The organism is Streptomyces sp. NPDC051921 (assembly GCF_040680975.1).
Lineage (GTDB): Bacteria > Actinomycetota > Actinomycetes > Streptomycetales > Streptomycetaceae > Streptomyces.
Genome location: NZ_JBFAXU010000016.1, coordinates 57672 through 172022, shown reverse-complemented (window position 1 = coordinate 172022; position 114351 = coordinate 57672). Strand labels below are relative to the sequence as shown.

Sequence of the window (114351 nt, the reverse complement as noted above, 5' to 3'; positions counted from 1 at the left end):
GTACGCGGCGAGGAAGACGCGCACGGCGGCGTCGGCGTAGCCGTCGAGCTCGGCCCGGGTGAACTCCACGCCCGGGCCGCAGAACATCACCCTGCTCTGCGGCGGGGTGGAGATCATCGACGTGAAGTGATGGGCCGCGAGCAGCGGATCGTCGAGCCGGGTGAGGACGCCCCGCTCACGGAGCCGCAGCAGGCTCTCGGCCATGAGCGCGTGGATGCGCTCCGGCCCGCGCTCGTAATAGGCGCGGCCGAGTTCGGGGAAGCGGTCCGCCTCCGCGATGACGAGGCGGCGCAGTGCGAGCAGCCGCGGTTCGGTGAGGACGGCGGCGAACCGCCGGGCGATCGTCGTCAGGTCGCGGTCCACGTCCTCGGAGTCCGCCAGCGGGCCGGTGACCCGGTCGGCGAGGTCGTCGGTCCGGTCGAGGCCGGTGTGGATGATCTCGGTGAAGAGGGACGGCTTGTCGGCGAAGTGCTTGTAGACGGTCTGCTTGGACACGGCCGCCAGCTTCGCGATGTCGTCCATGCTCGTCCCCGCGTACCCCTTGGACAGGAACACCGAGGTCGCGGCCTCCAGGATCGACTCGTGCTTGCGCGCCGAACGGGCGTCCATCGTCACGTCTCCTCACTCCTCCGCGGTCCCCGTCCGAGAAGAGTACTGGACCGACCAGTACCCACTTCAGTACTGTACGGTCCAGTTCCCGAGATCGAGCAGATCTCGTCCAGGGGGAAGGGGCCCGCCATGTCCACGCACGACCCGCACCAGGTGACCTCCGCCGACGGCACCGCCCTCGCCTACGAACGGCGGGGCTCCGGCCCGGCCGTCGTGCTCGTCGGCGGAGCCTTCATGACCCGCGGCGACTCCGCCGGGCTCGCCGCGCTGCTCGCCGAGCGCTTCACCGTCCTCACGTACGACCGGCGCGGCCGCGGCGACAGCGCGGACTCCCTCGCGTACGACGTGCAGCGCGAGGTCGAGGACCTCGACGCGCTGATCGAGGGCCCGGCCGGCGGCTCGGCGATGGTCTTCGGCATGTCGTCCGGAGCCGTCCTCGCCCTGGAGGCCACCGCCCGGGGCAGCGCCGTCTCCCGCCTCGCCCTGTACGAGCCGCCGTTCGTCACCGACGCCTCCCGCCCGCCGCTGCCGGCCGACTACGTCGAGCACCTGACGGAGCTCGTGCGCCGCGAGGCGTACGGGGACGCCGTCGCGTACTTCATGACCGCGGCCGTCGGCCTGCCGGACGAGGTCGTCGCGGGCATGCGGCAGGCCCCGTTCTGGGCCGGCATGGAAGCCGTCGCGCGCACCCTCCCCTACGACGGCCGGATCATGGGCGACACCATGTCCGGTCGCCCGCTGCCCACCGAGCGCTGGGCGTCCGTGACGGTGCCCGTCCTCGTCGGCAGCGGCGACGCGGGCGCCCCCCACATGCTGACCGGCGCGCGGGAACTGGCCGCGACGGCCGGCAACTACACCCTGCTGGTCTTCCCCGGCCAGGAGCACGCCATCGCCCCGGAGCTCCTCGTCCCCGCCCTCGCCGACTTCTTCGCCGGCAAGGAGGGCTGAGGACGAGGGGACTCCTCGACGAGCTGGAGATCCACATCGCGCCGGTCGTCCTCGGCGCGGGCACCCGCCTGTTCGACGGGGTCTCCCCCGACCTGCGCCTGGAGCCCGTCCGCGTGGTCGACTCGCCGAAGGTCACGCACGTGAGGTATCGCGTGAAGTGACATGTCCGCACGAGATCGGCACCTGCGGTGACGCTGCGTGGCTTAGATTCACCGCGTGGACCCCCAGTTGCTCCGAAACACGTTCGCTGTCGTCGAGAGACGGGCCGAGCACGCCGTCACGTTCTTCTACTCCCATCTCTTCTGGCACAACCCGGGCGTACGCGAGCTGTTTCCCCAGGAGATGGGCCTCCAGCGGGACCGGCTCTTCGCCGCGCTCACCCATGTGGTGACGCACCTGGAGGACCCCGGGCTCGTCGGCTATCTCGGACAGCTGGGCCGCGACCACCGCAAGTTCCTGGCCACGCCCGCGCTCTACAGCGCGGTCGGGGCCAGCCTGCTCGCCGCCTTCGCGCACGCCGCGGGCACCGCCTGGACCGTGGAGGCGGAAAAGGCCTGGACCGAGGCGTACGGGCTGGTCGCCGACCTGATGCAGGCCGGGGCGGAGGAGTCCGCCCAGGCCGGCCACCCCGCGTGGTGGGACGCGGACGTCGTCCGGCACGAGCGCCACGGCGAGGACCTGACACTGCTGACCCTGCGCCCCCGGCAGCCCTACCCGTACCTCGCCGGCCAGTACGTGAGCGTCAGCTCGCTGCACGTGCCGCGGGTGTGGCGGACCTACTCCCTCGCCAACGCGCCCCGCCCCGACGGCACGCTCGACCTGCACGTCAGCCGCATCAAGGGCGGGCTGATGAGCACCGCGCTCACGGAGCGGCTCCGGGTGGGCGAGACGCTGCGGCTCAGCACCCCGGGCGGGGCGCTGACCGCCCGCACCCCGCCCGGCAAACCGCGCACCTACATCGCGGCCGGCACCGGCTGGGCCCCGGTCCGCGCCCTCCTCGAAGAGGCCGCGCAGGACGAACCGAAGCTGGAGGGCCGCCTGTTCGTGGTCGCCCGCGCCAAGGAGTACCTGTACGCGCGGGACGACGCCGAGCGGCTGCGCGAGCGGATACCCGGGCTCCACCTCACGTACATCACCGCCGCCCCGCGCCGCCCCCGCGACCAGGCCACCGAACGCCTGGTCCAGGCGCTGCGGGCCTCCGTCCACTGGCCCGCCCACGACGTCTACCTCGCCGGCCCGCCGGCCTTCCTCACCGAGGTCGCCGAGGAGCTGGAGGAACTGGGCGCCGACCCGGACCGCGTCTTCCGCGACCACCTGCCGACGGTCGGCCGCTTCACCACCCGCCCCGGCAGCCGCGCCGAGTGGCTCCTGGAACCGCCCCCGCTCCACTGGCACGACCCGGAGGCGCGCGCCCCGCGCGAGCCGCGGGCCTGACCGTCCGTCGTCCGTGCGGCGGACACCCGGCGTGTCCGGCATCCCCCTGGCGACGCCACGGCGCCGTCCCGCCCCCTGAGACCGGCTCGGCTGCGCACCGCCGTCGTCCGCGCCGTCCTGGCCGCGGTGACCGTCCTCACCGGCGCGGGCGCGAGCACGACGCGCGGCGCCGTCCTGACGGAATATGCCCCCGAGCGGCGGGGCCGGACCTACCCCTGCACGTCCGACCCCACGCCCTCCGCCGCGCGGATCGCGTCGCGGTAGAGCCGGCCCGCGGCCCTCAGGGCCGCTTCCGGGTCGACGCCGGCGGCCTCCGCGCGCACGGCCAGGGCGAGCAGTTCGTAGCCGATGCCCTCGCCCGTGGGCGGGGCCACGTCGAGCCCGGCGGTCCGTACCCGGCCGGCGAGCTTCGCCGCGAGGGCGAGGCCCGGCTGGCCCAGCGGCACCCCGTCGGTCACCGACTCCCGCTGCTTCTCCACGGCCTTCGTCCGCAGCCAGTGTTCCTTGACGTCTTCCGGGGTCGTCGCCGTCGCGTCCCCGAAGACGTGCGGGTGCCGGTGGATCAGCTTCTCGACGATCGTCCCGGCCACGTCGTCCACCGAGAACGGCTCCTCCGCGTCCTCCTGGGCGATCCGCGCGTGGAACACGACCTGGAGCAGGACATCGCCCAGCTCCTCGCGCAGCGCCTCCCGGTCGCCGTCCTCGATGGCCTCGACGAGCTCGTACGCCTCCTCGATGCCGTACTTCGCGAGGCCCTGGTGGGTCTGCTGCGAGGACCAGGGGCACTCGCGGCGGATCCGGTCCATGACCTGGACGAGGTCGAGCAGCCGGGCCCCCGGCAGGTCGTACGAGCCGGGCAGCAGCTCCAGGTCGGGCATGACGGCCCGGCCGGAGCCGGCCATCCGCGCGAGCCCGTCGGTCAGCGCCCGGTCGCCCTCGCCCGACGGCAGCACGACGACCGTCCGGCCGCCCGCGCAGGCCTCGACGAGCTCCGGCGCGGAGGGCAGGAGGATCTCGACGGCGACCCCGGCCTCCCGCAGGTACGGCAGCTGGGGGTGCTCGGCGTCGCCGCACAGCACCCGGTCCGCCCCGTGCAGCGCCTGCCAGGCGGGCCAGGACAGCAGGCCCGGCGCCACACGGTGGCTGGCGGTGAGCAGGACGATGCGGCCGGCGGCGTCAGGGGTGCCGGGGGTGGTGTCGGTGTTCACCCCTCGACCCTACGTCGTCCCGGAAGGGCCCCTCAGGCGCCCGCCGCCGGAGCCTTGCTGATCTGCCGCACCCACGGCGCGGTGTACGCGGCGAGGGTGATCTTGTCGTTGTCCCAGCTGCCGTAGCGCGGGTTCACGTCGATCCTCAGGTCCTTGGAGGCCTGGCTGAAGGCCTCCGTGAGCTTCTTCTGGCCCTCGGGGGTGTCGGTCACGCCCAGCTTCGCGGCGATCTTGTTCATCAGGACGGCCCGGCGGGCGACGGCGTCGATCTGGTCGGGCGCCACGCCCCGCTGCTGCAGCAGCACGGCCGCCATCTGCTCCTCGCCGCCGCTCTGGCGGGCGAACTCGCCGCGGGTCTGCTGGATCTCACCGCGGGTCGCGCTGACCCCGTTGTCCTTCGCGACCTTGTCGACGACCCGGTCGAAGATCATGTCGTGCAGCTTCTGCCGGCTGAGGTCGCCGGTCTCCCTGAGCAGCGTCGCGGACTGCGGCGAGGCCTGTTGCGCGGCCCGTACGTCCTCGACCTGGGCCTGCAGGCTGGACACGTCGATCCGCTGCCCGCCGACGACGGCCGCCGCCCCCGGGTGGGCGTCACTGCCGCAGGCGGTGAGCAGTGGGGCCGCGGCGAGGAGTGCGGCGGCGGAGACGGAGAGCGCGGTGCGGCGGTGCAAAGGAGCCTCCCGGCGTGGGTCGTGCGTCAGTGGGACGACCGTGCGGTGATCGATGTTAGGCAGTCGCCGTGGCCCGGGCCACTACCTGGAGGCGACTCTTTCGGTCAACGACTCACGTGTTCGGGTGGTGTCGGGTCCCAGCATGATCGTCCGTGAGACCAGGAAGGTGACGGGGATCGCGGCCGTCGCGGCGATCAGGGGCGCGTAGGTGCTGTCGACGCCGAGCAGGTCGACGAGGACGTAGACGCCGACCGTGGTGATCACGAAGTTCGCCGCGTTGGTGAGGGGGAAGAGCAGGAACTTCCGCCAGGTCGGGCGGGTGCGGTAGGTGAAGTACGAGGTGAGGAAGAAGGAGCCGGTCATCGACAGCGCGAAGGCGACGACGTGCGCGGCGATGTACGGCAGCCATCGGCCGAGGAGCAGGTAGAGCCCGTAGTACGTACCGGTGTTCACGGCGCCGACCAGGGCGAAGCGCACCACCTGCCAGGTCACGGCGGTTCGGGTCATCGCCGGAGGAGCTCCTCGTCACGTGCGGCGGCGGAGCGGCGGCGCTGTCCGGGGACGGTCGCGTTGGTGGCCCGCACCAGGTAGTGCGGACGCCGCTTCACCTCGTAGTAGATACGGCCGACGTACTCGCCGACCAGTCCCAGCATCACCATCTGGACACCGGCGAGCGCCGTGACGGTCACGAGCAGGGTGACGTAGCCGGGCGTCTCCACGCCGTTCGCCAGGGCGACACCGACGATCCAGGCGGCGTACGCGAAAGCCACCGCGACCAGGACCATTCCGAGATAGACGGCCGCACGGAGCGGCTTGTCGTTGAAGGAGAGAAGGCCGTCGAGACCGTAGTTGAGCAGTTTTCCGAACGTCCATTTCGAACGTCCCTGCTCACGCACCGCGTTCTCGTACTCGAAGGTCGTCGTCCGGAATCCGACCCAGGCGAACAGGCCTTTCGAGAAACGGTTGTATTCGGTCAGTTCGAGAATCGCGTCGACCGTGCGGCGGGAGAGGAGCCGGAAGTCGCCGACGCCGTCGACCAGCTCGACGTCCACCAGCCGGTTGATCGCCCAGTAGTACGCGCGGGCGGTCAGCGTGCGGGTGACCCGGTCGCCGGTGCGGGTGCGCCGGGCGATGACCTGGTCGTATCCCTCCGCGTGCAGCGCCACCATGCGGTGCACGAGCTCCGGCGGGTGCTGCAGGTCGGCGTCCATGATGACGACGGCGTCGCCGGCCGCGTGCTGGAGGCCGGCCAGCATGGCGGCCTCCTTGCCGAAGTTGCGGCTGAAGGAGACGTAACGCGCCCGGGGATCGGCGTCGGCGATCCCCTGCAGGAGGGTCAGCGTTCGGTCACGGCTTCCGTCGTCCACGTAGACGATCTCGAATTCTCCCTCGAATCGGGAGAGTTCCTTCGTCACATGGTCGTGGAAGCGACCGATGATCTCTTCTTCGTTGAAGCACGGGACCACGATCGAGAGCAGCACACACGACACCACAACGGGTGCGGATGTCGATGTCGGATTCCACCGGTGACAATCAGGCGACCATTGAATGAACTGCCCGGCCAGGGGGCGGATTTCGGCATCATCACTGCCATATTCGTTCCACGATGGAGATCCGGAAGAGCTGGAAGAGCTGGAAGAGCTGGAAGGCCCGGCGCAACGGGCCGGTGGCGGCCGGAGCGGGCCGCGCGCCCGCGCTGGCCGGGCTGCTCACCGTCCTCGCCGTGTGCGCGGGAGACGCCGTCGCCGACACGTTCCCGTTCGGCTCGCACCGGCGCAGCGTCAACGACCTGGGCAACGAGTACCTGCCGTTCCACGCCCACCTGTGGGACCTGCTGCACGGGCGGGCCGAGGGCGGCCTGCTGCTGAACTGGCAGTCGGGCTGGGGCACCAGCTTCCTTCCCGACCTCGGCACCTACCTGACCAGCCCTTTCGCCCCGCTCGTCGCCCTCGCGCCGCGCGCGGACCTCGCCTACGCCCTCTACGCGATCACCGTCCTGAAGATGGCGGCCGCGGCGGCCGCGATGGCGTTCACGCTGCTGCGGACGCGGCCGGGCGTGTGGTGGGGCGCGGGACTGCTCGGCGCCGCGTACGGGCTCTGCGGCTGGGCGGTCCTGGAAGCCGTCTACAACCCGATGTGGATGGACGGCCTCATCGCCTTCCCACTGCTCTGCCTGGTGGGCGTATGGGTGCGGGAGGAGCGCCGCCCGCTGCTCGGACCGCTGGTCGTCGCCGTCTGCTGGACCGCCAACTTCTACACCGCGTACATGGCGACGCTCGGCGCCGCGCTGGTGCTGCTCGTGACGGCCCCGCGGTGGCGGGTGCTGCTCCGGGGCGCCGTGACGGGCCTCCTCGGCGTGGGCCTCGCCGCCCCCGTCCTGCTCCCGGTCCTCCTCGGCACGCGGCAGGCCTTCCCCGGCGTCGTCAGGGACTTCGCGGCGGCCGACGGGACGGACCTGGCGGCCCGGCTGATGCCGGCCACGTACGGCTTCTCCACCCCGGCCCTCTTCGTCTTCACGGCGGTCCCGGTCCTCGCGGCCTCGCTGCTCTTCCGCCGCCAGTGGCTGTGGCCGGCCGTGGTGGCGGGCGTCGCGCTCTCCCTGCAGTGGGGCCCGACACACCTGGTGTGGCACTGCTTCGCGACGCCGAACGGCAGCCCGTACCGCCAGACCTTCGTCCTGACCGGCGTCATGGTCCTCGCCGCCTGGGCGGCGATCGCCGACGGACCGCCCGACCGGCGCGCGCTCCTCGGCGGCGTGGCGTCGGTGGGCGTGCCCGCCCTCGCGGCAGTGGGCAGCGACGAGGCGACGCCCTGGGGCTGGGCCCTCTTCGCGGCCGGCCTCGGGGTCGTGGCCGCGGTCCCGTTCGTGCGCCGCGGGCGACTCGTCGCCCTGCTCCTCGCCGGGGTGCTGGTGGCCCAGGCCTCCGCGACGACCGCGTGGGGCGACAGGGAACGCCTCGCCCGCCTGGACGACTACCCCGCGTGGAGCGCCGCGGACACCCGGCGGGCCGCCGCGCTCGCCGAGGCCGACGGCTGGCCCGCGTACCGCACGGACTCCGGCCGCACGCAGAGGACCGGCAACGAGCCGCTGATGCTCGGCACCCAGGGCGGGTCCTACTACAGCAGCCTCACCCCCGAGGTCCTGACCCGCACCATGGCCGCGCTCGGCGTCGGCTGGACCTCCCGCGGCCGCAACCTCCAGAGCCTGGACAACCCCGTCACCGACGCACTCTTCGCGGTCGGCGCACGCTGGCGGGACGGCCAGGTGGTCCGTACGGGCCCGGCCCTGCCCCTCGTGACCGTGCGCCCGCCCGGCCCGGCCCCCGTCTACGGCGGCTCCCCGTTCCGCAACCAGGAACTCCTCCTGGGCGCACGGGTGTACGAGCCCCCGGCGGCGGACGGAGCCTGCCGCGTCGGCACCGAGGTCTTCCTCTTTGCCCCCGACTTCACGGGCACGGCCCGGCTGGGCGACCGCACGGTCAGGCTCCGCGGGCAGCTGCTCAAGTGGCGCGCCACCGTCACCTCCCTCGGTGTCCAGAAGGTCCCGGGCCTGCGACCGGAGGTCCCGCCGAAGGCGGAGGTCGGCTGCCTGGACCACACGCGCCTGCGCGCCGCCGTCGCCGCCCTGCGGGCCATGGCACCGACGTCGACCGAGGTGACGGACACCGGCTTCCGTGCCACCCTGCGCCCCGGCACCACCGGAACGCTCGTGCTCTCCTCGCCGGGCATCGCGGGCTGGAGCTGCGACGGGCGCCCCGCGGCGGCGTACGGCGGCCTGGTGGCGGTACCGGTGACGGCAGGTCAGCGCGAAGTCGGCTGCGTCTTCCGACCGCCGGGCCTCCGGGCGGGCCTCGGTGCGGGCGCGGCGGCGCTGTTGCTGCTCGTGGCGTGGGTGGCGGTGCAGGGGGTGCGCCGCCGACGGCCGCTCATGCCGGAAGCGCGGCCGGGCGGCAGCGGCGGGACAAAGCCGCCCGTGCCGGCGCCCGCCGCGCGTCCGTAGCCTTCGACTCCCTTCGAGGGCGCCTACCGCCGGATCGACCTGGCCGAGACCGCGAGCCTCCGCCTCACCGCGATCGACGGCGACGTCGAGGTCGGCCGGCTGGGCGGCCCCGCGGAGATCAGCACGCAGCGGGGCGCGATCCGGATCGCCGAGGCCGTGCGCGGCACGGTCGTCCTCAGCACCGGTTCCGGCGACATCCAGGTCGGCGCCGCCCGCGGCGTCGCGGCCGCCCTCGACGCCGGCACCACCTACGGCCGCGTCAGCAACACCCTGCGCAACGAGGGCACCGTCGAGCTCGGCATCCGCGCGACCACCTCCCACGGCGACATCACCGCGCGCAGCCTGTGATCCGCGCGGCGACACCGGTCAGCACGACACGGGCGGGCGTGACGCAGGTCACGTCCGCCCGTGTCACAGCTCTGCGGGCCATCTCGTCTCAGTGGTGAAGCCGCTCCGGCAAGGCGACGGCGACAACGAAGGAAACGAAAGAGGAGCCCACCATGGAACCGCGTCTCAACATCTTCGGCAGCCCCGTCACCGCCAAGCTCATCAAGCACCTCGTCGCGGCGGGCAGGGTCGTCGAGGACGCCGGGGTGCCGCTGGCCACCCAGGAGCTGGTGAAGATCCGCGCCAGCCAGATCAACGGCTGCGCCGGCTGCCTGGACATGCACACCAAGGAGGCCGTCGCGGCCGGTGAGACCGCCGTCCGCCTCGCTCTCGTCGCCGCCTGGCGCGAGGCCAAGGTCTTCACCGAGCCCGAGCGCGCCGCCCTCGCCCTCGCCGAGTACGGCACCCGCCTCGCCGACGGCTACGGCGTCCCGGACGAGGTCTGGGAGAACGCGACCAAGCACTACGACGAGGACCAGCTGCTCGCCCTCACCTCGCTGATCGCCGTCATCAACGCCTTCAACCGCCTGAACGTCATGCTCCAGGTGCCGGCCGGCGACTACGTGGCCGGCCAGGCCGCCGCGATGCACGGCTGACCGCGCCTGCCACGCGGTCGGTCCGCTGCGAGCGCAAGGACCGTATCCGCGTTCTCGGATCAGAGCCGGGGAACTGCGTTCCTCTGAGGAGGAACGGAGAACGGGCGGCGGACCGCTCCGTCAGGAGCCCGTCGTGCCGTCGAGCAGTTCGCGCAGGATGTCCAGATGGCCGTTGTGGCGGGCCGTCTCCTCGGTGAGGTGGAGGAGGATCCAGCGCAGGTCGACGTGGCGGCCGTCGCGGACGGGGCGCTCGGCCCGCTCGTCCAGGCCGTTGGCGGCGACGAGTTCGCGGTAGCGGGCGCTCTGTTCGGCGTATTCGTCGAGCAGCTGCGCGAGCGGGAAGTCGACGCCGATGCGCATCTCGCGGTCGGGGTCCTCCTCGGTCCAGGGACCCTGGTCCTCCTCGCCGAGGAAGACCACCTGGAACCAGTAGTACTCCACCCAGCGGAGGTGGTTGATCAGTCCGCTGATGGTCATCAGCGGTGAGCCCGGCAGGATCGCCTTGCGGGCGTTCTCCGCGGAGACGCCCTCGCACTTGGCGCGGACGGTGTCCCGGGTGTAGTCGAGAAACGTGGTGAGCTGGGTGCGCTCGTCCCACGCGGGCGGCGTGTAGTCGATTCTGGTCATCGCGCGAAGCCTTTCCGAACAGCGCGCCCCTGTCGACGCATTTATCGACGGCACAGGACCTGGGCGGCGGCTTTCGCCTCGTGCGGGCGGCGGCTTTCGCCTCGTGCGGGCGGCGGTCCGGGCACCGGCCGAAGACCGGCGCCCGGAAAGCGCGGTCGCGGTCCTCGCAGGTCCGGAAGGGGTCCTGGGCCGGGGGCCGGTCCGGAAGCGGCCTCTAGGCTGCCCGGATGCGTATCACCAGACTCCTGGCGGGGGCCGTTCTGGCCGCGTCCGCCCTGTTACCCGTACCCACCGCCCACGCGGCCGGCGGCCTGGACCCCTTCGAGGCGACATTCGCGCTCACCCGCGTGGACGGCGTGAAGACCGACCTCATCGCCGCCGTCGAGGCCGCGGGGGTCTCGACGGCTCCGGTGAGCGAGGTGCTGGGCTCCCGGACGGGCAGGCCCGGCCTGTGCCACCCGACCGGCCTCAACGGCGCCCTGCGCCCCGACGGTTTCTGCTGGGACGACCAGGACGACCGGACCGGCTACACGGACGCGGGTGGCGGGTGGATGCCGCAGGGCTTCGCCGGGGCGCACGCGTCGGGGACGGCGGACGGCACCTACCGGGGGCGGCCCCTGGTCGCCGCGTCCTGGTACTTCGGAACCATGGGGCAGCCCGAGGAGTACACCCGCGTCTCGATCGCCGAGTCGGCCGGCGGCGGCGCCCCGGTCCCGTACGGGCACGTCGCGCTCGTCGAGCCGGTGGCGGGCGGCGACTTCACGAAGCCCGTCTTCCAGTCCCACGCGGACGGCCTGGCCTGGTACAAGGACCGGCTGTACGTCGCCAACGGCGCCGAGCTGCAGGTGTACGACCTCGACCACCTGTGGCGCATGACGGACACCGCCGGGGCGGGCACCGGCCTGTCGGGCGGCAGGAGTTCGGCCCGCCACCACCGCTGGGCGCTGCCGCTCGTCGCCCGCTACAGCACCATCAGCACGGCGAAGCCGGACGACCCGTCGACGGCGTTCCTGCGGGGCACCCCGCGCGCCTGCGGGCCGGCGGCGGACAACTTCGGCGAGCTGTGCCTGAGCAGCCTGAGCGTCGACCTCTCCGACACCGTGAACGGCCCCGCGCTGCTCTCGGTGGAGAACCGCTCGGCGGGCGGCGCCCGGGTCGTCCGCTGGCCGCTCGCCGACCTGGAGACCGGCACGCCCGAGCGGGTGGCCGCCCACGGGACGGCGTACACCAGCCCCGTGGCCGGCATCCAGGGCATCGCCAAGGGCGGCGACACGTTCTACGTGACCGGCCACTGCCCGGCCGGATCGCCGACGGGGTACGGCTGCCTGCATGCGGCCCGCGCCGGTGAGGCGCCGCGGGTGCTGACCCAGGCGCCCTACCTGTCGCAGGGACTCTCGTACGACCCGCGTACGGGCCGGCTCTGGGGGCTCAACGAGGCGCTGGAGAACGCGAGCGGCGGGCGCCGGGTCGTCTTCTCGATCGACCCCGCGGCCGGCCGGGAGGCGGACGGCTGGTCCTGGCTGACCAATCCGCACCGCGCGGGCGCCGTCTGCGCGACGCCGCAGGGCAACGCGACCGCGAACGGCACCGTCGTCACCGTCTGGGCGTGCACGGGCTCCCCGGTCCAGCGCTGGAGGTACGACCCGACGAACCGGCTCCTCGTCCACCAGGCGAGCGGCAGGTGCCTGACGCCGAAGGGCAACGGGGCGAACGTCGACGGGGCGGTGCTGACCCTGTGGACCTGCAACCCGTCGAGCGACGTCCAGCGGTTCACCCCCGACGTCTCCGGCACCCTGGCCAACGCCTACGGCAAGGCGATCACCCCGAAGGCCAACTCCCTGGCGGACGGGGCGGTCCTCACCCTGTGGACGCGGGCGACGGGTACGGCGTCGGACGTCCAGGACTGGTCGGTGGCGGGCTTCTAGGCCCACGCCGAGCACGAAGAAGGGGCCGGCCCCCGTGGCCGGCCCCTTCTCGCTGCGCAGTGCGCGGTGACTACTTGACCGGGTTCACGCAGAGCACGAACTTGTCGGAGTCCAGCTGCTGGGCGAGCGCCTGCTCGCTGACTTCCTGGCACTTGTTGACGTCGAAGGTGTTGTCGACGACCTTGACGACCTTGAACAGGTCGGGCTTGCCCGAGGAGCAGTCCGCGGTGTCCACCTTGGGGTCGTTCTCGGGGCCGCTCATCGTGATGCAGTCGCCGGCCTGTGCGCGCACGGGGGCTTCACCGGTGACGTACGGGAGGCCGACCTTCACGGCCACGGCCACGATCACCAGGACCACGAAGCCGCCGATCTTCTTCAGAACGCCGCCCTTCTTCTCGGGCGCGGGGGCCGGTGCGGGAGCATCCGGGGCAGCGGCGAACGGGTCGGACGGCTGAGGCGTGGTCATGAAGGGATCCTCGGGAACGGGAAGGCGTGGACACGATCAGACGCGCACGTTACACAGCGCAAAATGACCAAATCGGACGTCTTCTTGTCGTTCGCCAATCGGATACGGAGTCGTGATCCTGCCGACCCGTCAGAATCCCCGCCCCATCTGCTGCTGCCGCTCCAACGCGCGCCGCAAATCGGCCGCAAGCGGGTGATACGGACCGTAGGTGCGCTCCACGTCGAACAGCAGGCTCCGCAACTCGCCCTGGCCTCCCGCGTGGTCGCCCATCGCGAGCAGCAACAGACCGATCCGGTGCCGGATGTCGAAGGCACGGGACCGCCGCTCCGGATCCGTGCCGTCCTGCGCGTAGTACGGCAGGAGCGCCCGGTACTCGGTGAGCGCGGCGGCCGGGTCCCCGAGCTGCTCCAGGCACAGCGCCGCGTCGTAGCGGAACTGCAGGGTCTGCGGGTCGGCCGGGCCCGCCTCCGCCGCGCGGTCGTCGGCGAGGCGGCGCAGTTCGGGAAGGGCCCGGCGGAACTGGCCGTCGTCCAGCAGCGTCGTCGCGTACTGCTTGCGCAGGATGCGGACGACCGGCGAGTGTTCGCCGTGCTCGGCGGCGGCCGCAGGGAGGATGCCGCCGAGGATGTCCACGGCCCGGGTGATCGAGCCCTCGCCGAGCAGCCGCTTCACCTCCTCGACGGCCGCCGCCACGTCCGGCTTCGCCGGTGCGTGCGTCGGCGCGGGGGGCGTCGCGGGGGGCGTCGCGGCCTGCACCGCCCGGTCGGGCCAGGGCGCGTGCGGGCGCCGGAAGGGTCGGGTCGGGTCGAGCGGGCCCGAAGGGCCGGGCGTGCCGGGCGGCGGGAGGAGCGGCAGCAGCAGCTCGTAGACCTCCTGCGCGCCCGACGGGCGGGCCTGCGGGTCCTTCGCGAGCAGGCGCAGGACGAGGCCTTCGAGGGCCTCGGGCACCTCGGGGCGCAGTCGGCGCACCGGCACGGGGGGCTCGTAGAGATGGCGGTGCAGCACGCCGAGGGCGGTGGAACCGGCGAACGGGACACTGCCGCTGAGCAGTTCGTGGAGCAGCGCGCCGAGCGCGTACAGATCGGTGTACGGGCCGACGGCGCCACCCATGGCCTGCTCGGGCGCCATGTACGCGGGGGTGCCGATGGGCGAGCCGGTGTGGGTGAGGCGGGTGGTGTCGGTGTCGAGGACGGACGCGATGCCCAGGTCGAGGACGGTGACGGTGCCGTCGGGGCGGACCATCACGTTCCGCGGCTTGAGGTCCCGGTGCACGATCGGCACCGCGTGCACGGCCGCGAGCACCGCGCACAGCTGGGCGGCGACGGACACCGCCCACGGCCACGGGTACGGGTCGTGCTCGGCCAGGTGGTCGGCGAGGTCGGCGCCCTCCACGTACTGCATGACCAGGTACAGCTCGTCGCCGTCGCTGCCCGCGTCGTAGACGGTGACGAGGCCGGGGTGGTCGACCTGCGCGGTCACCCGGCACTCGCGCACGAACCGGAGCCTGAGCTCCTCGGCGGCCGTGGCCGGTCCGCTGATGGTGACGGGACTGAGCAGCTTGACGGCCACCCGCCGGTCGAGCCGGCCGTCGTAGGCGGTCCAGACCTGACCCATGCCGCCCTGCCCGATGAGTGTGGACAGTTCGTAACGACCGCCGATGACCCGGCCGTTCACTGCCCGCCTTCCCTGGGGTCCTTGCGGAGCAGGTCACTGAGCTCGTCGAGCTCTGCGCGGACCTGGTCGATGCGGGGATTGACCACCGGCGGCTGCTGCGGCGCGACCTGCGGGGGCTGCGGATGCGGCTGGGCCTGGGCCTGCGGCTGCGGCTGCGGCTGCGGCTGCGGCTGCGGCTGCGGCGGGTAGCCGTAGGCGGGCTGCTGCGGCACCGTCGTCGCGTACGGGTTGTACGGCGGCGGCACCTGGCCGCGGACCCGCGTGCGGTCGTGACGGATGTCCACCACCAGGAAGTACGCCGTGAACGCGACGGCGTTGACCAGGATGATCCCCACGGCCCAGTCGGCCCGGGGCGCGTCGGGGTCGTCCGGCATCAGGACGATGCCGGCGATCACGACCGCCACCGAGACGGCGAGCAGGATCCAGTCGGCCACCCGACGGGTCAGCAGGCCGATGCGCAGGGCCGTCACCCAGGTCAGGAGCCCGCAGCTGAGCAGCGGGAGCACGGCGAAGACCACCCTCAGCACGATGACGTTCGCCGGGACGCCGCTCGACGGTGGCGTGGGCTGGGGATGGCCGTGGCCGTACATTCCTGCTCCCGGATCGGTCCTGCGGTGGTCTGTCGGGGATGAGCGTATACACCGCCCGCGACAGGCACGTCAGGGTTGTTCGGACCGAGACCTTCAGGGCTCCACGGTGCCGTCCGCCAGACCGTCGTACATGCCCTGCACCAGCTGCTCGCCGAGCCGCCCCGCGAGCCGCAGGGCCTCCTCGAACTCCGCGAGGGCCCGGAACCGGTCGCCGTACCGCCGCTGTTCGACGAGCGGCAGCCGCGGCAGCTGGAGGCGGCGCACGTCGAGCCGGGTGGCGGTGGAGGCGTACGAGCTGGCCTGGCGGTTGTTGGCGGTGGCGCGCAGGAAACCGGCGAGGAACCAGGGGTCGAGGGCCGCCGGGTCGGGGCGCAGCAGGTGCACGTTCCGGCCGAGGGCGGCGCCGGCCGTCGCCGCGTCGACGACCCGGGCGACCGAGCCCCCGCCGAGGACCGGGACGACCACGTCGCCGGCGGCGAGCAGCACCGGCTCCTCGGCCGCGGCGTCGGCCGGGGTCTCGGGGAGCGCGCCGGACGGCGCCTGGCCGGCCAGGACGTCGGTGTCGGTGAGGACGGCGACCGGGCCGGCCCCGTGGTGCGCTCCGGCCGTGCCCGCGCCGCCGGCGCGCAGGGTGAGGGCGCCGGCGCGTGCGAGTTCGCCGACGGTCGTGACGGGCCAGCGGACGGTGCCCGGGGCGGCGCCGGTGTCGGCGGCGGGCGGCGGGGTCAGCTCGCGGGTGCGGTGCAGGGTCTCGGTGAGGCGGGTGCGCACCCCGGCGAGCTGAGCCGCGCCCTCGGCTGCGGCAGGCGGCGGCAGGTGGCGGGCGGGGGCCAGGTCGACGTCGTCGTCGAGGAGTTCGATGACCGGCACGGTCCGGCTCCGGCCGGGCGTCTCGTCGACGGTGCCGTCCCGGTCGAAGGGCCGCCAGGCGCCCAGGACGGTGCTCTCGACGGCCGGCCAGTCGAGCCGGTCTCGGCCGCCGGTCGCCGCCGCGGTCTCGGGGCCGGTGTCGACGAGCAGCAGTTCGGCCGGCGGGCGTTCACCGGCGACGGGCCGTCGCAGCACCCACAGGTGCAGCGGGATGCCGTACGGGGGCGCCGCGCCGGCCGGCAGGGCGACGACCGCCCGCAGGGCGCCGCGGCGCAGCAGGTCGGCGCGGATGCGGCGGCCGGAGCGGCGGGACGCGGCGGCGGGCGGCATGAGGAGGACGGCGGTGCCGCCGGGGCGCAGCCGGGCCAGGCAGTGCTGGACCCAGGCCAGCTCGGACTCCGTACGGGCCGGGAAGCCGTACTCCCAGCGCGGGTCGTAGGCGAGCTCGTCGTGGCCCCAGTTGCGCTCGTTGAACGGCGGATGGCACAGCACGGCGTCGGCGGTGAGGGCGGGGAACGCGTCGGCGCGCAGGGTGTCGCCGGACAGCACCCGGACGCCGGCGGCGGCGTCGGTGCCGAGGGCGAGGCGCAGGGCGGTGAGCGCGGCCAGGTCGGGGTCGGTGTCCTGGCCGTGGAGGGCGGCGGGCGGCTCCGGCGTCGCCGCCGCGGCCCGCAGCAGGGCGCCGGTGCCGCAGGCCGGGTCGAGGACGGTGGCTGCCGGGCCCGCGAGGGCGGCCATGAGCGCGGCGGGGCCGGGAGGGGTGAGCGTGTACTGGCGCGGGTTGGCGTCGAGGTGTCGGCCGAGGAGGAAGTCGAAGGCCTGGCGCGGACTCGTCTCGGTCCCGAGCTCCGCGACCCCGCGCACCAGCGGGACGGAGGCGGCGAGTTCACCCGCCGTGGGCGTGCGGACGGCCCTCTCGGCGCCGAACCGCTCGGTCAGCGTCTCCTCCAGCGGCACCGGCAGCAGGTGCGCGAGCCGCTCGTCGGGCGCGGCCGCGAGCGTGGGCCAGGCCGCCGCGCGGTCCCGTACGAGGAGCAGGGTGCTGCCCGCGTGGACGAGGGCGGTGACGGCACCGGCGGGGTGACCGGCGATCTCCTGCCAGACGCGCTCGCCGAGCGGGACCTCGGCGAGCTTGCCCTGGGCGCGCAGCCACGCCTCGATGTCGGCGAGGGCGAAGGACGGACTGGTCTCGGTGCCGCCGACCGGCTTGGGGAAGTCGGCGTGGCGGCGGCGCCAGTTGCTCACGGCCGCCCGGCCGACTCCCGCGAGGCGGGCGATGCCCGCGGCGGTCACCTCCGCTGCGCTGTCCGGCACGTGCCTCATCTCCCGTCGCCCGGCTCCAGTGTGCCGCCGATCTTACGCGCGAACCATGCGACACCACTTCACAGCGTGAGCCGACCCATCTCCGTGAACTCATGTTGACTCGGTTCACAGGCTCTGCTGTGATTGACCCCATCGAAGTCGGAGTCGCCGCAGCGACGCCCCGGCCTCGTCGACGTCCCCACCCCCGCGATTCCTCGACCCCGCACGACCCCGATCCCCCGGAGACCCGCCATGTCTGCCACCGTCCGCCTCCCCCGCAGCCCCCGCCGCGCCCGCCGTACGGCGTTCGCCGCCGCCCTGTGTGCCGCCGTCGCGCTCGGCGCCACCGCCTGCGGCCCCTTCTCCGGCGACGACGCGAAGGCGACGGGCCCCTTCGGGGAGCTGAGCGGGCCCCAGATCCTCGACAAGGCGCTCGACACGACGAAGGCCGCCAAGTCGATGAGCCTGGACATCTCCTTCAAGACCGCCGACGGGCCGATGAAGGCGTACGTGTCGACGGACCTGCAGGGGCAGTGCGCGGGGACGATGACGATCGGCACGACGGGCACGGCCGAGCTGGTCAGGCCGGCCGACAAGGCGGTGTACCTCCGCTTCGACGAGGCGTTCCTGAAGGATCAGGCGAAGGGCGAGTCGCCGGAGGTCCAGGAGGCGGTGCTCAAGCAGCTCAAGGGCCGTTGGGTGAAGACCGACGCCAAGGACGCGGACGCCAAGGAGATGCTCGAACTCTGCGACCTGAAGGCGCTGCTCGGCGACTTCGAGCAGACCACCACCGGCACGGTGAAGGGCGAGGAGACCACGCTCGGCGGCCGCAAGGCGCTGGTGCTGACGCAGACCGCCGGCGACGAGAAGGACACGTTCTACGTGGCCACGGAGGGCAAGCCGTACCTCCTGAAGGTCGTCACGACCGGCGGCGAGGAGCCCGGCACGATCGTCCTCTCCGATTTCGACAAGCCGGTCGTGGCGAAGACGCCGGCGAAGAAGGACGTCGTGGACGAGAAGAGCCTCGGCTGACGGACCGGCCCGTCCGTACGGGGGACGGACGGGCCGGCCGGCATCCGAGGACGCGAAAGGCGTGAAGGCCTCCGGAGGGGGGTGGCCTTCACGCCTTCGGCGCGTCAGGGATGTGGCGGTGCGGTGCCGGGTCCGGCTCAGACGGCGTGGCGGACCCAGACGTTCGGCTCGACGTACACCGCGTAGCCCCGGGAGGCCTCGCAGTGCACCGGCACCAGGGCGCCCTCGACCTCGACGGGGCCGTCGGTGTCGAAGGGCAGGCGCGTCCACGAGCGCCACTGCTCCACGGACGCGCTGACCGTCATCGACGCCGGGGCGACCTTCTCCACGGTGCCGCCCGCCCGGACGTGGACGCGCAGCCACGGGTCGTGCGGCAGACCGTCCGACTCTCGGGTGCGGAAGGCGTACTCGTGGATGGAGGCCGCGGCCTCCAGGTGCTTGCCGTTGGGACGCACCGGGGCGACCAGCTCGGAGAAGCCGAGGCGCTGGGTGTTGGCGCGCAGCGCCGCCAGCATGCGGTGCGAGATGCCGTTGCCGAGCGCGCTCGTCGCCACGGTGATCTCGATCGCGCTGACGGTGTCGGGCGTGCGGCCGTGCCGGAGGTCGGAGAACGCCCAGAGCAGGACCTGGTCCCAGCCGGTGGCGGGCAGCTCGCCGCGACCCGCGGCGTGGAGCTGGAAGGGCACGCTGAAGCCGCGGGCGACCACGTTCCCCCCGGTGGTCCCGTCGGTGGCGGCCTCGGTGGCGACGAGGACGTACTCGGGGAACTCGGCGACGATGCGGCCCATGTTGGCCCAGCCGACCGGGTCGTACATCATGTACTCCGGCCAGAGGTCCTTCATGCTCCACATCCGCCCCTCGAGTTCGGGGCGTTCGGCGAGCGTCGTGATGTGCAGGTCCATGCCGGCAGGCTAACGACGCGCCGACAGAGCGGCGAAACGATTTTTCGACCGCCGACCGCTGACCGGCGGGCGCCGGGCGCCGGGTGGCTGGAGGACGGCGGGGCCTCCAGCAGCGCCCTCCCGCACCGGCCGGGACGAAGGACCCCTCAGACCTTCCCGATGCCCAGCGTGTTCTCTCCCGGCAGCAGCCCCGAGCCGATGACCGTCAGCCACGGGCCGCCCAGCAGGTCGGCGAGGCGGGCCGTGGCCTCCGGGCCGAGGGCGGCCCAGGGGCCGGCGGCGAGTTCGTCGGTGCGGAGTTCGACCTCGGCGCGCAGGGCGCGGCCGGCATCCGTGGCGGTGCCGTCGGGGTGGACGAGGCCGCGGGCGCCGAGGCGGTCACGGGCGGCGGACCACTCGTCCGCGCTCCAGCCGCGGCCGGCGAAGGTCGCCTCGGCGGCGGCGCCGACCGCGGCGAAGGAGACGAGGGACTCGACGGGGTCGAGCCCGGCGGCGAGGAGGGCGGCGAGGTGCCCGTCGCCGCGGTGCTCGCGCAGGATCGTGGCCGCCTGCCAGAGGACCAGGTGCGGGACGTCGGACCAGGGCAGTTCGGCGTGGGCGGCGGCCAGCGGCCGTCCGGCGGTCACCGCGGCCCCGGCGGCGCGCCGGGCGAGGGCGGCGGCCTCGGCGAGCTCCGGGCTCGCGAGGGCGTCGTCGCCGAGGAGCGTCCGGTAGGTGCGGTCGGCCGCGCGGAGCCGGGCGGCGAGCACGTCCGCGGGGGCGGCGACGGCCCAGACGGCGGGGACGTGGCGGGCGACCATGGCGGGGCTGAAGCTGTAGAAGGCGGAGGCGACCCGCTCGGCGCCGACGGGACCGAGAGCCGCGGCACGCCAGGCGAAGTAGCTGGGCCAGCGCTCGTCGACGTCGTAGCCGAGGGCGGCGGCCTCGCCGAAGGCCTCGGGCGCGTAGTAGACGACGGAGCTCAGGGGTTCGAGCAGGTGCCACATCTGGCGGACGCGGCCGGGCTCCACGGTGAGGGTTTCGACGGTCATGACAGCCTCCTCGGTCCACCGGGGGACCACCGGGTCTCGACCCCGGTCCGCCCGGTCTCGCTCCGCACATCTTGTCACTGACTAGATTGCTCCCGCCGACCGAACTTGTCAATGCCTAGATTCCGCGTACGCTGCTCCCATGCCCAGTGACACCAGCCGGCGCGCCTACCACCACGGCGACCTGCGGCAGGCCGTCCTCGCCGCCGCCCTCGACGTCATCGCGACCGAGGGGCCGGGCGCGCTGAGCCTGCGCGACCTCGCACGCCGCGCGGGCGTCTCGCACGCGGCGCCCGCCCACCACTTCAAGGACCGCACCGGCCTGCTCACCGCGATCGCCGCCCAGGGCTACGACCTCCTCGCCGACGCCCTCGCCGACGCCCCCGACCTGCGTGAACGCGGAGTGCGCTACGTACGCTTCGCCGCCGCGCACCCGGCGCACTTCCAGGTGATGTTCCAGCCCGACCTGCACCGCGCCGACGACCCCGAACTGCTCGCCGCCAAGGAACGCGCCTCCACCGAGCTCCGCGCCGGCGTCACCGGCCTCGCGGCCACCAGCGCCGACCCGCGCACCGCGGGCATCGCCGCCTGGTCCCTGGCGCACGGCTTCGCGACCCTGCTGCTCACCCACAACCTGGACGACCCGCTGGCCGGACGTGACCCGGGAGAGGCCTTCCGCTCGCTCGCGGGGCTGACGTTCGGCAGGGACGGCGCGGGCGACACCGGCGGCTCGGACCACTCATGACGGACCGTCCCGGGCGACTCCCCTGACACGTCGCCAACTTTCTTGCACCACAAGGGAATAGTTGAAGGCGATACGACCTTGGTGCCTGTCGTACACACTGACGACAACGGGGAAGCGACCAGCGACATGACCACCGGCACCAGCACCCTCCGGCGAGCGGGTATCGCCCTGCTCACCACCCTGACCCTCGCCACCGTCCCGGCCACCACCGCCACCGCCACCCCGGCCTCCGCGGGCAGCGCTACCGCGACCACCGCCGCCGGCGCCTGGCACGGCGCGTGGGCCGCGTCCCCGCAGGCGCCGGCCGCGCCCTTCGGCCCCAACTGGTCGCAGCAGGGCTTCACCGACCAGACCGTCCGGCAGATCGTGCGGGTCACCGCGGGCGGCACCAGGGCGCGCATCGAACTGACCAACCGTTACGGCACCACCCCCCTGCGGGTGACCGGCGCGACCGTCGCCCGCACCGCCGAGGGCGGGGCGGTGGAGCCCGGCTCGGTCCGGGCGCTCACCTTCGGCGGCCGCGGCTCCGTCACCGTGCCGGCCGGCGGCACCCTGCTCAGCGACGGCGTGCCCTTCCGCACCAAGGCGCTCGAGTCGGTCACCGTGACCCTCTATCTGGCCGGCCCGACCGGCCCGGCGACCTTCCACCACATGGCGTCCGCCACCAGCTACCGGGCGTCCGGCGACCACCGGGCGGACACCTCGGGCACCGCGTTCACGGAGACCGGGACGTCCTGGTACTACCTGTCCGGCGTCGAGGTCTCCGGCGGCCCGCGCGGCGCCGCCCGCCGGGACGGGATCGTCGCCTTCGGCGACTCCATCACCGACGGCGTCGGCTCCACCACCGACGCCGACAACCGCTACCCCGACGAGCTCGCCGAGCGCCTCGCCGCCGCCGGCCGACCGCACGCCGTCCTCAACCACGGCATCGGCGGCAACCAGGTCACCAACGACACCACCTGGGCGGGCGAAGCGGCCGTCACGCGCTTCCGCAAGGACGTGCTGACGGAGAAGGGCGTCGGCACGGTGATCCTGCTGGAGGGCATCAACGACATCGGCGGCAGCGGCCCGGCCTTCCCCGGCGGCCCGACCCCCGAGGTCTCGGTGAACCGGCTCATCGAGGGCCACCGCGCCCTCATCCGCCAGGCCCACGCCCACGGCCTGAAGGTCGTCGGCGCGACCCTCACCCCGATCAAGGGCTCCTTCTACGACAGCCCGGAGAACGAGGCCAAGCGGGAGGCGTTCAACGAGTGGGTCCGCACCTCGGGCGCGTACGACACCGTGGTCGACCTCGACCGCGCCGTCGCCGACCCGGCCGACCCGGACCGCATCCTCCCGGCCTACGACTCCGGCGACCACCTCCACCCGGGCGACGCGGGCTACCGCGCGATGGCCGAGGCGCTCGACCTCGACGGGTTCTAGCTCAACCTCGACTGGCTCCAGCTCGGCTTCGAGGGGCCCAGGGGCGTCCCGTCGATCAGGCCGGATCGGGGAGGCCCTGGAGCCCGCCGTGATCGGCGAGCCCCCGGGGCCGGCCCGACCCCGATCCGCCGGACAGGACCCACCCCCGCACGGCACCCCGCACCCCGCGCCGGCAGCAGCCGCACGGCGCGGGGTTCGGGGTTCGGGGCGCGGGGCACGGGGCGCGGCGTGCGGGGTGCGGGGTACGGCGTGCGGGGTGCCGCCCCGGTCGGCGGCCGGGGCGGGAAACGGTCACGACCCGAGGATCTCCGCCAGGAACTCCCCGGTCCACGCCAGCAGTTCGCGGCCCACGACCGGCTTCCCGCCGATCTTCCCGGTCGTCGGCCGCGGCACCAGGATCTGGTGGACGGCCGGCTTGATGACCGTGCGCGGGTACAGGCGCTTCAGGCGCAGCTCCTGCGACTCGCGCAGCTCCACCGGGGCGAAGCGGATGTTGGGGCCCTGCAGGACGATCTCGCCGACGCCGCAGGCGCGGGCCAGCATGCGCAGACCGGCGACGAGGAGGAGGTTCTCGACCGGTTCGGGCAGCTTGCCGTAGCGGTCGGTGAGCTCCTCGCGCACGGCCTTGACGTCCTCCTCCGAGTTGGCCGAGGCGATGGCGCGGTACGCCTGGAGGCGCAGGCGCTCGCCCGGGGCGTAGTCGTGCGGGACGTGCGCGTCGACCGGGAGCTCGATCTTGACCTCCAGCGGCGGCTCCTCCTCCACGCCGCCCTCCAGGGAGGCCCGGTAGTCGGCGACGGCCTCGCCCACCATGCGGACGTACAGGTCGAAGCCGACGCCCGCGATGTGGCCGGACTGCTCGCCGCCGAGCAGATTGCCCGCGCCGCGGATCTCCAGGTCCTTCATCGCCACGTACATGCCCGCGCCCATCTCGGTGTGCTGGGCGATGGTGGCGAGGCGCTCGTGGGCCGTCTCCGTCAGCGGCTTCTCCGGCGGGTACAGGAAGTACGCGTAGCCCCGCTCGCGGCCCCGGCCCACACGGCCGCGCAGCTGGTGGAGCTGCGAGAGCCCGAAGTTGTCGCCGCGCTCGACGATCAGGGTGTTGGCGTTGGAGATGTCGATGCCCGACTCCACGATCGTCGTCGACACGAGGACGTCGAACTTCTTCTCCCAGAAGTCGACCACGACCTGCTCCAGGGCCGACTCCGACATCTGCCCGTGCGCCGTCGCGATCCGCGCCTCGGGCACGATGTCGCGCAGCCGCGCCGCCGCCCGGTCGATGGACTCGACGCGGTTGTGGATGTAGAAGACCTGCCCCTCGCGCAGCAGTTCGCGGCGGATGGCCGCGCCGATCTGCTTCTCCTCGTACGGCCCGACGAAGGTGAGGACCGGGTGCCGCTCCTCCGGCGGCGTGGTGATCGTCGACATCTCGCGGATGCCGGTGACCGCCATCTCCAGCGTGCGGGGGATCGGTGTCGCGGACATCGTCAGGACGTCGACGTTGGCGCGCAGCTTCTTCAGCTGCTCCTTGTGCTCGACGCCGAAACGCTGCTCCTCGTCGACGATCACCAGGCCCAGGTCCTTGAACTTCGTCTCGGAGGAGAAGAGACGGTGGGTGCCGATGACGACGTCCACGGCGCCGTCCTTCAGGCCCTCCAGCGTCGCCTTCGCCTCGGTGTCCGTCTGGAAGCGGGACAGGGCGCGGACGTTCACCGGGAACTGGCCGTAGCGCTCGGAGAAGGTGCCGAAGTGCTGCTGCACCAGCAGCGTCGTCGGCACGAGGACGGCGACCTGCTTGCCGTCCTGGACGGCCTTGAAGGCCGCCCGGACCGCGATCTCCGTCTTTCCGTAGCCCACGTCGCCGCAGATCAGACGGTCCATGGGGACCGTCTTCTCCATGTCCTCCTTCACCTCGGCGATCGTCGACAGCTGGTCGGGCGTCTCCGCGTACGGGAAGGCGTCCTCCAGCTCCCGCTGCCAGGGGGTGTCGGGGCCGAAGGCGTGGCCGGGGGCCGCCATCCGGGCGCTGTACAGCTTGATCAGGTCGGCGGCGATCTCCTTGACCGCCTTCTTCGCGCGTGCCTTCGTCTTCGTCCAGTCGGCGCCGCCGAGCCGGTGCAGGGTCGGGGCCTCGCCGCCCACGTACTTGGTGACCTGCTCCAGCTGGTCGGTCGGGATGTAGAGCCGGTCGCCGGGCTGGCCGCGCTTGGCGGGCGCGTACTCGACGAGCAGGTACTCGCGGGTGGCGCCCTGCACGGTGCGCTGCACCATCTCGATGTAGCGGCCGACGCCGTGCTGCTCGTGGACGATGTAGTCGCCGGCCTCCAGGGTCAGCGGGTCGATCGTCTTGCGGCGCTTGGCCGGCATGCGCTGGCCGTCCTTGCCGGCGGCCTTCTGCCCCGACAGGTCCGTCTCGGTGAGCACGGCGAGCTTCAGCGTCCGGTCGACGAAGCCGTGGTCGATCGCGCCGCAGGCCACGTGCACGACCGACGGGGAGATCTCCGTCAGGTGGGCGTCCAGACGGGCCGCGATGCCCTCGCCGCCGAGGACCTCGACGGTGCGGGAGGCCGGGCCGTGCGCCTCGGTCACGAACACCGTGCGCCAGCCGTCGGCCAGCCAGCCCTTGGTGTCGGCGAGCGCGCGGGCGGTGTCGCCGCGGTACGACTCGGGGGCGTGCATGCCCAGCTTGAGCGTGTCGCCCGCCGCGTCGGCGGCGAAGGTCTCCGTCACCGTCTCGTCGGCGGCGAACGGCGACACCGACCACCACATCATGCCGAGCTCGCGGGCCCGGTCCCGGACGTCCGCGATCCCCCACAGGGAGGCCGCGCCGACGTCGATCGGGGCCTCGCCGCCGCCGGCGGTGGCGGCCCAGGAGGCCTGCAGGAACTCCTGGCTCGTCGCCACCAGGTCGGCGGCCCGGGTGCGGACCCGCTCCGGGTCGCAGACCACGGCCATCGAGCCCTTCGGCAGCACGTCGAGGAGCAGCTCCATGTCGTCGACGAGCACCGGCGCGAGGGACTCCATGCCTTCGACGGCGATGCCCTCGGCGATCTTGTCGAGCAGCTCGCCGAGCTCCGGGTGCCGCTCGGCGAGGGCGGCGGCCCGCTGCCGCACGTCGTCGGTCAGGAGCAGCTCGCGGCAGGGCGGCGCCCACAGTCCGTGCTCGGCGACCTCCAGGGACCGCTGGTCGGCGACCTTGAAGTAGCGGATCTCCTCGACGTCGTCGCCCCAGAACTCGATCCGCAGGGGGTGTTCCTCGGTCGGCGGGAAGACGTCGAGGATGCCGCCGCGGACGGCGAACTCGCCGCGCTTCTCGACGAGCTCCACGCGGGAGTACGCGGCCGCGGCGAGGCCCGCCACGATCTCTTCCAGGTCGGCCGTCTGGCCGCTCCTGAGCGCCACCGGCTCCAGGTCGCCGAGCCCCTTGACCTGCGGCTGGAGTACGGAGCGGATGGGCGCGACGACGACGCTGACCGGGCCGGCGGCGGGGTCGTCGTCACGGGGGTGCGCGAGGCGGCGCAGCACCGCGAGGCGGCGGCCGACGGTGTCGGACCGGGGCGAGAGGCGCTCGTGCGGCAGCGTCTCCCAGGACGGGTAGTAGACGACCGTGTCCGGGTCGAGGAGGGAGCGCAGGGCGGCGGCCAGGTCCTCGGCCTCGCGCCCGGTGGCGGTCACCGCGAGCACCGGGCGCCCGGCCCCGCGGGCGAGGGCGGCGACGGCGAAGGGGCGGGCGGCCGGGGGGCCGACGAGGTCGACATGGTGGCGATTGCCGTCCGTGGCGGCCTTGACCGCCTCGGTGAGAGCGGCGTCCTTGGCGACGACGTCCAGCAGACCGTGCAGGCTCATGGAGGGTCCATCCCGGCGAAGGTGGGCAACGCGAACGGCCCGACACGTCTCACGGGCCGGGGCCTCCAGCCTACGACGAGGCGGTGACGCGCACTCGTCGGTGTGATCGACGCGCCATGAGCCCGACCGTACGGTTCTGGATCCACCCCGGCCGCGTCCCATGACCACGGGCCGGGCCCGGCGGACTGGTCCGCCGGGCCCGGCCCGTGGCGCACGCGGCGCGCTAGTCCGTCGCGATCGCGTTCAGGACGTTCATCCGGCCCGCCCGGAAGGCCGGGACCAGGGCCGCGAAGAGGCCCACGAAGGCCGAGCCGACGAAGACCGCGACGATCGTCGGCCAGGGGATCTCCAGGACGCCCAGGCCCTCCAGGGCGAGGAGCTTCTGGGCGGCGGTGCCCCAGCCCAGGCCGAGTCCCAGGCCGAGGAGGGCGCCGAAGAGGGCGATGACCACGGACTCCAGGCGGATCATGCGGCGCAGCTGGCGGCGCGAGAGGCCGATGGCGCGCATGAGGCCGATCTCGCGGGTGCGCTCGACGACCGACAGGGCGAGGGTGTTCACGACGCCCAGGACCGCGACGACGATCGCGAGGGCGAGCAGCCCGTACACGATGTTCAGGAGCTGGCCCACCTGGTCCTGCAGGTCCTTCTTGTAGTCGGCCTGGTCGGCGACCTTGTACTGCGGGTAGGGCTTCAGGGCGTCCTTGAGGGCCTGGTAGGCGGCGGTCTCCTGGCCGTCCTTCGCCGTGGCGAAGACGATCATGCTCTTGGGCATCTTCTCCGCCGGCACGTACCGCTCGGCCGTCGTGATGTTCGTGTACATCACGCCCTTGTCGATGTTGTTGGCGTCGGAGGTGATCGCGGCGACCCGCAGGGTGGCCGGCCGGCCGCCCTGGAAGGCGACGGCGAGGCGGTCGCCGACCTTGACGCCGTGCTCGGCGGCGTAGTCGCTGCCGACGGACATGGCCTCCGGCCCGTACGCGTCCGGCAGGGCGCCCGCCGTGGTGTCGCGGCGCACGTCCTTCGCGTACGTGGGGTCGGCGGCGACGAGCCCGGTCTTCTCGGCCTTGCCGTGCGGGTCGGTGACGGTGACCTCGACCCACTTGTACTCGGTGACGTGGTCCAGGCCCGGGGCCTTCTCGACCGCGGCCTGGGCCTGCGGCACGACCGGCTGGCCGTTGGCGGACCGCACGATGAAGTCGGCGCCGACGGACCGGTCGAGCTCCTCGGTCGCGGAGGCGACCATGGAGGAGCCGACCACCGACAGACAGGCGACCAGCGCGAGGCCGATCATCAGGGCGGCACCGGTGGCGCCCGTACGGCGCGGGTTGCGCAGCGCGTTGCGCTCGGCCATGCGGCCGACGGGTCCGAAGACCCGCAGGACCACCGCGCCGAGGACCCGTACGACCACACCGGCGAGCAGCGGTCCGACGACGACGAAGCCGAGGAGGCTGAGGACGACGCCGAGGCCGAGCCAGAGGGATCCCGCGCCGGCCTCGTCGGCCCGCGTCGCGGTCCACAGCGCGCCCGCGCCGGCCGCCGTCAGGAGCAGCCCGACCCCGCCGCGCACCACACCGGCCTTGCCGTCGGCGGGGGTGCCGGCGTCGCGCAGGGCGGCCATCGGGGAGACCTTGCCGGCCCGGCGGGCGGGCACGAAGGCGGCGAGGACGGTGACGACGACACCGAGGACGAGGCCGACGACCGGGGTGGTCCAGCGGACCGTGAGGTCCTCCGTGGACAGCTGCATGCCGGCCGCCGCCATGATCTTCATCAGGCCGACGGCGAGGCCGACGCCCGCCGCGACCCCGGCGAGCGAGCCGACGACGCCGAGCAGCAGCGCCTCGACGAGGACGGAGCGGTTGATCTGGCGGCGGCTGGACCCGATGGCCCGCATGAGGCCGATCTCGCGGGTGCGCTGGGCGACCAGCATGGAGAAGGTGTTGACGATGAGGAAGATGCCGACGAGGAAGGCGATCCCGGCGAAGCCGAGCATCGCGTACTTCATGACGTCGAGGAAGCCGGCGACGTCCTCGCGGCCGGCGTCGGCGGCCTCGGCGGCGGTCTCCAGCTTGTAGTCGGAGCCGATCGCGGCGGCGATGTGCGCCTTCAGGGCGTCGTCGTCGACGCCGGGCGCGGCGTCGGCGGTGACGTGGGTGAACAGGCCCTCCTTGCCGAGGAGTTCCCGCTGGGCGGTGGCGGTGTCGAAGTAGACGACGGTGGCGCCGGGGTTGGTGACCTTGAAGTCGACGATGCCGGAGATCTTCGTGGTGAAGTCGCCGGTGACGGCGATGGTGCGCAGCTCGTCGCCGATCTTCAGGTGGTGCTTCTCGGCGGTGCCGCCGTCGACCATGACCTCGGTGGGGCCGCGGGGCTCGTGGCCGGAGGCGATCTCCACGGAACGCAGCTCGGTGGAGGTCCAGCCTTGGGCGATGGTCGGCGCACCGGAGGTGGGGCCGACGTTCTCGTCGTGCGCGTCGACGACGGTGACGCTCATGGACATGACCTGCCCCTGGGCGGCCTTGACGCCGTCGACGCCCTTGACCTCCTCGACGAGGGCGGCGGGCAGCGCCTCGGGGCGCCCGCTCTGCGGGACCTCGTCGTTCTCGGCGGCGCCCTTGGGGCTGATGGTGACGTCGGAGGCGGTGGAGGCGAAGAGCTTGTCGAAGGTGGTGTTCATGGTGTCGCTGAACACGAGGGTGCCGCTGACGAAGGCGACGGAGAGCAGGACGGCGACGGCGGAGAGCGCCATGCGCCCCTTGTGCGCGAGGAAGTTGCGCAGGGAGGTCTTGAGCACGGTCATGACGTCCGCCCGCGGGCGTCGAAGTCCTTCATGCGGTCCAGGACCTGGTCGGCGGTCGGCCCGTACATCTCGTCGACGATCCGGCCGTCGGCGAGGTAGAGGACGCGGTCGGCGTAGGAGGCGGCGACGGGGTCGTGGGTGACCATGACGATGGTCTGTCCGAGCTCGTCGACGGACTGGCGCAGGAAGCCGAGCACTTCGGCGCCGGCGCGGGAGTCGAGGTTTCCGGTCGGTTCGTCACCGAAGATGATCTCGGGACGGGCGGCGAGCGCGCGGGCCACGGCGACGCGCTGCTGCTGGCCGCCGGACAGCTGGGTGGGCCGGTGCTTGAGGCGCTCGCCCAGGCCGACGGTCTCGACGACCCGTCGCAGCCACTCGGTGTCCGGCTTGCGGCCGGCGATGTCCATGGGCAGCGTGATGTTCTCCAGCGCGTTGAGCGTGGGCAGCAGGTTGAAGGCCTGGAAGATGAACCCGATGCGGTCGCGCCGCAGTTGGGTGAGCTTCTTGTCCTTCAGGGTGGTGATCTCGGTCTCGTCGAGGAAGATCTGGCCGCCGCTGACGGTGTCGAGCCCGGCGAGGCAGTGCATGAGCGTGGACTTGCCGGAGCCGGAGGGCCCCATGATCGCGGTGAACCGACCGCGGGCGATGTCCACGTCGACGTGGTCGAGCGCGACGACCCGGGTCTCCCCGGATCCGTACGCCTTGACGACCTGTCGCGCCCGCGCGGCGACGGCCGTACTCCCTCCAGTACCCCCGTGCGTGGGGATGGTCACAGCCGAAGTCACGGTATGTCTCCTCTTTGGGCCCGAGCGGGTGGCGGCGTCTTCGAGTCTGGTCGGGGGGCGGGGGCCTCGGCACTGGTGCCAGGCGCACTCTTCGCCCTGGGGTTTTCCGTAGGACCAAGCTAAGGACGGGAGGCTGCCCGCCTCGTCCTCCGCCGGGACGAACGGCCCCTGGGCCGTATGAGGGAGGACCCCCTAGGGGTTCCTCCACCCTGGGTCCTGGTGAGAGGCTGACCCGGACGAACTTAGATGTACGAAGCATCCGTCACGGCGCGGGGCGGGGGAGAGGGGCCGGCGGTGTCCGAGGCGATCACGAGACGGGCGGCTGCGCCGCCGAAGGCGGACGTCACCCGGCGGGGCCCGGTCGTCGCCGCGCTGATGCTCGGCATGGCGCTGGCCGCGCTCGACGGCACGATCGTCTCCACCGCCGTCCCGCAGATCGTCGGCGACCTCGGCGGCCTCTCGGTCTTCTCCTGGCTGTTCTCCGGCTATCTGCTCGCCGTGACGGTGACCCTGCCGGTGTACGGAAAGCTCAGCGACACCTTCGGCCGCAAGCCCGTCCTGATCGCGGGCATCGTGCTCTTCCTCGTCGGCTCCGTGCTCTGCGCCTCGGCCTGGAACATGGCCTCGCTCATCGCCTTCCGCGTCGTCCAGGGCCTGGGCGGCGGCGCCCTCCAGGGCACGGTCCAGACGATCGCCGCCGACCTCTACCCCCTGAAGGAACGCCCCCGCATCCAGGCCCGCCTGTCCTCCGTCTGGGCCACCTCCGCCGTCGCGGGCCCGGCGGCCGGCGGCCTGCTCGCCGGCTACGCGGACTGGCGCTGGATCTTCCTGGTCAACCTGCCCGTGGGAGCGGCGGCCCTGTGGCTCATCGGGCGGTACCTGGTGGAGCCCGGGACGGCAGCGGCGGCACGGGACGAGGCGGGGCCCGAACGGGACGGGGCGGCGCCCGTACGGGACGGGGCGGCGCCCGAACAGGGCGGGGCGAGGCCCGAACAGCGCGGGGCGGGGCCCGTAAGGGACGCGGCCGAGGCCCTACGGGACGGTGCCGGGTCCGTGCGGGACGAGGCCGGGTCCGTGCGGGACGAGGCCGGCGCCCGGCGGGGCGGGCCGGTTGCGGGCGGCCGGGCCGCCGGCGCCCGTGGGGGCGGGCGGCGCGTGTCGGTCGACTGGGCCGGCGCGCTCGGCGTCTTCGGCTCCGGCGCCCTCCTCCTGACCGCGCTCGTGCAGGGCGGCGTCGCCTGGCCCTGGCTGTCCGCGCCGTCGCTCGGCCTGTTCGGCGGGGCGGCGGTGCTCGCCGGCGTCACGGTCGTCATCGAGCGGCGGGCCGCCGAGCCGATCATCCCCGGCTGGGTGTGGCGTCGCCGCACCATCGCCGCGGTGAACCTCGCGCTCGGCGCGCTCGGGCTGCTCATGGTCGCGCCGACCGTCTTCCTGCCCACCTACGCCCAGGCGGTCCTCGGCCTCGGGCCGATCGCCGCGGGTTTCGTGCTCTCCGCGATGACGCTGAGCTGGCCGGTCACGGCCGCCCTCTCGAACCGGGTGTACACCCGCATCGGCTTCCGGCAGACCGCCCTGCTCGGCATGGGGCTCGCCCTCCTGGTCCTGCTCGCCTTCCCGCTGCTGCCGTTCCCGGGCGAGCCGTGGCAGCCGGCCCTGCTGATGCTGCTGCTCGGCGGGGCGCTGGGCTTCTTCCAGCTACCGCTGATCGTCGGGGTCCAGTCGACCGTCCCGTACCAGGAGCGGGGGACGACGACCGCGTCGGTGCTGTTCGTCCGGCAGGTCGGCCAGAGCGTCGGCGCCGCGCTGTTCGGTGCGATCGCCAACGGCGTCCTGGCCGCGCGGATCGGCGACGGCAAGGGCGACCTGGACGGCCTGGTACGCGCCCTGGAGACGCCGGGCGCGCTGACCGGCCAGGCCGCCGACCACCTGCGCCGCGCGGTCGACGCGGCCGTCGACTACGTCTACCTGGGCGCGGCCGGCGCCGCCGCCCTCGCCCTGGTCGTCCTGCTCACCCTCGCGCCGCGCCGCTTCCCGGTCCTGGAGGAGTCCGACGCGGAGACCCGCACGGACCTCGACCAGGAGGCCGGTCAGGAGCTCCGGTCAGGTGTGTAGAAGCTGAAGTTGATCCGTGCGCCGGGCTCCGCGACGGGCTCGGCGAGACAGGTGGCGAGCCGGCCGGGGCCGTGGACGGAGGAGGACTTCGAGGCGACAAGCACGAAGGCCTGCTTCGACCTGCGCAAGTACGGCGAGATCGGTTTCGCGAACGGCATCTTCTCGTACGTGAACAACCTGCCCGTGAAGGTCGACGTGTACCACCGGGACCGCTCCTGGACGGCGCTGGAGTACGACGGGACGATCCGACCCGGCGGCTACAGCTCCGACACCTCCAGCGTGACCTGGTGGGGCCAGTACGGCGCGGTGTGCACGGGAGGCGCCACCCCGTCCTTCTAGGCCGTCACGCCTACGACGGGTCGTCCGGCTCCGGGGCGGCCGGACGGCCCGTCAGGGCCGCCAGCGCGTTGCGGATGTGCTCCATGTGGGCGTGGATCTCGTCGCGGGCCTCGTCGTGCTCGCGCAGCACCCGGTCCGTCTCGCGCTCGATCCGCTCCTGCCGCATCCGGGCCTCCGCGAGGAGGCCGTCCGCCCGCGCCTGCGCGTCCTCCTGACCGTGCCGGGCCGTCTCCTCGCTCCTCGCCAGGGCCTTCTGCGCCTCAGCGAGCCGGGCATCCGCCGCCGCGATCCGCTCCTGGTGACGGGCGTCCAGCTCGGCGGCCGCGGTGTCGGCCGTGCGTTCGGTCTCGTCCCGTACCGTCCGCTGCTCCTCGCGTTGCTCGGCGAGGAGCGCCGCGGCGCGCCGCCCGGTCTCCTCGTGGTGCTCGCGCGCCGCGTCGGCGACCCCCTCCGCGTCGCGGCGGGCGATCGTGCCCAGTTCCCCGGCCCGCGCCCGGGCCTCCTCCAGGCCCGCGCGGGCGACCGCCTCCGCCGCCGACCGGACGCCCTCCGCGTACGCCCGGGCCGCCTCGCCGGCCTCGCGCCCGGCCTCCTCGGCCGCCGCCGCGAGGGCCTGCGCCTCCGCCTCGGCGGCGCGGACGAGCCGCTCGTCCTCCTGCTCGGCCAGTTCCAGGATCCGCTGCGCGGCCTCACCGAGGGACTCGTAACGCTGCGGGGCGAGCCCGGCGACCGCCTCGCGCAGCCGTGCCGCCTCCGTCTCCATGTCCTCGGCCAGGAGGGTCAGACGCGCCGCCCGCTCCCACGCGTCGTCGCGCTCCGCGGAGAGCGCGGCGAGGTGGCGGTCGACCTGCTCGGGGCGGTATCCGCGCCCGCGTCCGACGGAGAAACTCATCCCTGACGCCCCTTCGCATCCTTATGTCCTCAAACATCAAGGATGCGTCATGAGAACGGACAAAAGGCGCCCGACGTGAACACACGTCGAGCGCCCTTGGTCACATCGCGCCTATGCGGGCGCCCCTACGGCTACAGCAGACCGTCCCACATCTGCTCCAGCAGCACGGACCACCAGTTCTCCGGCGAGGACAGCGCGGCCGGGTCCAGCATCGCCAACTGCGCCTGGAAATCAGCCGTCCAGCGCCCCGCCTGCTCCGGATTCAGCCCGAACCGCAGCCGCCACATACGGCCGAGCAGCGCCAGGCAGCGCACGAGCTCCGGCAGCCCGGTGTTCACGAACTGCGGCGGCACCGGCTGCCCACCCGGACCGGCCTCCACCGGTACGGCCACGATGTTCGCCGTCCCGTACTGGACACAGATCGCCCGGCCGAAGTCCGAACCCAGCACCAGGTACGAACTCGCGTCCGACGCCGGCTGCACCTGCCGCTGCGCCGCCAGCTCCGCCAACGTCGGCACCACCGGCATCGCCGGCTGCGCCCAGAAGAACGGCCCGAAGTCGGCCGGCAGACCCGCCCACATCAGCGTGACCGCCACCAACTCCGGCACCCCCTGGCGGGAGACCGCGCGCTGGTCGAAGCGCAGGATGCCCGGACCGAACGCCCCGGCCAGCTCCTGTGCCACCCCGTCCGGCGGCAGCGGCGGCGCCGGCTGCACCTGCGGCAGCGGCGCCCGCACCGGCGCGGGCCGCGCCGGCCCGTCCGCGACCTGGTGCAACTCGCCCTGATGCGTCAGCAGCTGACGCATGCCCTGCTGACGACCCGCGTGATCCCGCCCGTACGGCGCGATGTTGGTGATCCGCGCCTGCGGCCAGGTCTCCCGGATCATCCGCGCGCAATACCCACCCGGCAGCTCACACGACTCCAACTCCGTGTGCAGCTCCAGCACTTGCTGCGGCGGCACGTTCATACCGCGCAGCTCGTGCAGGATCTGCCACTCGGGGTGCGGCGTGCCCGGCGCGGAGCGGCGGATGATCTGCTGCTCCGAACCGTCGGGCGCGCGATAGCGCAGCACCGCCTGGTAGCCGGGCCCCACCGTCGGCAGCCCCGTCGGCTGCGGCTGCGGATACCCGTACGCGGGCGCCTGCCCCTGCGCGGCGGGAGCGGGCGCGGGCCCGGGCGGCGGAGGCGGCCCCGCGGGACCGGGCTGCGCCAGCATCGTCGCCGCGTGCGCCACACCGGCCGGCGGCGTACCGCCACCCGGGACACCCGGCGGCGGAGGCGGAGGCGGCGGAGTACCCGGCCCACCCTGGCTCGGATGCGCCAGCATCGTCGCGGCGTGCTGCACCCCACCCGCGGGCGTGCCACCACCCGGGACACCCGGCGGCGGAGGCGGAGGCGGCGGAGCGCCCGGCCCGCCCTGGCTCGGATGCGCCAGCATCGTCGCCGCCTGGTGCACGGCCGGCGGAGGCGTCGCCGACGGCGGCGCCGGCGGACCGGGCGGAGTCGGCGGACCGGGCGGACCGGGCGGAGTCGGCGCGGGCGCCGCCGGAGCTCCGGGCGGAGCCGGCGGACCGTCGGGCAGCTGCGACACCAACTGCGTCCGCACGTACGTCCCGGCGGGCGGCGGCGTGGCCGCCTTGCTGGTCGCGGCATCGGCGATGTCCGCCGCGGAAGCGGGCGCGCCAGGCGGCGGAGGCGACACCCGCGGGCCGCCCTGCCCGAACGTCCCGTCCGACTTCAGCCGCGGCGCGATGGCGGTCGGCGGCAGCGCGCTCCCACCCTTCATCAACGCCGTCGGCGCATCCGGGCCCACCGACGGCGGCGGCGTGTCCTCGTCGTCCGCGCCCGACAACGGCGGCGCGAACACGGTCGCCGGCAACGGCACGGCCCCGTCGGCCCCACCGACACTGGCGTTCGCGTCCGCCCACGGACTCTGCGCCGGAACACCGTCGTTCGCGGTCGGCTCGTAAGCCGGGGGCGGGGTGGCGGGGCCGGCCGGGGACTCGGCAGGCACCACGGGGGCGGGAGCCGGCGGCGCGGACGCCTCGGCGACGGACCCGCCATCGGCGGACGCCGAGGGGCCGGCCGGACCGGCCGGCGCGGCAGACGGCGCCACGGCGCCGGACGCCGACGCAGCCGCCTCCGCGGGCGCCGCCCACGGCGAGGCCGACGCCTCGGCCGAGACCTCCGGCGCACCCACCGCATCAGCGCCGGAACCACCGGACACGGACGGAACCTCACCACCCGAAGCACCGGAAGCGCCCCCAGTGCTGGAAGTGCTGGAAACGCCGGAAGTGGTGGAAAGGTTGGAAACGCCGGACGTGCCCGCCCCGGAACCCTCCGGCCCGCCCTCGCCCTCGGAAGGACGCGCGCCAGCACCCGCCGCCCACGGCGAGGCCGACGCCTCGACCGGCGCGTCCGGGCCGGCACCACCGGCGGACGACACCGCCGCCGGCGACGCACCCGCACCCGCGTCCGCAGGGGCCGGCGCCGCCGACTCCCCCTCCGCCGACGCCGACGCCGTCGCCTGGGACGCGTTCGACTCCACCGGCGGAAGGCCGATCTTGTCCGCCGCCTCCTGCAGCCACTCCGGCGGGCTCAACAGGAACGACGTCTGGTTCAGGTCGACACGGGCGGCAGCCTGCGCCGGAACCGGAGCGGCCGCCTCGGCGGCAGCCCCGTACTCCTCCTCGTAACGACGGATCACCTCACCCACCGGCAGCCCCGGCCACAGCGTCGCCTCACCGCTGTCCCGGGCGATCACCAGACGCAACCGGTCCCCGTCCGGAGTCGGAGCCTCCTCCCGGTCCTCCGCCCAGACCACGAAGCCCAGACCGAACTCCCGCACCCGCACCTCACGGTGCAGATACGCCGGCACATCGCCGTTGATCCACTCCTCGGCGCGCTCCTGCGCCTGCGCGAACGTCACCACAGCCAGTTCACTCCCCCACCGGGACCACGGGCACGGCACGCGCGAAGCCGCCGTCCACCATCAGGTTCGCCACCGTCTCCAGCTCCGGCGGACTACCCGCCAACCGCTGCAAGAAGTCGTCGAAATCCGCACCGCACGGCAGCAGCAACCGCTCCACCCGCTCGTTCACCGTCCAGCCGGCCGCCACCTCGCCGCCGTCCCGCGCGTCGTCGAACGGGCAGAACCACACCGAACCGACCGCCGCGCCCTTCACCTTCACCGCCAGCAGACCACCCTGCACGAACGCCACACCCAGGTAGTCCTTCGTCAGATGGTCCCGCAGGCACTTGTTCACATAGACGAGGTCATTGACCCCCGCCTCCTCGCGCAGCGTGAAGAACGGCTGGTCCACCAGCAGCCCCAGCTCCGCGTCGAGGGCCGTACCCACCGGCGCCGAACCGCCCGCCGCCTTCAGGAAAGACCGGTACGCCCCCGGCAGGCGGTAGCCCAGATCCTCCTCCACACCCTGCACCTGCTGCTCCGACACCGACACCACACGCTTCGGCAGCCCGAAATGCGCCGGCCGGGTCTCCTGCAACGGCCGCGTACCCCGCTTCGCGTGATCCACCGACCGCGCCGTCGCCACCCCGCCGTGATGCCGCAACAGCGCCTTCACCTCGACCGGCACCAACTCAAGACGCCGCGAGTGCGCCACGTGATGCCACGTCCAGCCGTGCGGCGTCGCCACCGCCGGAATCGTGTCCCACAACTCGTGCCCCGTCGCGGCCAGCGCCGCGTTCGCCGACACGTAGTCCGTCAGACGCAGTTCGTCGACGCCGAAACCCTCCGGCGGATCCGCGATCTCCGCCGCCGCACGCGCGTACGGAGAGAAATCCGGGTAGCCGCGCTCGTCCACCCGCACCCCTCGGGGATGACGGGAGGCCCGGACCGGATCCGGGAAGTGCACGACCTGACCGGCGTACGCCGCGTTCGGCGGCACGGTGTCCTGGCCGAGCCGACCTGTCGTCATGGCGGTTGCCCCCTGAGTGGCTGCTGGCTGCTTCTGCCTGTGGCTTCTACTGGCTGGTGGTCCGCACAGCCTATGCGCTGCCACAAGCCCCCGACCCGGCCCGCCCCGGCCGACCCCCGCCACCCCACCCCCGGTGACCAACTGTCACGACGGCATGACAGCACCGCCATGGTTCCGACACACCGAAAGCACGTTTCCGCGCCCCAGCTTCCCCATCGGGCACCGCGTTTGGCAGGCTGTTCACGCAACTCGGGGGATTGCAGGAGGGGAAGAACAGCACCATGCACGCAAGCGCAACACCAGCACCAACGCCCACACAGGGTGACCCACGCCTCAGCTGGGGCAGCGCCGTCGACACCCACCGCGCCCCCTTACTGCGCCACCGCCGCGACGGCATCCTGCCCACCGTCGGCGCGGCCCTCTCCGTCCGCGGCGAAACCCTCACCTGCACCGCCGCCCGCGGCGACCTGCCACCCACCCTGCACCCGCTCGTCCAGGACTTCCTCGACACCCTCACCAGCGGCCAGCGCGAACGCTTCACCGGACGCTGCCCGGAAGCCATCCTGCTCTCCCGGCACCTCACCGCCACCGAGAGCACCCGCTCCAAACGCGCCCAACGCAAACCACTCACCCACAGCGAGGCCCGCCGCTCCCTGAAACAGGCCAAACTCACCGCACGCCGCATCCGCGAGGACGGCGACCCGCTGCACGGCAGCTACGCCGCACCCTGCCGCTCCTGTACCGCGATGCTCGCGCACTTCGGGGTCCGCACCGTCGACCCCACCCACGGCACCACCGCCCAGAACGGCTGACCCACCCCATGCCCGACCTCAACAGCACCCGATTCCCGGTCAACGTCGACGCCGCCCTCCGCGAAGCCGGCTGGCAACCCGGCCGCTGGGACATACAGCTCGCCGAACACTGGGCGGACCTCCTGCGCGGACACGTCTCACCCGCCGGACACCGGCACAGCGTCTTCCCCGCCGTCGTCGAAGCCTGGGCCGAATTCGGCGGCCTCCGCGTCACCGCCCCCGGCCACGGACGCCAGATAGCCCCCGCGACCCTACGCTTCGACCCCCTCGCCGGCCTCCACCTCGCCCGCACCCTCGGCGACCTCGGCCGCGCCCTCGACACCGAAGTCGCCCCCCTCGGAGAAGAAGGCGAGGACGGCGCACAACGCGCCGTACTGGCGATGGACACCGAAGGCCGCGTCTACAGCATCGACCACACCGGCGACTGGTTCCTGGGCCGCGACCTCGACACCGCCCTCGCCACCCTGATCACCGGCACCCAGCCCACCCGCCTCGTAGCGGCACCGTAGGACAGCAGAAAGAAGCCAGACCCCTACGACACGACCGCCACCGGCAACACCGCACTCACCCGAAAACCCCCCGCGTCCGTCGGACCCGACACGAACACCCCGCCCAGCCGGGTCACCCGCTCCCGCATCCCGACCAGACCGTTCCCCCCACTCGGCAGATGCGCGTCCGCGGCCGTCGCGTCCGACGGACCGTTCTCCACCTGCATCGCCACCTCCGCCCCACGATGCGCGAGACGGACCACCACCTTCGCACCCGCCGCATGCTTGTGGACGTTCGTCAACGCCTCCTGCACCACCCGGTACGCCGTCTGCTCGACATCCGCACCGTACGACCGCACCTCACCCATCACCACGAGATCCACCACCGCGCCGGCCTGACGCGACTGCTCCACCAACGCCTCCAGGGCGTCCAGACACGGACCACCCCCCTCGGCACCACCCCCCGCCGCCGCCTCGGCCGCCGCGGCCGCCGCCCGACCCACCGCGGCCAAAGGCACCGCCGACGGCACCACCGCAGCAACCGGCGACGAGGCCGACGAGGGCTCCTCCCGCAACACCCCCAACATCTCCCGCAGCTCCGTCAACGCCTGCCGGCCCATGTCCCCCACCAGCGCCGCGTTCTTCACCGCCTTCTGCGGATCCTTCAACGCCACCGCCTGCAACGCCGCCGCGTGCACCACCATCAACGACACACGATGCGCCACCACGTCGTGCATCTCCCGCGCGATCCGCGTCCGCTCCTCCTGCCGCGCCCACTGCGCCCGCTGCTCCGCCCGGTCCGCCAGCAACGACAGCTCCTGCTCCAGACTGTCCGCACGCTCCCGCAACGACTCCATGAGCCGACGGCGCGCGCCTATGTACAGCCCGAACAGCACCGGCGGGGCGTTCAGCCCCAAGGTCATGAACAACGACACGACCGGCACGTACCAACCGCTCGGATCGAAGTCCGGCTGCCCCGCGTCCGCCTGCGCGACGTCCTCGCGCAGACCCACCACCGTCACGATGTACACGGCCACCGTCGACATACCGGCCAACGCGGCCGTGAACCGCCGGGGCACCTCGGACGCGGCCAGCGAATACAGGCCGACGATCCCCATCAGGAAGCCCATCTCGGCGGGCGTCACGGCGATCGACACCAGCACGACCGTGATCGGCCACCGCCGCCGCACCAGCAGCACGGACCCCACCAGCAGCCCGAACAGCACCCCCACCGGCACCGGCAACGACGCCTTCTGCGCGAAGCCGACCCCTTCGAGCCCGCACTCCAGCGCGGACACGACGGCCAGCGTCACGTCCAGCACCACACTGCGCCGTCTTCCCCACCACCACCACGTACGCGGTGCCACCGCGTCCTGGTCTGCCCCCGTTGTGGTCATGCCGTCCACCCTACGGGCGAGGGCCACCGATTTTCCCGCCTCCCACCCGCCCCGGAGCGCCGCCCGTCAACCTGCACGCACACCCATCCCTCGAACTGTTGAATCGACAGCATTTTCGACACGGACGTCCGCATTCCGAACGACGCTGCTCACATGACACCCGAAACGCGTCGCTACGCCGACTTCGAAGGCCTGCGCGCACAGGCCGTCGCCTTACGCCGCGAAGGCCTCAGCCTCCGCCAGATCCGCGACCGCCTGCAGATCTACAACAACGACCTCCTCCACCGGCTCATCAAGGGGGAACCGCCGCCGGAGTGGACCAAACGCCCCAACGCCAAGGACGACCTCCGTGCTCGGGCGCGCGAGCTCCGCATGGAGGGCAAGACCTACGACCAGATCCAGGTCGAGCTGGGCTGCTCGAAGAGCTCGATCTCCCTGTGGGTACGGGACCTGCCGAAGCCGGAGCCGCACTACACGCCCGAGGAGCAGCGTGCGCTCATGCATGAGGGCCTGGCCAGGCTGCGCGGCGCCCGTGAAGAGGAGCGAGGGAGGATCAGATCGGCCGCCCAGGAAGAGATCGGAGCCCTGTCGGACCGCGAGCTCTTCATGACGGGGATCGCGCTCTACTGGGCCGAGGGCTCCAAGAGCAAGCCGTACGACCGGCGTGAGCGGGCAATTTTCGTCAACAGCGATCCCGGAGTGATCGAGACGTACCTCGCCTGGCTTGACCTGCTCGGCGTGGAAAGAGATCGTCTCGGCTTCCGCATCCTCATCCACGAGTCCAGCGACCTCGATGCCGCCCATCGCTACTGGGCCGACCTTGCCGGCATCGACACCTCGGCCTTCGCGAAGCCGACCCTCAAGACGCACAACCCGAAGACCGTCCGCAAGAACACCGGTGACGGCTACTACGGCTGTCTCGTGATCCATGTGAGCCGAAGCGCCGATCTGTACCTTCGAATCGAGGGATGGTGGAGCGGAATCGTTGCCCAGGCTCAGGCACGTCTCCGGTAAGGTCTGAGCAGCTGTCCCCCGTGGTGTAACTGGCAGCACACTGGTTTTTGGTACCAGCAGGACAAGGTTCGAATCCTTGCGGGGGAGCCACAGCACACAAGACCTCGGTTCGGGTCCCGACCTCCCTGGTCGGGACCCTTACTCATGTCCCGCTCGGGACCCCCCGGTATCCTTCGGAAGTCCCACCACCCGAAAGCCGAAGGGCATCCCCGTGAGCGCCAACCGCCCGGCAGCCGTCGTCGTCCTCGCAGCGGGTGAGGGCACCCGCATGAAGTCGAAGACTCCCAAGGTCCTGCACGAGATCGCCGGGCGTTCGCTCGTCGGGCACGTCGTGTCGGCCGCTCGTGAGCTGGAGCCCGAGGACCTGGTCGTGGTCGTGGGGCATGCGCGGGAGCAGGTGAAGGGTCACCTGGACGCGTACTACGCGGGGACGCGGACGGCCGTGCAGGAGGAGCAGAACGGGACCGGGCACGCGGTGCGGATGGCGCTGCGGGAGCTGGGTCGGGCCCCCGAGGGGACCGTGGTCGTGGTGTGCGGCGACACTCCGCTGTTGTCCGGGGAGACGCTGAAGGCGCTGGCCGGCACGCACGTGGCCGACGGGAACGCGGTGACGGTGCTGACGGCCGAGGTGCCGGACGCGACCGGTTACGGGCGGATCGTGCGGGATGCCGCGTCGGGTGCGGTGACGGCGATCGTGGAGCACAAGGACGCGTCGGACGAGCAGCGGGCGATCCGGGAGATCAACTCCGGGGTGTTCGCGTTCGACGGGGTGCTGCTGGCGGATGCGCTGGGGAAGTTGCGGACGGACAACAGCCAGGGTGAGGAGTACCTCACGGATGTGCTGTCGATTCTGCGTGAGGCGGGGCACCGGGTGGGTGCGTCGGTGGCGGTGGATCACCGGGAGATCCTGGGGATCAACAACCGGGTGCAGTTGGCGGAGGCTCGTGGGCTGCTGAATGCGCGGCTGCTGGAGCGGGCCATGCTGGCGGGTGTGACGGTGGTGGATCCGTCGTCGACGTTCGTGGATGTGACGGTGACGTTCGAGCCGGACGTGACGGTGCTGCCGAACACGTTGCTGCTGGGTGCCACGCATGTGGCCGAGGATGCTGTCGTGGGGCCGAATTCTCGGCTTGCGGACACGTCGGTCGGGCGTGGGGCGCGGGTGGACAACACGGTGGCCGATTCCGCCGTGGTGGGCGAGGGTGCCTCGGTGGGGCCGTATGCGTATCTGCGTCCGGGGACGCGTCTGGGCGCGAAGGCCAAGGCGGGTACGTATGTCGAGATGAAGAACGCGCAGATCGGTGAGGGTACGAAGGTCCCCCATCTGTCGTATGTGGGTGACGCGACCATCGGCGATCACACCAATATCGGTGCGGCGAGTGTCTTCGTGAACTACGACGGCGAGGCGAAGCACCACACGACGGTGGGCTCACATTGCAAGACGGGTTCGGACAACATGTTTGTGGCTCCCGTCACCATCGGGGACGGTGCCTACACGGCTGCCGGGTCCGTCATCACGAAGGACGTGCCGGCTGGTGCGCTGGCTGTCGCCCGCGGCCAGCAGCGGAATATCGAGGGTTGGGTGGCTCGTAAGCGGCCGGGTAGTGCCGCTGCGCAGGCTGCTCAGACGGCGTCCGAGAGGGCTTCTGTCGAAGACTGACCGGAAACAGGTACGTCGAAGTCGGCGTACCGTGATACGTGCACACAAATTCGGCTGGCTCGCACGCGCGCACGGGAGCGCGGGATTCGCGGCCAGAGAAACCGTCGAGGAGACAGTGCTGTGACCGGGATCAAGACGACCGGCGAGAAGAAGCTGATGCTCTTCTCCGGCCGCGCCCACCCCGAGCTGGCCGAGGAGGTCGCGCACCAGCTGGGCGTCGGGATCGTTCCGACCAAGGCGTTCGACTTCGCCAACGGTGAGATCTACGTTCGCTTCCAGGAGTCCGCGCGTGGCGCGGACTGCTTCTTGATCCAGAGCCACACGGCTCCGATCAACAAGTGGATCATGGAGCAGCTGATCATGATCGATGCTCTGAAGCGGGCTTCGGCTCGGAGCATCACCGTGATCATTCCGTCGTACGGCTATGCCCGTCAGGACAAGAAGCACCGTGGTCGTGAGCCGATCTCGGCCCGTCTGGTCGCCGATCTGCTGAAGACGGCGGGTGCGGACCGGATCCTGACGGTGGACCTGCACACGGACCAGATCCAGGGCTTCTTCGACGGTCCGGTGGACCACCTGTCGGCGCTGCCGGTGCTGGCGGACTACGTGGGTGCGAAGGTCGACCGTACGAAGCTGACGATCGTGTCTCCGGACGCGGGTCGTGTGCGGGTGGCGGACCGTTGGTGCGACCGTCTGGACGCGCCGCTGGCGATCGTGCACAAGCGTCGTGACAAGGACGTCGCCAACCAGGTGACGGTGCACGAGGTCGTCGGTGACGTGAAGGGCCGTGTGTGTGTCCTGGTGGACGACATGGTCGACACCGCGGGCACGATCTGTGCGGCGGCGGACGCGCTGTTCGCGCACGGTGCGGAGGACGTCATCGTGACGGCGACGCACGGCATTCTGTCCGGTCCGGCGGCGGACCGGCTGAAGAACTCGAAGGTGAGCGAGTTCGTGTTCACGGACACGCTGCCGGACCCGAGTGCGCTGGAGCTCGACAAGATCACGGTGCTGTCGATCGCGCCGACGATCGCGCGTGCGGTGCGTGAGGTGTTCGAGGACGGTTCGGTGACGAGCCTGTTCGAGGAGCACTGAGCCCGTGCCGGGTGCTGAGCGCTGAGGACTGAGTGAGGGCCGCTTCCCTGGGGGGAGGCGGCCCTTTCTCGTGTCCTGGGGCGGTGTGTTCTCGTGTCCTGGGGCGGTGTGCCGCGGGTTCGTCAGGCTCGTAGGGCGTCGACGGCGATGCGTGCTGCCCGTCCGATGGCGGCGTCGGCGGCGGGGAGGGTCATGGTGGTGGCGGCGGCGCGGGTGAAGACGGCGACGGCGTAGCGGCCGCCGTCGGGGTATTCGACGACGCCGGCTTCGTGGCGGAGGGTGGGCAGGGAGCCGGTCTTGCCGCTGACGCGGACGTCGTCGAAGGGGAAGCCGGAGGCGAGGCGGTGGGTCCAGGCCTGGACGCCGAGGACGGCGCGGAGTTCTTCGCCCCATGGGCCCGCGCAGAGTTCGTCGCGCCAGATGGCGGTGAGGAGGGCGGTGATGTCGCGGGCGGTGGAGCGGTTGGTGCGGGTGGGGTCGAGGGCGCGGAGGCGGGTGACGGCGGTGGGGTCGGTGTAGGTGGTGGGGTCGCCGGCGGCGTCTTCGCGGAGGGTTTCGTAGAGCTCGCGCATGGTGTGGACGGCGATGGTCCGTCGCAGTCCGAGGCCGGCCATGGTGGTGTTGACGGTGTCGCGTCCGACGGCGTCCCAGAGCAGGTCGGCGGCGGTGTTGTCGCTGAGGGCGATGGTGAGGTGGGCGAGGTCGCGGAGGGAGAGGCGGGCGGCGTCGCGCATGACGGCGAGGCCGGTGACGCCGGGGGTGCGGTTTTCGGCGGGGATGTCGACGGGCCGGGTGGGGTCGAGGTGGCCGAGGGAGGCCTGTCGGTAGAGGGTGGCGACGAGGCAGAGCTTGTGGACGCTGGCGGTGGCGACGGGGGTGTCGGCGCCGGTGCCGAGTTGGTCGCCGGTGTCGATGTCGCGGGCGTGGAGGTGTCCGGTGAGGCCCGCTTCGGTGAAGGCCGCGGTGATGCGGGTGCGGGCTGCGGCGGGGGTCACAGGGGGAACTCCGATGCGGGGCGGGGGATGACCAGGGTGGTGTGCGGGCCGGGGTGCATGTGGGCGTGTTCGCGCAGGACGGTGTGGGCGGTGTCGGCGAAGAGGCGTACGGCGGGGGTGTCGCCGGCTTCGGGCCAGGCGGTGGAGGTGCGCCAGGTGACGGGTTCGCCGTGGAGGGGGCGCCAGACGGTGCCGGCCTGGGTGGGGGTGCGGGGGACGAGGGCGACGGCGCCGGAGAGGACGAGGCCGTGGGTGAGGTCGGGTCCGGCGGCTTCGTGGACGGTGGCGGGGGTGAGGCCGTGGCGGGCGCAGGCGTTGAGGGTTTCGTCGTGGAGGGCGGGGGCTTCGGCGCGGGGGAAGAGGACGAGGTCGCGGCCGGTGAGGGCGGTGGCGGGGAGGGTGGGGTGCGTGGCGAGGGGGTCGTCGGCGGCGAGGAGGGCGCCGAGGGGTTGGTGGAGGACGGGGCCGAAGCGGAGGCCGGGGGCGGGGCAGGGGTGGCGGACGATGCCGGCGTCGAGGGTGCCGGCGGTGAGGGCGGCGGTCTGTTCGGTGGTGGTGAGTTCGCGGAGTTCGAGGTCGCCGCCGGGTGAGCGGTCGCGGAAGGCGGTGAGGAGGGCGCCGACGGCGGCGGCGCCGAGGCGGGGCGGTACGGCGGCGCGGAGGGTGCCTGCGGTGCCGCTGTGGATGTGGGCGACGGTGGCGGCGAGTCGGTCGGCGGCGGCGAGGAGGTGTTCGGTGTCGGTGAGGACGAGGCGTCCTGCTGGGGTGAGGGTGGCGCCGCGGGGGCCGCGGTCGAGGAGGCGGACGCCGAGTTCGCGTTCGAGGCGTTGGATGCGTTGGGAGAGGGAGGGCTGGGCCATGCGCAGGCGGGCGGCGGCGCGGCCGAAGTGTTGTTCTTCGGCGACGGTCCGGAAGTACCGCAGGTGCAGGAGCAGGTCCATGGCCAGCAAGGATAGGCATTCGCCTATGGCTTGTATCGCGATATGAGTCTTGGACTGGTCGTACGGGTGTCTGTTTCGCTGCGGTCATGAGCAACTCTCACAGGAGCAGGGGGCGCCGGCGTTGGCCGGCGGTGACGGTGGCGGGTGCGCTGGTGGCAGGGGCTGCCGGCTGGGCGGTGGGTTTCGGGCCGTTGCGGCCGGGTGAGGAGGGGCCGCGGTCGGCGGATCCGGAGGCGGTGCGGACGGCGCGGGCGTTCCTGGCGAGCTGGGCGTCGGGGGATCTGGCGGCGGCGGGGCGGCTGACGGACTCGCCGGCGAAGGCGGAGCAGACGTTGCGGAACTTCACGGCGGGTCTGGAGATCGCGAAGCCGCGGCTGACGGCGGGTGCTGCGCGGGCGGAGGGGGACGCGGGGGCGCGGGTGGCGTTCGCGGCGCGGTTGCCGGTGGCGGATCTGGGGGTGTGGTCGTACGGCTCGGAGCTGGGTGTGGCGCGGACGGACGCGGGGTGGCGGGTGCGGTGGGAGCTGCCGTTGGTGCATCCGCAGCTGAACGAGAAGCAGCGTTTCAAGCTGGTGGAGGAGGAGTCGGGGGAGCTGGCGGCGTTGGATCGGGAGGGTCGGGCGATCTCGGCGGCGGAGCATCCGTCGCTGGTGTCGGTGCTCGGTCTGGGTCGGGGGAAGCCGCGGGGCGAGGTGCGGGTGGTGGACCGGATCACGGGCGAGACGAGGGCGACGGCGGTGCGGTTCGGGGTGGCCGCGGGGGGTGGGCCGGTGCGGACGACGATCGACGCGCGGGTGCAGCGGGCGGCGGAGAGGGCGCTGGCCAGGCATCTGGAGGGGCGTAACGCGGGGCTTGTGGCGGTGCGGATCGACAGCGGTGAGGTGGTGGCGGTGGCGAACGGGCCGGCGGCGGGCTTCAACCGGGCGTTCCAGGGGACGTACGCGCCGGGTTCGACGTGGAAGGTGGTGACGAGTGCGGCGCTGTTGTCGAAGGGTGCGGTGTCGCCGTCGTCGCGGGTGGACTGTCCGAAGTTCCTGACGGTGGGGAAGCAGTTCCACAACGTGGAGACGTCGGAGATTCCGGGGGCGACGTTCCGGCAGGACTTCATCCACTCGTGCAACACGGCGTTCGTGGCGCTGCGGGGGCGGTTGGCGGACGACGAGATGACGGCGTTCGCGAAGGAGCACTTCGGGATCGGTGCGGAGTGGCGGACGGGTGTGGGTTCGGTGGACGCGGAGGTGCCGGTGCCGGGTGGGGAGACGGAGAAGGCGGCGGCGTTGTTCGGTCAGGGCCGGTTGCGGACGAATCCGCTGGCGATGGCGTCGGTGACGGCGACGGCGGTGTCGGGGACGTTTCACCAGCCGCTGCTGGTGAGGGGGACGGAGCAGCCGCGGGTGGAGACGCGCAGGCTGTCGCCGGGGGTGGTGGCGCAGTTGCGGTCGCTGATGCGGGACACGGTGACGGACGGGTCGGCGAAGGTGCTGGCGGGGGTGCCGGGTGAGGTGGGGGCGAAGACGGGTACGGCGGAGGTGACGGAGGACGGGAACAACAACGGGTGGCTGGTGGCGTACGACGACGAGATCGCGGTGGCGTGTGTGGTGGAGGGCGCGCAGAGCGGTTCGGGTTCGGCGGGGCCGGTGATCCGGGACCTGTTGCTGGATCTGGCCGGGTAGGCGAGGGGAGCCGCGGGACGGGTGGAGGGCGGGGGCGGTCCGTGGTGGTCGGCGGCGCGGCCGGTCGGTCGACAGCGCGGGCGATCGGTCGGCGGTCGGCGGCGCGGGAGGTCGCGGCGCGGCCGGTCGGTCGGCGGTCGGCGGCGCGGGCGGTTCGGGACTGATCCATTTGGGCGGCCCGGAGGGCGCCCGCTAGACTGTCGTGGTTGCTCGGCGAGGGAGGCCGTGCCCGTGCGTGTCGCACGTGGTGCCGGCGGTCCGTTATCGACGCGCTCTTCGTAGCAGGCCCACGCCAGTCGGGGCCGGGTGACAGTCGCATCCGTCACCACACTACGAGGAGTGCACATGTCCGAGGTGAAGCTCACCGCGTCGATCCGTACCGAGTTCGGCAAGGGCGCCGCCCGCAAGATCCGCCGTGACGCCCAGGTTCCCGCCGTGCTGTACGGCCACGGCACCGACCCGGTCCACCTGACCCTCCCGGGCCACGAGACCGCCATGGCGCTGCGTACCCCGAACGTCCTGCTGTCCCTGGACATCGAGGGCAAGGGCAGCGAGCTCGCCATCCCGAAGGCCGCCCAGCGTGACCCGCTGAAGGGCTTCCTGGAGCACGTCGACCTGCTTCTGGTCAAGCGTGGCGAGAAGGTCACCGTCGAGGTTCCGGTCGTCGCCGAGGGCGAGCTGGCCGCCGGTGGCAACCTGCTCGAGCACGTCCTGAACACCCTCTCGGTCGAGGCCGAGGCCACCCACCTGCCGGAGTCCGTCACGGTCTCCGTCGAGGGCCTGGAGGCCGGTGCCTCCGTGCTGGCGCAGGACATCGCCCTGCCGTCCGGCGTGACCCTGGTGACCGAGGGCGACGCCGTCGTCCTGCAGGTCCTGGCCGCGCAGGCCGAGGAGCCGGCCGCCGAGGGCGAGGCCACCGAGGCTGCCGAGGGCGCCGAGGCCTGAGCCGTAGGCTCTGCCTGACGTGACGGGGTGACGGGCCCACGGGCCCGTCACCCCGTTTCTTTCTGTCCTGAGCACGTGCGGATACGAGGAGACGAGACGCAGATGACGGACGACGCGAACGCCCCCTGGCTGATCGTCGGCCTCGGCAATCCGGGCCCGGAGTACGCGGGCAACCGGCACAACGTGGGCTTCATGGTGGCCGACCTGCTGGCCGACCGGATCGGCGGCAAGTTCAAGCGGGCGCAGAAGGCGCAGGCGCAGGTGGTCGAGGGCCGGATCGGTCCGCCCGGGCCGGCGAACCGCCGGGTGGTGCTGGCGAAGCCGATGTCGTACATGAACCTGTCGGGCGGGCCGGTGACGGCGCTGCGCGACTTCTACAAGGTGCCGACGGCGCATGTCGTGGCGATCCATGACGAGCTGGACATCGACTACGGGGTGCTGCGGCTGAAGATCGGCGGCGGCGACAACGGGCACAACGGCTTGAAGTCGATGACGAAGGCGATGGGCGCGGAGTACCACCGGCTGCGGTTCGGCATCGGGCGTCCGCCGGGGCGGATGCAGGTCGCGGACTTCGTCCTGAAGGACTTCTCGTCGACGGAGCGCAAGGAGCTCGACTACTTCGTGGACCGGGCGGCGGATGCCGTGGAGTGCCTGGTGACCGAGGGTCTTGAGCGGGCGCAGTCGGCGTACAACTCCTAGCGGGACTCCTCGGGGGACTCCGGCGGACTCCTGCGGGGCTCCGGCACGACTCCTGGCGCGTGTGCCGTACGACTGTACGATCGCGGGTCATGACGCACGTCCGTAACGCCGCCATGGCCCTCGTCGTCCTGCTGCTCCTCGTCGCGGGCGCCTGGTCGTCCTGGGGGACGGCCCAGCACGTCCTGCTGTCGAAGGGGCGTGAGCACGGCACGTTGACGGTGACCGGCTGCAACGAGGAGACGTGCAGCGGCCGTTACACGCCGGATTCCGCGGGGTCCTCGCACCACACGCTGACGATCGCGCATTCGGTGGCGGCGGAGAAGGGCGAGACGCTGCCGGTGGTGGTGAAGCCGGGCACGGGCGAGGCGGTCCGTACGGGCTGGGGCGGTGGTCTGCACGCGTGGCTTCCGCTGGGCGGGGCACTGCTGTTGGCGGCGCCGCTGGTCGGTGGCGGGCTGCGGCTGGTGCGGACGGGGTGGGGGTTCGCGGCCGCGGGGGCAGCGGTTCTGCTGGGCGCGTTCTTCGCACTCTGAGCATTTTCGGACACGGTGGCCGGATCCCACCGAATCGTTATCGTCCCTTGGGTTAAGGCCGACTTAAAGCAGCGGATAGGCTGCCCACGCCATCCCCCACGGCATATCCCTCATCCCACAGTTGGACGACAATGCGACGTTCTCTCATCTCCGCCGGCGCGCTCGTCGCGGCCGTTGCGGGCTCTCTGGTGCTGGCGCCGGCGGCCTCCGCCTCGGACGGCCACCACACCCTTCCCCTTCACCAGGCCAAGGACCTTCCGCTGACCGCCACCGGGTGGACCGGCGACAAGGAGAAGGTCTGCGGTGACATCCCGACCGGCCAGGACGGCTGGCACTTCGTCCTGCCGGGCAGCGGCAAGGGCGACAGCGCCGTGTTCACCAAGCTGACCGTGACCTTCGAGCCGGGCGGCACGCAGGTCATCACGGACTTCGGTCCGCCGTCCGACAAGCACGCCTACGTGGGCTCCGCGCCCGGCGCCAAGCTGGTCTCCGCCGAGGCCGAGGTCTCCGCCGAGGTCAAGCAGGGCTGGTTCAACCTCTCGCACACCTGCCCGGCGAGCACCACGCCGAGCGAGACCCCGTCGGGCACCCCGAGCGGCACGCCGTCCGGCACCCCGAGCGGGACCCCGTCGGGCACCCCGTCGGGCACCCCGTCCACGTCGGAGTCCCCGAGCTCGTCGGTCTCCCCGAGCTCCTCGACGTCCCCCTCGGAGAGCTCCGCCGCGGGCCAGCCCACGCCGAGCGCCTCCACCTCCGCCGAGGGCGGCCTCGCCGAGACCGGCTCCAGCGCCCCCGTCGGCATCCTCGCGGCCGTCGCCGTCGCGCTCGCGGGTGCCGGTGCGTTCCTCGTGATGCGCCGCCGCAAGGCCCAGCAGCACTGATGTAGCGCCCGAACGACGACGGTGCCCCCGTCGGAGCCTGGCTCCGGCGGGGGCACCGTCGTTCGTGCGGGAAGGGATCAGCCGGTGTTGCGCAGACCCGCCGCCACGCCGTTGACGGTGAGCAGCAGCGCGCGGGAGAGCAGCGGGTCGGGGTCCTCGCCGCGCTCGGCGGCGGCCCGCTGACGGTGCAGCAGGGCGACCTGGAGGTAGGAGATCGGGTCCAGGTAGGCGTCGCGGATGCCGAAGGTCTGCTGGAGCACCGGGTTGGAGTCGAGCAGCTGCTCGCCGCCCGTCACCTTGAGGACTTCCTGGACCGTCAGCCGGTGCTCGGCCTCGATGGTCTCGAAGACGTGCTTGAGCTCGTCGGGCACGAGGGTGTCGACGTAGTGGCCGGCGATCCGCAGGTCGGTCTTGGCCAGCGTCATCTCGACGTTGGAGAGGAAGTTGCGGAAGAAGCCCCACCGCTCGTACATCTCGCCGAGGACGGCGTCCAGGCCGGTTTCGCGCAGGGCCTTCAGGCCGGAGCCGACGCCGAACCAGCCGGGGACGATCTGGCGGGACTGGGTCCAGCCGAACACCCACGGGATGGCGCGGAGTCCGTCGAGGCCTGCGCCGGAGTCGGGGCGGCGCGAGGGGCGCGAGCCCAGGTGCAGGTCGGCGAGCTGGTCGACCGGCGTGGAGGCGAAGAAGTACGCGGGCAGGTCGGGGTCCTCGACCAGGCGCCGGTACGCGGAGTGGGCGGCGTCGGAGACGGTGTCCATGGCCGCGTCCCAGCGGGCCAGGGCTTCGTCGGACTGGCGGGGCGCGGTGTGCAGGGCGGAGGCCTGCAGCGTGGCCGCGACGGTCAGTTCGAGGTTCTCCCGGGCCAGGGACGGGATGAGGTACTTGTCGGAGATGACCTCGCCCTGCTCGGTCACCTTGATCTCGCCCTCCAGGGTGCCCCAGGGCTGGGCGAGGATCGCGTCGTGCGAGGGGCCGCCGCCGCGGCCGACGGTGCCGCCGCGGCCGTGGAAGAGGCGCAGTCGGACGCCGTAGCGGTGGGCGACGTCGCGGAGCCGGCGCTGGGCTCGGTGGATCTCCCACTGGGAGGTGGTGATGCCGCCGAACTTCGAGGAGTCCGAGTAGCCGAGCATGACCTCCTGGACGTCGCCGCGCAGCGAGACGAGGCGCCGGTAGGAGGGGTCGGCGAGCATGTCGTTGAGGATGACGTCGGCGGCCTTGAGCTCGTCGGTGGTCTCCAGGAGCGGCACGATGCCGATCTTGGCCCAGCCGGCGTGCAGGTCGATGAGGCCGGCCTCGCGGGCGAGGACGGTGGCGGCGAAGACGTCGTCGGCGCCCTGGCACATCGAGATGATGTACGACTCGATGACCTCGGGCCCGAAGACCTCCAGGGCGCGCTTGACGGTCCGGAAGACGCCGAGGGTCTTCTGGCCGGCGGCGTCCAGCGGCGCGGGGGTGGGCGCGAGCGGGCGGCGGGAGCGGAGCTCCTTGGCGAGCAGCTTCTGCCGGTAGTCGCGCGGCATGTCGGCGTAGCGCCAGGACTCCTCGCCGAGCCGGTCGAAGAGCTGGCCGAGGGCGTGGTGGTGGGCGTCGGCGTGCTCGCGGACGTCCATGGTGGCGAGCTGGAGGCCGAAGGCGGCGAGGGTGCGGATGGTGCGGTCCATGCGGCCGTCGGCGAACAGGCCGCCGCGGTGCTCGCGCAGCGAGGTCTGGACCAGGGTGAGGTCGCGCAGCAGTTCGGCGGTGCCGAGGTAGTCGCGGCCCTCCTGGTGCGGGGTGCCCTTGGCGAGGCGCTCGCGGGTGTTGAGGAGCTTCTGCCGGACGCAGGTGACCTTGAGCCGGTAGGGCTCCTCGGCGTTGAGGCGCTTGTAGCGGGGGCTGATCTCGGGCAGCCGCTCCAGGTCGGCCTGGAGGGACTCCAGGAGCTCCTCGGTGGCGCCGGCGTAGCGGATGGAGTTGGAGAGCAGTCCGCGCAGGAAGTCGACGAGTTCGAGGGCGTCGGTGATGCCGTGCTCGTGCTGGAGGATCAGCACGTCCCAGGTGACCTGCGGGGTGACGTTGGGGTTGCCGTCGCGGTCGCCGCCGATCCAGGTGCCGAAGGTGAGCGGGCGGGTGCCGGCGGGCAGCTCGAAACCGACGCGCTCCAGCTCGGCGGCGAGGTCCTCCAGGACGTCGCCGACGGCGTTGCCGTGCAGCTCGTCGAGGTAGTAGATGGCGTTGCGGGCCTCGTCGGCCGGCTCGGGCCGGACGACCCGCAGCTCGTCGGTCTGCCAGATGAGGTCGATGTTCTCGGCGAGCCGCAGGTCGTGGCGGCGCCGGTCGGCCTCGATGACCGGGGTCTCCAGGAGAGCGGCGATCCGGCGGAGCTTGTTGAGCACCGAGCGGCGCGCGGCCTCGGTGGGGTGGGCGGTGAAGACCGGCCGTACGTTGAGGTTCTTGATCGTCTCGCGTACGTGCGCGGGGTCGCCGTCCTTGAGCATGTCGGCGGTGCGGGCGAGCAGGCCGCCCTCGGCCGCGCGCCTCTCGCGCATCTCGCGGCCGCGGTGCACCTGCTCGGTGACGTTGGCGAGGTGGAAGTAGGTGGAGAACGCCCGTACCAGCCGGCCGGCGGTCTCGAGCTCGACGCCGCGCAGCAGCTCGGCGGCGGCCTCGCCGTCCTCGCGGGTGAGGCGGCGGACGTTCTCGACGAGTTCGAGGAGCTCCGGACCCTCCTGGCGGACGAGGGTCTCGCCGAGGAGATCGCCCAGTCGGCGGATGTCGGAGCGCAGCTCGGCGCTGGCGGTGGAGGTCTGGTCGGCACTGCTCACAGGTGCGGCTCCTTGCAGTGTTTGAGCACGTCTGGAGGGGTACTGCAGGCTTGCGGACCGCGCTGTCCGACGCACCCAGGATAGGTGTCGGTCTTCGCGGCGCGGCGGACGCCCCGGCTTTGGCGCTCTTGCCGGGGGCCGACGCGCTGCCATACTTACGTCGCCGTAGGTTACGGGACCGTAGCCACGGCCCCTTTTCCGTACGCACCCTCACCCTCACCCCCCAGGGGACACCCATGACCACAAGCCCCGAGGTGACCTCGGAGTCCGAGGTGCTCGACACCGCTCAGGCCCTGCCCTCCGCCACGCTGGGCGGGGACAACAAGCGTTCGATCGAGCAGATCACGCTGCTGCTGTTCATCACGGTGCCCTTCCTCGCTCTGGTCGCGGCGGTGCCGCTGGCCTGGGGGTGGGGGGTGAGCTGGCTCGATCTGGGGCTGATGACGGCGATGTACTTCATCGGATGTCACGGCATCACGATCGGCTTCCACCGCTATTTCACGCACGGCTCCTTCAAGGCGAAGCGCCCGCTGCGGATCGCGCTGGCGGTCATGGGCTCGCTGGCCGTCGAGGGGCCGCTGGTCCGCTGGGTGGCGGACCACCGCAAGCACCACAGGTTCTCCGACGCGCAGGGCGACCCGCACTCTCCGTGGCGGTTCGGCGAGACGGTCCCGGCCCTGATGAAGGGCCTGTGGTGGGCGCACATCGGCTGGATGTTCGACGAGGAGCAGACGCCGCAGCAGAAGTACGCGCCGGACCTGATCAAGGACCCGGCGATCCGGGCGGTCTCGCGCCAGTTCGTCCTGTGGACCGTCGTGTCGCTGGCGGTCCCGCCGCTGGTGGGCGGGCTGGTGACGATGTCGTGGTGGGGGGCGTTCACGGCCTTCTTCTGGGGCTCGCTGGTGCGCGTCGCCCTGCTCCACCACGTCACGTGGTCGATCAACTCGATCTGTCACGCGGTCGGCAAGCGCCCGTTCAGGTCGCGGGACCGCTCGGGCAACGTGTGGTGGCTCGCGGTGCTGTCCTGCGGGGAGTCCTGGCACAACCTGCACCACGCGGACCCGACCTCCGCCCGGCACGGGGTCCTCAAGGGCCAGGTCGACTCCAGCGCGCGGCTGATCCGCTGGTTCGAGCAGCTGGGCTGGGCGTACGACGTGCGCTGGCCGGCGCAGGCGAGGATCGACGCCCGCCGCCAGGGTGTGTCCGCCGACGCGGCATGATGGAGGATGTGGCGATCGACGGCAGTTCCCCCAGCACGAGCGAGCAGAAGCCCAGGCGTGGCCGCCGGGTGAGGATGACGGGCGCGGAGCGTCGTGAACAGCTCCTCGACATCGGGCGCACGCTGTTCGCCGAGAAGGGCTTCGAAGGCACCTCGGTGGAGGAGATCGCGGCGAAGGCGGGCGTCTCCAAGCCGGTGGTGTACGAGCACTTCGGCGGCAAGGAGGGTCTGTACGCGGTAGTGGTGGACCGGGAGATGCGCCAGCTCCTGGACATGGTCACGGGCGCGCTGACCGCCGGCCACCCGCGGGAGCTCCTCGAACAGGCCGCGTTCGCCCTCCTCGACTACATCGAGCGCTACACCGACGGTTTCCGCATCCTGGTCCGCGACTCGCCGGTCGCCCAGTCCACGGGCACCTTCGCCTCGCTGATCAGCGACATCGCCACCCAGGTGGAGGACATCCTGGGTCTGGAGTTCAAGGCCCGCGGCTTTGATCCGAAGCTGGCGCCGCTGTACGCGCAGGCGCTGGTCGGCAGCGTGGCGCTGACCGGCCAGTGGTGGCTGGACGTCCGCAAGCCGAAGAAGGCCGAGGTGGCGGCCCATCTGGTCAATCTGGCCTGGCACGGCCTGGACGGTCTGGAGCAGAAGCCCCGGCTGATAGGGCACCGCAAGAACTGAGCACCGGGGGCGGGGCGCCGGAAGGCGCCCCGCCCCCGGATCACTCCAAGGGCTCCAGGAACTCCAGCCGGTTGCCGACCGGGTCCTCGGAGTAGAAGCGCCGGTGCCCCGGCAAATTGTCGTCCCAGACCACCTGGGCCCCGTGTCTCTCCAGGCGGGCCGCGTAGTCGGCGATCCCTTCGACCCGCAGCCCCGGGTGGGCCTTCCTGGCGGCCCGGAAGTCTTCTTCCACCCCCAGATGGAGCTGTACGGCTCCGGAGCCGAACCAGCAGCCGCCGCGGGCGGCGAGCACGGGCGGCTTGGGGATCTCGGTCATGCCCAGGACCGTCACGTAGTAGTCACGCAACAGCGGCTCGCTCCCGGCCGGAGCGGCGAGCTGGACATGGTCGACGGCTCGTAACATCAGGCGCCCTTCCTTGCGACGGCGAAGATCCTGCGGAACGGGAACGCGGTGCCGTGGGGACCCGGCGGATAGACCTCGCGCAGCCGTTCCCGGTACTGGGCGAGGAAGGCCTCGGTGGCCGCCGGGTCGTCCCTCAGGGCGGTCAGCACGGGCCGCAGGGCGGTGCCCTTGACCCAGTCCAGGACCGGGTCCTCCCCCACGAGCGTCTGGTGGTAGGTGGTCTCCCAGACGTCGGTCTCGCAGCCGAGGTCGGCGAGCCGCTGCAGGTACTCGCCGGGCTCCAGGATGTGCACGAAGCGCCGCCCCTGGTCCCCGACCCGGTCGCGCCACTCGGGGCTCTCGCAGAGCTCCCCGAGGAGGGCGTGGCTGGGCGAGGTGAAGTTCCCCGGCACCTGGAAGGCGAAGGTGCCGCCGGGCCGCAGCCCGTCGATCCAGATCGCGAAGGACTCGGGGTGGTTGGGCACCCACTGGAGGGCCGCGTTGGAGACGATCAGGTCGTACGGCTCCTCCGGGGTCCAGTGGGCCGCGTCGGCCGGGCGGAAGTCGAGCCAGCCGCCGCCCTCGGTGGTGCCGGCCCAGTCCTTCTCGGCCCGCTCCAGCATCTCCGGAGACAGGTCGAAGCCGGTGATGTGCGCGTCGGGCCAGCGCTCGGCGAGGAGCACGGTGACGTTGCCGGGCCCGCAGCCGAGGTCGGCGATACGGGCGGGACGTGCCTGGTTCGGCAGTTGCGGTATTCGGGCGAGCAGGTCGAGGAACGGACGGGTGCGGTGACTGGAGTGGCGCAGGTACTGCTGTGGGTCCCACGTTGGTGCGGCGGAGTCCACGGAATGCATGTTCGAAGCCCCCTTGCTGGAACGAGTTGCCGAAGCGGAACGGAGTTCCGGCCCGGTCCCTTCCCCATAGTCAAGAAGACTATATCTCGACATCAAGATACTTGATACCGAGAATCTCAAATACAAGAGACTTTATGTCAACAGACCCTCTACACTGATCGCCATGGAGGACGAGGTCGACCGACTGGTCGCTGCATGGCGCCGAGAGCGCCCGGACCTCGACGTGGAACCGCTCGAGGTGCTCAGCCGTGTCTCACGCCTGGCCCGGCACCTGGACCGCGCCCGTCGACTCGCCTTCTCCGAGCATCAGCTGGAGCCCTGGGAATTCGACGTCCTCACGTCGCTCCGGCGGGCCGGCGCGCCCTACCAGCTCTCCCCCGGACAGCTGCTCACCCAGACCCTGGTCACCTCGGGCACCATGACCAACCGCATCGACCGGCTCACCAAGAAGGGCCTCGTCGAACGGCTCCCGGACCCCAGCGACCGACGCGGGGTCCTGGTCCGGCTCACGCCCGAGGGCCGCGACCGCGCCGACCAGGCCCTGGCCGGGCTGCTCGCGCAGGAGCGGGCGATCCTGGCCCGCCTCTCGCGCACCGAGCGCGGCGAACTGGCGGCCCTGCTACGCCAGCTGACCGCCCCGTTCGACAACATCCCCGGCTAGCTCGTCCGCCGGCCCCACCCCGGCCCGGCGCGCCAGCGCGACCGCCGCCAGGGTGGAGTGCACCCCGAGCTTCCCCAGGACGTTCTGCATGTGCGTCCGCACGGTGTGCGGCGACAGGAACAGGCGCTCGGCGACCGCCTTCCGGCCGAGGCCGGCCACCATGCAGCGCAGCACCTCCCGCTCCCGCGGGGTCAGCGACTCGACGAGCCGCTCGCTCTCCGTACGGTGCCGGCGGGCCTCGGTCAGCTCCTTCAGGACCCCCGTCAGCAGGGCCGGCGGCAGATGGGTCTCGTCCCGCAGCACGCCCCGCACCACCGCGAGCAGCCGCTGCAGCGAGCAGTCCTTGGCCACCCACCCCCAGGCCCCGGCCTGCAGGGCGAGCGCCGCCCGACGCGCGTCGTCCTTCTCCGCGAGCACCACGGCCCGCACCCCGGGCCGCCCGGCCCGCACCTCGCTCACCAGCTCGACGCCGTCGGCACCGCCCAGGTCGGCGTCGACCAGCAGCACGTCGAAGCGCCGGCCCTCGGCCGACGCACGGTCCAGACAGCGCAGGGCGGCAGGTCCGCTTCCCGCAGCGGCGACGTCGACATCGGGCTCCGCCGCCAGGGCAGCGGCCAGCGACTCGGCGAAGACACGGTGGTCGTCCACCACCAGAACCCGGATGCGGGCCACGGACACCCCCAAGTGATCGAGGAACGGGCCGGCGCGGGTACGGCGCTCGGGACGGGTCCGCCGATCGCACGGCCGCCGCCGTGCCATGACTGTTACCCCGCCCCGGGCGCCGTACCCGGCGGCTCTCGATACCCCTGAAATCAGCACCGGCCCCCACCGGCGCTGCGCACCAGGGTACGGCCGGCGCACCGCGCAGGAGGCGAAAACGGCGAAGTCGCCGAACGTCGCGTCAGATCACCCGCCGCGCCCCCGCCGACGGCACCGCCGGGAAGACGGCCGGCGCGGCGAACCCGGCGTCGGCGAAGGCCTTCTCCACGGCGGCCGTGACCGGGGCGGCACGGTCCGCCTCGACGAGGACGACGGCCGAGCCGCCGAAGCCGCCCCCGGTCATCCGGGCCCCCAGGGCGCCGGCCGCCACGGCCGTCGCGACGACCAGGTCCAACTCCGCGCAGGACACGCGCAGATCGTCCCGGAGCGAGGCGTGTCCCTCGGTCAGCAGCGCGCCCACGGCGCGCGGGTCCCCCGCGTCGAGGAGCGCGATCGTCCGCCGCACCCGGTCGTTGTCGGAGACGACGTGCCGGACGTACCGCCGAACCGTTTCGTCGGTCAAACGCCCGAGCGCATCGGACAGTTGCACGGCTGGCACGTCGCGCAGCGTGCGCACGCCGAGCGCCCGCGCACCGGCCTCGCACCCGGCGCGCCGCTGCGCGTACGCGCCGTCCCCGAGCGCGTGCTTGACGCGGGTGTCGACGACGAGCAGGGACAGACCCTCGGTCGCGAGGTCGAACGGCACCTGCCGGTAGGCCAGATCACGCGTGTCGAGGAACAGCGCGTGCCCCTCGGCTGCGCACGCGGACGCCATCTGGTCCATGACCCCGCACGGCACGCCCACGAAGCCGTTCTCGGCCCGCTGGGCGACCACGGCGAGCTCGGAGCGCGAGAGCCCCAGCCCGTACAGGTCGTCGAGGGCGAGGGCGACGACGACCTCCAGAGCGGCGGAGGACGAGAGCCCGGCCCCCGTCGGCACCGTGGACGCCAGGTGCACGTCGGCGCCGGTCACCGGGTGCCCGGCCTCCCGCAGCACCCACACCACTCCGGCCGGGTACGCGGCCCAGCCGCCCTGCGCGCCGGGTTCCAGGGCGGCGACGTCGAGCTGGACCACGCCGCCCGTGACGTCCTGGGAGTGCAGCCGCAGCAGGCCGTCGTCCCTGCGGGACGCGGCGGCCACGGCCGTGTGCGGCAGGGCGAGCGGCAGCACGAAGCCCTCGTTGAAATCGGTGTACTCACCGATCAGGTTGACCCGCCCGGGAGCGGCCCAGACCCCTTCGGGGGCCGCCCCGTACAGCGCGGCGAACCCGTCCGCGACACCCGCCCCGACACCGCTCATCCCTACCCCTGCTCCTTCTTCCGTGCGAACGCCCACGCGTCCTCGACGATGGCCGCCAGATCCGGGCGGGACGGGGTCCAGCCGAGCCGCTCGCGCGCGGTACCGGCGGAGGCGACGAGCACGGCAGGGTCTCCGGCGCGGCGCTCGGCCATGACCTCGGGCACCGGGTGCCCGGTGACCTTGCGGACGGTCTCGACGACCTCCCGCACGGAGAAGCCGTTGCCGTTGCCGAGGTTGCAGACCAGGTGCTCGCCCGCGGTCATCGCGTCCAGCGCGAGCAGGTGGGCCTCGGCGAGGTCGGCGACGTGGATGTAGTCGCGGACGCAGGTGCCGTCGGGCGTCGGGTAGTCGTCGCCGTACACGTTGATGGCGTCCCGCTTGCCGAGCGCGACCTGCAGGACCAGCGGGATCAGGTGGGACTCGGGGTCGTGACGCTCGCCGCACTCCCCGTAGGCGCCGGCCACGTTGAAGTAGCGCAGCGAGACCGCGGCGAGGCCGTGGGCGGCGCACTCGCCGCTGATCATGTGGTCGACGGCGAGCTTGGTGGCGCCGTACGGGTTGGTCGGCGCGGTCGGCGCGGACTCGGTGATCGGCACGCTCTTCGGCTCGCCGTAGGTGGCGGCGGTCGACGAGAAGACGAGCTTGCGCACACCGGCCCCGCGCATGGCGGCGATGAGCGCCATGGTGCCGCCGACGTTGTTGTCCCAGTACTTCTCGGGCTTGGCGACGGACTCGCCGACCTGCGAGAAGGCGGCGAAGTGCAGCACGCCGTCGTACGAGGCGTCGAGCCACCGCGCGGCGTCCTGGATGCGCCCCTCGACGAACGCGGCCCCGGCGGGGACGCCCTCGCGGAAGCCGGTGGAGAGGTCGTCGAGGACGGTGACCTCGTGTCCCGCCTCCAGGAGGTGGGCGGCGACCGTGCTGCCCACGTAGCCGGCCCCACCCGTCACCAGGTACTTACTCAACTGCTTGCCACCTCTCGGAGTCTGTCGGCCGCGGACTCCGGCGACACGTCGTTCATGAACGCGCCCATGCCGGATTCGGTGCCCGCGAGGTACTTCAGCTTGCCAGAGGCCCGGCGGACGGTGAAAAGCTCGAGGTGCAGCGCGAACTCCTGCCGGTCGGCGCCGGTGACCGGCGCCTGGTGCCAGGCGGCGACGTAGGGCGTCGGCGGCTCGCCCGTACCGAAGATCCGGTCGAAGCGGCGCAGGAGCTCCAGATAGAGCCGGGGGAACTCCGTGCGGGCGCCCTCGCCGAGGCCGGTGAGGTCGGCGACCCGCCGGTGCGGGTAGAGGTGCACCTCGTACGGCCAGCGGGCTGCGTACGGCACGAACGCCGTCCAGTGCTCCCCGGCGAGGACCACCCGCTCGGCGCCCCGCTCCCGCTCCAGCACGTCGTCGAAGAGGTTGCGTCCGGTGCGGGCGCGGTGCGCGGCGGCGTTCCGCAGCATGGTGGCGGTGCGGGGGGTGGTGAAGGGGAAGGCGTAGATCTGTCCGTGCGGGTGGGCGAGGGTGACGCCGATCTCGGCGCCCCGGTTCTCGAAGCAGTAGACCTGTTCGACGCCGGGCCGGGCGGAGAGCTCGGCGGTGCGGTCGGTCCAGGCGTCGAGGACGAGGGCGGCCCGCTCCTCGCCCAGGTCGGCGAAGGACGCCCGGTGGTCGGAGGTGAAGCAGACGACCTCGCAGCGCCCGTCGGCGCCGGAGAGGGAGGGGAAGCGGTTCTCGAAGACGGCCACCTCGTAGTCCGCGGCCGGGATCTCGCTCTGCCACCGCGCGGTGGAGGGGCAGAGCGGGCAGCTGTCGGCGGGCGGGTGGTAGATCCGGCCCTGCCGGTGCGAGGCGATGGCGACGCTCTCGTCGAGCAGCGGGTCGCGGCGGACCTCGGAGGCGGAGGCGACGGGGTCGAGCGGCCGGCGGTCGACGGCGTCGCGGGCGGCGTCCTCGCGCGGGTCGCGCGAGTCGAAGTAGAGGAGCTCCCGCCCGTCGGCGAGGCGGGTGACGGTCTTCTTCACGGCGGGCGGCCTCCAACAGCCTCCAGCAAACAGAACCACCCATAAAAAACCACAATCAAACATCAAAGGTCAACACGCCACCCCGGCCGGCCACCCCTGAGGAGGACACCCCCGGAGGAGCTACGCGCGCTGCACCGGCACCCGGTCGAGGAGCCCCGTACGGGCCGCCAGCGCCGCCGCCTCGAGGCGCGACCCGACCCCCAGCTTCATCAGCACCCGCTGCACGTGCGTGCGCGCCGTGCTCGGCGCGATCGCCATCCCCGCGGCGATCACCCGGGTGTCCTCCCCCTCGGCCACCCGGACCAGGACCTCCGCCTCGCGCGGGGTCAGCAGCCGCAGCAGCCGCTGCGCCTCGTCGTCCGGCTGGGCCGCCGGGTTCAGGAGCTCGGCGAACGCGCTCTGGATGAGCTGCGGCGCCACCGCCGCCTCCCCCGCCCGCGCCTTCACCAGGGCGCGCTCGACCCCCTCGATGCGCTCGTCGTGCCGCACGTACCCGGAGGCTCCGGCCGCGAAGGCCGCGGCGATCCCGCGCGGCGAGGGCACCGGCCCCAGGACCACGACCGCCACCTGCGGCCGCTCCCGCTTGATCCGCGCGACCGGGTCGAAGGTGCCCGGCTCGGCGGGCGCCGACGTGCCGAGCAGGCAGACCTCCGGCGCGCGGCTCACCACCAGCTCCGCGGCCCCGGCCACCGGCGCGGCCGCGGCGAGCACCCGGTGCCCGCGCAGCTTCAGCGCCGAGGCCAGCGCCTCCGCGTGCAGTCTGTGGTCGTCGACCACCATGAGCCGAACGCCCATCGATCCTCCCCCATCCCCATGCACGGGCCGGCCGTCCCCCGGCCACCCTGCTGCCCGGCAACGTACACACTCCCCCGCCCCGCTTTGCCCCAATCGCGACGACCGCCCTGCCCGGAACACACGAAAGGGGCCCCTCCGTGAACGGAGGGGCCCCCTTCCAGGGCTCTCGGGAAGCCGACGGGGACGTCAGCCGGCCGTCGAGAACGCCACGGCCAGATACTTCTTGCCGTACGCGGAGGTCTCGGTCTTGGTCTTGCTGATCAGCGTGTCCGAGACGAACAGCCGCCCGTCGGCGTACCGGAACTCGGCGCCGATCGAGCTGAAGCTCGTCTCGGCGTCCCGGTTCGTCTTGTCCGACGGGTTCTCCATGAGCAGCGTCGGCTTCATCGTGCCGCCGTCGATGGAGACGACCTGCCCGCCCTTGTCGTACGGCGGCCACTTGTACGCGATGAGGTTCCCGCCGTCCATGCGCAGCGGGATCAGGTTGTAGCGGTCGCCCGCGTCCGTCTTCTCCGGCAGCATCTTCCCGTCGGCCAGGTCGAAGGCGACGATCTCGTTGGTCTCGTCGCCGTACTCGCCCGTGCTGCCCTCGTGCTCCTCGGTCGGCAGGTAGAGCCGCCCGTTGCCGACGAGGACCTGGGTGCAGCCCTCGACCCTGGTGGAGCGGCAGCGCGGCGCGTAGCGCTTGGAGTCCGCCGTGATCTTCGCCTTCAGCTTCCCGGTCTTCTCGTCGATGGAGAAGAAGTCCGAGACGCCGCTGCCGTCCTCGGAGGCGTCGTTGACGTCGGCCGCCACGACCAGCGGCTTGGTGGACACGACGGCGGCGAAGTCGACGCCCGGGGGCATCTTGTACTGCGAGACCGGCTGCCCGGACAGCGGGTTGAGGGTCTGGACCGTGACCGTCGGGTCGTCGTACGTACCGCACTTGCGGACCGCGACGAGGCCGCCCTCGCCGCCGCCGTAGCCCAGGTCCTCGCAGTTCCCGGCGTTGGCCTGCGGCTTCCAGCGCGGGTTGCCGTTGGCCAGGTCGAAGGCCGCGCCGCCGTCCAGGCCGCCGGCCGCCACGGTCTGGCCGTGCAGGGTGACCTCCGAGAAGGACACCTTCTTGTCGCCGGCGGTGCCGCCGGTGATCGAGGTCTGCCACACCAGCTTGCCGGTGGCGAGGTCGACCAGGCCGACCTCGGTGCAGGGCTGGAAGAAGCGCGGCGCGACCCGCTTGGTCGCCTCGAAGAGGACCGGCACCTTGAAGTCGGCCGTCATGTGCCGCGAGGCGCCGCAGACCTGGCCGGTCAGCGGCAGGGTCCACAGGGCCGTGCCCTTGTCCCGGTCGTAGCCGACCACCGAGTTGACGCCCGTCTTCACGTACGCCTTGTCGGTGATCCAGGAGCCGGAGACGTCGGTGACGTCCGGCACCGACGGCAGCGGCAGCTGGAAGGCCGCCTTGGACTTGGTGTCCGCCGGGACCTTCTCCTTGCCGCCCCCGCCGACGCCACCCGAACCGCCGTCCTTGCCGCCGGTGGCGGCACCAGAGCTGCCCTGGGCGGTCGGCTCCTCGTCACCTCCGCCGGAGTTGGCGTACCAGAGGCCGCCGCCGATGAGCAGCGCGACGGCCACGACCGCCGCGATGACGATCTGCAGCTGGGCGGACAGCTTCCTGCCGCCGCCGGGAGCCCCCGGCGCGGCCTGCTGCGGCACCTGCGGGTACTGCGGCTGCGTCGGGTAGCCGTACGGCGGCTGGACCGGCTGCTGCGGCTGCGTCGGGTAGCCGTACGGCTGCGGCTGCTCCTGCTGCGGCGGGTAGCCGTACGGCGGCTGCTGCGGCTGCTCCTGCTGCTGCGGGGGCTGCTGAGGGTAGCCGTACGGCTGCTGGGGCTGCTGCGGGTAGCCGTACGGCGGCTGGGCCGGCGGCTGCTGCGGCGGGGGCGTCGGCGCGCCGAACCCGCCCGGCGGGGGGTCCTGCGGCGCGCCGAAACCGCCCGGGGGCGGCCCCGGGGGCTGGTTGGGCGGTGGCGGCGGCTGCGTCATGGCGTGGGTTCCTCGGAGGGTTCGGTGGACGGACGGGACGGGCGGGGCGTCACTTGCCGTAGGCCATCATCGTCTTGGTCTCCTTCTCCGCCTTGTCGTTGGAGGCGGAGACCCGGCCGGCCGCGATCACGAACGTGCCGTTGGACCAGGCGTATCCGGCGTCGTAGAAGGAGCTCTCGAGGTCGGTGACCGCCGCCTGGTGCTGGAGCAGCACCTTGGGGGCGCCGCCCGTCGGGGCGATGGTCGCGACCGCGCCGCCGGTGTCGTACCGGGGCTCGATGTAGACCAGCACCTCGGAGCCCTCCATGCGCAGCGGCTTCATCTGCTGCTCACCGGGCGCCTTGGAACGCCACTTGGCCTTGCCGGTGTTGAGGTCGAAGGCGACGACCTCGTTGGGCGTGCCGTACTGGGTGTCGGTCGCCATGTAGAAGGTGTTCTGGTCGGCGGCCACACCGGTGCAGCCCTGGAGGTTCTTGCCGAAGACGACGAAGGTGCCGCCGCAGCGCGGGGCGAACTTGTCGTTGCCGCCCTGGATCTGCGAACGCTCCTTGCCGGCGGCCGTGAGCGAGAAGATCGCCCACTTCTTCTCCTCGCGCTGCGTGGCGGAGACGACCAGCGGGTCGACCGAGTAGACCCGGTCCACCTCCCAGTTGGTCTGCAGCTTGAAGGTCCACTTGGGCTTGCCGGTGTTCGGGTCGACCTCGCTGACCGCGTGCGACTCCTTGTTCACGTCACCGGAGGGGCACTTGGAGGCGGCGATCAGCTTGCTGCCGCCCGCGTAGGCGTAGGGCTTGCAGCCGCTCGTGGGCGAGGTGAAGAGCTGCTTGCCGTCGGCCATCGAGAAGCCGTACGCGGAGCTGGAGCCGGACGCCGTCACCGTGTTGCCGCTGATGGCGAGGGTGTTGTCGGAGAACGCGAAGAGGCCGGTCGGCTTGGGGATGGACTTCTTCCAGCCCGCCTTGCCGGTCTTGAGGTCGACCTGCTGCATCTCCAGGCACTTGGCCTTGTCGCCCGCCTTGTCCTTGTAGGCGAAGACCATGAGGCCGTTCGCGTTCGGCTCCGGCGGGGCGGCGCACAGCTCGTAGGGCACGTCGATGTGCCACTTGGCGGAGCCGTCGGCGAGGCTGTAGCCGTCGATGCCCTTGTACATGGCCTTGACGACGGTGTCGCCGACGATCCACGGGCCGTACACGTCGGCGCCGTTCTTGGGCAGGTCGGTGTTGTTGGCGAGCAGCCAGTTGATCTTCGCCTCGCCGTCCTTGCGGCCGGCGTTGAGGTCCTCGGGGCCGCCCTCCTCGCCGTCGCCCTTGCCGTCGCCCTTGTCGACGGACTCGGTCGGCTTCGGGCCGGTGGGGGCGGAGCTGGTCGGCTGGGCGACCGGGTCCTTGTCGTCCCCGCCGCTGACGGCGAGCCAGGTGCCCCCGCCGACCACGAGCAGCGCGGCGGCGGCCACGGCGACGACGAGGCCGGGCTTGCCCTTGAAGGGGTTCTTGCCGCCACCCGCGGCGGGCGCGGCCGACATGCCGGCGGTCGGGTAACCGCCGTAAGGGTTCTGCTGACCGTAGGGGCCGGGCTGCTGGCCGTACGGGCCCGGCTGCTGGGCATAGGGTCCGGGCTGCTGGGCGTACGGGCCGGGCGCCTGCTGCGGAGGGCCGTAGGGGCCCGGCTGCTGCGGGGCCTGCTGCGGGTAGCCGTACGGGCCGGGCTGCGCGGGCGGCGCGGTCTGCGGCGGCACCGGAGGCTGCTGCGGGGCGGCCTGCGGCGGCGCAGCGGCCGGAGACTGCGGCGGCACCGGAGGCGCCTGCGGCGGCACCGGTGGGGCCTGCGGTGGCACCGGCGGGACGTTCTGGCCCGTGTTCGGGTTCGGGTCCGGAGCGCCGAAGCCCCCCGGCGGCTGGTTGCTGGGCGGCTGGGTCATCAGCGCTTCCCCCTTGATGTGAGCGGGTTTTCTTTCTACCACTCACGGGATGGCGCAAAAGCGACCGGTCCGTCCCTTGTACCCAAGGGAGGACCGGCCCGTGATGCCCTCGTTACGCGTCCTCTACGACATCTCTACGCGTCCTCGGCCAGTTCCAGCCAACGCATCTCCAACTCCTCGCGTTCACCGGCGAGTCCCCGGAGCTCCGCGTCGAGCTTCGCCACCTTCTCGAAGTCCGTGGCGTTCTCGGCGATCTGGGCGTGCAGCTTGGCCTCCTTCTCGGAGACCTTGTCGAGCTGCCGCTCGACCTTCTGCAGCTCCTTCTTCGCGGCGCGCGCGTCGGCGGCGGACTTCTCCTTGACCGGGGCGGCCGCGGGAGCGGGCATCGCCGCCTCGATCATCTTCTGCCGCCGCTCCAGGTACTCGTCGATGCCGCGCGGCAGCATGCGCAGCGTCCTGTCGCCGAGCAGGGCGAAGGTGCGGTCGGTGGTGCGCTCGAGGAAGAACCGGTCGTGGGAGATGACGACCATCGAGCCGGGCCAGCCGTCGAGCAGGTCCTCCAGCTGGGTCAGGGTCTCGATGTCGAGGTCGTTGGTGGGCTCGTCGAGGAAGAGCACGTTGGGCTCGTCCATGAGGAGGCGGAGCAGCTGCAGACGGCGCCGCTCGCCACCGGACAGGTCGCCGACCGGTGTCCACTGCTTCTCCTTGGAGAAGCCGAACTGCTCGCAGAGCTGACCGGCCGTCATCTCACGGCCCTTGCCGAGGTCGACCCGGTCGCGGACCTGCTGCACGGCCTCCAGGACGCGCAGCTCGGCGGGGAGCTCGGTGACGTCCTGGGAGAGGTAGGCGAGCCGCACGGTCTTGCCGACGACGATCCGGCCGGCGGCGGGCTGCGTCTCGCCCTCGGAGAAGGCGGCGTCGGCCAGGGCGCGCAGCAGCGAGGTCTTGCCGGCGCCGTTGACGCCGACCAGGCCGATGCGGTCGCCCGGGCCGAGCTGCCAGGTGAGGTGCTTGAGCAGTTCCTTGGGCCCGGCGGTGACGGACACGTTCTCCAGGTCGAAGACGGTCTTGCCGAGGCGGGCGTTGGCGAACTTCATCAGCTCGCTGGTGTCGCGCGGCGCCGGCACGTCCGCGATGAGCGCGTTGGCGGCCTCGATGCGGAAGCGCGGCTTCGACGTGCGGGCCGGGGCGCCGCGGCGCAGCCAGGCGAGCTCCTTGCGGACCAGGTTCTGCCGCTTGACCTCTTCGGTGGCGGCGATCCGCTCGCGCTCGGCGCGGGCGAAGACGTAGTCGGAGTAGCCGCCCTCGTACTCGTAGACGGAGCCGCGCTGCACGTCCCACATGCGGGTGCAGACCTGGTCGAGGAACCAGCGGTCGTGGGTGACGCAGACGAGCGCGGAGCGCCGGTTCTGCAGGTGCTGGGCGAGCCAGGCGATGCCCTCGACGTCGAGGTGGTTGGTGGGCTCGTCGAGGACGATCAGGTCCTGGTCCTCGATGAGCAGCTTGGCGAGGGCGATGCGCCGCCGTTCGCCGCCGGAGAGCGGGCCGATCACGGTGTCGAGGCCGTTCTCGAAGCCGGGCAGGTCGAGCCCGCCGAAGAGCCCGGTGAGCACGTCGCGGATCTTGGCGCTGCCGGCCCACTCGTGGTCGGCCATGACGCCGATGACCTCGTGCCGGATCGTGGCCTTCGGGTCGAGCGAGTCGTGCTGCGTGAGCACGCCGAGCCGCAGGCCGCCGCTGTGCGTGATGCGTCCGGTGTCGGCCTCCTCCAGCTTGGCGAGCATCCGGATGAGGGTGGTCTTGCCGTCGCCGTTGCGGCCGACGACACCGATCCGGTCCCCTTCGGAGACGCCGAGGGAGACCCCGTCGAGCAGCGCACGGGTGCCGTACACCTTGCTGACGGACTCGACATTGACCAGGTTGACGGCCATTTCACTCCTGTGGCGGGGCATGCGATCGACGTCCAAGGGTACGTCGGGGGCCGGAACACGGACCGCGCGGCACTTCATCACTCTTTGTGATGACGTGATCCGGAACCGGCCGCCACCGTGGAGGCCAGGTCGCGGAATCCCGCCGCATGGGAGGAACCATGGCTGCCGAGCCGGCGACCAGGCCGGGACCCGAGTGCGCCGAGCGTTGGCCGAGGCCGCCGCAGGACGGCTGGACCGTCGACGACCTGCTCACCCCGCCCGGCCTCCCGCCGCACACCGGCGGTCTGGAGCGAGGTCGAGCTGCCCGACCTCGACGCCCTGGACCGGCGGGCCGCCGCGACCGCCATGGCGGGCAGCACGCACGCGATGCCCACCCGGCACCCGTGGCTCGGCCAGGCCTTCGGCAGCCACCTGCTCTACGGCCCCGGCACGTCCCGGTACGACGACCACAGCCTCGCCCTGTACGAGCGGGCGGGCTTCTCCCCCGCCGACGCCGACCGGGCCGCGGCGACCGTCTTCGTCCTCGTCCTCGGCAGCGCCCTCGGCGCTGCCGCGCAGGTCTCGCTGACCCGGCGCCTGAGCAGGAGCGGAGACCCGGAGAAGGAGCTGGCCGACACCATGGCGGCGGCGACCGAGGTCGCCATGGCCTTTCCGCGGCTGCGCGAACGCATCGGCGGCAGCGCCGCGGCCGAGTACGCCGCGGGGCCCGACAGTGCCTTCGACTTCGGACTGGGGTCCGTCCTGGACGGCTTCGAGGCCCGGCTGGCGGCGGGCTGAGTCGCGTCCCGTCGGTCAGGCCTCGTCAGGGCGGTGCCGGGCGCCGCGAGCCCGGCGTGACCGGCGGGACGCCCCCCGGGGGCCGGTCCGGCCGATCAGGGCCGGTCAGGAGCGGGCCCGGCCGCACCCTGGAAGCGGCCGGCCCGCTCCACCAGGAACCAGCCGGCGAGGGCCGTCGCGACGGCGGCCGGGGCGGTCACCCGGACCGCGACGAGGGTCGCCGTGTGACCCTCCAGGAGGCCGCCGAAGCCGGTCATCGACAGGCCGAGGACGCCGAACAGGGCGAGCGTGATGCCGAGTGCGGCGAGGGGGCCGCCGGTGCCGGTCGCCGGGGCGGCCGGCACCGGGTGCTCGAAGCGGCGGAAGACGCCGACCAGCAGGGCGGTGAGGGCGGCCGCGGCGACGATCCGCAGCGGGACCTGGGCCCACCAGGCGCCCGTCGCGGGCTCCGGGAGCCGTACGCCGAGGGCGAGCAGCGCCCCGTACACACCGAGCATCGCCGTCAGGTGCCACAGGAACGCGGTCATCGCGATCCCGTTCGCGGCGACGACCCCGCGCCACACCCGCGCCCGGGCCGTGAACCGGGCGCCCGGGCCCTTCAGGAGCTCGACCGCGCCGACCAGCCACAGGCCGTGGCAGAGCAGGGCGAGGGTCGGCGGGGCCATGTTCGAGACGCGCTCTCCCGGCATGCCGACCATGGACAGCGGATACGGCCCGAAGGTCACCAGCAGCGCCGCGCCCGCGAGACCCGCGCCCGCGAGGAGCGCCGGACGGCGGATCATGCCGTCGGCGCGCAGGAAGCCGAGCTGGTGGACCGCCAGCCAGACGAGCGCGAAGTTCAGGAACTCGACGTAGGGCACCCCCGCCGCGAACCGCAGCACGTCCACCAGGACCGCGCCCGCGACCAGCCCCGCGAACGCGCCCCACCCGTACCTCTCGTGGAGCCTGAGCAACGGCGGCGTGAAGGCCACCATCGCCAGGTAGATGCCGATGAACCACAGCGGCTGGGTGACGAGGCGCAGCGCGACCCCGGCCAGACCCCCGTCGGCGCCGAGCAGTTGGACGCCGAGCGCCAGCGCGCCCCACGCCCCGATGAACACCATGGTGGGCCGCAGCAGCCGCTGCAGCCGGGCGCGCAGGAAGGCCGCGTACTGCGGGCGCGAGCGGTGCGCGAGGGCGTGCGAGAAGCCGCCGACGAAGAAGAAGACCGGCATGACCTGGAGGCCCCAGGTCAGGACCTGGAGGCCGGGCACGACGGCGAGCAGGTTCCCGACCTGCCCGTCGCCGGTGACGGCCGCCATCAGCCAGTGCCCGAGCACGACGACCGCGAGCGAGGCGACCCGCAGGAGGTCGACGTAGCGGTCCCGGGTCGCCGGTGTCGCGGCAGCGAGGTCACGCGCGCTGATTCCCATGGCCGTACGGTCGCGTGCGGCACCGGTCCGCCGTCAGAGCGCGGATACTCAGCCGCACATGAGTACGGTCGCTCTTCGTCATGACGTGACCCGGAGCGGGCCGCTCCGGGTGGAGGGCAGGCCGAAGAATCCCGCCCCTGGGAGAAACCGAGTACGACGGGCTCCGCCCCACGGCCGACGGCCTGTGCCAACCGGGCCCATGCCGTCGGCCACGCGAGCGACCTCCCGGCCCCGGCTGCCGACACCGCGAACCGACCACCCGTCATCTTCGTGTCGTGTCGCAACCCCCCGAGGAGAGTCCCATGCCCCGCCTCCCCCGCCTGGCCACAGCCCTCGCGGTCACCGCCGCATTCACCGTGCTCGCCGCGGGAACGGCGGTGTCCGCCGGTGATCCCACCGTGTCGGACCCCCGCGTCGTCGCCCACTTCGACTTCGCCGCCGGCCAGACGCCCGAGAACATCGCGCTCGAACCCGACGGCTCGGCCGACCTCACCTTCGCCTACGCCCACCAGGTCGCCCGCGTCGACAAGGACGGCACCACGGAGGTCCTCGCCACCCTGCCCGACGTGGCGAACCCGCAGACGCCCAACATCGGCGCCGCCGTCACCACCGGCATCGCCCGCGCCCACGACGGCACGCTCTACGTCGCCTACGCCACCGGCACGGCCGCGGAGAACGGCATCTGGCGCATCCCTCCGGGCGGCACCCCCGAGCTGATGGCCCATCTGCCGGCCGACGGACTCCCCAACGGCATCGCGCTCGACGAGGAGTGCGGCACGATCTACGTCGCCGACTCGGTGCGCGGCGTGGTGTGGCGCGTGCCGGTGGGCGAGGACGCGCACACGGTCTGGGCCTCCGGGGCCGCGCTGGAGCCGACCGTGGAGATCCCCTTCGGCGCCAACGGCCTCAAGCTGCACAACGGCGCCGTGTGGGTGTCCAACACCGGCCAGGGGACGCTGCTGCGCATCCCGATCGGTCCCGGTCCGGACCACGCCGCCGGTCCGGTCGAGACCAGGGCGACCGGGCTCACCATGGACGACTTCGCCTTCACCGGGCACGGCGACACGGTGCTCGCCGCCCTGGTCCTGGAGGACAAGCTGGAGCTCGTCCGCCCCGACGGCAGCCACAAGACCGTCCTCACCCAGGCCGACGGCCTCCGCAACCCGACCTCCGTGGCCGTGCACGCCAAGAAGGTCTACGTGCCCAGCGCGGCCTACTTCGCACCGCCGAACACCACCCCGGACCCGAACCTGCTGCTCGCCCGCATCTCCAAGAACAAGGACTGACGGGTCCGGAACGGTCCTGGACAGCCCTGGACAGCCCTGGACGGCCCGGACGGTTCCGGACCGTGCCGGGCGGTTCCGGACCGTGCCGGGCGGTTCCGGACCGTGCCGGGCGGTTCCGAACGGTTCCGGACCGTGCCGGACCGTGCCAGGCGGTCCTAGAGGACCCTCGCCCCGGTCGCCGGGGAGGTCGCCACCCGCGCGGTCCGGCAGGTGCCGGAGGCGATCAGGGTCGCGGCGACCGCCTCGGCGGACTCGGCGTCCTTCACCAGGAACGCCGTCGTCGGCCCCGAGCCGGAGACCAGCGAGGCCAGCGCGCCGGCCTCCGTGCCGGCCGCCAGGGTGGCGGCCAGCGAGGGCCGCAGGGACAGCGCGGCCGGCTGGAGGTCGTTGGCGAGGGCGCCCGCGAGCGCCGCGGTGTCGCCGGTGCGCAGGGCGTCGAGCAGCGCCGGGGAAGCGACCGGCTCGGGCACGGCCACGCCCTCGTTGATGCGGTCGAACTCGCCGTAGACCGCCGGGGTCGACAGGCCGCCGTCGGCGACCGCGAACACCCAGTGGAAGGCGCCGCCGACCGGCAGCTCGGTCAGCCGCTCGCCGCGCCCGACGCCGAGGGCGGCGCCGCCGACCAGGCTGAAGGGCACGTCACTGCCCAGCTCGGCGCAGATCTCCAGGAGCTCGGCGCGCGAGGAGTTCAGGCCCCACAGCGCGTCGCAGGCGAGCAGGGCGCCCGCGCCGTCGGCGCTGCCGCCGGCCATGCCGCCGGCGACCGGGATGTCCTTGGCGATGTGCAGGTGCACGTCCGGGGCGATGCCGTGCCGGGCGGCGAGCAGTTCGGCGGCCCGCGCGGCCAGGTTGGTGCGGTCGAGCGGCACCTTGTCGGCGTCGGGGCCCTCGCAGGTGATCGTCAGCTCGTCGGCCGGGGTGGCCGTGACCTCGTCGTGGAGCGACACCGCGAGGAAGACGTTGGCCAGGTCGTGGAAGCCGTCGGGCCGGGCACCGCCGACCGCGAGCTGCACGTTGACCTTGGCGGGGACGCGTACGGTCACGCTCACTGCTGGGCCTCCGGCTTGTTCTCGGCGATCCGCGCGAACTCCTCCACCGTCAGCGCCTCGCCGCGCGCCTGCGGCGAGATCCCGGCCGCCACGAGCGCCGTCTCGGCCGCGGCGGGCGAGCCCGCCCAGGAGGCGAGGGCGGCGCGCAGGGTCTTGCGGCGCTGCGCGAAGGCCGCGTCGACGACGGCGAAGACCTGCTCCTTCGTCGCCGTGGTCTTCAGCGGCTCGCTGCGGCGGACGAGGGAGACGAGCCCGGAGTCGACGTTGGGCGCCGGCCAGAAGACGTTGCGGCCGATGGCACCGGCTCGCTTGACCTCCGCGTACCAGTTGGCCTTCACCGACGGCACGCCGTAGACCTTGTTGCCCGGCCGGGCGGCGAGCCGGTCGGCGACCTCGGCCTGCACCATGACGAGGGTCCGCTCGATGCTGGGGAAGCGGTCCAGCATGTGCAGCAGCACGGGCACGGCCACGTTGTACGGCAGGTTCGCCACCAGCGCCGTGGGCGGCGGTCCGGGAAGCTCCTGGACGTGCATGGCGTCGGAGTGGACCAGGGCGAAGCGGTCCTTCTTCCGCGGCATGCGCGCGGCGATGGTCGAGGGCAGCGCGGCGGCGAGGACGTCGTCGATCTCGACGGCCGTCACGCGGTCCGCGGCCTCCAGGAGCGCGAGGGTGAGGGAGCCGAGGCCGGGGCCCACCTCCACCACCACGTCGTCGGGGCGCACCTCGGCCGTGCGGACGATCCGCCGCACGGTGTTGGCGTCGATGACGAAGTTCTGGCCCTTCTGCTTCGTGGGGCGGACGCCGAGGGCGGCGGCCAGCTCACGGATGTCGGCGGGGCCGAGGAGGGCGTCGGGGCTGTCGGGGCCGGTGGTGGTGCTCACCGGTACAGCGTACGGGGCGCCCGTACGCCCGACCTACGCCTCACCGGTAGAGCCGCCGTCCGCAGTGGGGCCACGGGCTCGCCCCCCGCGTCACGTAGAGCTTCTTCGCCCGGAAGGTCTGCTCCGCGGCGGGCGCGTTCTGGGCGACGCCGCTGCCGCCGAGGGAGCGCCAGGTGCCGGGGTCGAACTGGTAGAGGCCGCCGTAGGTGCCCGAGGGGTCCACGGCGTTCGGGCGGCCGCCGGACTCGCAGGCGGCGAGCGCGCCCCAGTCCAGGCCGTCGGCGCCGGCGACGGAGCTGGGCAGCGGGCGGGTGCCGACCCGGACCTTCTGCGGTACGGGCTCGCGGACGGTCTCCTCCGCGACCCGGCGGGGCCGCTGCCGGACGCCGTTGACGGTGCGCAGGGTGTACGTGACCCGGCGGACGCCCGGCACGCCGCGCTGCTCGACGACCTCGGTGCCGGCGAAGAGCTCGGGGTCGCGGGTCCGCTCGACGGCGTACGGCACGGGCTCGTCGCGGATCTCCCGGGTGCCGGTGATCCGCAGGACGGTGACCGTCTGGCCGTCGCGGGGGAAGGAGCCGAGGGGCACGGAGGTGGTGTCCTGGCCCGCGAGGATGATGCCGGCCTCGTCGACGGCCTCGCGGACGGTGGCCGCGTTGGTGCGGACGGTCCGCTCGCGCCCGTCGGCCAGGAAGGTGACGGCCCGCTCGGTGCGCACGTCGAGGGTGAGGCCCTGGCGTGAGATGGGCGCCGAGCGGGAGACCGACAGGTAGGCGCCCTCTGCGCGCACGCCGAGCTGGCGCAGGGCGCCGTCGACGGTGCGGGCGGTGGTCCACACCTGGCGGCGCCGGCCGTCGAGGGTGAGGGCGACGGGCCGGCCGTAGCGGACGACGACCTCGTCGCCTGCGGCCAGGTCGGTGCCGGGCGCGGGGGCGACGATGTCGTGCTCGCCGACGGCCAGGCCCTCGTCGGCGAGGAGTTCGTCGACGTCGTCGGCGAAGGTGTGCAGGGTGCGCGGGACGCCGTCGACGGACAGCCGGACGGCCTTGTCGTTGACGACGAAGGCGCTGGTGCCGCCGGCGAGGAAGGCGACGACGAGGGCCTGCGGGACGATCCGCCGCAGCCCCTCGGCGGCGGCCGGGCTCGCCTTGCGCCGCCGGGCGGCCCGGCGAGCCCCGGATCGATGCGAAGTGCTCACGAGGCCGGGACCCTAGCCCCGCACGCGGTCACCCTCCACGACGACGCGACTACCTGGCGTAACCGTTATGGATCAGTAATCGAAGGCGCGCGCCGTGTTCACGGCGATGGCCGCGGCGAGCTCCTGCTCCGTGATCCCGCGGACCGCCGCCATCGCCCGGACGGTGACCGGGATCAGGTACGGGGCGTTCGGGCGGCCCCGGTAGGGCGCGGGGGTGAGGAAGGGGGCGTCGGTCTCGACCAGGACGAGCTCCAGCGGGGCGACGGCGAGGGCGTCGCGCAGCGGCTGGGCGTTCTTGAAGGTGACGTTGCCGGCGAAGGACATGTAGTAGCCCTTGGCGGCGCAGATCTCGGCCATCTCGGCGTCGCCGGAGTAGCAGTGGAAGACGGTCCGCTCGGGCGCGCCCTCCTCGTCGAGGACCCGCAGCACGTCGGCGTGGGCCTCGCGGTCGTGGATGACGAGGGCCTTGCCGTGTCGCTTGGCGATCTCGATGTGGGCGCGGAAGGAACGCTCCTGCGCGGCCATGCCCTCGGGGCCGGTGCGGAAGTGGTCGAGGCCGGTCTCGCCGACGGCCCGGACGTACGGCAGGGCCGCCAGCCGGTCGATCTCGGCGAGGGCGTCGTCCAGCGCCGCCTCGCCCCCGCCCTCACGGGCGCCCTGGCGGGACCAGCCGTCCGGGTCGCCGAGCACGATCCGCGGAGCCTCGTTCGGGTGCAGCGCGACGGCCGCGTGCACGTTCTCGTGCCGGGCGGCGGTCTCGGCGGCCCACTGCGAGCCCTTGATGTCGCAGCCGACCTGGACGACCGTCGTCACCCCGACGGCGGCGGCCTTGGTGAGGGCCTCCTCGACGGTGCCGGACTGCATGTCGAGATGGGTGTGCGAGTCAGCGACCTCGACGAGCAGGGGCTCGGGCAGCGGCGGCGGGGCGTCCTTGGAACTCATGGCCCCGATCGTACGAGGGCCATGAGTTCCGCCGCCAAGGCGTATCGGCGGCCCGGGGACGACTCACTTGCGGTTGCGGAAAGGGTGCAGGAGGTCGGAGAGGTGCCAGTGGTGGGGTACGGGCGGCTCCTCGCCGCTCGTCACGGGGCTGTCCTCGGTCAGCTCCTGGCCGATGGGTCCGGCGATGGACACCGGCCTCGTCGCCCTGGCCCCGCGGCTGTGCCGCTCGGTCGCGGCCACGGTGTCCAGCACCGAGGACACCTGCCCGGCGCGCATGATCCGGACGACGTGGCTGCCGCAGTTCATGCAGGTGGGCCGGGACAGCGGCGACGGGACCCGGGCGCCGTCCGCCTTGTAGACGACGTACTCGTGTCCGTGGGCGTCCACGTGGTGCTCTATGTCGTACGCCTGCTCCCAGCCGTAACCACATCTCATGCAGGCAAAGGCGTACGCCTCGTGCGCGACGGGCGTCCCGGTGCCGGTGATCTCACTCATTCCAGCTCCTCTCCACTGAACCAGTGGACGCCTTTTTCGGCCGGAACGCATCAGCGCCGGAAGAACCATGGGCGCTCTTTGGCGTTTCCTTGCCCAAAAGGCGTTCGAGCAGGCCCGTCACCGGGTTCCGCTTTGCCTTTCAGATTAGTCCTTTACCGTTTCCGGGGCCTGACGCCGCCGCATTCTTTGCCGCGACGACGGCATCGAAGACCTCGCGCTTGGGAAGCCCGGCCTCGGCGGCGACCGCGGCGATGGCCTCCTTGCGCCGCTCCCCCGCCTCCTCGCGCACCCGCACCCTGCGCACCAGCTCCTCGGCGTCGAGCTCGGCGGGCCCGGTCTCGGGCGCCCCCTCGACGACGACGGTGATCTCGCCGCGTACGCCCTCGGCGGCCCAGGCGGCGAGCTCGCCGAGCCGGGCGCGCTTGACCTCCTCGTACGTCTTGGTCAGCTCGCGGCAGACGGCGGCGCGGCGCTCGGCGCCGAAGACCTCGGCCATCGCGGCGAGGGTGTCGTCGAGCCGGTGCGGCGCCTCGAAGTAGACGAGGGTGCGCCGCTCGTCCGCGACCTCGCGGAGCCGTCCCAGCCGCTCGCCCGCCTTGCGCGGCAGGAAGCCCTCGAAGCAGAAGCGGTCCACGGGCAGCCCGGACAGGGCGAGCGCGGTCAGCACGGCGGACGGGCCGGGCACGGCGGTGACCTTGATGTCCTGCTCGACGGCGGCGGCGACCAGGCGGTAGCCGGGGTCGGAGACGGACGGCATGCCGGCGTCGGTGACCAGCAGCACCCGCGCCCCGCCGGCGAGCGCCTCGACCAGCTCGGGCGTTCGGGCGGACTCGTTGCCCTCGAAGTACGAGACCACCCGGCCCTTGGTGTGCACCCCGAGCGCACGGGTCAGTCCGCGCAGCCTGCGGGTGTCCTCGGCGGCCACGATGTCCGCGTTCTCCAGCTCGGTGGCGAGCCGTGGCGGTGCGTCCGCGATGTCACCGATGGGGGTCCCTACGAGTACCAGCATTCCTGTCACAAGGGTCATCCTCCCAGCCCGGACAGGCGACGCGCACAGGCGCGTTCCCTACGATGGCGCGGTGACCAGTACCGCACCCGAGGCCCTGGAGGGTCAGCACCCCGTGGCAGAGCCCTCTTCGTGGCAGCAGCGGCTGCGGCGCTTCGGCTACCGCCCGCCCGCCACGAACCCCCCGACCCCCGGACTGCGGGAGCGGCTCGTCCCCCCGTACACCCGGCCCTCGCCACGCCTGTGGTCGCTGCTCGGGGTCTCCCCGGCCGTGGCCGACCGGACGTGGCGGCTCGCCGCGTGGGGCGGACCGCTGCTCGTGGCGCTGGTCGCGGGCGTGCTGCGGTTCTGGAACCTGGGCAAGCCGCACGCGGTGATATTCGACGAGACGTACTACGCCAAGGACTCGTGGTCCCTGATCAACCAGGGCTACGAGGGGGCGTGGCCGAAGGACATCGACAAGACGATCCTGACGGACCCGGACTCGGTGCTGATCCCGACGGACCCGGGCTACGTGGTCCACCCGCCGGTCGGCAAGTGGGTCATCGGCATCGGCGAGAAGATCTTCGGCTTCGAGCCGTTCGGCTGGCGCTTCATGGTGGCGCTGCTCGGCACCCTGTCGGTGCTGATGCTGTGCCGGATCGGCCGCCGCCTGTTCCGCTCGACCCTCCTGGGCTGCCTGGCCGGCCTGCTGCTCGCGGTGGACGGCCTGCACTTCGTGATGAGCCGTACGGCGCTGCTCGACCAGGTGCTGATGTTCTTCGTGCTCGCCGCGTTCGGCTGCCTGGTGGTGGACCGGGACAAGGCGCGGGCCCGCCTCGCGGCGGCGCTGCCGGTGGACGCCGAGGGGGTGCTGCGGCCCGACGCGTCGGTGGCGGAGAAGCTGGGACTCGGCCTGCGCCCGTGGCGGCTCACGGCGGGCGTGATGCTGGGCCTGGCGGCCGGCACCAAGTGGAACGGTCTCTACATCATGGCCGCGTTCGGCCTGATGACCGTCCTGTGGGACCTGGGCGCCCGGCGCACGGCCGGCGCGTTCCGCCCGTACGCGGCGGTGGCCCGGCGCGACCTGGTCCCGGCCTTCGTGTCCACCGTCCCGGTCGCGATCGGCACGTACCTGGCCACCTGGTCCGGCTGGATCTTCACCGACAAGGGCTACTTCCGGCACTGGGCCGCCGAGCAGGACAAGATCGGCGGCGGCGGGACCTGGGGCTGGCTGCCGGAGTGGCTGCGCAGCCTGTGGCACTACGAGTCCGAGGTCTACAAGTTCCACGTGGGCCTGAGCTCGCCGCACACCTACGAGTCCAACCCGTGGAGCTGGCTGGTCCTCGGCCGCCCGGTCTCGTACTTCTACGAGTCCCCCGCGCCCGGCTCCGCGGGCTGCCCCGCCGACGCCAAGGAGAAGTGCGCCCAGGAGGTCCTGGCGCTCGGCACCCCGCTCCTGTGGTGGGCCGCCTGCTTCGCGCTCCTGTACGTCCTGTGGCGCTGGGCCTTCCGCCGCGACTGGCGCGCCGGTGCGATCGCCTGCGGCGTCCTGGCCGGCTGGGCGCCGTGGCTCCTCTACCAGGAGCGCACCATTTTCCTTTTCTACGCGGTGGTGTTCGTCCCGTTCCTGTGCCTCGCGGTGGCCATGATGACCGGGGCGATCGTGGGACCCGCGGGCTCCTCGGAAAGACGTCGCACTTTCGGGGCCGTGGGCGCGGGAGTGCTCGTTCTCCTCATCGTCTGGAATTTCATCTATTTCTGGCCCCTGTACACCGGACAGGCGATTCCGATGGACCAGTGGCGGAGCAGGATGTGGCTGGACACGTGGGTCTAGCTGCGCGGCCGTGAGGAGAGGGCGCGACCGGTGGTCGCGCCCTCTCGGTCGTTGTCGGTGGCTGTCAGTGGGCGTTGGCGGCCCCTGGACGGCCCCCACACCACCTCATGCCGAACAGCGAGGGACGAACCCGGAAGGCTGTGGAGGCTCTGTACAGGTAACCCCACGCCTGAAAGACGTCCCCGCCCTACTATCAACGCCCATGTCCACCACCACCTCACCGATACCCGTCCTCCGGGGCCGCGCTGGTACCACCCTCCAGGCTCAGGACGACGTCCTCGTCCTGAGCCGGCGGCGCGAGGAGAAGCGGATCCCGCTCCAGGCCGTCCGCCGAGTCGGCGCCGAGGGGCGTGCCCTTGCCGTGGAGCTGACCGCCCCGGCCGGGACGATCCCGGTCACGTACAAGGTCCGGGGCGTGAGCGAGGTGGCGGCCACGGCGTTCGCCGACGCCGTCACCGCGCTCCTGCCGGAGGAGCGGGCGGCCGACGGCACGGCTCTCGTCACCGACAGCGCGCCGGCGGGGTCCGATGACGACTGGTACACGCGCGCGTTCAGGCTCACGGCGTGGGTCACCGGCCTGGTGGCGGTCGGGGTGGCCGTACCCCTGGGCATCGTGGAATCGGTGAGCCGCGCGGTCGCGTTCCTGGTGTTCACCCCCATCGCCGTGGGCATCGTCGCGTTCGGGGTCGCGGCCCTGTCCATGCAGTCCCGCGAGTGGACCTACCCCCGGTACGGCATCACCGTCGAGGCGGTGCGCCGCGGCCCCAGGGACTACGCCTACACCGACCTGCAGGGCGTGGTCCGCGGCGCGTACATCTCCGGCAGCGCGCCGACCATCAAGGTCGCCTACCACCCGAGGAACCCCGCCGACCCGGTCCATGCGAAATCGTGGATTGCCAAGGCGGCGGGCACGCTCGTCTTCCTGGCCATCATCGCCGTCGGTCTCGCCTTCCTGGCCCTCACCGTCTCCATGGCCGTCGACGGCTTCCAACGCGCCTGATCCCCCCGGCGGACGAACTCCCGACGGTCCGGGAGCCGCCCCGGAAGTACCCCGTGCGCCGCCCCGAAGGTCGGCGGAACAGGATGTGGCTCGACACCTGGGTCCAGCGGGACGAGGACGACACGAGGGCGCGACCGGCGGTCGCGCCCTCGTGGTTGTCGGTGGTGGCTGCCGGTGGCCTTCGGCGGACCTCGGACGGCCCCGCGTCGGCGCTTCGCCTGATCGACCGGGAGCTCTGTCGCGGCGAACCGACGTCGCTCATGACGGGGTTTCACCGCGTTCGGCCACCACCAGGTGATCCGACGTCGCCTTCCTGCCCTCCTGGCCGCGAACCAACTTCCATGTCTGCACGCAGCACTCCACGACTCCGCCGGCGCAGCCGAGGAAGAGCAGCACGCGCGTGGGCAGCCACACCTGGCCGTCGAGTGCGTAGAGAGCCATGAGCAGACCCAGCAGTAGCGGTCCGCCGGCCTTACGAAGCCAGATTCCGATCCCGCCCGACATAGCTCCACCTTCCGCCGCCCACCACCATGGAGGGCGAAGGACAAGCATAGGAAGCTGTCAGCTGCGCGAGGGCCGTCGTACGGCCGTCGCGCCAAACCGGCGGTCCGGTCGCTTTCCGGTAACGACCGTAGCCTCTGTCACTCCTGCCCCCTAGGCTGCCCAGGGCCACACCTGGGGAGGGAGGCGCAGTCATGCGCAGTGGAGCCAAGGTCGCGATCGTCGGCGGGGTGTTCGTCGTCGTGGCGAGCGGGGTCGGGTACGGGGGCTACAACCTCTGGAACGGCATCATGGGCGGTTCGGACGGCACGGTGTCGACGTCCGGGTCGGACGGCAGGAGGACCGGGCCCGTCACCGACGAGGAGGTGACGGCGACGGCGAAGGACTTCCTCGCGGCCTGGGCCGGCGGGGAGTCCGAGCAGGCCGCGCAGTTGACGAACGATCCGGTCTCCGCCGGGTCCGCGCTGCTGGGCTTCCGGGCGGAGGCGGCGGTCTCCGCGGCCACCATCACCCCGGGTCCGGCGAGGGGGGCCACGGTGCCGTTCACGGTGAAGGCGACCGTCACGAACGCGGGGGTGTCCAAGCCCTGGACGTACTCCTCGCAGCTCACCGTGGTGCGTGGGCTCACCACCGGGCGCCCGCTGGTGGACTGGAAGCCGAGCGTGGTCCACCCGAAGCTGAAGCCGGGCGCCTCGCTCCGTACCGGGTTCGCGAAGGCGGGCGCGATCCAGGCCGTCGACCGCAGGGGGCGGCCGCTGACGGCGGAGAAGTACCCGTCGCTCGGGCCGGTCCTGGACCAGTTGCGTGAGCGGTACGGGGCCACGGCGGGCGGCAAGCCCGGCGTCGAGGTCGTCGTCGACGCCGGTGTCGAGGGCGTGCCCGACACGTCGCTGCTGACCCTCACCAAGGGTGAGGAGGGCAAGCTGGAGACGACGATCGACGCCGACGTACAGGCGGCGGCCGAGCGGGCCGTGAAGCAGTACGGCTCGGCGTCCGTGGTCGCGGTCCAGCCGTCGACCGGTGCGGTACGGGCGGTCGCCAACAGCCCGGCGAACGGCTTCAACGCGGCCTTCGAGGGCAAGAAGATGCCCGGCTCCACGATGAAGATCGTCACGGCCGCGCTGCTGCTGGAGAAGGGCCTGGTCAAGGCGGACCAGGCCGCCGAGTGCCCGCGGACCGCCATGTACTACGGCCGGACGATCGGGAACCTGGAGGGCTTCTCCCTGAACGGCGCCACGTTCGGGAAGAGTTTCGCCCGCTCCTGCAACACCGCCTTCATCAAGAAGATCGACGACGTCGGCGACGACTCCGCGCTGGGCAAGGAGGCCAAGGAGGTCTTCGGCATCGGCCTGGAGTGGAAGACGGGCATCCGGTCGGTCGACGGATCGGTCCCCGCGGAGACCGGGGGCGCGGCGGCGGAGCAGTACATCGGCCAGGGCACGGTCCAGATGAACCCGCTGAACATGGCTTCGATCACCGCCACGGCGAAGTACGGCAGCTTCAAGCAGCCGTACCTGGTCGCCAAGGACCTGGACGACCGCGAGTTCGCCACCGCCGAGCGGAAGCTGCCGTCGTCCGTGGCCCAGCAGCTGCGGCAGATGATGCGGCTGACGGCGACGGCGGGCTACGGCACGGCGTCCGGCGTGATGTCCTCGGTCGGCGGCGACAAGGGCGCGAAGACCGGTTCCGCCGAGGTCGGCGGCCAGACCACGTCGGACTCCTGGTTCACGGGCTACTCGGACGACCTGGCAGCGGCCGCGTTCGTCGAGGGGGGCGGGCACGGTGTGGACGCGGCGGGCCCGGTGGTGGCCCGGGTCCTGAACGCGGACTAGGAAGCCCTGGGGACCGCCCGGCCGAGGAGGCGCGGCCGGGCGGTCCCACGTCCCGGAACCCGGTCGCGTGGCCCGTACACGGACCGCTAGCGTGCGGTGCCATGACGACGTCGCACGCTGATGCCCATCCCCGGTTCGCCGCGGCCCTGAAGGAGCTGGACCTCGACGTCGAGGTCCGGCGGTTCCCGGACGAGACCCGGACCGCACAGCAGGCCGCCGAGGCCATCGGCTGCGCGGTGTCGGAGATCGTGAAGTCGCTTGTCTTCGCGGCGGACGGGGTGCCGGTGCTCGTCCTCATGGACGGCTCCTCGCGGGTGGACGTGGAACGGGTACGGGAGGAGCTGGGCGCGGCGGCGGTGACGCGTGCCGACGCGCGGCTGGTCCGGGAGACGACGGGGTACGCGATCGGCGGCGTCCCGCCGTTCGGGCACCGCACCCGCACCCGGGTGCTCGCCGACCGCGGGCTGCTCGACCACGCGGTGGTGTGGGCGGCGGCCGGGACCCCGCACGCCGTGTTCGCGCTCGCCCCGGAGGCGCTGATCGCCCACGCGGGCGGCACGCTCGTGGACGTCAGGGAGCGCACGGCGTGACGCCGCTGGTCGCCGCGGCGGTGCTGCTGGCCGCCGTGACCCACGCGAGCTGGAACGCGATCGCGGCCGGGATCGAGGACAAGCTGCTGTCCTTCACCCTCATATCCGGCGGCGGCGCGCTCCTCGGCATCGTCGGGGTGTGCTTGACCCCGGTGCCGGCGGCGGGCGCGTGGCCGTACCTGATCGTGTCGGCGGTGCTGCACGTCGCGTACTACGCCCTGCTGATGAAGTCGTTCGACCTCGGGGACTTCGGCCAGATGTACCCGATCGCCCGTGGCACGGCCCCGCTCGTGGTCACCCTGCTCGCCGCCGTGTTCGTCGGCGAGATCCCGGACGCGGGCCAGTCGGCGGGCGTCGCGGTCGCCTCCGCCGGTCTCACCGGTCTCGCCCTGTGGGGCATTCGCGGCAAGGGGGCCCGGCCGCACTGGCCGGCCCTGCTGGCGGCCGGGGCGACGGGCCTGTCGATCGCCGCGTACACGGTCGTCGACGGCGTGGGCGTCCGCGCCGCGCAGACCCCGCTCGGCTACATCGCCTGGCTGATGCTCCTGGAGGGCCTGGTCATCCCGGCGTACGCCCTCACCCGCCACCGCTCGGGGCTGATCGCCGAGCTCCGGCCGTACGCGGCCCGCGGCCTGCTCGGCGCGGTGATGTCCGTCGCCGCCTACGCCCTCGTCCTGTGGGCCCAGACCAAGGCGCCGCTCGCCCCGATCGCCGCCCTCCGCGAGTCGTCGATCATCGTCGGGGACGCCATCGGTGCCCTGCTCTTCAAGGAGCGCTTCGGCGGCCCGCGGGTCGCGGCGGCGGGTCTGATGGTCGTGGGGATCGGACTGATGCTGTACGCGAGCTGAGGGCGGAGTCCGGCAAAACCGGGCACTCAACCGGAATCATGACTCCGCATCCCAAACTCAACGACAAGATCGATCTTGCCCCCCTATCGTCCTGATCAAGATCGCGCACACACCTACGAGGGAGATCCGAGAATGATCAGGACGCGCACGAGGGGCTCCGCCCTGGCCGCCGCCGCGCTGGCCGTCACCACGCTCGCCGGTTCCGCCGGCACCGCCTCCGCGGTGTCCGTGGAACCGCAGCCGAGCTTCCACCTCGAGAACGCCTACGGCGGCAAGTGCGTCGCCGTGCAGGGATCCGACAACGGGGCCGTCCCCTTCGGCTGGGACTGCCTCGGCTACGCGGACCAGTTCTGGGTCCTGGACGACTCGCAGGCCCCCACTCCGGGCGTCTTCCAGCTGAAGAACGTCAACAGCGGCAAGTGCCTCGTGGTGCAGGGGAACGAGAACGGCAGGATCCCGGTGCAGTACGACTGCCTGGGCTACGCCGACCAGTTCTGGCAGAAGGTCCTGACCGACGACCCCGACGTCTTCAAGCTGAAGAACTACAACAGCGGGAAGTGCCTGGCGATGCAGGGCACCGACGTCGGCCGGCAGCCCTTCCAGTACGACTGCGAGGACTACGCCGACCAGACGTGGTACCTCCGCTGACCCACCGCCCGGACGGTCACAGTGCGGCCCGCACCGCCCGGATCAGCGCCTGGGCGCGCGGGTCGGCCGTGACCGTCTTGCGCATGCCGTTGGTGACGTAGCCGAAGGCGATCCCCGACTCGGGGTCGGCGAAGCCGAGCGAGCCTCCGCGACCGGGGTGCCCGAAGGAGCCGGGGCCGAGCAGCGGCGAGGCCGGGCCGTGCAGCATGTGCCCCAGTCCGAAGCGGGTGTTGACCACCAGGACCCGGTCCGGGCCCGCCGACTCCTCGGTGCGGGCCAGGGTCAGGGTCGCCGGGGCGAAGAGGCGGGGGCCGCCGTCGACCGGACCGAGCGTGGCCGCGTAGAAGCGCGCCAGGGCCCGGGCGGTGGCGACGCCGGCCGAACCGGGCAGCTCGGCCGCGCGGTAGACCGGGTCGTTCTCGTCGGGCTTCGGCTCGATCACCGCGAACGCACGGCGGGTCAGGGAGTCCGGGTCCTGGTAGGCCGCCGTCACCGCGGGCTTGGGACGCAGCCGCGGCATCCCGCTGTCGGCCGGCTCCCGTTCCTCCACCGGGCCCAGCCGTCCCACCCGGTGGGCCTCCTCCTCCGGCAGCCCGATCCACAGGTCGAGGCCCAGCGGGCGGGCGATCTCCTCGGCGACCCAGCGGCCGATCGTGCGGCCGGTGACCCGCCGGACCAGGCCGGCGAGCAGCCAGCTGAAGGTGTGGGCGTGGTAGCCGTGGGCCGTGCCCGGCTCCCACACGGGGGTCTGGGCGGCCATCGCGGCCATCGCCGTCGGCAGGTCCGCCGCCTCCGCCAGGGTCAGCGGGCGGTCGAGCACCGGCACGCCGGCCCGGTGCGCGAGCAGTTGCCGTACGGTGACGCGGTCCTTGCCCGCCGCCTTGAACTCGGGCCAGTACGTCCCGACCGGCGCGTCCAGGTCCAGCTGACCGCGCTGGTGGAGGAGGAGCGGGACGGCGGCGGCCACGCCCTTGGTGGCGGAGCGGACGACCTGCGCGGTGTCCACCGCCCAGGGCTGGTCACCGTCGACGTCCTTCGTGCCCGCCCACAGGTCCACGACCTTCGTGCCGTCCCGGTAGACCGCGACCGCGGCGCCGCGCTCGCCGCGCCCCTCGAAGTTGCGCAGGAACGCGTCCCTGACCGGCTCGAAACCCGCCGCCACCGTGCCCCGGACGTCCACTGACCCACGCTTCCTCTCGTACGTACGACCGACCCCCATGGTGCAACGGGCGGGGGCGCCCGCCGATTCCGGGGTCGGTCAGCCCACCGAGCTGGGGACGAAGCCGAAGGGCAGCTCCAGGCGGTGCCGGGCCATGAGCTCCCCGTCGGCCAGGATGTCGGCGGTCCGCCCGTCGGCGGCGATCACGCCCTCGCTGAGGATCACCGAGCGCGGGCACAGCTCCAGCGCGTACGGCAGGTCGTGGGTGACCATGAGGACGGTGACGTCCAGGGAGCGCAGGATGTCGGCGAGCTCGCGGCGCGAGGCCGGGTCCAGGTTGGAGGAGGGCTCGTCGAGGACCAGGATCTCCGGCTCCATCGCGAGGACGGTCGCCACGGCCACCCGGCGCCGCTGCCCGAAGGACAGGTGGTGGGGCGGGCGGTCGGCGAACTCCTCCATGCCGACCCGGGCGAGGGCCTTGCGGACCACCGCCTCCAGCTCGGCGCCCCGGAGGCCGGCCGCGGCCGGTCCGAAGGCCACGTCCTCGCGGACGGTCGGCATGAAGAGCTGGTCGTCGGGGTCCTGGAAGACGATGCCGACCCGGCGCCTGATCTCGGCCAGGTTCTTCTTCGCCACCGGCAGCCCGGCGACGGTGACGCCGCCGGCTCCGCCGGTGAGGATGCCGTTGAGGTGCAGCACGAGCGTGGTCTTGCCGGCGCCGTTGGGGCCGAGCAGGGCGACGCGTTCGCCGCGACCGACGGTCAGGTTCACGCCGAAGAGGGCCTGGTGGCCGTCCGGGTACGCGTACGCGAGGCCGCGTACGTCCAGTGAGGGGTGCTCGGTCACAGGGTCCATCCCAGGAGGCAGACGACGAGGGCGGCGGCGGGCAGGGCAGCGGCGTACCGCCACTGGGCGGGGGTGGCGGTCACCTCGTCGATGACCGGCATCGACCCGGTGTACCCGCGGCTGACCATGGCCAGGTGCACCCGTTCCCCCCGCTCGTACGAGCGGATGAAGAGGGCGCCGGCGGACGTGGCGAGGACGCGCCAGTGGCGTACGCCCCGCGCCTCGAAGCCGCGCGAGCGGCGGGCGATCGACATGCGCCGCATCTCGTCGGTGATCACGTCGCCGTAGCGGATCATGAAGGAGGCGATCTGGACGAGCATCGGCGGCAGCTTCAGCCGCTGGAGGCCGAGCAGCAGGGCGCGCAGCTCGGTGGTGGCGGCGAGCAGGACGGAGGCGGCGACGCCGAGGGTGCCCTTGGCGAGGACGTTCCAGGCGCCCCACAGGCCGGGGACGGAGAGCGAGATGCCCAGGACCTGCGTCTGCTCGCCGGGCACCACGAAGGGCATGAGCAGTGCGAACGCGACGAACGGGATCTCGATGAGGAGCCGCCCGAGCACGAACCCGGCCGGCACGCGGGCCGCCGCCGTGACGCCCGCGAGCAGCAGTGCGTACAGGCCGAAGGCCCACATCGCCTCGCGGGGCGTGGCGACGACCACGACGACGAAGGCGAAGACGGCGGCGAGCTTGGTGTGCGGGGGCAGCGCGTGGACCGGCGAGTGGCCGTGCCGGTAGAGCTTGTGCGCGTGCCCGGCGCCCATCAGGCCTCCAGCGGGGTGGCGGAGGTCTTGCGGCGGCGGACCACCCAGAAGGCGCCCGTGCCGACGGCGAGGGTCGCGCCGACGCCGATGACACCGGCCAGACCGCCGGAGAGGCGTGCGTTCGAGACGTCCTTGACGCCGTAGTCGGCGAGCGGGGAGTCGGCGGCGGCGTGCGGCTGGACCTTGGCGTCGATGCCCTTGTCCGCGGCGACCTTCTCCAGGCCGTCCGGGCTGGCGGAGGCGTAGAAGGAGACGAAGCCGGCCAGGACGAGGGCGGTGACGACACCGCCGATCCACAGCTTCTTCGGCGAACGGGCCGCCACGGGCACGGCCGCGGGGGCGGCCGCCGGGGCGGCGTCGACCAGCTCGCCGTCCACGCGCAGCTTGAGCGGCGCGGTCAGGCCGCGCGCGCCGTACACGAGGTCGGGGCGGACGGCGATCACGGCGCCGACGGTGAGCATGGTGATGACGGCCTCGCCGATGCCGATGAGGACGTGGACGCCGACCATCGCGGTGAGCACCTTGCCGAGGGGCACGTCGGTGGTGCCGCCGATCGCGTAGATCGCCGTGAAGGCGGCGGCCGCGGCCGGCACCGAGACGAGCGCGGCGACGAAGGCGGCGACGGCCGCCGAGCGGCGGGTGCGCGGCAGCAGGAGGACCAGGCCGCGGAAGAGGGCGTAGGCGACGACGACCGTGACGACGCCCATGACCGAGACGTTCACGCCGAGCGCGGTGAGGCCGCCGTCGGCGAACAGCACGCCCTGCATGAGCAGGACGACGGCTATGCACAGCACGCCGGTGTACGGCCCGACGAGGATCGCCGCGAGCGCGCCGCCCAGGAGGTGTCCGCTGGTCCCCGCCGCGACGGGGAAGTTGAGCATCTGCACGGCGAAGATGAAGGCCGCGACGAGACCGGCCAGCGGGGCGGTCCGCTCGTCGAGCTCCTTGCGCGCTCCGCGCAGGCTGACGGCTACGGCGCCGGCGGCGACGACACCGGCGGCGGCCGATACGGGGGCGTTGATGAATCCGTCAGGTACATGCACGTCCCGAATGATAGAGCGCTCCTGCGAACGGTTTGCAAGAGCGCCCGGGGGTCAGGAGTGGAGTGAGGCATCGCGCCCCGCCCGGGCGCGCGCCGGGAAAAAGTGGGACATTAAGGACTAATACGATGAACGAGTGTGAGGAGTCGCCCGATGCCCCGCGCCGCCGATGACCACGGAGTCGAGGACCACGCCAAGGGCCGGATCATCAGCGACGCCCCGCTCTCACGGCCCGTGCCGGTGGCCCTCCGCTTCGACCCCGCGTTCGAGCCTGCCACCGTCCGTTTCGTCTTCCCCGGCGACATCGAGTGGTCCTTCCCCCGCGCTCTCCTGGAGACCGGACTGCGCGCCCCCGCCCGGCGCGGTGACGTCGGCGTCTGGCCGTGCGGACGGGTGCAGACCGTGGTGGAGTTCCACACCGCCGACGGGGTCGCGGTCGTCCAGTTCGACACGACCGCCCTGCTGCGCTTCCTCACACACACGTACGCCGCCCGCGCGCCGATGAAGGCACGCTGACGGCGTACGCGTCGCGTCGGCTCCCCGTCCCCACAGGTTCCGGCGCGGTCCGGGGCGCACCGCCCGCTCGTGCGGCGGCCCCGGAGGTTCCACGGGGTCAGACGGAGACCAGCTCCCGGTCCTCGTCCTTGCCCCTGCCCTTGCCGTCGCCCTGCGCGGCCGCCAGGCCCTCGCCCTCGACATCGACGTTGGGCAGCACCCGGCCCAGCCACTTCGGCAGCCACCAGGCCTTGTGGCCGAGGAGCGCGAGCACCGCCGGCACGATCGCCATGCGGACCACGAAGGCGTCGAAGAGGACGGCGACGGCCAGGCCGAAGCCGATCATCTTCACCATCTGCTCGCTGGAGCCGATGAAGCCCGAGAAGACCGCGATCATGATCACCGCGGCGGCGGTGACGACCCGGGCGCCGTGCTTGAAGCCGGTGACGATCGCCTCGCCGGGGCGCGCCCCGTGGACGTACGCCTCGCGCATCCGGGTGACCAGGAAGACCTCGTAGTCCATCGCGAGGCCGAACACCACGCCCACCATGAAGATCGGCATCATCGACATGATCGGGCCGGTCTGCTCGACGCCGAACAGGCTGCCCAGCCAACCCCACTGGAAGACCGCGACGACCGCGCCGAGGGCGGCGACCACGGAGAGCAGGAAGCCGAGGGCCGCCTTCAGCGGGACCAGGACCGAGCGGAACACCACCATGAGGAGCAGGAAGGCGAGTCCGACGACCAGCGCCAGATAGGGCAGCAGCGCGTCGTTCATCTTCTGCGAGAAGTCGATGTTCATCGCGGTGGCGCCGGTGACCAGGACGTCGTCGCCGGTGGCGCCGCGGATGTCGTGCACCAGGCTCTCGGTGGCCACGGAGGACGGGCGGTCCTTCGGGATCACGGTGATCATCGCGGTGTCGCCGGCCTTGTTGGGGGTCGGCGGGGTGACGGCGGCCCAGCCCTCCAGGCCCTTGATCGTGGAGACGGTCTTGTCGGCGGCGGCCTTGTCGCCGTCGACGACCACCAGCAGCGGACCGTTGAAGCCGGGGCCGAAGCCGTCGGAGAGCAGGTCGTACGCACGCCGCTCGGTGGCCGAGGTGGGCTTCACGCCGTCGTCCGGCAGGCCCATCTCCAGGGAGGCGGCCGGCACGGCGATGGCGCCGAGACCGAGGACGCCGACGAGGAGGACCATCAGCGGGCGACGGATGACGAAGCGGGCCCAGCGGGTACCGGCGTTCGGCTTGTCCTGCTTCGGGTCGACGCCCTGCGGGTCGGCCGCGGCGGCCTTGCGCTGCTTGCGGCCGACGACCTTGTCACCGGCGAAGCCGAGCAGCGCCGGGATGAGGGTGAGCGCGATGAGGACCGCGATCACGACCGTGCCGGCCGCGGCGAAGCCCATCTTCGTGAGCATCGGGATGTTGACGACGGCCAGGCCCACCAGGGCGATGACCACGGTCAGGCCGGCGAAGACGACGGCGGATCCGGCGGTGCCGGCCGCGCGCCCGGCGGCCTCCTCCTTCTCCCGGCCCTCGGCGAGCTCCGCGCGGTAGCGGGAGACGATGAAGAGGGCGTAGTCGATGCCGACCGCGAGGCCGATCATCATCGCGAGGGTGGAGGTGGTGGAGCCGAGGTCGAGGACGCTCGCGAGGGCGGTGATGGTGGACACGCCGATGCCGACGCCGATGATCGCCGTGAGCAGCGGCAGTCCGGCGGCGACGAGCGAGCCGAAGGTGATGACGAGCACGATGCCCGCGATGATCACGCCGACGATCTCGCCGGCGCCGGTCTCCGGCATGCTCTGGAGCGCGTCACCGCCGATCTCGACGGTGAGTCCCTGCCCCTGCGCGGCCGCTCCGGTCTCCTTGAGCGCGTCGCGGGTCGCGTCGGTGAGCTCCATCGCGTTGACCTTGTACGCGACGGAGACATAGGCGGTCGAGCCGTCGCGGGAGATCGCCTGCGCGGTGTACGGGTCGGTGACCTGGGCGATCTGGTCGGAGCCCGACTCGAGCGCGGCGACGGTCTTCTCGACCTTGGCCTTGTTGGCCGGGTCCTTCATGGTCTGACCGGCCGGGGCCTTGAAGACCACGCGGGCGGTGGCGCCGTCGGCGCTGCCGCCGGGGAAGCGCTGCTCGAGCAGGTCGAAGGCGCGCTGGGCCTCGGTGCCGGGGATGGAGAAGGAGCTGGAGGTCGCGGCGGGCGCGGTGGCGGCCCCGACACCGGCGAGCGCGAGGAGCGCCACCCAGAGCAGGGCGACGAGCCGTCGGCGCCGGAAGGCGGAGCGGCCGAGCTTGTACAGGAACGTGGCCACGGGGGCTTACTCCCATTGGTGAGTGGGACAGGGCATGGGGAGCCGGCCCGACGGCGTGAGCGGTGCGACGTCAGGAACTGCGAGGTGCGAAAGGGTGGGGCTGGTGGATCAGACGCCGAGTGAGGGGAGCACGACGGCGTCGAGGTAGGCGCTGAGGAACTCGTGGTCCACCGGCCGATCGTCGATCAGCGGGCGGGCGACGAACGCTCCGATCAGCATGTGCGGCACGAGCTTGAGCGCCGGGTTGCCGGCCTCGATCTCGCCCCTCCGGACGGCTCGGTCCAGCACCTCGCGGAGGCCGGTCATCTCGGGTTCGATGAGCAGCTCGCGCAGCGCCTGGAGCAGTTCGGGGTTGTTGTGCACGGCATGGGCCAGGCCCCGCATCAGCGCGGAGTCCTTCTCCATCTGGCAGTCGTCGGTCCGCTCCAGCAGGGACCGGAAATCGCCGCGCAGGCTGCCGGTGTCGATCTCGGCGAGCGAGACCGGCTTGTTGTGGCGCAGGGCCTTGGCGACGAGTTCGGGCTTGCTCCCCCACTGGCGGTAGAGGGTGGCCTTGCTGGATCGGGTGCGGGCGGCGACGGCGTCCATGGTGAGGGCGTCGTAACCGACCTCGCGCAGCAGGTCGAGCACGGCTTCGTACAGCTCGGCCTCCCGTTCCGGGGTGAGCCTGCTGCGGGCCATGTCCGGCCTCCTGTTCCGACGAGCGACACGAACGAAACCGTTTCGTACACCAAGACGATACCCGTGCCCCTAGCGAAACGAAACCGTTTCGTACGTGTCCTGGGCCACAGGTCCGCGGGGGCAGCCGCCGGATTGGACTCACGTACGAGTTGCCGCACCCCCTCCGCGCGGAAAGCATGAGGAGGTGAGTGACGACCTCGCGTATCTCCGCTTCCCGCACCTCCACGGCGAGCTGCTGTGCTTCGCGGCCGAGGACGACCTCTGGGTCTCCCCCCTCGTCCCCGAGGGCCACCGCCCCGGCCGGGCCTGGCGGATCACCGCCGACCGGACCCGGGTCGGCCACCCGCGCTTCTCCCCGGACGGGCGCCAGATCGCCTACACGAGCTGGCGCAGTCTCGACCCGGAGATCCATCTCGCGCCCGTGGACGGCGGCCCCTCCCGGCGCCTCACCTACTGGGGCTCCACCGACACCCGGGTCTGCGGCTGGTCACCGCCCGGCGAGGACGGGGGGTCCGACATCCTCGCCGTCTCCTCGCACGGCCAGCCCTTCTCGTACTACTCCTGGGCGTACACCGTGCCCACCGACGGCTCGCCCGGCGGCCGGATGCCCTGGGGCCCGGTCTCCCACATCGCCGTCGCCGACCTCGACGACCAGCGCCGCACCCTGCTGCTCACCGGCACGCCCCCGCACGAGCCGGCCTCGTGGAAGCGCTACCGGGGCGGGGCCATGGGGCGGCTGTGGCTGCACGGCGAACAACTGCTCCCCGACCTCGACGGGCACCTCGACGCCCCCATGTTCGTCGCCGCGCCCGCCGAGGACGGCGGCGGAACGCGGATCGCGTTCCTCTCCGACCACCAGGGCATCGGCAACCTCTACTCCTGCCGCCCCGACGGCACCGACCTGCGCCGCCACACCGACCACGACGAGTTCTACGCCCGCAACGCCTCCAGCGACGGGCACCGCGTGGTCTACCAGTGCGCGGGCGAACTGTGGATCGTCGACCGGCTGACCGCCGACGCCCGGCCCCGCCGCCTCGACGTACGGCTCGGCGGCCCGCGCACCGGCCGGCGCCCCTACCAGGTGCCCGCCGCCCACCACGTGGACGGCCTCTCCGTCGACGAGACCGGCCGGGCCAGCGCCGTCTCGGTGCGCGGCAGCCTCTACTGGCTCACCCACCGCGACGGCCCCGCCCGCGTCATCACCGACACCCCCGGCGTCCGGGTCAGGCTGCCCGAGATGCTGGGCAGCGGCGGCCAGGTCGCCTACGTCACCGACGCCGAGGGCGAGGACGCCATCGAGGTCGCCTACCTCCCCCGGGCCACCGGCGACCGCCCCCCGCGCCGGCTCGCCTCCGGCGAACTCGGCAGGGTCGAGGAGATGGTGTCCGACCCCGACGGCGAACGGCTCGCCATCGCCTCCAGCGACGGCCGGCTGCTGCTCATCGACGCCACCGAGGAATCCAACGGGGAGGTGACGGAACTGATCAGCTCCGTCAACGGCCCCGTGCGCGACCTCGCCTTCTCCCCCGACGGGTCCTGGCTGACCTGGTCCCACCCGGGCATCGGACGCTCCCTGCGCTCCATCAAGATGGCCCGCATCGCCGGCCCCGGCGCCCGCCTCGTCGTAGACGTCACCAACGGGCGCTTCGAGGACGAGAACCCGGTCTTCACCCGCGACGGGCGCTATCTCGCCTTCCTCTCCTGGCGGGGCTTCGACCCCGTGTACGACGTGCACACCGGCGACCTGTCCTTCCCGCTCGGCTGCCGCCCCTATCTCGTACCGCTCTCCTCCGCGACCCCCTCCCCCTTCGCACTCCTCCCCGACGGCCGGCCCGCCGCCGGCGGCATGGACCCGGCCGACGAGGGCGGGGCCGAGGGCGACGGCACGGTGACCGTGGAGATCGAGGGGCTCCCCGACCGGGTCACGCCCTTCCCCGTGACCGCCTCCAAGTACTCCGCACTCCAGCCCGTGTCCGGTGGCGGCCTGGTGTGGCTGCGCTGGCCGATCTCCGGCGCCCTCGGCGAGACCTTCGCCAACCCGTCCGACCCCTCCCCCCGCCCCACGCTGGAGCACTACAACATCACCAAGGCCCGCAAGACCGAACTCGTCGGGCACCTCGACTGGTTCGCGATCAGCGGTGACGGCTCCCGGCTCGTCGTGGTCGACGAGGGCGAGCTGCGGGCCGTCCCCGCCACCGAGTCCGGCGACGGCGACTCCACCGTCTATCTGGACCTGCGGCGGATCGTGCACCAGGTGGACCCGGCCGCCGAATGGCGCCAGGCCTTCGACGAGGCCGGCCGGATCGTCCGCGCCTACTTCTGGGAACCCGACATGGGCGGCGTCGACTGGACCGCGGTGCTCGACCAGTACCGACCCCTGGTCGAACGCGTCGCCTCCCCGGACGAGTTCGCCGACCTGCTGCGCGAGGTCATGGGCGAACTCGGCACCTCCCACGCCTACGTCACCCCCGCCCGGCGCAACGAGGGCCCGGCCCACTACCAGCGCGCCCAGGGCCTGCTCGGCGCCAACCTCGTGCTCCGGGACGGCGGCTGGGTGGTCAAGCGGATCCTGCCCGGCGACTCCTCCGACTCCAAGGCCCGCTCACCCCTCGCCGGCACCGGCATCCGCGAGGGCGCGATCCTCACGCATGTCGACGGCCGGCCCGTCGACCCGGTCGCCGGTCCCTACCCCCTCCTCTCCGGCACCGGCGGCAGCACCGTCGAACTCACCTTCACCCCCACCGAGGGCGAGGGCCGGGCCCGCCGCATCGCCGTCGTCCCGCTCGTCGACGAACGCCCCCTGCGCTACCAGGACTGGGTGGCCAAGCGGCGCGCGGTGGTCCGCGAGGTCAGCGGCGGACGCTGCGGCTACCTCCACATCCCCGACATGGGCGGCTCCGGCTGGGCCCAGTTCAACCGCGACCTGCGGATGGAGGTCTCCCGGCCGGCCCTCATCGTGGACGTCCGCGGCAACGCAGGCGGCCACATCAGCGAGCTGGTCATAGAGAAACTGACCCGCAAGATCCTGGGCTGGGACCTCACCCGCAACGCCCAGCCCGTCTCGTACACCACCAACGCGCCGCGCGGCCCGATCGTCGCGCTCGCCGACGAAGCCACCTCCTCCGACGGCGACATGATCACCGCCGCCTTCAAGCTGCTCCGGCTCGGCCCCGTCGTCGGCCAGCGCACCTGGGGCGGTGTCGTCGGCATGACCGGGCGCCACCGGCTCGGCGACGGCACCCAGATCACGGTCCCGATGAACGCGGCCTGGTTCCCGGAATACGGCTGGTCCATCGAGAACCACGGGGTGGCGCCCGACCTCGCGATCCTGCGCACCCCGCTCGACTGGGCCGAGGGCCGCCACGCCCAGCTCGACGACGCCGTGCACGTGGCCCTGGCGCTCCTGGACGAGAACCCCGCCGCGAGCCCGCCCGGCTACGAGGCGGTGCCCGACCGCTCCCGGCCCAAACTGCCGCCGAGGTCCAGCTCGTAGGCGATGCCCGGCTCCCCGTCGTCGAGCGTGACACCACCCACGGCGCCGAACCCGACCCGGGCGAGCACCGCCCGGGAGGCGGCGTTGTCCAGGCTGGTGACGGCGGTGAGCCGGGTCAGCCCGTACTCCTCCACCGCACGCCGGCACACCTCCCGCACCCCACGGGTGGCGACGCCGCGGCCGATGGCCTTCTCGGCGAGCCGGTAGCCCAGTTCGGCGCTGCCGGCCTCCGGGTCGACGTCGACGAGATTGACCCGCCCGACTATCTCGCCCCCCGGCCCGACCAGGACGTGGAAATGGATCTCGCCGGCCGCCTGCGCCGCTATCAGCTCGCGGTGCCGCTCGTCGAAATCCCGGAAGTAGGCGTCGCCCCGATCGGGCACGGACGCGGTGAAGAAGGCCCTGTTCTCCTGCTCGAAGACGAGCAGGGCGGGCGCGTGATCGGATCGGAGGCGCTCAACTACAGGCTCACTCACGGACATGGGGATCACGGTACGTAACTTCCCGCTTCCGTGCAGGAAGTTATCCACAGGCGGAAGCCGTCCGCCCCGCGCGGTCCGCGGGCGGAGGGCAGCGAGCCCAGGTCAACAGGCGGAGGCTCGCGGGCGAACGGGGCACACGGGTGGGCTCACGGGCGGAAGGGGCCGCGGGCGGACGGGGCTCACGGGTGGGCTCACGGGTGGACGGGGCCGCGCGGGCGGAGGGGGAAAGCGCACGGCGGGCGGGGGCTCGCGGGGCTGAAGGGGCACGCGGGGCGGACAGGGCCGCGCGCAAGGGGAAAGCGCACGGCGGGCGGGGGCTCGCGGGGCTGAAGGGGCACGCGGGGCTGAAGGGGCACGCGGGCGGAAAGACTGCGGGCGGAAGAGGATCCGGGCGAAGGCTCGGGAACAGAAGGTCCCGCCGACGCGCGAAGGCGCACCCGGCGTCCCGGGTGCGCCTTCCTCACAGGACGGCGTCAGGCGTCGTAGTCCGCGTCGAAGCGGTCCTCTGCCTCGTCCCTGCGCTCGTGGGGCTGCTGCGAACGGCCCTTCGCCTGCGAGGCACGCTCGGACGCCTCGTCCTTCGCGTTGCCCATCGGCCGCTTCGCGCGCTCGGAGAGCTCCTGCGCCTTGTCCTGGAACTGGTCCTTGATGCCCATGAAGGTTCACTCCTAGACGGGTGTGAGGGGAACGGGGCGTCGGTCGCCCCTGGGCCTCGACCAGACTGACACGCCAGGACATCCAGCGCATTTCGATCAGATACGGACAGTCACGGCGGTCAGAGGGACTCCGCGCGGGCGTGCTCGTCCGCCGCGCCGCCCGCGCCGACCAGCCCCTTGGACACCGACGCCAGCCGCGGCTCGAAACGCTTCATCTCCCGCCGGCCGACGGTGGCGATGATCCCCGGCAGGTATCCGCGGCTCGACTGCATCCCGCGCAGCCACCACTGGGCGTACACATGGGCCGAGCGGCGCTCGATGCCCGCGACGATGCGGTCGACGGCCGGGCCGAGCGGGTACGTGCGGTTCGACGGCCACGGCAGCCGGGAGCGCAGCTCGCGCATCACGTCGTCCTGGTCGGCGCCCCGCACCATGTCGGTGTCGGTCCAGGACAGGTAGCCGACGCCGACCCTGACGCCCTTGTGGGCGACCTCGGCGCGCAGGCTGTGCGCGAAGGCCTCCACCCCGGACTTGGAGGCGCAGTACGCGGTCATCATCGGCGCCGGGGTCATCGCGGCGAGCGAGGCGATCTGCAGGAAGTAGCCGCGGGACTCCATGAGGACGGGCAGGAACGCCCGGGCCGTCACGGCGCCGCCGATCAGGTTGACCTCGATGACCCGCCGCCAGGCGACCGGGTCGGAGTCGACGAACGGACCGCCCGCCGCCACACCGGCGTTGGCGACCACGATGTCGACCTTGCCGAACCGCTCCTTCACCTCGGCCGCGACCTTGGCCATGGCCTCGTGGTCGGTCACGTCCGCGTGCCACCAGTCCGCCTCGGTGTGGAGCCTGCCCGCGACCTCCTTGAGGAGCTCGGGCTCCAGGCCGACGAGCGCGATCTTCGCACCGCGCGCGGAGAGTTTGCGGGCGAGGAGTTCGCCGACGCCGCGGGCTCCTCCGGTGACGACCGCCACCTGTCCTTCCAGGCTCACCCTGCTCATGCCTCTGCCTCCTCCTTCACAGCCTGCTCCGCCACGGCCTGCTCCGTCACGCCCAGGTACGTGAGCGTCAGTTCGCGGATCTGCGCGGTGACGGCCTCGGGGGCCTCCACCGGCGTCATGTGCCCCGCGCCGGCCAGTTCGACCAGGCCCGTGCAGTGCGGCAGGGCGGCCGCCATGGCGCGCGAGTGGACGGGTGGGGTGAGCCGGTCGACGTCGCCGACGAGCACGGCGACGGGCAGCCGCAACTCCCGCACCTCCGACTCCAGGTCGAGACCCGCGAGGACCTGCGACCAGCCGTACCGGGCGCCGCGCGGGCAGGCCTGCACGATCCGCGCGCAGGCGTCGACCCGGTCGGGCGCGGCCCCCGGCCCCATCGTCCCGTACCTGAGGAGCCTCTTCGAGACGGGAGTGACCGGTCCGAGCGGCGCCTTCGAGCCGAGGACGGAGCGGGTCAGACGGGTCCGCAGCCGGCCCGGCCGCAGCGGCACGACGAGGGCCTCGGCCGTGAGGCGCGCCGGCCCGGTCGAGCAGAGCAGCGCGGCGGCGGCGTGCTGTCGGAAGGCGGGGCGGCGGGCCGCCGCCATCAGGGTCATGCCTCCCATGGAGTGCCCGGCCAGCACGGCCCGCTCACCGGGGCCGAGGGTGGCCGCGAGCACGGCCTCCAGGTCGTCGGCGAGCGCCTCGGTGGAGTAGCCCTTGCCGCCGGCGGCCGGTACCGGGGAGTCGCCGTGGCCGCGCTGGTCGTAGGCGATGACCTTGTGATCGGCGGCGAGGTCCCGTATCTGCGCGTCCCAGAAGCGTGTGGAGCAGGTCCAGCCGTGGGCCAGGACGACGGCGGGCGCGTCGGCCCGGCCGTGCACCTCGACGTGGAGGCGGGAACCGTCGGCCGAGGTCGCCTTCAGCGCGTTCACTGGACGGCCTCCTTCTTGCGGGAGCTGCGACGGGTGGCCGAGGGCTTCGCGGGTGCGCGCAGCACCTCGTACTCGGAGAGGTCCACGGTCCGCGTCTCGCGCCGGAACTCCCCGGTCGTGCCCGGCCACAGGGTGGTGTTGCGGCCGTTGGCGTCGAGGTACCAGCTCTCGCAGCCGCCCGCCTTCCACACGGTCCGCTCCATCCGGGACTGCACCCGCCGGTTCCAGGCGCCGACGGCGGAGGGCCGGGCGGCGAGGGCGGAGCGCCCTCCGAGGACGTCGAGCTGGCGCAGGTAGTCGGCCATGTAGTTCAGCTGGGACTCGATCATCAGGATCATCGAGGAGTTCCCGAGGCCCGTGTTGGGGCCGATGATCGTCATCCAGTTGGGGAAGCCGGCGGCGGTGGCGCCGCGCAGCGCCTCCATGCCGCCCTTCCAGTGGTCGGCGAGCGTGCGTCCGTCGGTGCCGACGACGCGGTCCGCGATCGGCATGTCGGTGACGTGGAAGCCGGTGCCGAAGATGATCGCGTCGACCTCGGTCTCGGTCCCGTCGGCGGCGACCACGACGTTCCCCCGGACCTCCTTGAGGCCGGAGGCGACGACGTCCACGTTGGGCTGCGCGAGCGCCGGGTAGTAGGCGTTCGACAGCAGGATGCGCTTGCAGCCGAGGCGGTACGAGGGGGTCAGCTTGGCCCGCAGCACCGGGTCCTTGATCGACCGCGCGATGTTGGCCTTGGCGAGCCGCTCGACCAGGCCGAGCTCGTTGGGCCGCTTGGTGAAGGCGCTGACCTGGAGCTCGCGGACGGCCCACAGCAGGCCGCGGCGGGCGGTCGCGGTGAACGGCAGTTGGCGGTGCAGCCAGCGCTCGGGGCCGCTGATGGCCCGGTCCACGCGGGGCATGACCCACGGGGGCGTGCGCTGGAAGAGGGTGAGCTTCCCGACCTTCGGCTGGACGGACGGGACGATCTGGATGGCGGAGGCGCCGGTGCCGACCATGGCGACGCGCTTGCCGGTGAGGTCGTAGTCGTGGTCCCAGCGGGCGGAGTGGAAGACCTTGCCGGTGAAGTCGGCGAGCCCCGGGATGTCGGGGATCTTCGGGTCGGACAGCGGCCCGGTGGCGGAGACGACGACGTCGGCGGAGAAGGAGCCGCGGCCCGTCTCGATGTCCCAGTGCAGCTCGTCCTCGTTCCAGGTCATCTTCGTGACCTCGTGGCCCAGGCGCAGGTGCGGCCGGATCCCGAACGTGTCGGTGACGTGCTCCAGGTACGCGCGGATGTGGCGCTGCCCCGAGAAGGTGCGCGGCCAGTCCGGGTTGGGCGCGAAGGAGAAGGAGTAGAGGTGGGACGGGACGTCGCAGGCGCAGCCGGGGTAGCTGTTGTCCCGCCAGGTACCGCCCACGGCGTCGGCCCGCTCCAGGACGACGAAGTCGGTGATCCCCTCACGGCGCAGCCGGACGGCCGCTCCGAGTCCGCCGAACCCCGATCCGATCACCGCCACGCGTACGTGCTCGTGCTTCGCCATGCCGCCTCCCGTGCGCCTGGCCAAAATTCCGCCAGCAATCACTGGCACAATCGGGACTGTAGAGCAGCGGCATACCGAGCGGTAGGGGTCGGCCGGGGAAAGTTACCGGCGGTACAACATAGGCTGGCGGGCGTGGCAGAACGATCGGGAGCGCAGGCGGAGACGGCGGAGCCCACGGAGACGACGGGCACCGAGGGAGCGACACGGCCCGGGGAGACGAAACGGCCCGATGGGGCGACAAGCGCCGAGGAGAGGCCACGTCCCGAGGGAGCGACAAGCCCCGAGGAGCCGCACGGAGCCCCGCACGAGTACCGCATGGCCGACCTGGCCGCCGCAGCCGGCATCACCGTACGGACCCTGCGTTTCTACCGCGAGCGCGGGCTCATCCCGCCACCCCGCCGCGAGGGCCGCATCGCCTGGTACGACGAGCGCCACCTGGCCCGGCTGCGCACCATCGCCGCCCTCCTCGAACGCGGCCACACCCTCAACGGCATAGCCGACCTGACGGCCGCCTTCGAGTCCGGACGCAACGTCGGCGAGGTCCTCGAACTCGGCACCCCCACCGAGGAGGAGCCGGTCCGCCTGACCCCGGAGGAGCTCGCCGACCACTTCGCCGGCGAGGTCACCCCCGAGAACCTGGCCGCCGCCCTCGACCTCGGCTACCTCGCCACGGACGGCGAGGACATCGTCCACGTCAGCCGCCGCCTGCTCGACGTCTCCTCCGCCCTCGTCCGCGAGGGCGTCCCGCTGGCCGCCGTCCTGGAAGCGGGCGGCCGGGTGCGCGAGCACGCCGAGGCGCTCGCGGAGCTCTTCACGGAGCTCCTGGGCACGTACACGCAGGAGAAGGACCTCCAGCGCTTGCGCCCGCTGGCCAAGAGCGTGGTCGAGGCGGAACTGTCACTGGCCCTCGACCGCAGATTGCACCCCTGAGGGCCGGAGCCCGAGCCGGCACCGGCGGCCGCCGCCCGGGCCCCGCCGGCCAGGACCCGCCGCGCCGCCCGGACCCCCGCGAACAGGCTCCGCCACCAGGGCCCCGCCGAACCGGCCCAGCCACCGAGGCCCCGCCGACCGAGCCCCGCCGTCCAGACGTGCGCCGGTGACGGCCGTCTACGAGCTGTAGGGCTCTCGACGCGCTGGTCGGCGGAGGCGTACGTCGAGCGGGCCGCCACGCACGCCGAGCGCTGGAGCGACCAAGTCGACATCGCCGAAGCGCCAGCGGGAAGCCGGTCAGGCGGAGGCCAGACGACTTGGCGCCGAGGTCGTCGGCTACGCGGAGGATCTGGACGTCTCCGCCACCAGGACGACCCCGTTCGAACGGCCGGAACTGGGCGACTGGTTGGCCAGGCCCGACGACTTCGACGTGATCATCTGGTGGCGTCTGGACCGCGCCGTCCGCTCCATGGGCGACATGGCCGAGCTGACGCGCTGGGCGAAGCGCCACGGCAAGCGGCTGGTCTTCGCGGAGGGCCCGGGAGGCAGCTCACTGGAGCTGGACATGACTTCGATCATGTCCGAATTGATCATCATGCTGCTGGCCTTCGCCGCGCAGATGGAGAGCCAGGCCATCAAGGAGCGCGTCACGAGCGCCAATGCGGCGCTTCGGGCCATGGGGCGGTACTCCGGAGGGCTCCCTCCATACGGATACATGCCCGTGCAGCGTCCGGCAGGCGAGGGGTGGACCTTGGCCCGGGACCCGCAGCGCGTCGAAGCCATCGAGACGATGATCCGGATGCTGCTGGACGGCAGCGCCCCGAACGCCATCGCGTTCCATCTGAACAGCGAGGGCATCCTGACGCCTCGCGACTGGAACGACGTTCGGCAGGGGCGGACTCCGAAGGGGCGCAAGTGGGTCGGCCAGACCGTCAAGCGTGTCCTTCTGTCCCCGTCGCTCCTCGGCCACCAGACCTACGCGGGCTCCGTCGTCCGGGACCGCAACGGCCTGCCGGTGAGCATCACCGCCGACCCGGTTCTGACGCGAGACCGGTTCGAGGAGATCAAGGCTGCCCTTGGTGAGCGCCCCAAAGGGGCAGCCGGGACCCGCAAGGACACGGGCGCGCTCCTGCTCGGTGTTCTGCACTGCGCCTCCTGCAAGGGCCGCATGTACCGGGTCCCCGCACACGGCTACTCGGTCTACGTATGCCGGACCCGCACCAAGGGACTCCCCTGCGAGGCTCCGGCAGCCATCAAGACCGACTGGGTGGAGGAGTACGCGGAGCGGGAGTTCCTGAAGGAGTGGGGAGGCTTCCCCGTACTGGAGCAGGTGACGTACCCCGGCTACGACCCCCGCCCCGAACTGGAGGAGATCACCACCGAGCTCCGTGAGCTGTACGCCGTTCGCGAATCCAGGCGATCACGCGTCGGCCTCGCCATCTGGCAGGAGCAGGTGGACGCGCTGGAGGGCCGCGCCGAGGTCCTCGAAGCGACTCCGGTGCAGAAGGAACGCACGGAACTGGTTCCCACGGGGAAGACCTACGCCGACTACTGGAGGATCGCCGACGCCCGGGAACGGCGGTTCATGCTGCTCGACACCGGGACCCGCCTGGAGTGCGCGAAGGGCCAGCGCGGGGGGCGCCCGGTGGACATGAAGCGCCGCGCACTGGAGCGCCTGTCGATCGACTTTCCCCGGCCGAGAGAAAAGCAGCGGCAGACAGCCTGAGCACCGCTCGCGGCTCCCGCTCACAGAGGCAGAGCGATGACGGAGTGACGGTTCTCCCTACTTTTTTGATTGCACATAGAAAAGTACGAGAAAAACAGATCAGGGGCTCCATTCGTCACTCCGCCATCGCAGCCCCGCGCCGCCGAGCGGGGAGCAGCGCGCAGTGTGCTCGCGTGGGAGTGGGGCGACGAGACCCGCAACCACGTCCGCTTGCGCGGAAGGGGTGGGCGGTGCCCCCCTTCCGCCATCGACCAGCACGTGTGGGAGGGGAAACTATCGCGTGGCTGATCAGGGTGCTTCTGTGGGGCGTTGTCCTGTGCCACAGAAGTCGGTCATCCATGCCGGGTAGGCTCGCGGCCCCATGGAACATCTGCCCGAGGCCGTAGACCGCGACATCCTGGAGCAGCGGATCATCTCCGCGCTCATGGCGATCCGCGAAGCGTCGGGCTGCACGCTTCACGAGGCGATCGACATCTTCGCGCAGCGATACGAGAAGCTTCGTCGTGATCGTCCGGACGACTTCACTCTGAGGCGGGAGGACTACGGCCAGGGCTTCTACTCCTGATGAACTGCTGGCCGGTGCACGTAGTCGGCTGGGGCAGTGACGCCACCGCGACCGGTGGCCCTATCCCAGGTACGGGGCGACGCGGTGCTCCAGGAAGTGCCGGATGCGCAGCCGCTGCGTGTGGTGCATGGGAAGCGAGTCGAGTTCTTCCGGCGCCACGAAGCGGAGCTCCGTGCTCTCGTCGGAGATGGCCAGGGCGCCGCCGACGACCCGGGCAATGAAGCAGACGTTGAACTGTCGGCGCACCTCTCCGTCGCTGTACGCGATCACATGACGGGGGTCCGTGTACGTGCCGACGAGTCCCGTGATCTCGACGTCCAGACCGGTCTCCTCCTTGACCTCTCGCACGGCCGTGCCGGGCAGGGAGTCGCCCATGTCCATGGCTCCGCCCGGGAGCGCCCACAAGTCGTTGTCCCGGCGCCGCTGGAGGAGTACGCGGCCCTCCCCATCGGTGACGACGGCAGAGGCTGCCACGACCAGGCTGTTCGGCCGGGGGGCGTTCGGATCGTCGTAGTACTCGGTTCGGGCCACGGTGCTCAGCCTTCCACGCGGTGGGCCGTTTCCCATACGGCGTCGAAGCTCCCTGCGTAGGTGTCGAACATGCCCCCGTCGCCGTGGCGCCGGAGGTGCCACACGGGCGCGCCGTAGGCGTTGACGCCCCACACGTGTCCGTTGACCAGCATCTGATCGTCGGCGCGGTACAGGCTGTTGTAGAGGGTCGTTCCGTGGGTGCGCAGCTCGATGCCCGGTACGTCCGCGAGGGGCCGATAGTGCAGGAGCGCGAGTCGGCAGCGGGATTCGATACCGTGGCCGAACTTCTCTTCCCGTCCGCGCTGCTGGACGTTGGGGTCGTCGGCGTCACCCACCGCGATGCGGACCGCGCATCCGTCGTCGGCCCGTTCACACAGGAGGTCATTGAGGCGGGGGTACGCCTCGTGCAGGAAGACGGCCGCGTACACCAGCACGTCGATTCGCTGCCGTGCCTGGGAGAAGAGATCGACGAAGACCGACACGGGAAAATCCGCCCGTTGTCCGTACAAGGCGACGAGTTCGGGGCTCACGGCGCATGCGGCACGCGCCTGCCGGAGTGCCGGCCACAGGGCATGCACGTCCTCTCCGAGCGCTTCCGCTGCCGCCAGTGCAGTTGCCCGGCGCGGAGTGCGCCCGAGGTTGACCCACCGTTCCACGGACTTGGGGTCGACGCCCGTGACGTCGGCCAGAGCGGCGTGCGTCCAACCGCCGGCCTCCATGACGGCTCGAAGTCGCTCGTTCTGCATACGTGCGCCCCCTCGACTCCCGGACATCCTGAGGGACGTTCTACACGCGACGGGACGTCCCGAAGTGGGAAACGTACGAGGTTCCCCCGTCCTGACGACCGGCGCGACGATCGCGCCATGAGCGAGCCCACGCGCTACAGCACCCCGCCGATCGAACTGCCGCTGGACCTGGAGCGGGAGCCCGACCCCGCCGAGGGGTGCGCGGGTTGCGCTGAACTGGCTGCCGTACGGGGTCGTGCTCGCGTCGTGGGCGACGGGTCGACCGTCAGCGACTGCAACATCTTCATGCGGCGCCACCCCGAGGGGCACTGATGGTCACCTCGGCGGACATCGGGCAGCGTGTGAAAGACCGCGCGGGACGGGTCGGCGTCCTGCGGGACGTGATTCTGGACTACGAGGACCCCGCCCAGCTCCCGAGCGAGCGCCAGAAGCGCCCTACGGCGTTCTTACACCCCGAAGGCGGGGGCCGTGAATGGCTGGCCCCGCCAGAAAGCGTGAACCGCGTTTAGCGCCCCCATGCGGCCCCGTCCGGCGACGGCGAGCAAGACAGCCGGGCGGGGCTTTCCGCAGCCGGTCCCTACACGTCGAACACGGCGGTCACAGGCGCGTGGTCACTCCACCGCTCCGCGTGGCTCGCCGCCCGCTCCACGTACGCCTTCACGCAGCGCTCGGCCAAGCGAGGCGAACTGACGATCAGGTCAATCCGCCAGCCGGTGTCGTTGTCGAAGGCGCGGCCCCGGTAGGACCACCAGGAGTAGGGGCCCTCCTGCTCGGGGTGGAGGGCGCGGACGACGTCCACGTATCCGCCGTCCCCCTCGGCCAGGACCCGGGTCAGCCACTCCCGCTCCTCGGGGAGGAAGCCGGCGTTCTTCTGGTTGGCCCTCCAGTTCTTGAGGTCGGCCTCGCGGTGGGCGATGTTCCAGTCGCCGCAGACGACGACCTCGCGGCCGTCGGCGGCGGCGCGCTCCTTGAGCTCCTTCAGGTACGGCAGGAAGGCGTCCATGAAGCGGATCTTCTCGTCCTGGCGCTCGGTGCCGACCTCGCCCGAGGGAAGGTAGAGGCTCGCGACGGTGACGCCGGGCAGGTCGGCCTCGAGGTACCGGCCGCTGCCGTCGAACTCCTCGACCCCGAAGCCGACGCGTACGGCGTCGGGCTCGCGCCGCGTGTAGAGGGACACTCCGGCGCGCCCCTTGGCGGCGGCGGGTGCGTGGGCGGTGAACCAGCCCTCGGGGGCCCGTACCTCGGCGGGCAGCTGCGCCTCCTCGGCGCGCACCTCCTGGAGGCAGACCACATCGGCGGAGGTCCCGGCCAGCCACGCGACGAAGCCCTTCTTGGCGGCGGCTCGGAGACCATTGACATTCACGGACGTCACAGTGAGCATCCCGGGAGAATACCGACCCCCGAGCTCCGCATACATGTACGATACATCGCATGGATATCCGCCCTTCCTTCTTCGATCACCCTGACGCGGTGAAGCTCAACGACGCCGTGCAGCAGGAGTACGCCGTGCGCTACGCGGACGACGACGGTGACGGTGAGGGCGATCTCACTCCGCTCGACCCGTCGATGTTCGCCCCGCCGCAGGGCCTCTACCTGATCGCCTACGACCCCGCGGGCCATCCGGTCGCGACGGGCGGGTGGCGCAGCCAGGAGGCCAACGACGAGGGCTACTCCGACGGCGACGCCGAACTGAAGCGCATGTACGTCGTCCCCGAGGCGCGCGGCCTGGGCCTCGCCCGCCGCATCCTCGCCGCGCTGGAGGCCGACGCGCGGGCGGCGGGTCGCACGCGCATGGTCCTGGAGACGGGCACGGCCCAGCCCGAGGCCATCGCCCTGTACGCCTCCAGCGGCTACGAGCCCTGCGCGAAGTTCGGCTATTACCGGGACTACCCGAACAGCCGCTGCTTCGCGAAGGCGCTGCAGACCGACTGACCCCGCGGAGCCGCCACGCGGCCCGCACGCGAAGAATGGCGATGACGCGCCCCTGACAAATCTCGGGGGTTCTGCCACGCTGCCCACGCACGCCGATCCGCACCGTTCTCATCCCCCACCTGCCTCGGCAGAAGGAGACATGCGTGAGACGCCATCGCTTCGCCACAGCCGTCCTGCTGTCCCTCGGCGCCCTCGTCGCCGGCGGACTCGCGTCGACGGGAGCGGCCCAGGCCGCCGGCAACACCGGCCACTCGTTCACGGCAGCGCAGCAGGACCGGACGGCCGCCTTCTGGACCCCGGACCGCATGCGTTCGGCCACCCCGCTGGACCTCACCGCGAGCCCCGGCACGCTGCGCCAGGTCGCGCGCGCGGCCGCCCCGACGACGATCGGCCCGACCACGGGCGGCCCGGCGGCCCTCTCCCCGACCGCCTTCCCGCAGGCGGGCGGCGCGTGGACGGGCGGCGGCGCGGTCGTGAAGACCTCCGGCCGCGTCTTCTTCACCTTCCAGGGCCGCACGGCCTCCTGCTCCGGCAACGCGGTCACCAGCCAGAACGCGAGCACGGTGATCACCGCCGGCCACTGCGTGAAGTACCAGGGCGCCTGGCACACCAACTGGGTCTTCGTCCCGGCCTACGACAACGGCAACGCGCCCTACGGCCAGTGGACGGCCGCCAAGACCCTCACCACCCCGCAGTGGGAGGCGAGCGAGGACATCAACTACGACGTCGGCGCGGCCGTCGTCGCCCCGCTGAACGGCAAGACCCTCACCTCGGTCACCGGCGCCCAGGGCATCCAGTTCAACGGCGGCTACAACAAGCCGATGTACGCCTTCGGCTTCCCCGCCGCCTCCCCCTACGACGGCACGAAGCTGATCTACTGCGCGGGCAACACGTCCAAGGACTTCCTGTTCTCCCAGGACCACTCGCTCGGCTGCAACATGACCGGCGGCTCCAGCGGCGGCCCGTGGTTCGCCTCCTTCAACGAGGCCACCGGCACCGGCCTCCAGACCTCGGTGAACAGCTTCGGCTACAACTTCCTGCCGAACCGCATGTTCGGCCCGTACTTCGGCACGGACGCCCAGAACCTCTACAACAAGGCGCAGGCGTCCTGACCGCGGAAGCACGTATCCGTCCCCCTCGCACCTGACCTTTCCCGCCGAGCCGAAAAGGAAATGGCGAGGAACACCGGCAGGGAGAGCGACAGGGAACGGCGATCCGGCATGTGAGGCAGATCCGAGATCTCCGGAATCAGCGATCAGCGATCAGGGATCAGGAAAATGAGTTGCGGCCCGGGACGCGTCGCGTCCCGGGCCGCCGTCACCCCCCATTCAGCGGGTGGCCGAACTCACCGTCTTCAGTTCTGCTGCTCCATGAACTGGACGCGGTCCCGAGCCCAGTTTCCGGGTGCGGCGTACCAGCCGGCGACGGGGACATTGAGCTTGCCGTCCGTCTTCGCCGTCCAGGTGAACATGCGGACCCCGCCGTCGTCGTAGCCGTAGAAGGCACCGAAGTCGTCGCGGCCGTCACCGTTGTAGTCACCGGTGACGATCTTCATGTTGTTCCGCCACATGCTGCCGGCGCCCACGCTCCACGCCTCGTACACCGACGCGAAGGTGCCGGTGGCGCTGCTCGGGAACACGTGGATCGCGTCGTGGCCGTCCGCGTAGTCGTACCAGGCGGCCATGTCGTCCCGGCCGTCACCGTTGAAGTCACCGGCGTGCAGGGTCGTCCGGGACCATTCGCCCCACGAGGTGGAGTTCCACGAGGCCGCCGGGACGAACTTGCCGTCGGCCGTGGCGCTGAACGTCCAGATCTTCTCGCTGCCGTCCGAGTAGCCGTAGAAGGCGGCGAGGTCGTCACGGCCGTCACCGTTGAAGTCTCCGGTGACGGTCTTGGCCCGGGCCTGCTCCCAGCTGTTGACCGCGGTCCAGTAGCTCACCGGGTTGTTGAAGCCGCCGTTGACGGCACTGGTGAAGGTCCAGATCGTGTCGTGCAGGTCGGCGTAGTCGTACCAGACGGCCACGTCGTCACGGCCGTCGCCGTTGAAGTCGCCGCTGTACGGCGTCATCCGGGAGAAGGTCCAGTGCCCCGGCGCGACGTTCCAGGACTTGAACGGGGCGTTGAACGTGCCGTCGCCCCTGCCGGTCCAGGTGAACAGCGCCACCGCACCGTCCGCGTAGCCGTAGACGGCGGCGACGTCGCCGACACCGTCGCCGTTGTAGTCACCGGTCAGCCGCTTCATGTTCGGGGCCCAGTACTGGTCGGGCCCGATGGTCCAGCGCGTCGTCGGCGCCGCGAAGGTGCCGTCCGAGTTGGCCGAGAAGGCGTGGATCGCGTCGTGGCCGTCCGAGTAGTCGTACCAGTCGGCCATGTCGCTGCGGCCGTCGGCGTTGTAGTCGTGGCGCATCGAGCTTCCGTTCGACCACAGCGACTGACTCTTCACGTTGAAGACCACCAGGTCACCGCGGTCCTGCAGCATCGCGTAACCGCCGGCGGCGGAGGTCTTCGTCTCCCAGAGCGGGACGGTGCCGCCTGCGGGCAGCACGACCAGGTTGCCGTCACCGCGCATGTGGGCGGTGGCGCCGACGTTGCCCGCGGTCTTGGAGGACCACAGCACCTTGCCGGCGAGGGAGGTGACGACGAGGTTGCCGTCGTCCTGCATCGTCAGCTTGGCCGAGCGCGAGGTCAGCGACTGCCCGGCGGCCAGCGTGGTGCCGGTGGGGATCCGCGCGCCGCCGACGATGCCGTCGATGACGAACGAGGAGCCGAAGGACTTGTTGTCCGCGCCCGGGACCTTGCCGTACCAGCCGGCCATCGTGTTGTCGGGCTTGCGGACCCACAGGTCCGCGAGACCGTCGCGGTTGACGTCGCCCACGGAGCCGATGGCCGGGTACGACGAGGCGGGGTAGCCGGTTGCGATCTTCACGCGGCCCGCCGTGTTGCCCCAGGTCGTCGGGTCGAGGTGGCCGTTGGCCCCCTTGGCGCCGTACGAGCGCCAGATGTCACCGGTGGCGTTGTCGCGCAGCCACAGGTCGGCGATCCGGTCACCGTTGACGTCGCCGGGGGCGATCACGGTGAACTTGTTCCAGTCCCCGCCGCCGACGAGCACCGGCTCACCCACGATGTCCAGCAGGTTCGAGGCCGTGTTGCCGAAGTACGCCCACAGGAACGTCCCCTGCTTGACGAGCAGGTCGGGGGCCGAGTCACCGTTGATGTCACCGGGCGTGACGATCTGCTCGGCGTTGTGCCAGTGGTCGTCACCGGTCCACTCGTCGCCGCCGAAGCAGGCCAGCTCCTCGTTCTTCTCCGGGCAGGAGACGGTGAGTTCCGTGCCGCCGCCGTCGATGACCCCGCGACCGTTGTTCTTGTAGATCCAGAGCTTCTTCTTCTGGTCGACCTGGTTGTACTCCAGGGTGACCAGGTCGTTGTACCCGTCGTTGCCCCAGTCACCGCGGGTCTCGACGTCGGACCCGGCGAAGCTCCGGCCGCCGTTGGTGGCCGCGGCGAAGGTGCCGTTGCCCTGTCCCGCGTAGGTCAGCAGGGTGCCGTTGGAGTCGACGTTCCAGATGTCGCTGTTGTCGTCACCGTTGAGGTCGGCGGGCAGGTCCTTCGTCACCTTGCGGGTGGCGTAGTAGATGTACGTGGCGGTGTCGGAGCGGTTGCCGACCTTGTCCACGCTGTACGCGTAGACGAAGTGCGGGCCGTAGCCGGGCGGGGTCACGGACGCCGGAACGCCGGGCTCGGCGTCACTGGGGTCGGCGTCGTAGTCGGTCCACCAGACGTAGTGGTCCACGTCGTTGACGCCGTTGGCCGCGAAGGCGAACTTGCCCGTCTGGCGGGCCCGCCCGGTCGTCGTGGGCCAGCCGTTCTCACCGTTCGGGAACAGGTTGTCCGCCGAGGTGATCACCGGCGGCCTGCTCGGCCGCGTGCGGTCGATGGTGAACTTGCAGGTCGAGGACCAGGCGGAGTAGGCGTTGTCCTGGTCCTTGGTGCGCGTCTTCCAGGTCCAGTTGCCGGTCGGCAGATCGGCGTCCGGGACGACCCAGGTGGTGACCTTGCCCTTGTTCGCCGGCAGGGTCATCGTCTTGGTCGGCGTGGCGGCGCCGTCCTTGAACAGCTGGAACTCGGCGGTGAGGTTGCCGCCGTCCTTGTCGTCGAAGGTCGCGTACACGCTGACCCGGGTGTTGCCGATCACGCCGCCCGAGGTGCACGAGGTCCGCGGGTTGGTGCCCGGGTTCGTCGGGGTCTTCGGCGGGTTGTTGTACTTCGTCTCCAGGACCGCGGTCTTGGGGTCGAACTTCTTCCAGCCGAAGGTGTCGGTCTCGTCCGAGGCGTACAGGCCGAGGGTGATGCTCGCCCAGCCCTTGGCGGCGGCCTCACGCATCTTGGCGGTCGTGTCGAACTCGAGGTTCCCCGCCGCGCAGTCCTTGCTCCAGCCCTTGGCGTCGTTGACGGTCGCCAGCTGGGCGACCTTGGCCGGCTGTCGGTTCCAGGTGGTCTTCTTGGAGATGGCGCCCGTGTGCCACAGCTCCACCGGACGGTTCTGGCAGGACCAGGACCACGTGTTGCGGATGCGGAAGACCGAGCTCTTGATCTGCGCGTACCGGGTGTCGCTGGTGTCGAGCTGCACGAACGACCGGGAGACGCGGTTCGATCCGCCGGTCTCGGCCTCGTAGCCGACCCGGATCGGGTCCTTGGTGTTCCAGAACGACGTGTCCGGGTACTGCTTGTAGACCCGGGTCCAGTTCTGCTTCTCGCCGAACGCCCACGAGGGGTCGATGTAGACCGGGTACTGCGTGTCGGCGCCGGTCAGCAGCGCCTGGTCCGGCTTGATCTCCAGGGTGTCCCCGGTGACCGTCGTGGGCATCTGCGCGTCCTGCGCACCCGGTGCGGGCTCGAAGACGTCGGCCGGCGCCGGGGTCTCGCCCTCGGTGGTGGCCGTCGCGCTGAACGCGGTCCGCGCCGCCGCCGCGGTGCCGTCGCCGCTGGTGGCCGAGGTGGAGTCCCACATCAGCGGGGACGGGCTGGTGAAGACGGTCTGGCCGGCCGGGTTCACGGCGCTCACGCTGCCGGTCTCGGCGTCGGTGCTCACGTCCAGGCCGACGGTGTCCAGCTTGTACTTCAGCGAGGCCAGTTCGGGGTTCTGGGCGGCCTCCGCGGTCTTGACGACCAGCAGCTGGGAGAAGCCCTCGACCTCCGCCTTGAGCTGCAGGTCGACGCCGGGCAGGACCTCGGCGTAGGTCGCCACGTTCTCGGCCAGCGTCGGGGTGGGCAGCGGCTTGGGCCAGGTCAGCGAGAGCGTGCGACCGCCCTTGACGCCGGTGAGGAGCGGACCGGTACCGCCGCCCGAGAACGTCACGTCGACGGTGGTCGCCCTGGGGACGACCGTCCCCGCCGTGGTGACGACCAGGGTGGCGTCCGTGGGCACCCAGGCCCCGTCCTTCATCATCCGCACCGGAGTGCCGTAACGCTTGACGGACCAGGTCCCGTCCGGCAGTGCCCAGGTGTCCGTGGCCTCGGTGCGGGCCGAGACCAGCTCGTAGGGCTGACCGGTGGCCACGGCCTGCTCGAGCGCGTAGTCCTCCTCGCTCTGCGAACCGTCGGTGACCGGGTCGGTGGCCACGGCGGCGGCCGGAGCCGCCATTCCGGGCAGCACGAGAAGACCTGTCGCGGAAAGTGCTCCGACGAGCGCGAAAGAAATTCCTCGCTCGACCAGGCCCCGCTTTCCCGGTCTGTCGTGGCGCGGTCTTATTCCAGACACTCCTACCCCCTCCATTTTCAGCAAACGTCCCGGACTCTATCCCCTCACCCTGACACCGACGGTCCGTCACTCTTGCTTTATTGAGCAGAAGTTGAGCTTTGGTCCAACTCGCCGACGCCTGACGCATTTTGCCGCACTTTTACCATGAAAACCCTTTGATGCCCCCTTCACCTACAAGCGGAAAATGCCCCGCCGAGGCGCCTGTTAGCCTGCGACGGTCCCCCAGGGGGACGTCATTCGAGGGGGTATGAATGAGACACATCCGCAGGCGTGGCCTGCATGTGCTCCTGACCGCCGCGGTGCTGACCGGGATGCTTCCCGGCGCCGTGGCGGCCGCTGAAACGAGCGGCGGACCGCAGCTGCCGGACCTGAAGCAGCCGAAGCCGGTCGCCGTGGAGAAGGCCGCGGTGGGGGGCGCGAGGAAGGCCGACGCGGCGGCCGCCCATTCCTGGCACAAGAAGGCCGTCAGGGCGACCTGGCCCGCACCCGGCACCGCAGAAACGTTTCTCTCGACGGGTGCCCGCGCCGGCCGCCTGCCGGTGACGGTCACCGGGACCCCGGCAGCCCCGCTGGCCCGTACCTCGTCGTCCGAAGGCCCGATCCGCTCGGCCGTCTCGGCCAGGGCGAAGGTCACGGTCGCCGACCGCAAGGCCGCCCGGAGGGCGGGCGTCGACGGCCTCCTGCTGTCCGTGGGCCGCTCCGACGCGGGCCGTGCCCCGGTCCCCGCCCGGGTCACGGTCGACTACGGCTCCTTCCGCGACGCCTACGGCGGCGACTGGGCGGCACGACTCCGCCTGGTGCAGCTGCCGGCCTGCGCGCTGACCACGCCGGAGAAGGACGCGTGCCGGATCCAGAAGCCGCTGGACACCACGAACGACACGAGGACGGGCACCCTGTCCGCCTCCAGCGCGGTCCCGACGTCAGGCTTCACGGTCCTCGCCGCCACGGCGGACGACGCGGGCCCGACGGGCGACTACAAGGCGACCTCGCTGCAGGCGTCGGGGTCGTGGAGCGCGGGCGGGTCGACCGGCGCGTTCACCTGGAGCTACCCGATCGGCGTCCCGACCGTTCCGGGCGGCCTCGACCCCAAGATCTCGCTCGATTACAACTCCCAATCGGTGGACGGCCGCACAGGCGCCTCCAACAACCAGCCGTCGTGGATCGGCGACGGCTGGAACTGGGAGCCCGGCTTCATCGAGCGCAAGTACAAGTCATGCAACGACGACATGACGGGCGGCACCAACACCACCAAGGTCGGCGACCTGTGCTGGTTCGACGACAACGTCACCCTGTCGCTCGCCGGGAGGACGAGCGAGCTCGTCTACGAGGCGGGCAAGGGCTGGCACCCGGCGTCCGACTCGGGCGAGAAGGTCGAGAAGCTGACCGGCGCCGTCAACGGTGACGGTGGTACGGACGGCGTCGACGGCAAGGGTGAGCACTGGAAGGTCACCACGGCCGACGGCACCCAGTACTTCTTCGGCCTGAACCGGCTCCCCGGCTGGAAGGACAACGGCACCGCCGCGGACGACCCGGTCACCAACTCGGCCTGGACCGTGCCGGTGTTCGGCAACCAGTCCGGTGAGCCCTGCTACGACTCCTCCTTCGCGTCCGGGTGGTGCCAGCAGGCCTGGCGCTGGCAGCTCGACTACGTCGTCGACCCGCACGGCAACGCGGTCGCGTACCACTGGAACACCGAGAAGAACAACTACGGACGCAACGTCTCCCTGACCACCGGGGACTCCACCGCGACCCCGTACGTACGCGGTGGCTGGCTCGACCACATCGACTACGGTCTGCGCTCCGACGCCGTGTACACGGGCAAGGCCATGGGCCGGGTCGACTTCGGTGTCTCCGAGCGCTGTCTGACCAACTGCGGCACGTTCGACGAGGCCAACGCCAAGAACTGGCCGGACGTCCCCTACGACCGTCACTGCAAGGACGGCGCAGAGTGCAAGGAACAGATCTCGCCCACCTTCTGGTCCCGCAAGCGGCTGAGCTCGGTCACCACCAAGGTGCTGACCGGCGGCGCCTACAAGGACGTCGACACCTGGACGCTCGACCAGGACTTCCCGGCCTCCGGTGACGGCATCTCCACCCCGATGTGGCTGAAGTCCATCCAGCGGACCGGCAAGACCGGCGGCAGCCTCGCTCTCCCGCCGGTGACCTTCGCGGGCGAACAGAAGGCCAACCGTGTCGACAGGACCGGCGACGGCCTCGCCCCGTTCATCCGGCTGCGGCTCTACCAGATCACCACGGAGTCCGGCGGCACCATCGGCGTCACCTACTCCCAGCCGGACTGCACGGTGACCACCCTGCCGGCCCCCGACGCCACCAACACCACCCGCTGCTACCCGGTGAAATGGGCCTTCGAGGGTGACACCGCTCAGTTGGACTGGTTCCAGTCCTATGTCGTGAAGCAGGTCGTCGAAGGCGACAACCTCGTCGAGTCCCCGGACAAGGTGACCACCTACGACTACGTCGGCGGCGCCGCCTGGGCCAAGAGCACCGACGAATTCACCAAGGCGGCCGACCGCACCTACTCCGTCTCCCGCGGCTACGAGCGGGTCCAGACCCGCTCCGGCGCCGGCTCCGACCCGAAGACCCTTACCGAGACCCGCTACTTCCGCGGCCTCGACGGCAAGGGCGTCGAGAACAGCGCGGGTGTCGCCGTCACGGACCGCGAGCAGTTCGCCGGTATGAAGCGCGAGACCGCCACGTACAACGGCGACGACACCACCAAGCTCGTCTCCGCCACCTCCTTCACCCCGTGGCGGTCGTCCGCGGTGGCGACCCGCACGCGCTCGGGACTGCCGGACCTCGTCTCGTACCGAACGGGGACGGAGGAGGAGCAGACCCGCACCACGGTCACCGGCGGCACCCGCACCACGGAGCTGACCCGCACCT

The 114351-nt window shown here is 72.2% G+C and carries 96 protein-coding genes, 1 tRNA gene and 3 pseudogenes (2 of these 100 running past the window's edge); 44 read left to right on the top strand and 56 right to left on the bottom strand.

Features of this window, described 5'->3' with window-relative positions:
• Positions 1-609, bottom strand: partial view of a TetR/AcrR family transcriptional regulator gene (locus AB0M16_RS22195; protein ID WP_365345424.1) — the 5' portion only. 6 nt of this gene lie to the left of the window's left edge; only the first 609 of its 615 coding nucleotides appear in the window; the start codon lies at positions 607-609; its stop codon lies beyond the left edge, outside the window.
• Positions 610-738: 129 nt separating this feature from the next.
• Here AB0M16_RS22195 and AB0M16_RS22190 point away from each other — a divergent pair, with 129 nt between their 5' ends.
• From AB0M16_RS22190 to AB0M16_RS22180, 3 genes are read left to right on the top strand one after another with little or no spacing between them, the layout of a single operon-like run.
• Positions 739-1557, top strand: a complete 819-nt coding sequence (locus tag AB0M16_RS22190) for an alpha/beta hydrolase (protein ID WP_365345422.1) — start codon at positions 739-741, stop codon at positions 1555-1557.
• Entirely contained in the window at positions 1554-1718 is a 165-nt protein-coding gene (locus AB0M16_RS22185; RefSeq protein WP_365345502.1) for a dihydrofolate reductase family protein, read from the top strand. Before AB0M16_RS22190 ends, AB0M16_RS22185 begins: the two co-directional genes overlap by 4 nt.
• A gap of 55 nt (positions 1719-1773) precedes the next feature.
• On the top strand, positions 1774-2991 hold the full coding sequence (locus AB0M16_RS22180) for a globin domain-containing protein (protein ID WP_365345420.1): 1218 nt from the start codon (positions 1774-1776) through the stop codon (positions 2989-2991).
• Positions 2992-3200: 209 nt separating this feature from the next.
• Here the strand turns inward: AB0M16_RS22180 and AB0M16_RS22175 are convergent, their stop codons facing one another.
• From AB0M16_RS22175 to AB0M16_RS22160, 4 genes are all read right to left on the bottom strand, one after another.
• On the bottom strand, positions 3201-4199 hold the full coding sequence (locus tag AB0M16_RS22175) for a nucleoside triphosphate pyrophosphohydrolase (protein WP_365345419.1): 999 nt from the start codon (positions 4197-4199) through the stop codon (positions 3201-3203).
• A gap of 32 nt (positions 4200-4231) precedes the next feature.
• Entirely contained in the window at positions 4232-4870 is a 639-nt protein-coding gene (locus AB0M16_RS22170) for a SurA N-terminal domain-containing protein (RefSeq protein ID WP_365345417.1), read from the bottom strand.
• An 81-nt stretch (positions 4871-4951) separates the two neighbouring features.
• Positions 4952-5377, bottom strand: a complete 426-nt coding sequence (locus AB0M16_RS22165; RefSeq protein WP_365345415.1) for a GtrA family protein — start codon at positions 5375-5377, stop codon at positions 4952-4954.
• On the bottom strand, positions 5374-6351 hold the full coding sequence (locus tag AB0M16_RS22160) for a glycosyltransferase family 2 protein (protein WP_365345413.1): 978 nt from the start codon (positions 6349-6351) through the stop codon (positions 5374-5376). Before AB0M16_RS22160 ends, AB0M16_RS22165 begins: the two co-directional genes overlap by 4 nt.
• 125 nt (positions 6352-6476) lie before the next feature.
• On the opposite strand from AB0M16_RS22160, the gene AB0M16_RS22155 reads away from it, so the two are divergent.
• From AB0M16_RS22155 to AB0M16_RS22145, 3 genes and pseudogenes are all read left to right on the top strand, one after another.
• Positions 6477-8870, top strand: coding sequence for a YfhO family protein (locus tag AB0M16_RS22155; protein ID WP_365345411.1), 2394 nt, complete (start codon positions 6477-6479; stop codon positions 8868-8870).
• 12 nt (positions 8871-8882) lie between these two features.
• Positions 8883-9218: pseudogene (locus AB0M16_RS22150) on the top strand (DUF4097 family beta strand repeat-containing protein); the annotation flags it as partial.
• Positions 9219-9370: 152 nt separating this feature from the next.
• Positions 9371-9853, top strand: a complete 483-nt coding sequence (locus tag AB0M16_RS22145) for a carboxymuconolactone decarboxylase family protein (protein WP_365345409.1) — start codon at positions 9371-9373, stop codon at positions 9851-9853.
• A 120-nt stretch (positions 9854-9973) separates the two neighbouring features.
• Here the strand turns inward: AB0M16_RS22145 and AB0M16_RS22140 are convergent, their stop codons facing one another.
• Positions 9974-10480 (bottom strand): DinB family protein, encoded by a 507-nt coding sequence (locus AB0M16_RS22140; RefSeq protein ID WP_365345407.1) that lies wholly within the window; start codon positions 10478-10480, stop codon positions 9974-9976.
• A 227-nt stretch (positions 10481-10707) separates the two neighbouring features.
• Between AB0M16_RS22140 and AB0M16_RS22135 the strand changes: the two genes are divergently transcribed.
• The gene (locus AB0M16_RS22135) at positions 10708-12405 is read left to right on the top strand and encodes an RICIN domain-containing protein (protein WP_365345405.1); all 1698 of its coding nucleotides are present in this window, start codon (positions 10708-10710) and stop codon (positions 12403-12405) included.
• A gap of 70 nt (positions 12406-12475) precedes the next feature.
• On the opposite strand, the gene AB0M16_RS22130 is transcribed toward AB0M16_RS22135, so the two are convergent.
• From AB0M16_RS22130 to AB0M16_RS22115, 4 genes are all read right to left on the bottom strand, one after another.
• Positions 12476-12871 (bottom strand): hypothetical protein, encoded by a 396-nt coding sequence (locus AB0M16_RS22130; protein WP_365345403.1) that lies wholly within the window; start codon positions 12869-12871, stop codon positions 12476-12478.
• A 129-nt stretch (positions 12872-13000) separates the two neighbouring features.
• A complete protein-coding gene (locus AB0M16_RS22125; protein ID WP_365345401.1) occupies positions 13001-14545 on the bottom strand; it encodes a protein kinase in 1545 nt (514 codons plus the stop codon).
• Positions 14542-15135: a hypothetical protein gene (locus AB0M16_RS22120; protein ID WP_365345399.1), complete on the bottom strand. Its 594-nt coding sequence runs from the start codon at positions 15133-15135 to the stop codon at positions 14542-14544. The genes AB0M16_RS22125 and AB0M16_RS22120 overlap by 4 nt, the downstream gene beginning before the upstream one ends.
• A gap of 93 nt (positions 15136-15228) precedes the next feature.
• Positions 15229-17319, bottom strand: a complete 2091-nt coding sequence (locus tag AB0M16_RS22115; RefSeq protein WP_365345397.1) for an N-6 DNA methylase — start codon at positions 17317-17319, stop codon at positions 15229-15231.
• Positions 17320-17559: 240 nt separating this feature from the next.
• On the opposite strand from AB0M16_RS22115, the gene AB0M16_RS22110 reads away from it, so the two are divergent.
• Positions 17560-18339, top strand: coding sequence for a hypothetical protein (locus tag AB0M16_RS22110; protein ID WP_365345395.1), 780 nt, complete (start codon positions 17560-17562; stop codon positions 18337-18339).
• 137 nt (positions 18340-18476) lie between these two features.
• Here the strand turns inward: AB0M16_RS22110 and AB0M16_RS22105 are convergent, their stop codons facing one another.
• Together AB0M16_RS22105 and AB0M16_RS22100 are read right to left on the bottom strand one after the other, a co-directional pair.
• Complete coding sequence (locus AB0M16_RS22105) at positions 18477-19241, bottom strand: N-acetyltransferase (RefSeq protein WP_365345393.1); 765 nt, start codon at positions 19239-19241, stop codon at positions 18477-18479.
• 146 nt (positions 19242-19387) lie between these two features.
• Entirely contained in the window at positions 19388-20272 is an 885-nt protein-coding gene (locus AB0M16_RS22100; protein ID WP_365345391.1) for a hypothetical protein, read from the bottom strand.
• 139 nt (positions 20273-20411) lie between these two features.
• Between AB0M16_RS22100 and AB0M16_RS22095 the strand changes: the two genes are divergently transcribed.
• Both AB0M16_RS22095 and AB0M16_RS22090 read left to right on the top strand, forming a co-directional pair.
• Positions 20412-21014 carry a TetR/AcrR family transcriptional regulator gene (locus AB0M16_RS22095; protein WP_365345389.1) on the top strand — a complete coding sequence of 201 codons (603 nt, stop codon included), beginning with the start codon at positions 20412-20414 and terminating at the stop codon, positions 21012-21014.
• Positions 21015-21140: 126 nt separating this feature from the next.
• The gene (locus AB0M16_RS22090; RefSeq protein ID WP_365345387.1) at positions 21141-22436 is read left to right on the top strand and encodes an SGNH/GDSL hydrolase family protein; all 1296 of its coding nucleotides are present in this window, start codon (positions 21141-21143) and stop codon (positions 22434-22436) included.
• Positions 22437-22727: 291 nt separating this feature from the next.
• On the opposite strand, the gene mfd is transcribed toward AB0M16_RS22090, so the two are convergent.
• The 3 genes from mfd to AB0M16_RS22075 all read right to left on the bottom strand — a co-directional run bounded on the left by mfd (position 22728) and on the right by AB0M16_RS22075 (position 29864).
• On the bottom strand, positions 22728-26282 hold the full coding sequence (mfd, locus tag AB0M16_RS22085; protein WP_365345385.1) for a transcription-repair coupling factor: 3555 nt from the start codon (positions 26280-26282) through the stop codon (positions 22728-22730).
• A 223-nt stretch (positions 26283-26505) separates the two neighbouring features.
• Positions 26506-29079: an FtsX-like permease family protein gene (locus tag AB0M16_RS22080; protein ID WP_365345383.1), complete on the bottom strand. Its 2574-nt coding sequence runs from the start codon at positions 29077-29079 to the stop codon at positions 26506-26508.
• Positions 29076-29864: an ABC transporter ATP-binding protein gene (locus AB0M16_RS22075; protein WP_365345381.1), complete on the bottom strand. Its 789-nt coding sequence runs from the start codon at positions 29862-29864 to the stop codon at positions 29076-29078. The genes AB0M16_RS22080 and AB0M16_RS22075 overlap by 4 nt, the downstream gene beginning before the upstream one ends.
• Before the next feature lie 375 nt (positions 29865-30239).
• Between AB0M16_RS22075 and AB0M16_RS22070 the strand changes: the two genes are divergently transcribed.
• Together AB0M16_RS22070 and AB0M16_RS22065 are read left to right on the top strand one after the other, a co-directional pair.
• Positions 30240-31976, top strand: coding sequence for an MFS transporter (locus tag AB0M16_RS22070; protein ID WP_365345500.1), 1737 nt, complete (start codon positions 30240-30242; stop codon positions 31974-31976).
• 51 nt (positions 31977-32027) lie between these two features.
• Complete coding sequence (locus tag AB0M16_RS22065; protein WP_365345379.1) at positions 32028-32315, top strand: hypothetical protein; 288 nt, start codon at positions 32028-32030, stop codon at positions 32313-32315.
• 10 nt (positions 32316-32325) lie between these two features.
• Here the strand turns inward: AB0M16_RS22065 and AB0M16_RS22060 are convergent, their stop codons facing one another.
• The 3 genes from AB0M16_RS22060 to AB0M16_RS22050 all read right to left on the bottom strand — a co-directional run bounded on the left by AB0M16_RS22060 (position 32326) and on the right by AB0M16_RS22050 (position 37149).
• A complete protein-coding gene (locus tag AB0M16_RS22060; RefSeq protein WP_365345377.1) occupies positions 32326-33207 on the bottom strand; it encodes a cellulose-binding protein in 882 nt (293 codons plus the stop codon).
• A gap of 131 nt (positions 33208-33338) precedes the next feature.
• Positions 33339-36140, bottom strand: coding sequence for an SUKH-4 family immunity protein (locus AB0M16_RS22055; RefSeq protein WP_365345375.1), 2802 nt, complete (start codon positions 36138-36140; stop codon positions 33339-33341).
• A 7-nt stretch (positions 36141-36147) separates the two neighbouring features.
• Entirely contained in the window at positions 36148-37149 is a 1002-nt protein-coding gene (locus AB0M16_RS22050; RefSeq protein ID WP_365345373.1) for an SMI1/KNR4 family protein, read from the bottom strand.
• Positions 37150-37430: 281 nt separating this feature from the next.
• On the opposite strand from AB0M16_RS22050, the gene AB0M16_RS22045 reads away from it, so the two are divergent.
• Positions 37431-37961 (top strand): YwqJ-related putative deaminase, encoded by a 531-nt coding sequence (locus AB0M16_RS22045; protein ID WP_365345371.1) that lies wholly within the window; start codon positions 37431-37433, stop codon positions 37959-37961.
• 8 nt (positions 37962-37969) lie between these two features.
• Positions 37970-38470: an SUKH-3 domain-containing protein gene (locus tag AB0M16_RS22040; RefSeq protein WP_365345369.1), complete on the top strand. Its 501-nt coding sequence runs from the start codon at positions 37970-37972 to the stop codon at positions 38468-38470.
• Between the two features lie 23 nt (positions 38471-38493).
• On the opposite strand, the gene AB0M16_RS22035 is transcribed toward AB0M16_RS22040, so the two are convergent.
• Positions 38494-39846 (bottom strand): histidine kinase, encoded by a 1353-nt coding sequence (locus AB0M16_RS22035; protein WP_365345367.1) that lies wholly within the window; start codon positions 39844-39846, stop codon positions 38494-38496.
• Positions 39847-39999: 153 nt separating this feature from the next.
• Here AB0M16_RS22035 and AB0M16_RS22030 point away from each other — a divergent pair, with 153 nt between their 5' ends.
• The 4 genes from AB0M16_RS22030 (at position 40000) to AB0M16_RS22015 (ending at position 43615) form a co-directional block, all read left to right on the top strand.
• A complete protein-coding gene (locus AB0M16_RS22030) occupies positions 40000-40860 on the top strand; it encodes a hypothetical protein (RefSeq protein ID WP_365345364.1) in 861 nt (286 codons plus the stop codon).
• 14 nt (positions 40861-40874) lie between these two features.
• Positions 40875-40950 (top strand) — tRNA-Gln (locus tag AB0M16_RS22025).
• Positions 40951-41071: 121 nt separating this feature from the next.
• Positions 41072-42520: a bifunctional UDP-N-acetylglucosamine diphosphorylase/glucosamine-1-phosphate N-acetyltransferase GlmU gene (glmU, locus tag AB0M16_RS22020; protein ID WP_365345362.1), complete on the top strand. Its 1449-nt coding sequence runs from the start codon at positions 41072-41074 to the stop codon at positions 42518-42520.
• 120 nt (positions 42521-42640) lie between these two features.
• A complete protein-coding gene (locus AB0M16_RS22015; protein WP_365345360.1) occupies positions 42641-43615 on the top strand; it encodes a ribose-phosphate diphosphokinase in 975 nt (324 codons plus the stop codon).
• A gap of 122 nt (positions 43616-43737) precedes the next feature.
• On the opposite strand, the gene AB0M16_RS22010 is transcribed toward AB0M16_RS22015, so the two are convergent.
• The 3 genes from AB0M16_RS22010 to AB0M16_RS22000 all read right to left on the bottom strand — a co-directional run bounded on the left by AB0M16_RS22010 (position 43738) and on the right by AB0M16_RS22000 (position 45897).
• On the bottom strand, positions 43738-44610 hold the full coding sequence (locus AB0M16_RS22010) for a serine hydrolase (RefSeq protein ID WP_365345358.1): 873 nt from the start codon (positions 44608-44610) through the stop codon (positions 43738-43740).
• Positions 44607-45551 carry a LysR family transcriptional regulator gene (locus tag AB0M16_RS22005; protein ID WP_365345356.1) on the bottom strand — a complete coding sequence of 315 codons (945 nt, stop codon included), beginning with the start codon at positions 45549-45551 and terminating at the stop codon, positions 44607-44609. Before AB0M16_RS22005 ends, AB0M16_RS22010 begins: the two co-directional genes overlap by 4 nt.
• 97 nt (positions 45552-45648) lie before the next feature.
• Positions 45649-45897: a hypothetical protein gene (locus tag AB0M16_RS22000; protein ID WP_365345506.1), complete on the bottom strand. Its 249-nt coding sequence runs from the start codon at positions 45895-45897 to the stop codon at positions 45649-45651.
• Between AB0M16_RS22000 and AB0M16_RS21995 the strand changes: the two genes are divergently transcribed.
• The 5 genes from AB0M16_RS21995 to AB0M16_RS21975 all read left to right on the top strand — a co-directional run bounded on the left by AB0M16_RS21995 (position 45788) and on the right by AB0M16_RS21975 (position 50282).
• Complete coding sequence (locus tag AB0M16_RS21995; protein ID WP_365345498.1) at positions 45788-47224, top strand: penicillin-binding transpeptidase domain-containing protein; 1437 nt, start codon at positions 45788-45790, stop codon at positions 47222-47224. The two genes, AB0M16_RS22000 and AB0M16_RS21995, sit on opposite strands and share 110 nt — an antisense overlap.
• Positions 47225-47569: 345 nt before the next feature.
• On the top strand, positions 47570-48169 hold the full coding sequence (locus AB0M16_RS21990; protein ID WP_365345354.1) for a 50S ribosomal protein L25/general stress protein Ctc: 600 nt from the start codon (positions 47570-47572) through the stop codon (positions 48167-48169).
• 102 nt (positions 48170-48271) lie between these two features.
• On the top strand, positions 48272-48868 hold the full coding sequence (gene pth, locus AB0M16_RS21985) for an aminoacyl-tRNA hydrolase (RefSeq protein ID WP_365345352.1): 597 nt from the start codon (positions 48272-48274) through the stop codon (positions 48866-48868).
• Between the two features lie 89 nt (positions 48869-48957).
• On the top strand, positions 48958-49401 hold the full coding sequence (locus AB0M16_RS21980; protein WP_365345350.1) for a hypothetical protein: 444 nt from the start codon (positions 48958-48960) through the stop codon (positions 49399-49401).
• A 131-nt stretch (positions 49402-49532) separates the two neighbouring features.
• Positions 49533-50282, top strand: a complete 750-nt coding sequence (locus AB0M16_RS21975) for an LPXTG cell wall anchor domain-containing protein (RefSeq protein WP_365345348.1) — start codon at positions 49533-49535, stop codon at positions 50280-50282.
• Positions 50283-50359: 77 nt separating this feature from the next.
• On the opposite strand, the gene ppc is transcribed toward AB0M16_RS21975, so the two are convergent.
• The gene (gene ppc, locus AB0M16_RS21970) at positions 50360-53089 is read right to left on the bottom strand and encodes a phosphoenolpyruvate carboxylase (protein ID WP_365345346.1); all 2730 of its coding nucleotides are present in this window, start codon (positions 53087-53089) and stop codon (positions 50360-50362) included.
• Positions 53090-53325: 236 nt separating this feature from the next.
• Between ppc and AB0M16_RS21965 the strand changes: the two genes are divergently transcribed.
• Both AB0M16_RS21965 and AB0M16_RS21960 read left to right on the top strand, forming a co-directional pair.
• On the top strand, positions 53326-54309 hold the full coding sequence (locus AB0M16_RS21965; RefSeq protein WP_365345344.1) for a fatty acid desaturase: 984 nt from the start codon (positions 53326-53328) through the stop codon (positions 54307-54309).
• Positions 54309-54986: a TetR/AcrR family transcriptional regulator gene (locus AB0M16_RS21960; RefSeq protein WP_365345496.1), complete on the top strand. Its 678-nt coding sequence runs from the start codon at positions 54309-54311 to the stop codon at positions 54984-54986. The genes AB0M16_RS21965 and AB0M16_RS21960 overlap by 1 nt, the downstream gene beginning before the upstream one ends.
• Positions 54987-55026: 40 nt before the next feature.
• Here the strand turns inward: AB0M16_RS21960 and AB0M16_RS21955 are convergent, their stop codons facing one another.
• Together AB0M16_RS21955 and AB0M16_RS21950 are read right to left on the bottom strand one after the other, a co-directional pair.
• Positions 55027-55389 carry a glyoxalase gene (locus AB0M16_RS21955; protein WP_365345342.1) on the bottom strand — a complete coding sequence of 121 codons (363 nt, stop codon included), beginning with the start codon at positions 55387-55389 and terminating at the stop codon, positions 55027-55029.
• Positions 55389-56222: a trans-aconitate 2-methyltransferase gene (locus AB0M16_RS21950; protein ID WP_365345340.1), complete on the bottom strand. Its 834-nt coding sequence runs from the start codon at positions 56220-56222 to the stop codon at positions 55389-55391. The genes AB0M16_RS21955 and AB0M16_RS21950 overlap by 1 nt, the downstream gene beginning before the upstream one ends.
• A gap of 163 nt (positions 56223-56385) precedes the next feature.
• Here AB0M16_RS21950 and AB0M16_RS21945 point away from each other — a divergent pair, with 163 nt between their 5' ends.
• The gene (locus tag AB0M16_RS21945; RefSeq protein WP_046906954.1) at positions 56386-56883 is read left to right on the top strand and encodes a MarR family transcriptional regulator; all 498 of its coding nucleotides are present in this window, start codon (positions 56386-56388) and stop codon (positions 56881-56883) included.
• Here AB0M16_RS21945 and AB0M16_RS21940 read toward each other — a convergent pair.
• The 8 genes and pseudogenes from AB0M16_RS21940 to AB0M16_RS21905 all read right to left on the bottom strand — a co-directional run bounded on the left by AB0M16_RS21940 (position 56842) and on the right by AB0M16_RS21905 (position 67622).
• Positions 56842-57555, bottom strand: coding sequence for a response regulator transcription factor (locus AB0M16_RS21940; RefSeq protein WP_365345338.1), 714 nt, complete (start codon positions 57553-57555; stop codon positions 56842-56844). The genes AB0M16_RS21945 and AB0M16_RS21940 overlap by 42 nt on opposite strands.
• Before the next feature lie 229 nt (positions 57556-57784).
• Complete coding sequence (galK, locus tag AB0M16_RS21935) at positions 57785-58942, bottom strand: galactokinase (RefSeq protein WP_365345336.1); 1158 nt, start codon at positions 58940-58942, stop codon at positions 57785-57787.
• 2 nt (positions 58943-58944) lie between these two features.
• A complete protein-coding gene (gene galE / locus AB0M16_RS21930; protein WP_365345334.1) occupies positions 58945-59907 on the bottom strand; it encodes a UDP-glucose 4-epimerase GalE in 963 nt (320 codons plus the stop codon).
• Positions 59904-60953 carry a galactose-1-phosphate uridylyltransferase gene (gene galT / locus AB0M16_RS21925; protein ID WP_365345332.1) on the bottom strand — a complete coding sequence of 350 codons (1050 nt, stop codon included), beginning with the start codon at positions 60951-60953 and terminating at the stop codon, positions 59904-59906. Before galT ends, galE begins: the two co-directional genes overlap by 4 nt.
• 120 nt (positions 60954-61073) lie before the next feature.
• Positions 61074-61748 (bottom strand): response regulator transcription factor, encoded by a 675-nt coding sequence (locus AB0M16_RS21920; RefSeq protein WP_365345330.1) that lies wholly within the window; start codon positions 61746-61748, stop codon positions 61074-61076.
• Positions 61749-61934: 186 nt separating this feature from the next.
• Positions 61935-63826 (bottom strand): annotated as a pseudogene (locus AB0M16_RS21915) (PQQ-binding-like beta-propeller repeat protein).
• Positions 63823-65691 (bottom strand): PQQ-binding-like beta-propeller repeat protein, encoded by a 1869-nt coding sequence (locus AB0M16_RS21910; RefSeq protein ID WP_365345328.1) that lies wholly within the window; start codon positions 65689-65691, stop codon positions 63823-63825. The pseudogene AB0M16_RS21915 and the gene AB0M16_RS21910 overlap by 4 nt, the downstream one beginning before the upstream one ends.
• Before the next feature lie 134 nt (positions 65692-65825).
• Entirely contained in the window at positions 65826-67622 is a 1797-nt protein-coding gene (locus AB0M16_RS21905; RefSeq protein ID WP_365345326.1) for an ABC-F family ATP-binding cassette domain-containing protein, read from the bottom strand.
• Positions 67623-67967: 345 nt separating this feature from the next.
• Here AB0M16_RS21905 and AB0M16_RS21900 point away from each other — a divergent pair, with 345 nt between their 5' ends.
• Complete coding sequence (locus AB0M16_RS21900; RefSeq protein WP_365345324.1) at positions 67968-68399, top strand: TetR/AcrR family transcriptional regulator C-terminal domain-containing protein; 432 nt, start codon at positions 67968-67970, stop codon at positions 68397-68399.
• Positions 68400-68494: 95 nt separating this feature from the next.
• Here AB0M16_RS21900 and AB0M16_RS21895 read toward each other — a convergent pair whose 3' ends face one another.
• The gene (locus AB0M16_RS21895) at positions 68495-69811 is read right to left on the bottom strand and encodes an acyltransferase (protein ID WP_365345322.1); all 1317 of its coding nucleotides are present in this window, start codon (positions 69809-69811) and stop codon (positions 68495-68497) included.
• Between the two features lie 302 nt (positions 69812-70113).
• Here AB0M16_RS21895 and AB0M16_RS21890 point away from each other — a divergent pair, with 302 nt between their 5' ends.
• The gene (locus tag AB0M16_RS21890; RefSeq protein WP_365345320.1) at positions 70114-71097 is read left to right on the top strand and encodes a hypothetical protein; all 984 of its coding nucleotides are present in this window, start codon (positions 70114-70116) and stop codon (positions 71095-71097) included.
• 155 nt (positions 71098-71252) lie between these two features.
• Here AB0M16_RS21890 and AB0M16_RS21885 read toward each other — a convergent pair whose 3' ends face one another.
• The 6 genes from AB0M16_RS21885 to rsmI all read right to left on the bottom strand — a co-directional run bounded on the left by AB0M16_RS21885 (position 71253) and on the right by rsmI (position 76689).
• Positions 71253-72146, bottom strand: coding sequence for a 4-(cytidine 5'-diphospho)-2-C-methyl-D-erythritol kinase (locus AB0M16_RS21885; RefSeq protein WP_365345318.1), 894 nt, complete (start codon positions 72144-72146; stop codon positions 71253-71255).
• A complete protein-coding gene (gene rsmA / locus AB0M16_RS21880; RefSeq protein WP_365345316.1) occupies positions 72143-73027 on the bottom strand; it encodes a 16S rRNA (adenine(1518)-N(6)/adenine(1519)-N(6))-dimethyltransferase RsmA in 885 nt (294 codons plus the stop codon). Before rsmA ends, AB0M16_RS21885 begins: the two co-directional genes overlap by 4 nt.
• Before the next feature lie 40 nt (positions 73028-73067).
• The gene (locus AB0M16_RS21875) at positions 73068-74225 is read right to left on the bottom strand and encodes a ubiquitin-like domain-containing protein (RefSeq protein ID WP_365345314.1); all 1158 of its coding nucleotides are present in this window, start codon (positions 74223-74225) and stop codon (positions 73068-73070) included.
• A 72-nt stretch (positions 74226-74297) separates the two neighbouring features.
• Positions 74298-75167: a TatD family hydrolase gene (locus AB0M16_RS21870; RefSeq protein WP_365345312.1), complete on the bottom strand. Its 870-nt coding sequence runs from the start codon at positions 75165-75167 to the stop codon at positions 74298-74300.
• 63 nt (positions 75168-75230) lie between these two features.
• Entirely contained in the window at positions 75231-75662 is a 432-nt protein-coding gene (locus AB0M16_RS21865; protein WP_365345310.1) for a hypothetical protein, read from the bottom strand.
• Positions 75663-75801: 139 nt separating this feature from the next.
• Positions 75802-76689, bottom strand: coding sequence for a 16S rRNA (cytidine(1402)-2'-O)-methyltransferase (rsmI, locus tag AB0M16_RS21860; RefSeq protein WP_365345308.1), 888 nt, complete (start codon positions 76687-76689; stop codon positions 75802-75804).
• Positions 76690-76741: 52 nt separating this feature from the next.
• Between rsmI and AB0M16_RS21855 the strand changes: the two genes are divergently transcribed.
• The gene (locus AB0M16_RS21855; protein ID WP_365345306.1) at positions 76742-78484 is read left to right on the top strand and encodes a phospholipid carrier-dependent glycosyltransferase; all 1743 of its coding nucleotides are present in this window, start codon (positions 76742-76744) and stop codon (positions 78482-78484) included.
• Between the two features lie 202 nt (positions 78485-78686).
• The gene (locus AB0M16_RS21850; RefSeq protein ID WP_365345304.1) at positions 78687-79484 is read left to right on the top strand and encodes a hypothetical protein; all 798 of its coding nucleotides are present in this window, start codon (positions 78687-78689) and stop codon (positions 79482-79484) included.
• 258 nt (positions 79485-79742) lie between these two features.
• Here the strand turns inward: AB0M16_RS21850 and AB0M16_RS21845 are convergent, their stop codons facing one another.
• Entirely contained in the window at positions 79743-79925 is a 183-nt protein-coding gene (locus AB0M16_RS21845; protein ID WP_365345302.1) for a hypothetical protein, read from the bottom strand.
• 254 nt (positions 79926-80179) lie between these two features.
• On the opposite strand from AB0M16_RS21845, the gene AB0M16_RS21840 reads away from it, so the two are divergent.
• The 4 genes from AB0M16_RS21840 to AB0M16_RS21825 all read left to right on the top strand — a co-directional run bounded on the left by AB0M16_RS21840 (position 80180) and on the right by AB0M16_RS21825 (position 83903).
• Complete coding sequence (locus tag AB0M16_RS21840) at positions 80180-81817, top strand: penicillin-binding transpeptidase domain-containing protein (protein ID WP_365345300.1); 1638 nt, start codon at positions 80180-80182, stop codon at positions 81815-81817.
• Positions 81818-81918: 101 nt separating this feature from the next.
• Complete coding sequence (locus tag AB0M16_RS21835; protein ID WP_365345298.1) at positions 81919-82407, top strand: YbaK/EbsC family protein; 489 nt, start codon at positions 81919-81921, stop codon at positions 82405-82407.
• Positions 82404-83255 carry a DMT family transporter gene (locus AB0M16_RS21830; RefSeq protein WP_365345296.1) on the top strand — a complete coding sequence of 284 codons (852 nt, stop codon included), beginning with the start codon at positions 82404-82406 and terminating at the stop codon, positions 83253-83255. Before AB0M16_RS21835 ends, AB0M16_RS21830 begins: the two co-directional genes overlap by 4 nt.
• Before the next feature lie 132 nt (positions 83256-83387).
• On the top strand, positions 83388-83903 hold the full coding sequence (locus AB0M16_RS21825; RefSeq protein WP_365345294.1) for an RICIN domain-containing protein: 516 nt from the start codon (positions 83388-83390) through the stop codon (positions 83901-83903).
• 16 nt (positions 83904-83919) lie between these two features.
• Here AB0M16_RS21825 and AB0M16_RS21820 read toward each other — a convergent pair whose 3' ends face one another.
• Genes AB0M16_RS21820 through AB0M16_RS21805 form a run of 4 tightly spaced genes read right to left on the bottom strand, consistent with a single transcriptional unit; the run spans position 83920 to position 87709 of the window.
• Positions 83920-85122 carry a serine hydrolase domain-containing protein gene (locus tag AB0M16_RS21820; protein ID WP_365345292.1) on the bottom strand — a complete coding sequence of 401 codons (1203 nt, stop codon included), beginning with the start codon at positions 85120-85122 and terminating at the stop codon, positions 83920-83922.
• A 39-nt stretch (positions 85123-85161) separates the two neighbouring features.
• Complete coding sequence (locus tag AB0M16_RS21815; protein ID WP_365345289.1) at positions 85162-85917, bottom strand: ABC transporter ATP-binding protein; 756 nt, start codon at positions 85915-85917, stop codon at positions 85162-85164.
• Complete coding sequence (gene cbiQ / locus AB0M16_RS21810) at positions 85905-86666, bottom strand: cobalt ECF transporter T component CbiQ (RefSeq protein WP_365345287.1); 762 nt, start codon at positions 86664-86666, stop codon at positions 85905-85907. Before cbiQ ends, AB0M16_RS21815 begins: the two co-directional genes overlap by 13 nt.
• Positions 86666-87709 carry an energy-coupling factor ABC transporter permease gene (locus tag AB0M16_RS21805; protein WP_365345285.1) on the bottom strand — a complete coding sequence of 348 codons (1044 nt, stop codon included), beginning with the start codon at positions 87707-87709 and terminating at the stop codon, positions 86666-86668. The genes cbiQ and AB0M16_RS21805 overlap by 1 nt, the downstream gene beginning before the upstream one ends.
• Positions 87710-87859: 150 nt before the next feature.
• On the opposite strand from AB0M16_RS21805, the gene AB0M16_RS21800 reads away from it, so the two are divergent.
• Entirely contained in the window at positions 87860-88222 is a 363-nt protein-coding gene (locus tag AB0M16_RS21800) for an SsgA family sporulation/cell division regulator (protein ID WP_365345283.1), read from the top strand.
• Positions 88223-88319: 97 nt separating this feature from the next.
• On the opposite strand, the gene AB0M16_RS21795 is transcribed toward AB0M16_RS21800, so the two are convergent.
• Together AB0M16_RS21795 and AB0M16_RS21790 are read right to left on the bottom strand one after the other, a co-directional pair.
• Positions 88320-90512 carry an MMPL family transporter gene (locus tag AB0M16_RS21795; RefSeq protein WP_365345281.1) on the bottom strand — a complete coding sequence of 731 codons (2193 nt, stop codon included), beginning with the start codon at positions 90510-90512 and terminating at the stop codon, positions 88320-88322.
• A gap of 108 nt (positions 90513-90620) precedes the next feature.
• Positions 90621-91193: a TetR/AcrR family transcriptional regulator gene (locus tag AB0M16_RS21790; RefSeq protein WP_365345279.1), complete on the bottom strand. Its 573-nt coding sequence runs from the start codon at positions 91191-91193 to the stop codon at positions 90621-90623.
• 184 nt (positions 91194-91377) lie between these two features.
• On the opposite strand from AB0M16_RS21790, the gene AB0M16_RS21785 reads away from it, so the two are divergent.
• The gene (locus AB0M16_RS21785; RefSeq protein WP_365345277.1) at positions 91378-94686 is read left to right on the top strand and encodes a S41 family peptidase; all 3309 of its coding nucleotides are present in this window, start codon (positions 91378-91380) and stop codon (positions 94684-94686) included.
• Here the strand turns inward: AB0M16_RS21785 and AB0M16_RS21780 are convergent.
• The 5 genes from AB0M16_RS21780 to AB0M16_RS21760 all read right to left on the bottom strand — a co-directional run bounded on the left by AB0M16_RS21780 (position 94629) and on the right by AB0M16_RS21760 (position 99256).
• Positions 94629-95168, bottom strand: coding sequence for a GNAT family N-acetyltransferase (locus AB0M16_RS21780; RefSeq protein WP_365345275.1), 540 nt, complete (start codon positions 95166-95168; stop codon positions 94629-94631). The two genes, AB0M16_RS21785 and AB0M16_RS21780, sit on opposite strands and share 58 nt — an antisense overlap.
• Positions 95169-95641: 473 nt before the next feature.
• Positions 95642-95824, bottom strand: a complete 183-nt coding sequence (locus AB0M16_RS21775) for a hypothetical protein (protein WP_365345273.1) — start codon at positions 95822-95824, stop codon at positions 95642-95644.
• A gap of 119 nt (positions 95825-95943) precedes the next feature.
• Entirely contained in the window at positions 95944-96825 is an 882-nt protein-coding gene (locus AB0M16_RS21770) for an SDR family oxidoreductase (RefSeq protein WP_365345271.1), read from the bottom strand.
• Complete coding sequence (locus AB0M16_RS21765; RefSeq protein WP_365345269.1) at positions 96822-97736, bottom strand: alpha/beta fold hydrolase; 915 nt, start codon at positions 97734-97736, stop codon at positions 96822-96824. Before AB0M16_RS21765 ends, AB0M16_RS21770 begins: the two co-directional genes overlap by 4 nt.
• The gene (locus tag AB0M16_RS21760) at positions 97733-99256 is read right to left on the bottom strand and encodes an NAD(P)/FAD-dependent oxidoreductase (protein WP_365345267.1); all 1524 of its coding nucleotides are present in this window, start codon (positions 99254-99256) and stop codon (positions 97733-97735) included. The genes AB0M16_RS21765 and AB0M16_RS21760 overlap by 4 nt, the downstream gene beginning before the upstream one ends.
• 315 nt (positions 99257-99571) lie before the next feature.
• Between AB0M16_RS21760 and AB0M16_RS21755 the strand changes: the two genes are divergently transcribed.
• The 4 genes and pseudogenes from AB0M16_RS21755 to AB0M16_RS21740 all read left to right on the top strand — a co-directional run bounded on the left by AB0M16_RS21755 (position 99572) and on the right by AB0M16_RS21740 (position 102477).
• Positions 99572-100186, top strand: coding sequence for a MerR family transcriptional regulator (locus AB0M16_RS21755; protein WP_365345265.1), 615 nt, complete (start codon positions 99572-99574; stop codon positions 100184-100186).
• 274 nt (positions 100187-100460) lie between these two features.
• Positions 100461-100862 (top strand): annotated as a pseudogene (locus tag AB0M16_RS21750) (recombinase family protein); the annotation flags it as partial.
• Positions 100863-101912 (top strand): recombinase family protein, encoded by a 1050-nt coding sequence (locus AB0M16_RS21745; protein ID WP_365345494.1) that lies wholly within the window; start codon positions 100863-100865, stop codon positions 101910-101912. It begins immediately after the preceding pseudogene.
• 361 nt (positions 101913-102273) lie between these two features.
• A complete protein-coding gene (locus AB0M16_RS21740; protein ID WP_351188690.1) occupies positions 102274-102477 on the top strand; it encodes a hypothetical protein in 204 nt (67 codons plus the stop codon).
• 60 nt (positions 102478-102537) lie between these two features.
• Here AB0M16_RS21740 and AB0M16_RS21735 read toward each other — a convergent pair whose 3' ends face one another.
• Both AB0M16_RS21735 and AB0M16_RS21730 read right to left on the bottom strand, forming a co-directional pair.
• Positions 102538-103008, bottom strand: coding sequence for an NUDIX domain-containing protein (locus AB0M16_RS21735; protein ID WP_351188688.1), 471 nt, complete (start codon positions 103006-103008; stop codon positions 102538-102540).
• Positions 103009-103013: 5 nt separating this feature from the next.
• Entirely contained in the window at positions 103014-103754 is a 741-nt protein-coding gene (locus tag AB0M16_RS21730; RefSeq protein WP_365345263.1) for a helix-turn-helix transcriptional regulator, read from the bottom strand.
• Positions 103755-103871: 117 nt separating this feature from the next.
• Here AB0M16_RS21730 and AB0M16_RS21725 point away from each other — a divergent pair, with 117 nt between their 5' ends.
• The gene (locus AB0M16_RS21725) at positions 103872-104066 is read left to right on the top strand and encodes a hypothetical protein (RefSeq protein ID WP_351188684.1); all 195 of its coding nucleotides are present in this window, start codon (positions 103872-103874) and stop codon (positions 104064-104066) included.
• 265 nt (positions 104067-104331) lie between these two features.
• Here AB0M16_RS21725 and AB0M16_RS21720 read toward each other — a convergent pair whose 3' ends face one another.
• Entirely contained in the window at positions 104332-105135 is an 804-nt protein-coding gene (locus AB0M16_RS21720; RefSeq protein ID WP_365345260.1) for an exodeoxyribonuclease III, read from the bottom strand.
• Between the two features lie 50 nt (positions 105136-105185).
• On the opposite strand from AB0M16_RS21720, the gene AB0M16_RS21715 reads away from it, so the two are divergent.
• Positions 105186-105686 carry a GNAT family N-acetyltransferase gene (locus AB0M16_RS21715; RefSeq protein ID WP_365345258.1) on the top strand — a complete coding sequence of 167 codons (501 nt, stop codon included), beginning with the start codon at positions 105186-105188 and terminating at the stop codon, positions 105684-105686.
• A 143-nt stretch (positions 105687-105829) separates the two neighbouring features.
• Positions 105830-106798, top strand: a complete 969-nt coding sequence (locus AB0M16_RS21710; protein WP_365345256.1) for a peptidase — start codon at positions 105830-105832, stop codon at positions 106796-106798.
• A gap of 242 nt (positions 106799-107040) precedes the next feature.
• Here AB0M16_RS21710 and AB0M16_RS21705 read toward each other — a convergent pair whose 3' ends face one another.
• On the bottom strand, positions 107041-111342 hold the full coding sequence (locus tag AB0M16_RS21705; protein WP_365345254.1) for an FG-GAP-like repeat-containing protein: 4302 nt from the start codon (positions 111340-111342) through the stop codon (positions 107041-107043).
• A 356-nt stretch (positions 111343-111698) separates the two neighbouring features.
• Between AB0M16_RS21705 and AB0M16_RS21700 the strand changes: the two genes are divergently transcribed.
• Positions 111699-114351, top strand: the start of a protein-coding gene (locus tag AB0M16_RS21700) for an RHS repeat-associated core domain-containing protein (RefSeq protein ID WP_365345252.1). 3617 nt of this gene lie beyond the right edge of the window; only the first 2653 of its 6270 coding nucleotides appear in the window; its start codon is at positions 111699-111701; its stop codon lies off the right edge, out of view.

Excerpts from the sequence above, each read along its gene's own strand:
- AB0M16_RS22190 (WP_365345422.1), top strand. The coding sequence starts at position 739 with ATGTCCACGCACGACCCGCACCAGGTGACCTCCGCCGACGGCACCGCC.
- AB0M16_RS22165 (WP_365345415.1), bottom strand. The coding sequence starts at position 5,377 with ATGACCCGAACCGCCGTGACCTGGCAGGTGGTGCGCTTCGCCCTGGTC.
- AB0M16_RS22155 (WP_365345411.1), top strand. The coding sequence starts at position 6,477 with ATGGAGATCCGGAAGAGCTGGAAGAGCTGGAAGAGCTGGAAGGCCCGG.
- AB0M16_RS22145 (WP_365345409.1), top strand. The coding sequence starts at position 9,371 with ATGGAACCGCGTCTCAACATCTTCGGCAGCCCCGTCACCGCCAAGCTC.
- AB0M16_RS22140 (WP_365345407.1), bottom strand. The coding sequence starts at position 10,480 with ATGACCAGAATCGACTACACGCCGCCCGCGTGGGACGAGCGCACCCAG.
- AB0M16_RS22135 (WP_365345405.1), top strand. The coding sequence starts at position 10,708 with ATGCGTATCACCAGACTCCTGGCGGGGGCCGTTCTGGCCGCGTCCGCC.
- AB0M16_RS22130 (WP_365345403.1), bottom strand. The coding sequence starts at position 12,871 with ATGACCACGCCTCAGCCGTCCGACCCGTTCGCCGCTGCCCCGGATGCT.
- AB0M16_RS22120 (WP_365345399.1), bottom strand. The coding sequence starts at position 15,135 with ATGTACGGCCACGGCCATCCCCAGCCCACGCCACCGTCGAGCGGCGTC.
- AB0M16_RS22110 (WP_365345395.1), top strand. The coding sequence starts at position 17,560 with ATGTCTGCCACCGTCCGCCTCCCCCGCAGCCCCCGCCGCGCCCGCCGT.
- AB0M16_RS22105 (WP_365345393.1), bottom strand. The coding sequence starts at position 19,241 with ATGGACCTGCACATCACGACGCTCGCCGAACGCCCCGAACTCGAGGGG.
- AB0M16_RS22100 (WP_365345391.1), bottom strand. The coding sequence starts at position 20,272 with ATGACCGTCGAAACCCTCACCGTGGAGCCCGGCCGCGTCCGCCAGATG.
- AB0M16_RS22095 (WP_365345389.1), top strand. The coding sequence starts at position 20,412 with ATGCCCAGTGACACCAGCCGGCGCGCCTACCACCACGGCGACCTGCGG.
- AB0M16_RS22090 (WP_365345387.1), top strand. The coding sequence starts at position 21,141 with ATGACCACCGGCACCAGCACCCTCCGGCGAGCGGGTATCGCCCTGCTC.
- mfd (WP_365345385.1), bottom strand. The coding sequence starts at position 26,282 with ATGAGCCTGCACGGTCTGCTGGACGTCGTCGCCAAGGACGCCGCTCTC.
- AB0M16_RS22080 (WP_365345383.1), bottom strand. The coding sequence starts at position 29,079 with ATGACCGTGCTCAAGACCTCCCTGCGCAACTTCCTCGCGCACAAGGGG.
- AB0M16_RS22070 (WP_365345500.1), top strand. The coding sequence starts at position 30,240 with ATGCTCGGCATGGCGCTGGCCGCGCTCGACGGCACGATCGTCTCCACC.
- AB0M16_RS22060 (WP_365345377.1), bottom strand. The coding sequence starts at position 33,207 with ATGAGTTTCTCCGTCGGACGCGGGCGCGGATACCGCCCCGAGCAGGTC.
- AB0M16_RS22050 (WP_365345373.1), bottom strand. The coding sequence starts at position 37,149 with ATGACGACAGGTCGGCTCGGCCAGGACACCGTGCCGCCGAACGCGGCG.
- AB0M16_RS22045 (WP_365345371.1), top strand. The coding sequence starts at position 37,431 with ATGCACGCAAGCGCAACACCAGCACCAACGCCCACACAGGGTGACCCA.
- AB0M16_RS22040 (WP_365345369.1), top strand. The coding sequence starts at position 37,970 with ATGCCCGACCTCAACAGCACCCGATTCCCGGTCAACGTCGACGCCGCC.
- AB0M16_RS22035 (WP_365345367.1), bottom strand. The coding sequence starts at position 39,846 with ATGACCACAACGGGGGCAGACCAGGACGCGGTGGCACCGCGTACGTGG.
- AB0M16_RS22030 (WP_365345364.1), top strand. The coding sequence starts at position 40,000 with ATGACACCCGAAACGCGTCGCTACGCCGACTTCGAAGGCCTGCGCGCA.
- AB0M16_RS22005 (WP_365345356.1), bottom strand. The coding sequence starts at position 45,551 with ATGGACCTGCTCCTGCACCTGCGGTACTTCCGGACCGTCGCCGAAGAA.
- AB0M16_RS21990 (WP_365345354.1), top strand. The coding sequence starts at position 47,570 with ATGTCCGAGGTGAAGCTCACCGCGTCGATCCGTACCGAGTTCGGCAAG.
- pth (WP_365345352.1), top strand. The coding sequence starts at position 48,272 with ATGACGGACGACGCGAACGCCCCCTGGCTGATCGTCGGCCTCGGCAAT.
- AB0M16_RS21980 (WP_365345350.1), top strand. The coding sequence starts at position 48,958 with ATGACGCACGTCCGTAACGCCGCCATGGCCCTCGTCGTCCTGCTGCTC.
- AB0M16_RS21975 (WP_365345348.1), top strand. The coding sequence starts at position 49,533 with ATGCGACGTTCTCTCATCTCCGCCGGCGCGCTCGTCGCGGCCGTTGCG.
- AB0M16_RS21965 (WP_365345344.1), top strand. The coding sequence starts at position 53,326 with ATGACCACAAGCCCCGAGGTGACCTCGGAGTCCGAGGTGCTCGACACC.
- AB0M16_RS21960 (WP_365345496.1), top strand. The coding sequence starts at position 54,309 with ATGGAGGATGTGGCGATCGACGGCAGTTCCCCCAGCACGAGCGAGCAG.
- AB0M16_RS21955 (WP_365345342.1), bottom strand. The coding sequence starts at position 55,389 with ATGTTACGAGCCGTCGACCATGTCCAGCTCGCCGCTCCGGCCGGGAGC.
- AB0M16_RS21950 (WP_365345340.1), bottom strand. The coding sequence starts at position 56,222 with ATGCATTCCGTGGACTCCGCCGCACCAACGTGGGACCCACAGCAGTAC.
- AB0M16_RS21945 (WP_046906954.1), top strand. The coding sequence starts at position 56,386 with ATGGAGGACGAGGTCGACCGACTGGTCGCTGCATGGCGCCGAGAGCGC.
- galK (WP_365345336.1), bottom strand. The coding sequence starts at position 58,942 with ATGAGCGGTGTCGGGGCGGGTGTCGCGGACGGGTTCGCCGCGCTGTAC.
- AB0M16_RS21920 (WP_365345330.1), bottom strand. The coding sequence starts at position 61,748 with ATGGGCGTTCGGCTCATGGTGGTCGACGACCACAGACTGCACGCGGAG.
- AB0M16_RS21910 (WP_365345328.1), bottom strand. The coding sequence starts at position 65,691 with ATGACCCAGCCGCCCAGCAACCAGCCGCCGGGGGGCTTCGGCGCTCCG.
- AB0M16_RS21905 (WP_365345326.1), bottom strand. The coding sequence starts at position 67,622 with ATGGCCGTCAACCTGGTCAATGTCGAGTCCGTCAGCAAGGTGTACGGC.
- AB0M16_RS21900 (WP_365345324.1), top strand. The coding sequence starts at position 67,968 with ATGGCGGGCAGCACGCACGCGATGCCCACCCGGCACCCGTGGCTCGGC.
- AB0M16_RS21895 (WP_365345322.1), bottom strand. The coding sequence starts at position 69,811 with ATGGGAATCAGCGCGCGTGACCTCGCTGCCGCGACACCGGCGACCCGG.
- AB0M16_RS21890 (WP_365345320.1), top strand. The coding sequence starts at position 70,114 with ATGCCCCGCCTCCCCCGCCTGGCCACAGCCCTCGCGGTCACCGCCGCA.
- AB0M16_RS21870 (WP_365345312.1), bottom strand. The coding sequence starts at position 75,167 with ATGAGTTCCAAGGACGCCCCGCCGCCGCTGCCCGAGCCCCTGCTCGTC.
- AB0M16_RS21865 (WP_365345310.1), bottom strand. The coding sequence starts at position 75,662 with ATGAGTGAGATCACCGGCACCGGGACGCCCGTCGCGCACGAGGCGTAC.
- rsmI (WP_365345308.1), bottom strand. The coding sequence starts at position 76,689 with ATGACCCTTGTGACAGGAATGCTGGTACTCGTAGGGACCCCCATCGGT.
- AB0M16_RS21850 (WP_365345304.1), top strand. The coding sequence starts at position 78,687 with ATGTCCACCACCACCTCACCGATACCCGTCCTCCGGGGCCGCGCTGGT.
- AB0M16_RS21845 (WP_365345302.1), bottom strand. The coding sequence starts at position 79,925 with ATGGCTCTCTACGCACTCGACGGCCAGGTGTGGCTGCCCACGCGCGTG.
- AB0M16_RS21840 (WP_365345300.1), top strand. The coding sequence starts at position 80,180 with ATGCGCAGTGGAGCCAAGGTCGCGATCGTCGGCGGGGTGTTCGTCGTC.
- AB0M16_RS21835 (WP_365345298.1), top strand. The coding sequence starts at position 81,919 with ATGACGACGTCGCACGCTGATGCCCATCCCCGGTTCGCCGCGGCCCTG.
- AB0M16_RS21825 (WP_365345294.1), top strand. The coding sequence starts at position 83,388 with ATGATCAGGACGCGCACGAGGGGCTCCGCCCTGGCCGCCGCCGCGCTG.
- AB0M16_RS21820 (WP_365345292.1), bottom strand. The coding sequence starts at position 85,122 with ATGGGGGTCGGTCGTACGTACGAGAGGAAGCGTGGGTCAGTGGACGTC.
- AB0M16_RS21815 (WP_365345289.1), bottom strand. The coding sequence starts at position 85,917 with ATGGACCCTGTGACCGAGCACCCCTCACTGGACGTACGCGGCCTCGCG.
- cbiQ (WP_365345287.1), bottom strand. The coding sequence starts at position 86,666 with ATGGGCGCCGGGCACGCGCACAAGCTCTACCGGCACGGCCACTCGCCG.
- AB0M16_RS21800 (WP_365345283.1), top strand. The coding sequence starts at position 87,860 with ATGCCCCGCGCCGCCGATGACCACGGAGTCGAGGACCACGCCAAGGGC.
- AB0M16_RS21790 (WP_365345279.1), bottom strand. The coding sequence starts at position 91,193 with ATGGCCCGCAGCAGGCTCACCCCGGAACGGGAGGCCGAGCTGTACGAA.
- AB0M16_RS21780 (WP_365345275.1), bottom strand. The coding sequence starts at position 95,168 with ATGTCCGTGAGTGAGCCTGTAGTTGAGCGCCTCCGATCCGATCACGCG.
- AB0M16_RS21775 (WP_365345273.1), bottom strand. The coding sequence starts at position 95,824 with ATGGGCATCAAGGACCAGTTCCAGGACAAGGCGCAGGAGCTCTCCGAG.
- AB0M16_RS21770 (WP_365345271.1), bottom strand. The coding sequence starts at position 96,825 with ATGAGCAGGGTGAGCCTGGAAGGACAGGTGGCGGTCGTCACCGGAGGA.
- AB0M16_RS21760 (WP_365345267.1), bottom strand. The coding sequence starts at position 99,256 with ATGGCGAAGCACGAGCACGTACGCGTGGCGGTGATCGGATCGGGGTTC.
- AB0M16_RS21755 (WP_365345265.1), top strand. The coding sequence starts at position 99,572 with ATGGCCGACCTGGCCGCCGCAGCCGGCATCACCGTACGGACCCTGCGT.
- AB0M16_RS21745 (WP_365345494.1), top strand. The coding sequence starts at position 100,863 with ATGGGGCGGTACTCCGGAGGGCTCCCTCCATACGGATACATGCCCGTG.
- AB0M16_RS21740 (WP_351188690.1), top strand. The coding sequence starts at position 102,274 with ATGGAACATCTGCCCGAGGCCGTAGACCGCGACATCCTGGAGCAGCGG.
- AB0M16_RS21730 (WP_365345263.1), bottom strand. The coding sequence starts at position 103,754 with ATGCAGAACGAGCGACTTCGAGCCGTCATGGAGGCCGGCGGTTGGACG.
- AB0M16_RS21725 (WP_351188684.1), top strand. The coding sequence starts at position 103,872 with ATGAGCGAGCCCACGCGCTACAGCACCCCGCCGATCGAACTGCCGCTG.
- AB0M16_RS21720 (WP_365345260.1), bottom strand. The coding sequence starts at position 105,135 with ATGCTCACTGTGACGTCCGTGAATGTCAATGGTCTCCGAGCCGCCGCC.
- AB0M16_RS21715 (WP_365345258.1), top strand. The coding sequence starts at position 105,186 with ATGGATATCCGCCCTTCCTTCTTCGATCACCCTGACGCGGTGAAGCTC.